This window comes from Frigoribacterium sp. CFBP 8759, from assembly GCF_014841655.1.
In the GTDB taxonomy this organism is placed as follows: domain Bacteria; phylum Actinomycetota; class Actinomycetes; order Actinomycetales; family Microbacteriaceae; genus Frigoribacterium.
Genome location: NZ_JACYUH010000004.1, coordinates 1 through 114196 on the forward strand (window position 1 = coordinate 1; position 114196 = coordinate 114196).

Here is a 114196-nt window from a genome sequence, read left to right on the forward strand (position 1 = left end):
CACTTGGTCCGAGGCTGTGAAGCAACTCGAGGACTTGGAAGTTGGTCCCACTTGAGGGCCGGGGAAGCTTCGCTCCGCCCGCACCTTTGGGGTGACAAGTGATTACTTTACGCAGCCCGAGACGGGTATGGCCAAACTTCGTGCATCCCGGGCGTGTCGCCCGCCACGTCCCCGCGGGGACGCCGCCGCTACCCGAGGGGCAGCACGAGCACGGCGCCCAGGGACACCGAGGCGATGACGATCCACGAGGCCAGGCCCACCAGGAAGGCGCGGCCACCGGTGCGGACGAGGCGCTCGAGGCGGATGCCCGACCCGAGGCCGACGAGTGCGAGCCCGAGCAGGACCGACTGGACCGTCCCCGCGATCGCGAGCAGCGCCTCCGGAACCGGGATCACCGTCCGGACGACGACCGCGACGGCGAAGCCGACGACGAACAACGGCACGATCGGCGGCCGGGCTCCGGCGTCGGCACCCCGTCGGCGAACCACGGTCGACGTGATCGCCACGATCGGCGCGAGCATCAGGACCCGCGTGAGCTTGACGATGACCGCGATCGCGAGAGCGGCCGCTCCGGCGGTCTGCGCCGTGGCGACGACCTGACCGACGTCGTGCACGCTCGCCCCCACCCAGGCACCGAACTCGAGGTCGGTCAGACCGACCCACCCTCCGATCAGGGGCAGGACGGCGATCGCGAGCGTGCCGAACAACGTGACCAGAGCGACGGGAGTCGCGGCGTCCTTGCCGCGATCGCGGGTCACGGCACTCATCGCGCCGATCGCCGACGCCCCGCAGATCGAGAAGCCGGCCGCGAGCAGGAGGGGTTGGTCACCGGGGAGCCGGGCCCATCGGCCGAGCAGGTAGGTGACCGCGAACGTGAGGCCGAGGATCGCGATCACGACGACCACCGTCGCCCACCCGAGCCCGGCGACGTCGACGAGGCTGAGCTGGAGCCCGAGCAAGACGACGCCGATGCGCAACAGTCGCTTCGAGGCGAAGGTCAGTCCGGGCTTGCCGCTGCCGTCGATGACCGGGCGGAGGGGCCGGACCTGGGCGGCCGCGATGCCGAGCAGGACGCACCAGGTCAGGACGGGGACCGCCGGCAACACGAGGTGCAGGCCCCACGCCACCCCGTAGGCGACCCCGGCCAGCAGGAGCCCCGGCACCGGATTCGCGCGCGGCGGCGCGTCGACGGCGGCGGGGCTCACCGGGCGGGCCTAGACCCGGTTCTTGGCGGGGTTGATCAACGAGCCGAGGCCCGAGATCGCGACCTCGACCGTCTGGCCCGACGTGAACGGACCGATGCCGGCGGGCGTGCCGGTCAGGATGACGTCCCCCGGCAGCAGGGTGAAGACGTCGGTGACGTACTCGATCAGCTCGGGGATCTTGTGGATCATCTGCATCGTCGACTCACGCTGCATGACCTCGCCGTCCACCCGGGTCTCGATGGTGGCGTCCGTCCAGTCGAATTCGTTCTCGATGTAGGGGCCGAGGGGCAGGAAGGTGTCGTAGCCCTTCGCGCGGGTCCACTGGCCGTCGGCGTTCTGCACGTCGCGGGCCGTGACGTCGTTGGCGACGGTGTAGCCGAACACCACGTCCTGGTAGTCCTCGGCCTTCACGCGCTTGGCGATCGACCCGATCACGATGGCGAGTTCACCTTCGAAGTCGACCCGGCCGACGTCGGGCGGGAGCTGGATCGAGTCGCCGAAACCGATGACCGTCGTGTTGGGTTTGAGGAACAGGATGGGCGCCTCGGGCGCGGACTGGCCGAGCTCGTCGGCGTGGTCCTGGTAGTTCAGGCCGACTCCGACGACCTTGGACCGCGGGATCACCGGCGCGAGCAGCTTGGCCTGACGCAGGGACACCCGCTCGCCCGTCGTCTCGTACCCGCTGTACATCGGATCACCGGCGAGGACGATGAGCTCGCGCTCGTCGACGATGCCGTAGCGGGGGTCTTCTCCGGGCGTGGCGAAACGGGCGATCTTCACGCGTCGAGCCTAGTCATCCAGCCGTGGACATCGGGACGACGGCCGTACTGGATGTCGGTCAGCTCTTCGCGCAGGGACATGGTCAGTTCTCCACCGGTCGCGGCGGGCGACCCGATGTGGATGCCCTCGCCCTTGAGTTCGGCGATCGGGACGACGACGGCGGCCGTGCCGCACGCGAAGACCTCGACGATGTCGCCGGACTCGACGCCGTCACGCCACTCGTCGATCGTCACGCGACGACGCTCGACGCGGTGGCCCCGGGCCTCGGCCAACTCGAGGATCGAGTCGCGGGTGATGCCCTCGAGGATCGAGTCGCTGTCGGGAGTGACGAGGGTGCCGTCCTTCTTGACGAGCACCACGTTCATCCCGCCGAGCTCTTCGATGTAGTTGCTCTCGGACGAGTCGAGGAACAGCACCTGCTGGCAGCCGTTCTCGTAGGCCTCCTGCTGCGGCAGCAGGGACGACGCGTAGTTGCCGCCGGTCTTGGCCGCACCCGTGCCGCCCTTGCCGGCTCGGGCGTAGTTCGTGGTCAGCCAGATCGAGACCGGAGAGACGCCGCCGCTGAAGTAGGCCCCGGCCGGACTCGCGATGACGTGGTACGACACCTCGTGGGCGGCCCGGACCCCCAGGAACGCCTCGGTGGCGATCATGAACGGGCGGAGGTACAGGCTCGTCTCGGGGGCCGACGGCACCCAGTCGAGATCGGCCCGCACGAGTTGGCGGACCGACTCGACGAAGTCGTCGGTGCTGAGCTCGGGCAGCGCGAGTCGGCGGGCCGAGCGCTGCAGGCGGCGACCGTTGGCGTCCGGCCGGAACGACCAGACCGAACCGTCGGCGTGCCGGTAGGCCTTCATGCCCTCGAAGATCTCTTGCGCGTAGTGCAGCACCGACGCCGAGGGGTCGAGCTGCAGGGGGCCGTACGGGTGGACGGACGCCGCGTGCCACCCGTCGGCGAGGGTCCACTCGATGGTCACCATGTGGTCGGTGAAGTGCTTGCCGAAGCCGGGGTCGCTGAGGATCGTCTCGCGTTCGGCGTCGTCGCGTGCCGTCTCGGACGGCGTCAGCTCGAACTGCAGCGGGAAGTCGGCCGAGTCGTCGGTCGGGGCGGAGACGTTGTCGGTGGTGGTCATGATGCCCTTCAGGCGGAGGCAGACGGGGACAGGGTGCGCACGCGGTCGGCGATCGCCGTGCCGATCTCGTCCGTGCGGCGGGCGGGGACGGACGCGTCACGCGAGGCGCGGTCGGCGATGTCGGCGTCGACGGCCCGGGTGACGCGGGCGGCCGCGTCGGGCAGGCCGAGGTGGTCGAGCAGGAGGGCGACGGAGAGGATCGCCGCCGTCGGGTCGGCCTTCTGCTGACCGGCGATGTCGGGGGCCGAGCCGTGCACGGGCTCGAACATGCTCGGGAAAGCGCCGTCGGGGTTGAGGTTGCCCGATGCCGCGAGCCCGATGCCGCCGCTGATGGCGCCGGCGAGGTCGGTGAGGATGTCGCCGAAGAGGTTGTCGGTGACGATGACGTCGAACCGGGAGGGGTCGACCACGAGGTGGATGGTGGCCGCGTCGACGTGCTGGTAGTCGACGGCGACGTCGGGGTACTCGGCGGCCACGGCGTCGACGGTGCGCTGCCAGAGGTTGCCCGAGAACACGAGCACGTTGGTCTTGTGCACGAGGGTCAGGTGCCCACGGCGACCGCGGGCCTTCTCGAAGGCGAAACGCACGACGCGCTCGACGCCGTGCGCCGTGTTGACGCTGACCTCGTTCGCGATCTCGTGCGGCGTGCCCTGCCGCAGCGCGCCTCCGTTGCCGACGTAGGGACCCTCGGTGCCCTCGCGGACGACGACGAAGTCGACCTCGCCGGGCGCCGAGAGCGGCGACGGGACGCCGGGATGGACCTTGGTGGGCCGCAGGTTGACGTAGTGGTCGAGGGCGAAGCGCAGCTTCAGCAACAGGCCACGCTCGATGATGCCGCCCGCCAGCCGCGGGTCGCGGGGGTCGCCGCCCACCGCTCCGAGCAGGATCGCGTCATGCGACGCGACGGCCGTCAGGTCGTCGTCGGTCAGGATGTCGCCCGTCTCGAGGTAGCGGGCCGCACCCAGCGAGAAGGTCGTGACCTCGAACGTCGCGTCGTCGCCGGCCGCGACCTCGAGCACCTTGAGGGCCTCCGCGACCACCTCGGGGCCGATGCCGTCTCCGGGGATGGCGGCGAGTCTGACGGTGCGGGGCATGGTTCTCCTGGCGTCTCGGGGGGCTCGCCACACTTTACCCGTGGGCAGGTGGGCCGCGCGGGCGCTGCGGCCGGCTCGGGCCACCCGTGCCGGGGTGGCCCGGACGGCCCGGGGCCTCAGTCGGCCGAGGAGGCGCGGCGGAGGGTCGTGAGGGCGACCACCACCGCGGCGACCATCACCAGTGCCCCGACCCCGGCCGTGGCGACGAGACCGTGGTCGAAGGCGTCGGTGGCGGCGCGCAGCAGGGGGCCCGCGAGCGACTCGGGCAGCTCGTCGGAGACCGCCACCGCGCCTCCCAGGGTCTCGCGGGCCGCCTCGCCCGCCTCGGTGGGCACGCCGGCGGGCACGACCAGGGCACCCCGGTAGATGGCGGTCAACATGCTGCCGAGCACGGCGGTTCCGAGGACGGCACCGACCTCGTAGGCGGTCTCGGACACCGCCGAGGCAGCCCCGGCCCGGTTCGCGGGCACGGCCGCGATGATCAGGTCGTTCGAGATCGTCTCGGCCGCGCCGACGCCCAGGCCGACGAAGGCGAAGGCCACGACGAACACGACCACGGGGGCCCCGGCGCCGGTGGCGAAGACCGCCGCGTAGGCGAGCGCGGCCGAGGCGAGGCCGATCGCGACGATGGTGCGCGGGCGGAGCCACCGGACGACCCGCACGACGCCGAGGCCCGCCAGGATCATCACCGCGAGACCGGGCACCAGCGTCAGCGCGGCCTGCAAGGGCCGCAGCCCCACGACGAGTTGCAGGTGCTGGGTCGTGAAGAACAGGAAGGCCACGAGCGCAACGACGGCGAGCAGGTTGACCAGGACCGATCCGGCGAACACCGGGTTCGTGAAGAGCCGCACGTCGAGCAGCGGACGCGGGCGGGCGAGCTGACGCCGGACGAACAGCCAGCCCGAGCCCACGCCGACCACCGCCAGGGCGGCGACGGGCCAGACGAAGCCGTCGGTCGCGAGCAGCTTGATCGCCGCGACGACCGGCGCCATGGCCGCGAGCGACAGCAGCACCGAGAACGGGTCGGCCGGCCCCGGCGCGGGATCGCGGCTCTCGGTGAGCAGCAGCGGGCCGGCGATCAGCAGGGGGACGAGCACGGGCACCGCGACGAGGAACACCGAGCCCCAGGCGAAGTGCTCGAGGAGCACGCCGCCGACGATGGGGCCCAGGGCCGATCCGGCGGCGAAGCCCGAGGCCCAGACGGCGATCGCGAGCCGGCGCTGCTCACGGTCGAGGAAGGTGCTGCGCAGCAGCGAGAGGGTCGCCGGCATGATCATCGCGCCGAAGAAGCCCAGCACGGCTCGTGCCGTGATGAGCTGCTCGGCGCTCGTGGAGAACGCGGCGAGCACCGAGACGACGGCGAATCCGCTCGCACCGGTGAGCAGCAGCTTGCGGCGGCCGAACCGGTCGCCCATCGACCCCATGGCCACGAGCAGGCCGGCGAGGACGAGCGAGTAGACGTCGACGATCCAGAGCTGGCCCGCGGCGCTCGGCTGCAGTGCGGTCGAGATCTCGGGCAGGGCGAAGCTCAGCACCGTGTTGTCGACCGAGACGAGCAGCACCGGCAGCATGAGCACGACCAACGCGGCCCACTGTCGTCGGCCGGCACGCGGCGGGACGCCGGTCGGGGTCGTGGCGGTGACGGTGGCGGGGCGGGTCATGGCGTTCTCTCGCGGTCGGTGGAGTGGTGGGTCGATCGACGGTGCGCGCACCGCCTGGCGGCGGCGGCCCGACGAGGGCAGGAGGCACGGTGCCGACCGTCCGGACGGTACAGTTACACCGTCCAGACGGTACAGTAACAGAATGAGCCCTCGACCGTCAGCCCGGGAATCGATGCTCGACACGTTCGAGACGCTCGTCGTCGACGACGGCGAACGCGCCGCGACCTTCGATGCCGTGGCCGCCGCGGCCGGGGTCTCGAAAGGCGGCCTGCTCTACCACTTCCCCACGCGCGAGGCGCTGGTCGACGCCCTCGTCGACCGCCTCACCGCGCTGCTCGACGACGACGTCGCGGCGATGACCAGCGCGCCGGAGGGCGTCGTGGACTACTTCGTCCGCACCTCGTCACCCGCGGCCATCCCGGCCGACGACCCGCTCGACCGCTGCATCACCGCCGTCTCGAACCTCGCGTCGAGCGGACGCCACCCCCGGGCACTCGAGGCCCTCACCGCCATGCAGTCCCGCTGGCACCAGGTCGTCCTCGACGCCGTCGGCGACCCCGCGGTCGCCCGGGTGGTGTCGCTCGTCTCCGACGGGCTCTACTTCACGCCGCGGCCCTTCTCACCGGTGGACTCGGGCGGTGACCCGCGCCACGACACGTCGATCGACGACGTCATCGCCGTGCTGCAACGTCTCGTGCCGCGACGCTGACCCGTGCCTCCTGCGGTCCGGTCAGACGGCGACGATGCAGGCGGGGCTGCCGAGGGTGAACAGGTCGACGGGGGCCCCGGGCAGACCGGTGGCCTCGTCGACGGGCAGCACCGAGACGGTGTCGGAACCCTGGTTGGCGCAGTAGAGCAGACCGTCGGCGATGGTGAAATGCCGCGGCCACTCGCCGCCGCACGGCACCTGACCGACCAGGCGGAGCCTCGAGGGCTCACCGCCGTCGGACCCGCCCTCGGCGTCGACCGAGGTCTCGAGCACGCTGATCGTGTCGCGGCCGCGCGTGGCGACGTAGACCCGCGAGCCGTGGACGGCCAGGTGCGACGGGAGGTCTCCCCGCTCGTCCCGCTCGCCCTCGACGACCGCCACCGAGTACGGGATGACGAGCTCGTCACCCTGCCTCCGGACGACGTACAGCCGGGCGTCGAGCTCGCCCACGACGAGCAGGTCGTCGCCGAGGAAGGCGAGGTGCCGCGGGCCCGAGCCCGCGGGCATCGGGTGCACGCCGACGATCGACGGTTCGAGCGTGACGACGTCGACGGCGACCTCGATCAGCCGGTCGGTGCCGAGGTCGCTGACCAGGTGGGTGCCCCACGGGGTCGCGACGATCTGGTGGGCGTGCGGCCCGCCCTGGCGGTCGGCGACCGGGCCGGAACCCGACGGGAGCGCGACGGTCGCCGTCACGCGTGCCGGGTCGGTGGCCTCGGAGCTGAGCACGCCGAAGGTGCCGCCGACGTAGTTCGCGACGAGCAGGGCGTTCGAGGCCGGGTCGTGGGCGATGTGACAGGGCGAGGCACCGCCGGACGCCGCGACGCCGGCCTCGACCAGGCGGCCCGCGGCGATCGTGTACGACAGCACGCGGCCCTCGTTCGTCTCGGCGACCGCGTGCAGGGCCCCCTCGGTGACGACGAGGAACGACGGGTCGTCGGCCTCGACGACCTGCCCGGCCTGCCAGCGACCGTCGGCCCTCGACCGCTCGAGGACGGTGATGCCGAGGCCGTGGCCACCGCTGACCGCGGTGTACGAACCGACGTAGAGACGCTGGGGGCCGGACGGGCCGAGGTCGCTCATGCGCGGCCGGCGGTGGGGTCGTCGCCGGCGGCGATGCGCTCGTGGTGGTGGATCACCTCGGCGACGATGAAGTTCAGGAAGGACTCGGCGAAGGCCGGGTCGAGCCGGGCCTCTTCGGCCAGGCGACGCAGGCGCTGGATCTGCACGCGCTCGCGTTCGGGATCGCTCGCCGGCATGCCCGCCGCCGCCTTGAGCAGGCCGACGGACTGCGTGTACTTGAACCGTTCGGCGAGCATGTGGACGAGGGCGGCGTCGATGTTGTCGATGCTCTGGCGGATGCCCGCGAGTTCGTCGATCGCGCCCTGGTCGGCCGAGCTGAGGGGGCTGTCCGCCCCGAGAGGACTGTCGAGTGCCATGCACCGACCCTATCGGCGCGCCCGACGACGGGGCCGCCGACGGACCGCCACGGACGAAGGAGGCGCGTCCCGCTCTCGCAGGACGCGCCTCCTTCGCGGCCGGGTCGGGCCGGCCGGGCCGGGCCGGGCCGGGCCGGGCCGGGCCGGGCCGGGCCGGGATCAGTCGACCAGCGTCAGCGTGACCTCGACGTTGCCACGCGTGGCGTTCGAGTACGGGCACACGTGGTGGGCCGCGTCGGCCAGCTCTTGACGACGCTCGGGCTCGACGTTCGGCGTGTAGATGTCGAGCTCGACCGCGAGGCCGAATCCGCCCTCGCCGTTGCCGCCGATGCCGACGCTCGCCGAGACCTCGGCGTCCTTCGTGTCGACGCCGAGCTTCTTGCCGGCGCCGTGCATGGCGCTGAGGAAGCAGGCGGCGAAGCCCGCCGCGAACAGCTGCTCGGGGTTGGTGCCCTCGCCGGAGCCACCGAGTTCTTTGGGGGGCCGCGTGTCGAAGTCGAGTCGGTCGTCTTCGCTGCGGACGTGGCCGTCACGACCCCCACCGGTGGCGTGGGCGATGGCGGTGTAGGCGATGTCGAGTGTCATGAGGAGAAGACCATACCTAGATTCTGGGAGTTGGCTCGGTGGCGGGTGAGTGTGGTAGCGCGGCTCAGCCGAGCAGGTCGTGCCGCTGCACGATGGCGTCACGGCCCGGGCCCACGCCGATCGCCGAGATGCGGGCGCCGCTCATCGCCTCGACGGCGAGCACGTAGTCCTGCGCGGCCTTCGGCAGGTCGTCGAAGTCGCGCGCCCCCGTGATGTCCTCGCTCCACCCCGGGAACTCTTCGTAGATCGGCGTCGCGTGGTGGAAGTCGCTCTGCGAGACGGGGACCTCGTCGTGCCGGACGCCGTCGACGTCGTAGGCCACGCAGACCGGGATCGTCTCGAGGCCGGTGAGCACGTCGAGCTTGGTCAGCACGAAGTCCGTCACGCCGTTGATCCGCGCCGTGTAGCGCGCGATCGGGGCGTCGTACCAGCCGCAGCGGCGAGGACGACCGGTGGTCGTGCCGAACTCGAAGCCGTTGGCCCGGAGGAACTCGCCCGAGGCGTCGAAGAGCTCGGTCGGGAACGGCCCGGCGCCGACGCGGGTCGTGTACGCCTTGACGATGCCGATGACGCGCTCGATGCGGCCCGGCCCGATGCCCGAGCCGGTCGAGGCGCCTCCTGCGGTGGCGGACGACGAGGTGACGAACGGGTAGGTGCCGTGGTCGACGTCGAGCATGGTCGCCTGGCCCGCCTCGAAGAGGACGGTCTTGTCGGCCTCGAGCGCCTGGTGGATCTCGAGCGCCGTGTCGGCGACCATCGGCTTGAGTCGCTCGGCGTACGACAGCAGCGACTCGACGACCTCGTCGACCTCGATCGCGCGACGGTTGTAGATCTTGACGAGCAGGTGGTTCTTCTGATCGAGGGCCGCCTCGACCTTCTGCCGCAGGATGCCCTCGTCGAAGATGTCCTGCACGCGGATGCCGACGCGGTTGATCTTGTCGGCGTAGGTCGGGCCGATGCCTCGACCGGTGGTGCCGATCTGGCGCTTGCCGAGGAAGCGCTCCGTCACCTTGTCGAGGGTGCGGTGGTAGTGCGTGATGACGTGCGCGTTGGCGCTGACCCGCAACCGGGAGACGTCGATGCCACGCGCGATCAGCGCGTCGAGCTCGTCGAAGAGCACCTCGATGTCGACGACGACGCCGTTGCCGATGACGGGCGTCACGCCGGGCGAGAGGATGCCCGAGGGCAGCAGGTGCAACGCGTACTTCTGGTCGCCGATCACCACGGTGTGGCCGGCGTTGTTGCCGCCGTTGAACTTGACGACGTAGTCGATGCGGCTCGACAACAGGTCGGTGGCCTTGCCCTTGCCCTCGTCGCCCCACTGGGCTCCGATGATCACCACTGCTGGCATGGGTTTCTCCTCACGTCGGGGGAACGCACCGGGTGAGGTGCACTTGAGTCTACCGACAGGCTCGTCCGGGCCGCCCGGACGGCCCGGGACCCGTCGAGGAGGCGCGGCGCGCGACCCGCGGAACACCGCCGGTGGCCATTTGTGGTCACGTACGACAAACTGTGCCCATGAGTCTCGTCGCCGGGGTCGACTCATCGACCCAGAGTTGCAAAGTCGTCGTCCGTGATCTCTCGACGGGCGAACTCGTCCGGCAGGGGTCGGCCGGGCATCCCCAGGGCACCGAGGTGCCCCCGGCGGCCTGGTGGGAGGCGCTGCTCGCGGCGATCGCGGACGCCGGCGGCCTCGACGACGTCGCCGCGCTCTCGGTCGCCGGTCAGCAGCACGGCCTCGTCGCCCTCGACGCCGAGGGACGCGTCGTCCGCGACGCCCTGCTCTGGAACGACACCCGCAGCGCCCCGGCCGCCCGCGACCTGATCGACGAGCTCGGGGCCGAGCAGTGGGCCCGACGCACGGGCTCCGTCCCCGTCGCGTCGTTCACCGCGACCAAGCTGCGCTGGCTGCGCGACGCCGAGCCCGAGAACGCCGCGCGGGTCGCCGCGGTGGCCCTGCCGCACGACTGGCTCACCTGGCGCCTCCTCGGTTTCGGTCCCGCCGACGAGAGCCCGCTCGGGCCGGACCTCGACGCCCTCGTCACCGACCGCTCGGACGCCAGCGGCACCTCGTACTGGAGCCCCACCGACGAGGCGTACGACCTCGAGCTCTTCGAGCACGCCTTCGGTCGCGGGGCACGCGAGGCCACCGGCTCCCCCGCGGACGACGCCGGGCGCGTCGTGCTGCCGCGGGTGCTGCAGGCCGACCAGGCGGCCGGGACGACGGTCGCGGACGGCCCGATCCCGGCCGGCATCGTGGTCGGCGCCGGCGCGGGCGACAACGCCGGGGCGGCCCTCGGCCTCGACGCCACGGTCGGCGACCTCGTCATCAGCATCGGCACGAGCGGGACGGCCTTCGCCGTCACCGACCGGCCCGTGACCGACCCCGGCGGCACGGTCGCCGGCTTCGCGGACGCCGCGGGTGGCTACCTCCCCCTGGTCGCCACGCTGAACGCGGCCCGGGTGCTGTCGTCGGTCGGCGGACTGCTCGGCGTCGACCACGACGAACTGGCCCGTCTGGCCCTCGCGGCCGAGCCCGGCGCCGGCGGGGTCACGCTCGTGCCCTACTTCGAGGGCGAACGCACCCCCGACCTGCCCGACGCCACGGCGACGCTCTCGGGCCTGACCCTGGCGAGCTCCACCCGCGAGAACCTGGCCCGCGCCGCCGTCGAGGGCATGCTGTCGGCACTGTCCGACGGTGCCGCCGCCGTCCGCCGACAGGGCGTCCAGGCCACCCGCGTCCTCCTCATCGGCGGGGCCGCGCTGAACCCGGCCGTCCAGGCCGTCGCCCGCCAGGTGTTCGACCTGCCCGTCGTCGTGCCCGAGCCGGGCGAGTACGTCGCCGACGGCGCGGCACGACAGGCGGGCTGGGCCCTCTCGGGGACGCGACCGACCTGGACCCCGGCGACCAGCGCCTCCTTCGAGGCCGACCTGCGACCCGCCGTCGGCGAGCGCTACCGGGCCGCGCAGGGGCTGGGGTCGTTGCCCCGCCCGTGACCCCGGTGCGCCGGGCGCGGACGACAGCAGGAGGCGCGGGTGGCGCCGCCTAGGATCGGACCATGCCCAGCGACCCGGCCAGCACGCGCACCACCATGGCCGAGGACTACCTCAAGGTCATCTGGAAGGCCGAGGAGTGGGCCGAGGCAGGAATCGGCGCCGGCATCTCGACCAACGAGATCGCCGCGACGCTCGGCGTGAGCGCGTCGACCGTCTCGGGCAACCTCCGCAAACTCGACCGCGACGGCTACCTCGACTACGAGCCCTACCGGCGCATCGCCCTGAGCGACGCGGGCCGTGCGATCGCCGTGTCGATGGTCCGGCGCCACCGGCTGATCGAGACGTACCTGGTCGAACGCCTGGGTTACGGCTGGGACGAGGTGCACGACGAGGCCGAGGTGCTCGAGCACGCCGTCAGCGATCGGCTGCTCGACCGGTTCGACGTCGAGCTCGGACACCCGACGGCCGACCCGCACGGCGACCCGATCCCCGCGGCCGACGGCACGGTCGTGCGGCCTGCCGCCCATCCGCTGGGCGATTTCGTCGAGGGCGAGTGCGGCTTCGTCGTGCGCGTCTCGGACGACGAACCCGAGCTGCTGCGCTACCTCAGCTCGCTCGACCTGCGGGTCGGCGCGCACGTGCGCGTCGGCGAGCGTCGCGACTACGCCGGCTCGCTGCAGGTCGTGCTGACCGACGCGCACGACCGGGCGGTCGGCAGCGTCGAACTGGCCGGCGTCGCCGCGGCGTCGGTGTGGGCGAACTCCGAGCCGCACACGCACGCCTGACGCGGGGGCGGGCAGCGCCGCGTGCCCGCCTGCCCGCCCGCTTGCCCGCTTGCCCGCCACGAGGTAAGCAACCCGCCACCCGATTGCGTGGCGGGTTGTTCACTTCGTGGCGGGTCGAACGCCACGAGGACGACGTCAGGAGGCGCGGGTCACGGACGCAGGGTCGGCCAAGACGGCGGCGAAGGCCAGTTCGGCCGCTCCGATCGTCAGCCGGTCCACGCCGAGCGCGGCTCGGGTGATCCGCACGTCGTCGCGGGCGCCGGGCAGGGACTGACCGCGGACCCGCTCGGCCAGGCGGCCGGGGTCGGCCGCGTGCAGCGATCCGAGGAAGCCGCCGAGCACGATCAGCTCGGGGTTGAACGAGTTCACGACGCCTCGCAGGGCCACGGCCAGGAAGTCGATCTGACGCCGCACCTCGACGGCCACGGGCGACCCGGGCTCGGCGCCGGCGAGCGCCGCGTCCAGCTGGTCGGCCTGACCACGGTCGAGTCCGGTGACGGTGAGCAACCGGGCCTGACCGACCTCGGTCTCGAGGCACCCCACGGCGCCGCAGTGGCAGAGCTCGCCGACGGAGTTGACGAGGGTGTGCCCGATCTCGCCGGCAAAACCCCCCACGCCGGTCACCGGACCGCCACCGATGAGGACTCCCCCGCCGACACCACTCGCACCGCCGTTCAGGAACACGAGGTCGTCGACGCCCCGCCCGGCCCCGAAGCGGCCCTCGGCGATCGCACCGAGCGACGCGTCGTTGGCCGCGCGGGTCGGCAGGCCGGTCGCGGACGCCACGACGGCCGCGAACGGCTCGTCGATCCACCCGAGGTGCGGGGCGAGCCGCACGACTCCCCCGTCGGACCCGACCAGCCCGGGGACCGCGAGACCCACCCCGAGCACCCGCACGTCGGGAGACAGCGCGCCGGAGCGCAGCCCGGCGATCACCTCAGCGGCGAGCGCCGCGGCCCGGGGCGCGCTGGGCACCCCGTCGGTCTCGCGACGGACTCGATGCTGCACGACGCCGTCGAGCCCGACCACGCCGACCGTGACGGCGTCGATCTCGGGGTTGACCGCGATCGCGACGACACGGGGGTCCGGCGCCACGACCGGGCTGGGCCGCCCGACCCGGTTGGTGCCGACCGGGTCGGTCTCGACGACGAGTCCCCGGTCGACGAGTTCACCCACGAGCGCCGCGATCGTCGACCGGTTGAGCCCGGTCGCCTGGGTGAGGGCCGACCGCGACGCGGCCCCGTCGGTGTGGACGATGCCGAGCACCGTCGCGAGGTTGTCCCGCCGGACCCGGTCGAACCGCGCACCGAGGTCGGGAGCCGCTGCGCCCTCACCGTCGCCCTGCTGAGTCGTCACGCCCGCGCCCCTTCGTCGGTCGAGGCTACCTCGACCTCGCCGGGCGGCGCGTCGAGGACGCCACGCCGCCCGGTGCCTGAGTCGCCCGCCGGCCCCGGCCCCGGCCCCGGCGTCAGACCTCGTCGACCCGCCAGCCGGTGGCGGCGGTGTCGACCGACACCGCGCCTCCTGACCGCGTGACGACGAAGTCGGCGGACTCGCCGGTGGGCGTGGTCACCGTGATCGAGCGGGCGCCGTCACCCCCGGGGAACACCTTCAACACGAGACCGTCGAGGTAGTCGTGGTCGGGCCGGTCGTCCCGCGCTCCGATCGGGATCACCGCCCCCTCGCGCACGTAGAGCGGCAGGCTCATGACGTCGTGTCGCTCGGTGCGCCACGTCCCGGACCCCGCGTCGACGACCTCGCCGGTGAACCAGTTCGTCCAGCGCCCCGCCGGCAGGTAGACCTCGACGGTGCCGTCGGCCGAGAAGACCGGTGCGACCAGCAGGTCGTCTCCGAGCAGGTACTGCGTGTCGACGTGGGCGGCGCCGCGGTCGCCGGGGAAGGCCAGGGCCATCGGACGCATGACCGGCAGTCCCGAGCGCGACGACGCGAGCCCGGCGGCGTAGAGGTAGGGCATGAGGGACAGCTTCAGCTTCGTGAAGCGGCGGGTGACCTCGACGGCCTCGTCGTCGAAGGCCCACGGCACCCGGTACGACGAGCTGCCGTGGAACCGGCTGTGGCTCGACAGCAGGCCGAAGACCGTCCACCGCTTGTAGACCTCGGCGTCGGGAGTCCCCTCGAAGCCGCCGATGTCGTGGCTCCAGAACGAGAAGCCGCTCATGGCCAGGGACAGTCCGCCGCGGAGGGTCTCGGCCATCGACTCGAAGGTGGACGTCGAGTCGCCACCCCAGTGCACGGGAAGCGCCTGACCGCCCGTCGTCGCCGAGCGGGCGAAGACGACGGCGTCGCCCTCGCCGCGCACCTCCTCGAGCACCTCGAAGACCGCCTGGTTGTAGAGCTGCGTGTACCAGTTGTGCATGCGCTCGGGGTCGGAGCCGTCGTGCCAGACGACGTCGGTGGGGATGCGCTCGCCGAAGTCGGTCTTGAACGCGTCGACCCCCTGGGCCTGCAGCCGACGCAGGTGCCCCTGGAACCAGGCCGTCGCCTCGGGGTTCGTGAAGTCGACCAGGCCCATGCCGGCCTGCCAGAGGTCCCACTGCCAGACGCTGCCGTCGGGGTTCCGCACGAGGTAACCGGCCTCGGCCGCCTCGCGGAACAGTGCCGAGCGCTGACCGATGTACGGGTTGATCCAGACGCAGACGCGCAGGTCGCGCTCGTGCAGCCGGGCGAGCATGCCCTCGGGGTCGGGGAACACGCGGGGGTCCCACTCGAAGTCGCACCACTGGAACTCGCGCATCCAGAAGCAGTCGAAGTGGAACACGCTGATCGGCATGTCGCGGCGGGCCATCTCGTCGACGAAGCCCGTGACCGTCGCCTCGTCGTAGTCGGTCGTGAACGACGTCGACAACCAGAGACCGTACGACCAGGCCGGCACGTGGGCCGGCCGACCGGTCAGGCGCGTGTACCGGTCGAGCACGTCGGCGGGCGTCGGGCCGGCGATCACCAGGTAGCGCAGGGTCTCGCCCGCCACCGAGAACTGCACCCGCTCGACCGACTCGGAGCCGATCTCGTACGAGACGTGACCCGGGTGGTCGACCAGGACGCCGTACCCGCGGTTCGTGACGTAGAACGGGACGTTCTTGTAGGCCTGCTCGCTCGACGTGCCCCCGTCGGCGTTCCACACGTCGACCGTCTGGCCGTTCTTGACCAGCGGGCCGAACCGCTCGCCGAGGCCGTAGACGAGCTCGCCGACGCCCAGCGAGAGTTGCTGCGAGACGTAGCTCGGCGCGAGGACGCGTCCGGTGCCGGCCCGGGCGTTGCCGAGCATCGCCCCGTCGACCTGGGCGTCCGCGGCGACCCGGTGGTAGCCGACCGACTTGTGGCCCGACCGGGTGAGCACGGTGTCGCCGTCGCGGAACGTCAGCTCGAACGGCGCTCCGCGACCGACCGTGGCCGTGAGGCTTCCCGAGGTCAGGGTCGCGCCTCCTTCGCTCGTCTCGACGACCCCGACCCCGGCGGGGCCGCCCTCGGAGCCCACCAGGTCGAACCCGATCTCGTCACGACCACCGGCGAAGTGCGTGACGTCGACGGCGATCACGCCCTCCATCGGCGAACTCAGCGCGATCGTCAGCGTCGGGCGGTTGAGGGTGTCGCCCCGCGAGCCGATCACCTTGGTGGGTGCGGTGACCTCGATCGAGCGTCCGTCCGCCCGGGGCTCGACGTCGTGGGCCTCCTGGGCGAAGAGGGACTCGACCCCCGGGCGGACCTGCCAGAAACCGTCGGTGAACTTCATGTGGAGCCTTTCGGGGTGGAACGCGTCACTTGACCGCGCCGGCCGTGATGCCGCGGGTCAGGGTGCGCTGGAAGATCAGGAAGAAGACGAGCGTGGGGATCAACCCGAGCAGGGCCGACGCGCTCGTCGTGGTGACGTCCATCAGCCGGTCGCCCTGCAGGGCGGTGATGGCGACGGGGACCGTCTGGTTGCCGTTGGACACCAGGAAGGTGAGCGGGATGAGGAACTCGTTCCACGTCCAGATGAAGAAGAAGATCGCGAGCACCGACAGGGTCGGCCGACTGATCGGCACGATGACCCGCCAGAGGATCTGCCACCGACTCGCCCCGTCGAGCGACGCCGCCTCGAGGACCTCTTTCGGGAACGTGCCGTACACGCTCGAGAGCAGGTAGGTGCCGAAGGCGCTCTGGATCACCGTGAAGATGATGATGACCGCCCAGATGTTGTCGTAGAGGCCCACCTGCTTGAACATGAAGTACAGCGGGTAGAGCAGGGCCTCCTGGGGCAGCATGTTCGCGAGCAGGAACAGCACGATGATCCAGGTGCGACCGCGCACCCGGCCGATGCCGAGCGCGTAGGCGTTGAACACCGAGATGACCACGGCGAACAGGGCCACCAACCCGGCGATCACGAAGCTGTTCCAGAGCTTCGCCGGGAACTCGACGCGGTTCCAGAAGTCGACGAGGCCGTCGAAGTACAGCGACGTCGGCAGGCTGAGCGGCCCTCCGGTCGTGTAGTCGGCGGGCGACTTGAACGAGTTGACCAGGATCAACAGGAAGGGCAGGGCGATCAGCACGCCGAAGGCGATCGCCGCGGCGAGGATCAGCCAGTCGGTGGCCGTCTTCTTGCGCCCCCGTTGCCTGGCCTTCGGGAGGCGCGGGCTGGGCACCGCGGGACGGATGCGGTCGTCTTTCACCGGCGGCACGACGGTCGTGGCCATCAGCGTTCCCTCTCTGCTCGTTCGACCCGGTTCTGTGCCCGGATGAAGAAGATGGTGATGACGACGATGACGAGCGTCAGCGCCGTCGCGATGGTCGCGCCGTAGCCGACCTGCTGGCTCTGGAAGAACTCGCTGTACGCGTAGTAGCTCGGCACGATCGTCGAGTCGCCGGGGCCGCCGCGGGTCAGGGCGTAGATCGGTCCGAACACCTTCAACGCGGCGATCGTGCAGGTCAGCACGACGACGAAGATCTCGGGGCGGATGATGCTCACCGTGATCGCCCGGAACCGCTGGAACCAGCCGGCGCCGTCGAGTTCGGCGGCCTCGTACAGCTCGGGGTCGACCCGTTGCAGTGCGGCCATGAAGATGACGACGGGATAGCCGAGCTGCACCCAGACCATCACCACCATGATGCTGAGCAGCGCGGTGTCGGGGCTGCCGAGCCAGTTGTGCTGCAGGGCGCCCAGCCCCACCGCGTCGAGGACGGTGTTGAGCGCACCGTTCTCGGGTCGGAGTATCCAACCGATGACGATCGCGGCGATCGCCACGGGCAGGATCTGCGGCAGGTAGTAGGTCGCCCGCAGGAACGACGCCAGACGGCCGCCGAACTTCCGGCCGATCAGGTCGAACAGCATCGCGGCGAGCAGGAGGCCCAGCACGGTGGGGACCACCACCATGGCGATGATGAGGAAGACGCTGTTGAGGAAGGACGTCCAGAAGCGGTCGTCGCTCATCAGCTCGCGCCAGTTGTCGAGCCCTGCCCAGGTCGGCGGGCGGATGCCCCGGTAGTCGGTGAAGCTGAGGTAGACGTTCCAGATCAGCGGGACCAGGATCACGACCGCGAACAGCACGAAGCCGGGGATCAGGTACAGCCAGAAGCCCGCACGGCGGGCTCCGGGCAGGAGGCTCTCCTCCGGCGGGAGGGCCGACGACGTGCGTCGGCCCTCGCGACGGGGGCGCGCCTCCCTGGCACCGGGGCGGGTGTCGAGGGAGGTCACGGCTACTTCCCGGTGATGTCGTCGACGCCGCTCTGGTACTGGTCGCCCAGGGTGGTGAGCATCTCGTCCGGCGTGGTGGTGCCGTTGACGAGCTCCTGGGTGCCGGCGACCAGCTGGTCGTAGAAGGTCGGCGTGGGCCAGTCCGGGTAGAACGCCAGGCCGTCGCGGTCGAGCAGGGTGTTGAAGTTCGCGATCAGCTCCTGGCTCTTCGGGTCGGTGATGTCGGCCGGGTCGGCCTTGACCGGTACGCCGCCGTTGTTGCCGATGAGGTTCTGGATCTCGGGGCGCATCGTGATGTCGATGAACTCGTACGCGAGGTCCTTGTTGGCCGCGTTCTCGGGGACGACCCAGAGGTTGCCGCCCGACCCGGGTGCCATGTCGCTTCCGGGGAACAGGAACGTGCCCCAGTCGAAGGTCGCCTCGTCGGCGACCCGCCCGGCCCACCAGCTGCCGGAGACCATGATCGGCGCCCCGCCGCTCATGAAGGTCGTGCCCATGTCCTCGGCCTTGATGCCGGTGACGTCCTTCGAGATCCAGCCGTTGTCGACGTACTCCTTCAGCTTGTCGGCGGCGTAGGTCAGCTCGGGGCCCTGCCAGTCGACGTCGCCCTCGTAGAGCTGGTAGTCGTCGACGAACGAACGGTCGGCCTTCGAGAGGGCCAGCTGGTAGAACAACTGCCCGAGCGGGTACTCGCCACCGGCCTCGGCGAGCGGCGTGATGCCGGCGTCGGCGAAGGTCTGCAGGGCCGCCTCGAACTCGTCGTACGTCGTGGGCACCGCGATGCCCTGCTCGGCGAAGGCGTCCTTGTTGTAGAACACCTCGACGTACTCGCCGTAGTTCGGGATGCCGTACCAGCTGCCCGAGCCCATGACGCCCTGCTCGTCGTACTTCGAGGTCGTCGCGATCGACGGGGCGAGGTCGTCGTCCCAGCCGTACTCGTCGACGGCGTCGTCGAGGTTCGCGAGCAGCCCCTGGCTCGCGAGCAGGCCCGCCGTGGCGTTGCCCTTGTTGTACTCGAGGATGTCGGGCGCCTCGTTCGAGTTGAGCACCTGGCTCGCGGTCGAGCGGATCTGCTCGAAGCTCTTCTCCTCGAACTCGACCTTCGCACCCGTCTCTTCCTCGAAGGTGGCGATCGCCTGGTCCCAGGCGATGCCCATGGCGCTGGTCTCGCTCTCGAAGTGCCAGAGCTTCAGCACGTCGGGGTCGGACGACCCCGAGCTGCCTGCCGAGCATCCGGTCAGCAGCGCCGCGGTGGCCGCGAGGGCCGTCCCGACGGCGACGATGCGTCGTTTCTTCATGTGTCTACCTCCTCGTAGAGGCCCCATGCCGATCGTCGAAGCGTTTCGACGATCAGCGTGGAGCGATGTGATCTGGCCGTCGGATGACGGTGGTGCGATGGTGCGGTGGTGCGGTCGGTGGGGGTTCAGGAGGCGCGGGCCGGCCCGGAGACCGAGCCCTTCGCCAGGTAGGTGGGCGCGATCAACTCGACGCCCGTGTCGAGACGACCGTCGATCCGCTCGAAGGCGGCCCCGACCGCCCGCGAGCACATCTCGTCGATCGGCAGCGGGATGGTGTCGAGGGCCGGCTCGAACTCGTCGGCGGGGTAGCTGGCACAGGCCGCCAGCACCGAGAGGTCGCGGGGGATCTCGAGCCCGAGGCGGCGGACGCGCTGGAGGACGGCCTCGGCGGTGGGCTCGCTGCAGTGCAGCACGAGCGCGGTCATGCCGGGCAGCCTCTCGCGGAGGTCGTCGAACGCCCTGACGGCCGACGCCCGCCCGAGGTCCGCCGCCACGGTCAGCGTCTCGACGCCGCGGCTGTCGGCCCGGCCCGCGAAGGCGTCGTCGAAACGTCGGATGAAGCCGGTGTCGCGCTCGCCGTACGAGGCCGGGTGACCGATGACGCCGATGGTCCGGTGCCCGGCGTCGGCCAGACGGTCGACGCTCTCGGCGGATGCGGCCGCGAAGTCGAGGTCGATGCAGGCGAGGTCGTCGACGCCCTGCGGGATGCCGATGAACCCGGCCGGCAGGTCGAGTTCGCGCACGAGGTCGACGCGCTCGTCGACGGTCGCGACGCCGATCGCGACGACGCCGTCGACGAGCGAGCTCGAGGCCACGCGCCGGATGCCGGACACCTCGTCGTCGGTGGCGAGGAGCAACACGTCGTAGTCCCGACGACGGGCCGCCTCGACGACGGCGGTGACGAACCGCATCTGGGTGGGCTGGTGGTTGTCGGGCCGGATCGGCGCGCTGAGCGCCAGGATGTTGGTCCGGGCACCGGCGAGCATGCGGGCTCCGGCATGCGGCCGGTAGCCGAGCCGCTCGACGGCGTCGGTGACCCGCTGCCGGGTCGACGCCGCGATCGACCGCTTGCCGGACAGGGCGTACGAGACCGTCGAGATCGACACACCGGCGGCCTGGGCCACGTCGTGGATCGTCGTCATGATGACCTCGCTGTCGGTTGCCGAACGGGTGCGGAAGCGCTTCGACTGCCGCGGGTCGAGACACTACGTCAGCCGCGACGGGGCGCGCAAGTCTTTTGTGGGAGCCCGCGACAAATGGCCCAGACCTCTTCCGAATCGACGAAGGACGGGATATGTTGAGGCTCACAACATTCGCGTCGGGGCGGGATCGCCCCACGCGACCGACCGCTCGACCCTGGAAGGGACACCGATGTCCACCACCCCCACCCGCGAAGACAAGTTCTCGTTCGGCCTCTGGACGATCGGCTACAACGGCTCGGACCCCTTCGGCGGCCCGACCCGCCCGCAGCTCGACGTCGTCGAGGCCGTCGAGAACCTCGACCGCCTCGGCGCGTACGGCCTGACCTTCCACGACGACGACCTGTTCGCCTTCGGCTCGACCGACGCCGAGCGCCAGAAGCAGATCGACCGCCTGAAGGGCGCCCTCGACGCGACCGGGATCGTCGTGCCGATGGTCACCACGAACCTCTTCAGCGCACCCGTCTTCAAGGACGGCGGCTTCACCTCGAACGACCGTGGCGTGCGACGCTTCGCCCTGCGCAAGGTGCTCCGCAACATCGACCTCGCCGCCGAGCTCGGCGCGAAGACCTTCGTCATGTGGGGTGGCCGCGAGGGCGCCGAGTACGACAGCGCGAAGGACGTGCAAGCCGCCCTCTCGCGCTACAAGGAGGGCGTCGACATGCTCTCGCAGTACGTGCTCGACAAGGGCTACGACCTGCGCTTCGCGATCGAGCCCAAGCCCAACGAGCCCCGCGGCGACATCCTGCTGCCGACCCTCGGTCACGCCATCGCGTTCATCGAGACGCTCGAGCACCCCGAGATGGCCGGCGTGAACCCCGAGGTCGGTCACGAGCAGATGGCCGGACTGAACTTCACGGCCGGCATCGCCCAGGCGCTCTACCAGGGCAAGCTCTTCCACATCGACCTCAACGGCCAGCGCGGCATCAAGTACGACCAGGACCTCGTGTTCGGCCACGGCGACCTCCAGAACGCCTTCTCGCTCGTCGACCTGCTCGAGCACGGCTCGCCCCAGGGCGGACCGACCTACGACGGCCCGCGTCACTTCGACTACAAGCCCTCGCGCACCGAGACGATCGACGGCGTGTGGGAGTCCGCGGCCGCCAACATGCGGATGTACCTGCTCCTCAAGGAGCGCGCGCAGGCCTTCCGCGCCGACCCCGAGGTGCAGGAGGCCCTGGCCGCCAGCCAGGTCGCCGAGCTCTCGGTGAACACCCTCGCCGACGGTGAAGGCTACGAGCAGTTGCTCGCCGACCGCGCCTCCTACGAGGACTTCGACGCCGACGCCCACTTCGGTGGACACGGGTACGGCTTCGTGCGGTTGCAGCAGCTCGCCCTCGAGCACCTGATGGGCGCTCGGGGCTAGAGCCCGGCGCGTCGGCGTTCGCATCGCGAGCACCGACGCGCCCCGTCCCGTCGGGCGGCCGACCCGGCGGCACCAGCAGAGGGCAGGAATCCGGTATATTACGAGCATTGCTCTGAAGACCGGCCGAACGGATCGACCTCGATGACTGCCCGCCCCTTGCGCCCCCGCCGCTCGGCGACCGATCGACCGTCGGTCGCCGTCATCGGCACCCGCGGCTACCCCAGCTACTACGGCGGGTTCGAGACCGCGGTGCGCCGGATCGCCCCCGCCCTGGTCGACGCCGGCTGGGACGTCACGGTCTACGGTCGCGACGGGTCGACCCGCGACGACGACCCCGCCCGCGACCGTCGGGTCACCTCCCGCCTGACGAAGGGCGTCGAGAGCAAATCGCTCAGCACCCTGAGCTACGGCCTCACCGCCGTGCTGGACGCCCTCGTGCGCCGGCCCGACGCGGCCCTCGTCATGAACGTGGCCAACGGCTTCTGGCTGCCCTTGCTCAGGCTGCGCGGCATCCCCGTCCTGGTCAACGTCGACGGCATCGAGTGGGAGCGTGCCAAGTGGGGACGCGCGGCCAAGACGGTGTTCCGTCTCGGAGCCAAGGCCAGCGCGCGCTTCGCGAACGGGCTGATCTGCGACGCCCGCGAGATCGTCCGGCGCTGGCAGGCCGACTTCGGCGTGGACGGCCTTTTCATCCCCTACGGCGGCGACCCGGTCCGCGACCTGCCGGTCGAGCCGGGCCAGCGACACCGCGGGTACGCCCTGGTCGTCGCGCGCTTCGTCCCCGAGAACACCGTCGTCGAGTTCGTCGAGGCGGCCCGCTCGATCGCCGAGCGGCACGACGTGGTCATCGTCGGCTCGACCGGCTACGGCGGCGAACTCGACGAGCTCGTGCGCGGACTGGCCGAGGCGAACGACCGCGTGACCTGGCTCGGCCACGTCAGCGACGACGATCGTCTGCACGCCCTCTGGCAGCACGCCGGGGCCTACTTCCACGGCCACAGCGTCGGCGGCACGAACCCGGCGCTGGTGCAGGCCATGTTCGCGGGGGCGCCCGTCGTCGCGCGCGACACCGTCTACAACCGCGAGGTGCTCGACGGAGCCGGCACCCTCGTGGCGCCCGAGCCCGCCGCCATCGCCGCCGCCGTCACCGCGCTGCTCGACGATCCGGCCGAGCAGGAAAGCCTCAGCGCGGCGGCCCTTTCTCGTGCCGCGGACGCCTACACCTGGCAGTCCGTCTGCGACGCCTACGAGGAGGCGCTGCGAGCGACCCTGCCCCGCTCGCGCTGACCGACGATCCCCCGGCAAATAACTTGCACAAAGGTGTGCAAGATCGTACGATCGGGTCATGCCTGCCGCCGATGACCCCGTCCGCGCCACCCGTGCGCCACGCCGCGACGCCACCGCGAACCGCGACGCACTGATCTCCGCCGCGGCACTGCTTCTCAACCGCGACCCGTCCGTGTCGCTCGAGGCCATCGCCGCCGAGGCTGGCCTGTCCCGACGCTCGGTCTACGGCCACTTCGCCACGCGGGACGACCTCGTGCGCGAGGTCAGCCTGCGCGGTGCCGCCCGCATCGGCGTCGCCGCGAGACCGGCACCGATCGCGGACCCGGTCGTGCAACTCGCCTCCCTGGCCGCCCGACTCTGGGCCGAGGTCGAGCACGTGCGCGTCATGGCGCAGTTGACCGTGCGCGGCCCGATGGCCCACGAGGTCGGCGAGGCGCTCGCCCCGTTGCGGAAGACCGTCCGCGACGTCGTCCGTCGTGGCGTGGAATCCGGACGCATGCGCGACGACATCGCTCCCCACACGCTGGCCCACCTGGTGGAAGGCGCCGCCCTGTCCGTGCTCGACGAGGCCACGACGCAGCGGCTCAGCCGCTCCGAGGGCCACCGGCTCGTCATGCTGGCGGTGCTCGGCGTCGTCGGCCTCGACTGGCGCACCGCCGGCGACCTCGTCGCGACCGCCCCCGAACTCGCGCTCCCTCCCGAACCGGCGACCGGCGCCTCCTCGATGCCCCCGACCGGAGAACTCGCATGAGACTCGAACTGCACGACGTCGCGATCGGCGACGGCCCCGGCGCGGCACTCCCCCGGCTCGGCGCGGTCGCCGACCGTTGGGTCCCGGGCTTCGTCGCGGTCGAGACCGAGAATGCGCCCACCCTGGCGTCACTCGTCGCGGGGGGCCGCATGCGCCCCGAGACCGGACGGGTGACGATCGACGGTCGGGCGGACGACGCGGCGATCCGCGCCTCCTTCGCCCTCGTCGACACACCCACCGTCGCCGAACCGTTCGCGGCCCTCACGGTCGTCCAGGTCGCTCGCGAAGAGCTCGCCCTCGCCGGGCTCCGCGCCGACAAGGCCGCGGCTCGTCTGCTGCTCGCGGAAATCGGGCTGGGCGAGCACGAGCGGACCCGCCTGAGCGCCCTGCCCACCGAGCTGCGCGTCCGTCTCCTCTGCGAGTTGGCGGTGCTGCGCCCCGAGGTGCGAGGACTGATCGTGACCACCCCCGAACGTCACGGGGGCGACGTCGCCGCCTGGCTCTCGGTCGTCCACGACCTCGTCGGCCGCGACTACACCGTGTTGACCATCACCGGGTTCGCGGCCCTCGCGACGATCGAGTCGCTGCCCACGCCCGAGTTCGCCGCGGCCGGGACCGACGCCGTACCCGAGACCGACACCGCCCCTCCTTCCTCCCCCGACGACACCGCGGTCGCCGCCACCCCCGACACCTCCGTCGAAAGCGACCAGCCGTGAAGATCTACGCCCTCGTCCGTTCCGAGCTGCAGCGCCTCACCGCCACCCCGCTCGCCCGCCTGGCACTCGTCGCGCTGATGACCGTGCCGCTGCTCTACGGCGGCCTGTACCTCTGGGCCAACCAGGACCCGTACGCCAAGCTCGACCAGGTCCCGGCCGCCCTCGTGAACACCGACGCGGGCACCACGGTCGACGGCGAGACGGTGAACTACGGCGACGAGGTCACCGACCAGATCACCGACGGCGGCGACTTCGACTGGCACGTCGTCTCGGCCGCCCAGGCCGCGGCGGGCCTGCGCGACCAGACCTACGACTTCACCTTCACGATCCCGAAGGGCTTCAGCGACGACCTCACCTCGGCGAGCGGCGACGACCCCAAGCGGGCCCAGATCACCCTCGCGACGAGCGACGTCAACAGCTACCTCTCGTCCACGATCGCCGAGCAGGCGGCGAAGACCATCCGGGCCTCGGTCACCGAGAAGGTCGGCAAGGAGGCGGCGGGCCGCCTGCTGGTCGGCCTGGCCGACGTGCGCACGAACCTGGGCAGCGCGGTCGACGGGGCCAACCAGCTCGTCGCCGGCACCGGTTCGGCCGTCGCCGGCGCGAACCAGCTGGCCGACGGTGCGGCCGACGCGGCGACCGGGGCCCACACCCTCGCCGACGGGACGAGCCAGCTCAGCTCGGGGGCGTCCGCGCTGGACACGGGACTGCAGACGCTGAAGACCCAGACGACGGACCTGCCCGCGCAGACCCAGACCCTGGCGGACGGTGCCGCCCAGGTGGCGGCCGGCAATGACGCCCTGGCCACCGGCGTGGCCGACGCGGCCACGACGAGCGCGACGGCCGCGGCCGGCCTGCCCGCCGCGCAGCAGCAGGCGCAGCAGCAGATCGCCGAAGCCCTGCGCCAGCAGGGCTACACCGACGAGCAGATCCAGCAGATCGCCGCGACCTTCGCCCCCGCGACCGAGTCGCTGACCACCGCCCTCCAGGACGCGAACACCCAGATCCAGGGGCTGAACACCCAGGTGGGGCAGCTCGCCACGGGTGCCGACCAGGTCTCGACCGGTGCCGCGACCCTGGCCGCCGCCACACCGGCCCTGACCCAGGGCATCTCGTCGGCCGCGACCGGCTCGTCGCAACTCGCCACGGGCGCGGCGAGCGCCGCCACGGGCGCCTCGACCCTCGCGACCGGTCTCGACACCCTGAGCAGCGGGTCCACCTCGCTGCGCGACGGCGTCGTCAGCCTCGACACCGGCACCACCCAGCTCCGCGACGGGCTGCAGAGCGGACTCGGTGAGATCCCCGCGAGCACCGACCGGACGCGCGACGACCAGGCGAGCGCCATCAGCGACCCGGTCGCGGTCAAGGACGCCGCCCTCACGAGTGCCGGCACCTACGGCGCGGGACTGGCACCGTTCTTCATCAGCCTCGCGGCCTGGATCGGCATGTACGCGCTGTTCCTGATCGTGAAGCCGATCTCGAAGCGGGCCATCACCGCCGTCAAGGCCCCCGTGCGCATCTCGCTGGCCGGCTGGCTGGCCCCGGTGGTGCTCGGCGTCGTGCAGATGGTCGCGCTCTACGTCATCGTCACGCAGGCGCTCGGCTTCGAGGTCGCCCACCCGCTCGGCATGATCGGGCTGATGGCCCTCGCCTCGGCGGCGTTCGCGGCGATCATCATGACGCTCAACGTCTGGCTCGGCAGCGTCGGGCAGTTCCTCGGCCTGGTGCTGATGGTCGTGCAGCTCGTCACGGCCGGCGGGACCTTCCCGTGGCAGACCCTGCCCGCCCCGCTCGCAGCCCTCCACTTCGTGCTGCCGATGAGCTACGCCACCGACGGCCTGCGCCAGGTGATGTACGGCGGCAGCTCGGCCGCGGCCTGGGGCGACGCCGGCGTGCTGGCGGCCTGGCTGCTCGGCGCGCTCGTGCTGACCTGGGTCGCGACCTCCCGCATGACGCGGGCGCGCACGATGCGCGACCTGCGGCCCTCGCTGATCGGCTGAGACCGCCGCTTCCGCCGAGGACGCAGGAGGCGCGGGTCGCGTGACCCGCGCCTCCTGCGTCCTCGCGCGGTCGCGCCGCTAGTCGATGCGGGTCTCGAGGGTGGGAAGCACGGCGGGGTCGGCGTCGTGCAGGAACGTCGTGAGGCGTTCGACCTCGTCGACCTCGCCGATGGCGGCCGCACCTCGCCGGAGGGCGAAGAGGGACCGCAGCACGCCCCGGTTGGGTTCGTGCGACCACGGCACGGGGCCCTGTCCGCGCCACCCCGCCTTGCGCAGCGCGTCGAGCCCGCGGTGGTAGCCGACGCGGGCATAGGCGTAGGCCTCGAGCTCGGCGCCGCGGGCGTCGGCCTCGTCGCTGAGCAGCGCCCAGGCGAGCGACGACGTGGGGTGGGCGACGACGACCTCGGCCGTCGTCAGCGTCTCGAGGTCGGCGACGACGTCGGGTTCGGCGGGCAGGCGGGTCTCGGGCACGCCGAGCAGGTTCGTTGCGGTCATCCCCCCATCATCCCCGACGTCCGTCCCGGGGACCGTCGCGACCCTGGTATAACTCGTTTCGTCGTGCAATACTGAGATATCACACACGGTCATCGGCCGTGTCGGGCGCCACGGTGCCCGCGAGCTCTCGACGAAAGACCACCGTGCCCACGACCCGACCGCGCCGCGCCGCCCTCGACTCCCCCGCCCTCCTGGCGTACCCGATGCACGGCCAGCGCAAGCTGCTCGACGAGGGCTACCGCACCCGGGACGGTCACCTGATCGAATGGCTCGGTCACGACCTCGCGGGCCGTGGCGGGGTCACCGTCGTCTCGAGGCCGGAGCCCCTCGTGACCTCGATCGCCCGCCGCCGCCCGATCGGGGCACCGGCCGTCGGCACCCGGTCGGTCGACCCGATCACGCTCCGGGCTCCCGACCCGCGCGACCGACGACGCTGGTGGGTCGCGTCCGCCCGCGCCTACCCCTCGTTGCCCCCGTCGGCGGCATCCGTGCCGGCCCTCGTCTGGAACCCCTTCGCCGCCGTCGCCCCGGTCGCGGCCAATCCCTTCGCCGGTCCCCGGCGGGTCGTCCTCGACCTGCTGGACGACTGGAGCCGGCACTACGCCTTCGAGAGCATCCGCGCCGAGGTCGACGAGGCCTACGCGGCCGCCTTCGCCCTCGCGGACGTCGTGACGGCCAACGGCGCGGGCACCGCCGACCTCGCCCGCCGACACGGACGCACCGACGTCGTCCTGCTGCCCAACGGCTGCGACCCCCACCGCTTCGACGGCACGAGCCGGGCGACCGGCCCGACCACCGTCGGGTACGTGGGCAAGATCGGGCGGAGGCTCGACCTCGCCGGCATCCTGGCGACCGTCGCCGCCCTGCCCCGCGCGTCGTTCGTGTTCGCCGGCCCGGTGCTGGACGCCGAGTACGGGGTGCTGGCCGACTCGCCCAACGTCACCCTGCTGGGCGACGTGCACTACGACCGCGTGCCGGCCCTGCTGCAGACCTTCGACGTCGGCTGGGTGCCCCACCACGTCGGCGAGCGCGAGGTCGGCGGCGACGTCATCAAGACCTACGAGTACCGCGCGGCGGGTCTGCCCGTCCTCAGCACGGCCGTCTGCGGCATCGAGGCGCGTGGCCTGGACGGCGTGACGGTCGCCGACACCGCCGCGCACGCCTCGGTGCTCGCCGCACTCGCCGCAGGCTCCGACGGGCGGGTGCCCCGGCTCCCGGGGGCCATCCCTCCCGACGCCACGTGGCGACAGAAAGCCGACGTCGTCCGCGACGCGCTCCGCCTGCCGGCCCGCCGACCGTCCTAGACCCGATCAGCCCCCGATCCGACACCACGCCGTTCAGCAGGGAAGAACTCCATGGAACTCAAGACCTTCATCACCGTCGTCCGGACGCGGTGGGTCCTCATCGTCGTCGTGACCCTGAGCGCCGTGCTGCTCGGGGCGACCGCGTCGCTCGCGACGGCGAAGTCGTACTCGTCGTCGACCCAGCTCTTCGTCTCGGTCTCGTCGATCGGCTCGTCGGACGCCGGCGACCTCGTCCAGGGCAGCAGCGCCGCGCAGGCCAAGGTGCGCTCGTACGTCTCCGTCGTCACGTCGGGTCGGGTGCTCGAACCCGTCATCGCCGATCTAGGGCTCGACACCACCCCCGCGGGGCTCGCCTCGAAGATCTCGGCCTCCAGCCCGGTGAACACGTCGTTGATCGACATCTCGGTCACCGACGGCGACCCCGCGCAGGCCGCACGACTCGCCGACGCCGTGGCCACGAGCTTCGAGAAGGTGGTCGAAGAGCAACTCGAACAACCCGTGGGCGGCGGCAGCGGGCTGGTCACCGTCGAGTCCATCGACGCTCCCGTCGTGCCGACGAGCCCGGCCAACCCCAAGCCCGTCCTCTGGATCAGCCTGGCCCTCGGCCTGGGCATCCTGTCGGGCACGGCCCTGGCCCTCCTCCGCAACACCCTCGACACGCGCATCCGCAGCAAGGCCGACGTCGAGGGGGTGACGAACGCGCCGCTGCTCGGTGGCATCGGCTTCCACACAGAAGCCTCCTCGGCCCCGCTGGTCGTCAACAACGATCCGCGCAGCCCACTCGCCGAGTCCTACCGCGCCCTCCGCACCAATCTCCAGTTCGTCTCGTTCGAGGGACGCAGCCGGACCTTCATCGTCACGTCGGCCATGCCCGGCGAGGGCAAGTCGACGACGGCGGCGAACCTGGCCGTCTGCCTGGCCGAGACCGGTGCCTCGGTGCTGCTCGTCGACGCCGACCTGCGCCGGCCCCGCGTCGCCGAGGTCATGGGCCTCGAGGGCGCCGTCGGACTGACCGACCTGCTCGTCGGGCGGGCAGAACTCGTCGACGTCGTGCAGCCGTGGGGACGCCTGGGCCTCCACGTGCTGCCCTCGGGCACCGTTCCCCCGAACCCGAGCGAACTGCTCGGCTCGCTCGCCATGGCGAGCCTCGTCTCGACGGTCGAGGTCGACTACGACTTCGTCATCATCGACACCCCGCCCCTGCTGCCGGTGACCGACGCCGCCGTCCTCAGCCGCTGCGTGAGCGGCGTGATCGTCGCGACCGCGGCCCAGCGATCGTCGCGCCACCAGCTGAAGCAGGCCCTCGCCGCCGTCTCCGAGATCGGCAGCCGCACCCTGGGGGTCGTCCTCACGATGGCCCCGACGAAGGGCCTCGGTGCCTACGGGTACGGCGCCTACGGGGGCTACTACGGTTCGGTGACCGAGAACTCGGTCCCTGCCTCGACGGCGGCGGCCCGATGACCATCCCGCCCCTCGTGATGGTGTGCACCGGGAACATCTGCCGCTCACCGTTGGCCGCCGCACTCGTGCGCAGTGCCACGTCCGCGGCCGTCGAGAGCTTCGGGACGTCGGCCCTGGTGGGTGAACCGCCGCCCCGCCCCACCCTGAAGGCCGCCGAGTCCCTCGGCCTCGACCTGTCGGCCCATCGTGCCCGTCAGCTGACGGCCGACGTGGTGGGTCGCGCTCCCCTCGTCCTGGCCCTCGCCCGGGAACACCGCCGGGCCGTCGTGTCGTTGGTGCCGAGGGCGAACCGCACGACCTTCACCCTGCGGGAGTTCGCACGCCTGAGCCGTCTCGTCGATCTCCACGAGACGGCACGCGCGATCGCATCGACCCCGGACCCCGCCGAGCGACTGGACCGGGTCGTCGCCCTCGCGGCGGCGCACCGCGGCTCCGGCGCCCTCGTCACGCCCGACGAGGACGACGTCGTCGACCCCTTCGGGCTCGGAGCCGACGTGTACGCGAAGTCGACCGCCCAGATCGTCGATGCGACGAACGACGTCCTCGCCTACCTCGGGCGAGCCCTGAGAGCCTGACCCCGCCCCGACCGCCTCCGACGGAGCGCCCCGAAGACCTGGTCGTCGGGGCGCTTCGTCGTCACCGGGGACGACCGTGCGGCGGGACGGTCCCGCAACGAGGACGGTCCCGCGACGGGGACGGTCCCGCGACGGGGACGGTCCCGCTCGCTCAGCGGGCTGCCGTGAGGGTGCCGCCGACGACGCCGGGCCGGTCCGACGCGTCGCCGAGGACGCGGTCGTCGCGACCCCGGTGCGACCCTGACGGGTGCGCCCCGGACGGGTCCAGCGCGGCTCGGTCGTCGCCGGGACGGTCCTGCAAGGCGCAGAAGGCCCACAAGATCGCGGACGTCGAGAACCAGACGAAGTAGTCGAACGAGAAGAGGGTGACGATCATGACGACGAGGACTGCCCGCCCCGTCCGGGAGGCGTGGACGAACCCGACGACGAGCGCCGCCACCAGCGAGACGATCCCGGCGATCCCGAACGTGGCGAGCGTGGTCACGAGCTGGTTGTCCACGACCGTGAACCCCTCTTGGGGCAGGAGGCCACGGGCGTACAGCTCGGCCTCGCTTCCGAAGCCGCTGCCGGCCAATGCCTCGAGCGCGGGCCGCGCGAGGAGTCCGGGGACCGATCGGACCGCCCCCATCCGGTTCTCGTACGAGCCGGATGCCACGAGCGTCCCGACCGCGTCGACGATCTCGGACGCCAGGGCGGCGGCACCCGCGACCGCCCCGAGCATCGTCAGCACGATCTTCGCGGCCCGGGACCGCGCCTCGGAGGTCATCAGGACGTAGGTCACGGCGAGGAGGACGGCGGCGACGACGCTTCGGCTTCCCGACAGCAGGATGCCCGCCGACAGCACGAGGACGGCGAACGGCGGGAACCAGACGGGGAAGGTCCGCCGCGCGACGAGGACGAGGACCAGGCAGACCGCGAGGAACACGGCGTACGGGATGGGGTGGCCGAGGGTGCCCTCGACCCGGACGAGACCACCGGGCAGGATCTTGTTGTCGCTGACGAACGAGCGGCCCGTCGCAAGGACCTTGTACCCGAAGGGGATCGGACGATGGGTGATCGTGAGCTCGACGACTCCGACCACGACCTGCGCGAGGCCGAGGACGACGAGACCGCGGACGAACACGAGGAGGTCGCGGGACGACGACGTCGACACGAGCCACGAGATCGCGACCCCGATCGCCGCGAGCTCGGCCATGAGGACGATCGTCGACGGGGCGAGCGCCAGCACGCAGACGATCGAGAAGGCGAAGAACGCGGTCGTCGCCAGTGTGGCCCGAGGGCGGCCGATCGACCACGACCGGGGCGAGACGAGTGCCGCCACCGAGACGCCGGCCACGGCGGCCACGGCGGCGTGGCGGACGATGTCGGGCGCGGAACCCGACGTCGTCGAGATCAGGACGGCGAAGGCGACGACGAGCGCCGCGCCTCGTCGCCGGTCGGCCGGCAGGAGCAACCCGCCGACGAATGCGACCAGGGCCGCCGCGACGGCACCGGCGAGGACGATGATCATCGGGACGCCTCCCCTCGAGCGTCCGGACTCGACGGACCGACCGGGGCGGGCTCGGCGGCGGGCTCGACGGCCGACACGGACAAGGCGCGGCCCGACCGCGCGAGGACGACGAGCTGGACGACGAGCCCCACGGCCTCGGCCGACACGAGTGCCGACACGGCACCCAGCGCGCCGTGGTGGGCCCCGAGCACGAGGACTCCCGGAACGCCGACGACCGCCGACGCGATCGACGCCGTCGTCGTCTGGGCGTGGCGCCCTGCACTGACCAGGGCGAGGCCGGCGCCACGAGACGTGCAGATGACGGCGATGAGCACGCCGCCCGCCAGGGCGAGGTCGGGCGACACCGGGACGGCGCCCGTGAAGAGGACGACGGCGACGGCCGGCATGGACAGCGCGAAACCGACGCCGACCACGAGACCGAGCCCGGCGTTGAGACCGAGGGAGACCAGGCTGCGACGGTGCGCGAGTTCGGCGGAGGGCACGCCCACCCACGTCTGCAGGCGGTCGGGAATCGCGGACACGACCTGCAGCCCCATGCGCAAGGGTCGGTCCACCGCGGCGAATCCGGCGACGGAACCGGGCGAGACGGCGCCCAGCAGGGCCACAGGCAGGGATTTGTAGGTCGTCGCCACGCCCCTCCCGAGCACGAGGACGAGTTGGGAGCGCACGACGGCCGGGACCGCGCGGAAGTCGTCCGCCCCGGGCAGACGGGCGCCCCCGAGACGAGGCGCGACGCCGAACGTGACGACGGCAGCGAGGACCATGCCGGCGCCGTAGACCTCGAGCGGCGCACCGGCGGCGATCGCGACGGCCGAGACCAGCGAGACCAGCACGCGCGGCGACGTCTCGGCGACGAGGACCAACAGCGGGCGCCCGAGGCCGATGAAGTACCAGGTCGGGCTGAGTGCGCCGAGCGCGACACCCACGGAGACGAGCGCGGCCGCCGGGCGGTGCTCGTCCACGACGGCGAGCGTCACGGCCGCCGCGACGGGCAGCAGGACGGCGGTGGCGACGAGCTTGCTGGCCGATGCGGTGGCGAAGAGGTCACCGGGTGGCCGGGTCGCCCGGGCGACGCGTTGCGGGCCCACGATGCTCCAGCCGAGCTCGGCGACGACCGCCGTGGCGATGCCGACGGACAGGCCGACGGCCACCGCCGCCCAGCCCGACGCCCCGTGGGTCGAGGTGATCGCGGGGATCACGGCCAGCGGGGCGGCCGCACCGAGGGCCGGCACGAGCAGGTGGAGGGCGAGACGGCCGACCTGCCGCCCGAATCCCCTCACGAGTGGACCCGCCGAGGGCCGAGGGCCGACAGGTGGTCCGTGAACCGGTCGTACGATCTCTGCACCACCGACTCGAGGCGCTCGGCGACGTCGCGCGGCGACTCCGCCTGGTGGGCGAGCGGGGCCCCCACCAACGCGTCGGCGATCGAGGAGGCGCTGGCCGGCTCGGTCTGGACGAGCAGGCCCCCTGCCGCGCACCGGACGTCGTCGAGGGCGCTCGATCGCTGGGTGACGACGGTCCGACCGCACGCCAGCCCCTGCCAGACCTTGTTCGCCACGACGCCGCGGGCCTTGGCCGAGGAGCCGAAGACCCCCAGGACGACGTCGGCCCGGGCGATGTGGGCGAGGAGTTCGCCCTCGGGCACCGCGTCGACGAAGGTGCACCGGTCGCCGAGGCCCGCTCGACGGACCCGGGCCTCGACGGCCCGGCGGGCGGGACCGTCGCCGACGAGGACGACCTCGACCCGGCGACGGGCCCCGATCAGTGTGAGGGCGTCGACGACGAGATCGACGCCGTGGAGGGGGATGTACCCCCCGTAGTACAAGACCCGGAGCGCGTCGTGAGGCGGAGCGGGCGGCTGCCGGGTGGCCCAGGTCGGGGCACCGACGGCGAGGGGGACGACCGTCGCCGAGGGGCCGTGGCGCCGGACGATCTCGGCGGCCCGTGGCTCGGTGTCGATCAGGTAGAGATCCGCGCACCTCACGGCCGCGGCGTCGAGCACACGGAACCGGAGGGCCGCGGGCGATGCCGGGGAGACCCGCCGCCAGTCGTCGACCGCGGTCTCGTGGAGACCGACGAACCCGTCGACGACGAGAGCGGCACCCTGCAGACGGGCGACGAGCCACGCGAGCGGCGCGTGGCTGAGCCGGAACTCGGAGAGCAGGACGACGTCGGCGCGCCGGGCGCCCCGGACGAGCGAGCGGACGTCCTCGATCGCACGACGCAGCCGACCCGCGGCACGCGACCGCGGCGCGACGACGACCGACGCGCCGAGCCGTCCTTCGAGATGGGCCCGCACGCGGACGTTGCGGGGGTAGCCCGTGTCGTGCACCCCGTACTGGAGGACCCGGAGCGGAGCGGTGCCGGGGCGAGGCGCTCGGGTCGGACGACCGGACGGGCCGCTCATCGGGCGGCCGCCGTGATGCCGAGCCGGGACAGCCGGTCGACCACGGCGTCGACCGACGCACCGACGGACAGGAGCGAGGCGTTCGCGGCGACGTGGTCCGAGACCGTCCGGCGCAGCGCGCGGTCGGCGGTCAGGTCGCGGACGGCGGACAGCCACCGGTCGGGTTCGCCCACGGGCAGGACGAGTCGTCGTCGCAGGTCGGGGTCGGTCACGAGGAGGGGTGCGGCACCGTAGCTGTCACCCAGCAGGACGGGCACGCCCGCGGCGGCGGCCTCGACGGCGCTGCGGCCGAAGGCCTCTCGTGAGGCCGTCCCGACGAAGAGTCCGGCGTCGTCCCACAGCCTCGCCGGGTCGACCCACCCGGGCATGGTCACGCCGTCGGGCAAGGAGGCGCGGAGCCGGTCCTCGAGCGGACCCTGCCCGTGCAGGCGGCCGGGGACGCCCGCCCGTGCCGCGAGGTCGACGAACGCCGCAGGCCGCTTGTCGACGTCGAACCGGGCCGCCCAGACGAGAGGCGTGGCCGCCTCGCCCCACGAGCTGCGGGCCGAGAGACGGATGCCGGCCGGGACGAGGTGGGGCCGGCGCGCCCGCGCCACCTCGTCGGCGAGGACCGGCGTCGTCGCCCAGACGTCGTCGGCCCCGCGGAGGGCGCGACCCTCGACGAGGCGGAGGGCGACCCGACGGAGGCGCGCCTGCTCACCGGGAGCGGGCCACGGCAGTCCGCGGACCCACGCCACCCAGGGCGTGGACCCGTGACGGCGCAGCCGGGCGAGGGCGACGTCGCTCTGCGTGACGAGCGTGACGACAACGTCCGCGGCATCGGCCTCGGGGGCGCTCGTCACGAGACCGGCGACCTCGTCGACGACCGCGCGACCGTGCGCATGGACCGTCACCTCGCGGACGCCGGGGGTGGTCGCGACCGTGCCGCCAGCCGTCGGGCGCAGTCCCACGACGGCTCGCCAGTCGAACCCCCGGCCCCGCGCTTCGGCGACCAGGTCGTGGGTCGAGCGGTAGACCCCGCTGCGGGCCATCAACGGCGCCGCGACGAGCAGGACCCGGGGCGCCGAGCGGGAGCCGTCGGCGGCGGGGGACGGGGCGGACGACGGCACGGAGCACTCTCGCTTCTGTTCGGGAGACAGGAAGTGATCGACCCTCAGACCGATCATCAAGAGTATAGGTGTGAAATATGAGTCAGGTCAACGGTCGACCGACACGAGGGGTCAGAAGCGGTGACGCACGACCCACGAGTGCATCACCACGGCGGCGGCCGCCGCGGCGTTGATGCTGCGCGTCGAGCCGAACTGCGAGATCTCGAGCACGGCCTCGGCCGCCGCGAGCGCCTCGGGCGACAGGCCCGGCCCCTCCTGCCCGAAGACGAGGACGCAGCGCTCGGGCAGGTCGAACGTCTCGATCGGCACCGACCCCTCGACGTTGTCGACGGCGAGGACGGGGAGGCGCTGCTCACGGGCCCACGCCAGGAACGTCTCGACGTCGGGGTGGTGCAGCACGTGCTGGTACCGGTCGGTGACCATCGCCCCCCGCTTGTTCCACCGGCGGCGACCGATGATGTGCACGGTGTCCGCGGCGAAGGCGTTGGCGCTGCGCACGATCGACCCGATGTTCATGTCGTGCTGCCAGTTCTCGACGGCGACGTGGAAGCCGTGCCGGTGCGCGTCGATGTCGGCCACGACGGCCTCCATCGTCCAGTACCGGTAGCGGTCGACCACGTTGCGTCGGTCACCCTCGCGCAGCAGCTCGGGGTCGAAGTGGTCCCCCTCGGGCCAGGCCTCCTCGCCGCCGGGCCAGGGGCCCACCCCGTGCGTGAGTTCGTCGCTCGGCGGGGTCGGGGACTCGTCCTGGGGCATCCGACCAGGGTAGGCGGTGGGCGGAGGCGACCCGCGCCTCCTCGTCGTCAGGGCACCTCGCTAAGGTGAGCGCCATGGGTGCACGCGAAGACGTCGAATGCTGGCTGACCGACATGGACGGCGTGCTCGTCCACGAGAACCACGCCCTGCCCGGCGCGGCCGACCTGATCCAGCAGTGGCAGGACGAGGGCACGCCCTACCTGGTGCTGACGAACAACTCGATCTTCACCCCGCGCGACCTGGCGGCCCGTCTGCGCGCCTCGGGGCTGCACGTGCCCGAGGAGCGCATCTGGACGAGCGCCCTCGCCACCGCCGACTTCTGCCGGTCACAGATGCCCGGCGGCTCGGCCTTCGTCATCGGCGAGGCCGGCATGACCACCGCCCTGCACGAGGCGGGGTTCATCATGACCGAGACCAACCCCGACTACGTCGTCGTGGGCGAGACGCGCAACTACTCGTTCGACTCGATCACCAAGGCCGTGCGGCTCATCCTGGGCGGTGCACGCTTCATCGTCACGAACCCCGACGCCACGGGCCCGAGCGCCGACGGCGTGCTGCCCGCGACGGGCGCGATCGCCGCGATGATCTCGAAGGCCACCAACAAGGAGCCCTACGTGGTCGGCAAGCCCAACCCGATGATGTTCCGTTCGGCGATGAACCGCATCGGCGCGCACAGCGAGAACACGGCGATGATCGGCGACCGGATGGACACCGACATCATGGCCGGCATCGAGGCCGGGCTGCACACCATCCTCGTGATGACGGGCATCAGCGACCAGGCCGAGATCGACCGCTACCCGTTCCGGCCGAACGAGATCCTGGCCGGGGTGCACGAACTGGTGCGCAGCGAGCCGATCGAGTCCGACGTGGTGCCGTCCGAGGCCTGAGGCCTCCGGAGGCGCGGGCAGCCTCGACGCGTCAGCCCGCGACGGCGACGAGGCTGGTCGTCAGGGGTTCGCCGCCGCTGCGGTTGACGAAGCACGAGTACGTGCGGTCGCCGGCGGCCCACGCGTCGGCGTCGGCCGGGAAGCTCGCGAGCAACTGCACGTCGGGGTAGGCCGCGGCGGCCTGCCGGTCGAGCGCGTCCGCGCCCGTGCAGAGCAGGTTCATCTGGCTCTGCAGCACGTCGGCACCCGGGTAGGCCGCGGCCGCGTCCCCGTCGAGGGTGCCCAGTCGGGTGAGCTGGGCGACGTGCGGCTGCGCACAGTCGGCGACCTCGTAGTCCTGCTGCCAGGCCGATTCGAACGCCGAGAAGCACTCGCCGCCCTGCAGGTCGGCGTACGAGTGCGTGCCTGCCGCGAGCGGCCCGGCCGGGGCGACCTCGGCGGCGGGCTCGACCGGCGCAGCCGTCACGGTCCGGGCCGCGGTCGGTGCCGCGGCGGCGGCCGACGCGTCGCTCGTCAGGTCGTCGGTGGAGGCGAAGAGCGATCGCGAGAGGAAGAAGAGCGCGACCAGCAGCAACAGGATCACGAGCCCGGCACCCACGGCGGCCAAGCCCTTGTGCGACCGGACCCACTCGGCCAGGCCTGCCGTGCGGGGTGTCGTGGCGGGCCTCTCGTCCACCGGACGGGTCTGCGGCACGAACACGCCGGCTCCGCCGACCTCACGGCGCGGCCGCTCACCCGTCAGGGCCGAGGTGGCGCTCATCGAGACGCCGGGCAGCACCTGCGTGGCATCGACCCCGGGGTCGTCGACGTCGGCGCGCTCGTCGAGGGCGGGACGAGGAGGCGCGAACAGCGCGGTCGCGGTCGTCACCTCGGCCCCGTCGTCCAGGCCCTCGTCGTCGGCGTCGGCGTCTGGGTCTCGGTCGGCGCGGGACGACTGCTCGACGTCGGGCACGGGCCCGACCTCGGACGGCGGAACGTCGCCGGAGCCGGACAGCGACCAGGCGCCGGGGGCGTCGTCCGCGTTCGTCGCGTGCTCGGGCTCGTGCTCGCTCTCGGGACGTGCGCCCCGCGGCTCGACGGCCGCGGTGCCGGCACCTGACGGGACGACGCCGAGGATCTCGGTGAAGGTGGGCTCGCGGTCCCCCCTCGAGCCGGAGTCGGCCCTGGGCTCCGGGACGGACGACGCCTGGGTCGTGGGGGACGGCGTCGGCGTCGGCGTCAGCGTCGGCGTCGAGGGGACCGCCGCGGCGCCGGGGACGCCGGGCTCGACCCCGCCACGGGAGGCCGCCGCGGCGGCAGCGGCCGCAGCAGCTGCGGCCGCCTCGGCCAGACGACGCTCACGCCGCGTCATCTCGTGGTGCTCTTCGACCCACCACGGCGCCTCGACACCGCCTTCGCGGGAATCGGCGGCCGGCTCGGGCTCGGGCTCGACATCGGACGCCGGCCCGGGCTGAGGCTCGGGCTCTGCTCGGAACTCCGGCTCGGACGCCGGCTCGTGCTCTGCTCGGAAAGCCGCCTCGGGCTCGGGCTCGGGCATCGGCTCTGGCTCGGGCTCTGCCTGGAACTCCGGCTCGGGCGTCGGCTCGTGCTCTGCTCGGAACTCCGGCTCCACTCGGCGCTCGGGCTCGGGCTCGGGCTCGGGCTCGGGCTCGGGCTCGGGCTCGGGCTCGGGCTCGGGCTCGGGCTCGGGCAGAGCATCCCAGTCGAAGGTCGCGGGTTCGGCAGATTCGGCCCGGGGTGCCGAGATCAAGGCGGTGAAGGGCCCTGGCTCGTCGCTCACACCAGTGCGCTCCTCGACGTCGGCGGAATCCGACGCCGTACCGGCATCATCGGCGTCCTCGGCGACCCCGAGGGCGGGTCGCGGCGACTCGGGTTGCGGCGACTCGGGCTGCGCGGGCACGTCGGGAACGGGCACGGACGACGGAGGCGGCGGCGGCACGGACCCCGTCAGCGCTCCGAGGTCGAGTGCCTGGGGGTGGCCGGAGGTCTTCGGCGGAGGCGTCCCGGCCGGGGACTCGGGCACGACGAACGGCAAGGGGGTCGGAGGCGACACCTCGGCCGAGCCCGTGGGCACGGACGCACCACCCGGGTCAGCCGGTCGCTCGGGGTCGTCGTCGTCGTGGGGGACGCCGACCGCGCGCGTGGCCGGCGGGAGGTCGAGCGCCTGCGTGGGGACGTCCTCGGGAAGACGACCCGCGCCTCCTGACGGGGTGTCGGTCGCGTCGTCGTCGTCGGCACCGTCGAACTGGGCGGCGAGCCAGTCGCTGGCGTCGTCGCGCCCGGCGTCGTCGCCGTCGTCGCCCCTGGGCCGGTCGTCGGTCACGGTGTCAACCCGAGGTCTTCCAGCCCGATCGCGGCGAAGTAGGGGTAGCCGGCCGCCTCGATCACCTCGCGGGCCCCGGTGCTGCGGTCGACGACGACGGCGACGGCGGCGATCTCGGCTCCGACGGCCTCGAGGGCCTTGGCGGCGGCGAGGGGCGAACCGCCGGTCGTCGAGGTGTCCTCGAGCACGATGACCCGCTTGCCCTCGAGGTCCGGGCCCTCGACCTGCTTGCCGCGGCCGTGGTCCTTGGGCTCCTTGCGGACGACGAAGGCGTCGTAGTCCTTGCCGAGCGCCACGCCCTGGTGCAGCACGGCGGCGGCGATCGGGTCGGCGCCCATCGTCAGGCCACCGACCGCGAACACGTCGGGCACCTCGTCGATCAGGTCGACCATGACCCGGCCGATCAGGGGCGCGACGCGGTGGTCGAGGCTGACCTTGCGGAGGTCGATGTAGTACGTCGCCTTCTTGCCGCTGGTCAGCGTGAAGTCGCCGTGGAAGACGGCCTCGGAGCCGATGTAGTCGATGAGCTGCGTGCGTGCGTCGGTCACGGTGACCCATGGTAGAGCAGGCGGGCTCCGAACGTCGGGGCGGGCGGCGACGGCTCGACGCCCCGTCGGGCGACGGCGGCCGCCTCGGACCCCGCCGGTGCCGGGCCGGTACCGTGGTCGGCATGCGCGTCGCGACCTACAACGTCAACTCCGTCCGGGCTCGAGTGGGCAGGGTCGTCGACTGGCTCGTCCGAGAGGACGTCGACGTCGCGGGCCTGCAAGAGATCAAGTGCAAGCCCGAGCAGTTCCCCTACGAGGCCTTCCGCGAGGCCGGCTACGAGGTCGAACTGCACGGGCTCAGCCAGTGGAACGGCGTCGCGTTCGTCAGCCGCCTTCCGATGGAGGACGTCGAGATCACCTTCCCGTCGCAGCCGGGCTTCGCCAAGGGCCAGGAAGGCCCCGACCAGCCCAAGGAGGCGCGGGCGATCGGCGTCACGGTCGAGGGCGTCCGCCTGTGGAGCCTCTACGTGCCCAACGGCCGCGAACTGGGCGACCCGCACTACGACTACAAGCTCGACTGGCTCTCGAAGCTCGCCGCCGAGACCGAGGCCTGGCTCGCCGCGCGCCCCGACCAGCCGTTGGCCCTGATGGGCGACTGGAACGTCGCACCGCTCGACACCGACGTGTGGGACATGTCGGTCTTCGAGGGCCACACCCACGTCAGCCAGCCCGAGCGCGACGCCTTCTTCCGCTTCGAGGAGGTCGGCCTGACCGACGTCGTCCGCTCGCGCCTGCCCGAGGGCTACACCTACTGGGACTACAAGCAGCTGCGCTTCCCCAAGAACGAGGGCATGCGCATCGACTTCATCCTGGGCTCGAAGGCCTTCGACGGCCTCGTGACGTCCGCGGCCATCCACCGCGACGAACGCAAGGGCGACGCCCCGAGCGACCACGTCCCCGTGGTCGTCGACCTCGACCTCGAGACCGAGCTCGACGACGACCGCCCGATGATCTTCTGACGCCTGCGCGGCCGCACGCGACCCCTCGACGCCAGGAGGCGCGGGTCAGGCGAGCAACGCCGCCACCAGCACCAGCACGGGAACCGAGAGGATGGTCGTCGCCAAGACCGTGTCGCGGGCGACGACGACCCCGGTCTGGTAGCGCTGGGCGTAGTTGAAGACGTTCTGGGCCGACGGCAGACCGGCCAGGACGACCGCCACGAAGAGTTCGTCGCGGTCGAAGTCGAAGACGAACGCCCCGAGCAGCCAGGCCGCGACCGGCATGACGACGAGCTTGAGGACGACGGCCACGACGATGTCGGCGCGCCCTTGCCCGGCCTGGAACGGCTTCGAGCCGTACAACGACATGCCGAACGACAGCAGGACGACCGGCACCGCGGCACCGCCCACCAACTCGAACGGCTCGCGGACGGCCTGGGGGATCTCGAGGCCGGTGACCGCCACGAGCACACCGAGGGCGGACCCGATCAGCAGGGGGTTCGTGAACGGTCGGGCGATGGTGCGCCCGAGGCTGCTGCCGCGGTTCGTCACGGTGTCCATGACGGCGAGCACGATCGGCGTGAGCACGAGCAGCTGGTAGAGCAGGACGGGAGCGACGAAGGTGGCGCTGCCCAGCACGTAGGTGGCCACGGGCAGGCCGATGTTGTTCGCGTTGACGTAGGCGCCACCCATCGTCCCGATGGCCGTCTGCGCGGCACTGCGTCGGAGGACGAACGTCAGGACGACGACCGAGAGGACTGTGGCCAGGAGCGAGGCGAGCGCCGAGACCACCAACAGCCGCGAGAACAGCACGTGGACGTCGGCCTGCGAGATGGTGGAGAACAGCAGGCAGGGCGTGAGGACGAAGAAGACGAGGCGCGAGAGCACCCGGTGGCCGGATTCTCCGAGCAGGTCGATGCGACCGACGACGTAGCCGGTCACGATGATCACGCCGATGATCGCGAACCCGATCAGCACTCCACCCATGGGTCCATCCTGTCGCACGCCCCGGGGGCCGACGGGACGTCCGGGTCAGGCCGCGGGCACGCCGTCCCCCACCGGGGCGCCGATGCGTTCGAGAAGATGCGCCGCCTCGTCCTCGGCCTGGGCGTCGACAGCCCAGGTGACGACACCCGCCTCGCACGCGGCGACGGCGAACGCCTCGCCGGTCGGGAGCCCGCTGGTGCGGGCGAGGTCGTCGGCGAAACGCCTCGCCGCTTGAGCGACCGGGCGATCCGACGCGACGACGACCAGGGCACCGCGACGCAGGCCGTCCGCGAGGCTGTCGACCGCACGGTCGAGCTGCACCGCGGTGGGGGTGGCGGCATCGACGGCCACCACGGCCCAGTCGAAGCCGACGACGTCGTCGATCGGGGTCGCCATCTCGCACGAGAGCACGACGACCTCGGCGTCGAGTGCCGCCGCCCGATCGGCGACGGGACGGATCACCGGGTACGGACCGGCCAGGACGAGCTTGGGGCATGGGCGAACAGCATGACGGGGCCTCTCGGGGCGGAAGGAGCACCCGGCGGGTTCGACCGGGCGGACATCGAGTCGACGATGCGTCACGTACAACTCTACGTGTGACATTTACATTGCACAAGGCGCCGCGGCCGTTGCCGTTCGGGACGGGCCTCCGACGCCCTCGCTCCCCCGCGCCTCCTGACGCCCCGGAGCCCGGCCGTCGGGCAGAATCGACGGGTGACGCGCCTCCACGATCCCTCGGTCCACACGTTCGCCAGCGACAACTACGCCGGAGCCCACCCCGAGGTGTTGCAGGCGATCGTCGACGCCGCCGGCGGCCACGTGGGCTCGTACGGTGCCGATCCGTACACGCAGCGGCTGGCCGAGGTCGTCGTCGAGACGTTCGGCGAGGGGGCGACCATCGACCCCGTGCTGACCGGCACCGGTGCGAACGTCGCGGCCCTGCAGGCCCTCACCCCGCGCTGGGCAGCCGTGATCTGTGCGACGACCGCGCACGTCTACACCGACGAGGGCGGTGCTCCCGAACGCCTGGGCGGCATCAAGCTGTTGACCGTGCCGACCCCCGACGGCAAGCTCACGCCCGAGCTGATCGACCGGCAGGCCTACGGCTGGGGCGACCAGCAGCGCCCGCAGCCCCTGGCGGTCACGATCACGCAGAGCACCGAGCTCGGCACGGTCTACACGCCCGACGAGATCCGGGCCGTGACCGACCACGCGCACACGCTCGGCATGCGGGTGCACCTCGACGGCGCACGCCTGGCGAACGCCGCCGCCTCCCTCGGCGTCCCGCTCCGCGCGATCACGCGCGACGCGGGCGTCGATTCGGTCTCGTTCGGCGGCACGAAGAACGGCCTGGTGCTGGGCGAGTCGGTCGTGACCTTCTCCGAGGAGGCGCGGGCCGGCCTGGTCTACCTGCGCAAGATGGACGCACAGTTGGCCTCGAAGATGCGCTTCGTCTCGGCACAGTTCCTGGCGATGCTCGACGGCGACCTCTGGCTGCGGTCAGCGACGAGGGCCAACGCGATGGCCGCGCGTCTCGCCGCCGGCTTGGCCACCCTGCCGGGCGTCACGGTCACCCAGGCGGTCGACGCCAACGCCGTCTTCGTCGTCCTGCCGCCCGAGGCCGTGGAACCCCTTCGCGCCGCGCACCACTTCTACGACTGGAACCGCGCCACGGGCGAGGTGCGACTCATGTGCTCCTTCGACACCACCGAGGCGCACGTCGACCGGTTCGTCGAGGACGCCCGCACGCTCGTCGGCTGAGGCCGGGTCCGCTCAGGCCAGGTCGGGTCAGGCCAGGTCGGGTCAGGCCAGGTCCGCTCCGGCCGGGTTCGCTCAGGCTCGGGCGGCCTCGACGAACGCACGGATCAGGTCGACGCTCTTCACGCCGCGCGACGACTCGACGCCCGAGCTGACGTCGACCCCGACGGCACCATGGGGTCGGAGTCCGGCCAGCAGCCCGGCGACGTTGTCCGAGGTGAGCCCGCCGGCCAGCAGCCACTCCCGGGCAGGCGGCGCCGACAGCAGCGGCCCGACGTCGAAGGTGGCGCCGGCACCGGGGTCGATCGCGTCGAGGAGCAGGGCGTCCTCTCGGAAGGCGACCCGCGCCTCCTCGGGTTCGGCCGCGTAGACGGCGGCGCTGACGGCACGGATCACCCGGAAGCCCGCCGCATGGGCGGCGGCAACGTCCGCCGGGGTCTCGTCGCCGTGCAGCTGGACGGTCGACACCGAGGAGGCGCGGGCCGACTCGAGCACCGTCTCGATGCCCTGCCCGCGGAACACGCCGACGGTCTCGACGCCCGCCGGCACGCGCGCCGCCAACGCGCGTGCACCCTCGGGATCGATCGTGCGCGGACTGCCGGCCGCGAAGACGAACCCCACGGCGTCGGCCCCGGCCTCGACGGCGGCGTCGACCGTCTCGGGCGTGGACAGGCCGCAGATCTTCACCCAGGTGCGCATGGTTCCAGTCTGCCGGGCTCAGGCGGGCAGGTCGTCCAGGTCGCCGGGCGTGGGCTCGCCGACGTCGTGCCGCACGACCGTCAGCCCCTCGCCCCCGTCGGCCACGTCGACCCGCACGGTGTCGCCGTCGGCGATCTCGCCCCCGAGCAGCGCCATCGCGAGCTTGTCGTCGATCTGACGCTGCATGAGGCGGCGCAACGGCCGGGCGCCGTAGATCGGGTCGTAGCCGCGGTCGGCGAGCCAGGCCCGCGCGTCGGGGGTGACGGCGAGCGCGAGGCGGCGATCGGTGAGCCGTCGTCCGAGGCGGTCGACGTAGAGCGACACGATCTGGCCGAGGTCGTCGGTGCTGAGGGTCGAGAACACGACGATGTCGTCGAGCCGGTTGACGAACTCGGGCTTGAACGCCTGGCGCACCAGGCCCTGCACCAGCTCTTCTTTCTCGGGGTCGCTGAGGCCGGGATCGGTGATGACCTGCGAGCCGAGGTTCGACGTCAGCACCAGGATCGTGTTGCGGAAGTCCACGGTTCGGCCCTGCCCGTCGGTCAGCCGGCCGTCGTCGAGCACCTGCAGCAGGACGTCGAAGACCTCGGGGTGGGCCTTCTCGACCTCGTCCATCAGCACGACGCTGTACGGGCGACGACGCACGGCCTCGGTCAGCTGACCACCGGCTTCGTAGCCCACGTACCCGGGAGGCGCGCCCACGAGGCGGGACACGCTGTGCTTCTCGCCGTACTCGCTCATGTCGATGCGGACGAGCGCCTTCTCGTCATCGAAGAGGAAGTCGGCGAGGGCCTTGGCGAGCTCGGTCTTGCCCACCCCGGTGGGGCCGAGGAAGAGGAACGAACCGGTCGGGCGGTCGGGGTCGCTGATGCCCGCGCGGGTGCGCCGCACCGCTTCGCTGACGGCCTGGACGGCGGCCTTCTGACCGATGAGGCGCCTCCCGAGTTCGCTCTCGAGGTGCAGCAGCTTCTCGGTCTCGCCGCTGAGCAGACGACCGACCGGGATGCCGGTCCAGGCGGCGACGACCTCGGCGATGTCGGCGTCGGTGACCGAGTCGCTGACCAGCCGGTCGCCCGACTTCTCGAACGACTCGGCGTCGGCGAGGCGCTTCTCGATGTCGGGGATGCGCTCGTAGCTGATGCGCGCCGCATCTTCGTAGCGCCCCTCACGCAGGGCGCGGTCGGCGTCGATGCGGGCCTCGTTGAGGTCGCTGCGTAGCGTGCCGACGCCCTGCAGGGCGGCCTTCTCGGCCTGCCAGCGGGCGTCGAGGTCGTCGTAGGCGGCCTGCTGCTGGGCGATGGTCTCGCGCAGGGTGGCGAGGCGGGCCTGCGAGGCGTCGTCCGTCTCCTTCTTGAGGGCCAGCTCTTCGATCTGGAGGCGCACCAGGCCCCGGTAGAGCTGGTCCAGCTCGACGGGCGACGAGTCGATCTCCATCTTGAGGCGGGAACCCGCCTCGTCGACGAGGTCGATCGCCTTGTCGGGCAGCTGACGGCTGGGGATGTAGCGGTTGGACAAGGAGGCGGCGGCCACCAGGGCGCCGTCGGTGATCGTGACCCCGTGGTGCGCCTCGTACCGCTCCTTGAGCCCGCGGAGGATCGCGACGGTGTCCTCGACGCTGGGCTCGCCGACGTAGACCTGCTGGAAGCGGCGCTCGAGGGCGGCGTCCTTCTCGATGTACTGGCGGTACTCGTCGAGGGTGGTGGCGCCGATGAGGCGCAGCTCGCCGCGGGCGAGCATCGGCTTGAGCATGTTCGAGGCGGCGACCGAGCCCTCGCCCCCGCCGGCACCCATCAGGGTGTGCAACTCGTCGATGAAGGTGATGACCTGGCCGTCGCTCTTCGTGATCTCTTTGAGCACGTCCTTCAGGCGCTCTTCGAACTCGCCGCGGTACTTGGCCCCGGCGACGAGGGCGGCGAGGTCGAGGCTGATCAGGCGTTTGTCTTTCAGGCTGTCGGCGACGTCCCCCTCGACGATGCGCTGGGCGAGGCCCTCGACGACGGCGGTCTTGCCGACGCCGGGCTCGCCGATCAGGACGGGGTTGTTCTTGGTGCGGCGGGTGAGCACCTGGCTGATGCGACGGATCTCGGCGTCGCGGCCGATGACGGGGTCGAGCTTGCCGCTGCGGGCGATGGCGGTGAGGTCGACGCCGTACTTCTCGAGCGCCGACTTCTGCTTCTCGTCGGAAGCCGGAGCGCCCTGCATGTTCGCCATGGATGTGCCTTTCTCGAAACTTGAGTGGAGCTGGCTCAAGTTTACGCCGACACGCCCGGATCGCAAGCCCTCGCACTTGTCATGTTGTGCATGCCTTGTTTTGTGTCTAACATTTCACTATCTGTTCGCCTGGCGGCGCATCGCGCTGCCCAGACATGAAAGAACACCTCTCACACATGAAGAAAACTCTCAAGCGCACCGGCGCGATCGGGCTCGCCGCAGCCACGATCGTCACCGGTCTCAGCTTCGGACCTGCGGCGGCAACGGCGACGAGCCCGGCGGATGCTTCCACCACGGCTCTGCCCGTGCCAGGGTCCTCCGCCAAGGTCGTCTCGCCAGTCGGCAACGGCAAGTACTACGGCGGCCTGCCCTCGTCGCCGACACACATCCAGCAGTACGACACGAAAGCCGCCGCTGACGCGGCCTCGGCCGGGCTCCGCATCGACTCCACGGGCGAGGGTTGGTTCCGCGCGGTCGTCAGGGACGGATCAGCCACGGGCGAGTGCCTCAGCATCTTCCCCATGACCGGGGGCGACACGCTGCACACCAAATCCTGCAGCGGCACGAACACGGAATGGAGTCTGGACGCGCAGGGCCGGATGGTGAACCGCCAGAGTGGCCAGTACGTCACGAACACCGTCCGCTACGTCGACGCGTACAAGCGTTCCTACTTCGCCATGGGTGGCAGTGGCCCCGCTGCGGAGTTCGAAGGCGTCGAAGCCGGTCTGTCCGCGAAGGTCGACTCGGTCGACATCCCGAACCGCACCGCCCGCATCTCGGGCTGGGCCGTGCCCGCCGCGTACGTCGTGATCAACGGTGAGGACCAGGTCCAGGCCGGTACCGACGGCACGTGGTCCTACGAACTCATCGACCTCAAGCTCGGGTCGAACCCGGTGACCCTCGAGCAGTACGAGGACACCGTCAAGACCGGCGAGACCACCCTCGACGCCGAGCTGAAGGTCGCCCCCGTGACCGGTGTGGGGTCGTTCCCGGCCGACCTCGGCCAGAACGCCGTGCTCTCCGGCACTGCGCAGCCCGGCGCGACGATCGTGATCCGTGACGTGAACGGCGACGAGATCACCCGCACCGAGGCCCGCCTGGGCTCGGGCACGTGGTCGACCCCGATCAGCGCCCCGAACGCCGGCGGCGACTACGACGTGCGCGTCCACCAAGAGATCGACGACGAGGCCACGGGCGAGATCATCGTCTCCGTCGCCTACGGCGCCGCGGTCCAGATCACCGCTCCCGTCGAGGGCATGGCCCACGACGGCGGCCCCGTCACCATCCGCGGCACCGGCGAGGTCGGCGCCCAGGTCGTCGTCCGCGAAGAGGGCCGCAGTACCGTCCTCGGCACCGCCCAGGTGCTCGCCAACGGCCAGTTCACCATCCGCACCACCAACGTCGACGACCGCAAGCACGTCCTCGAGGCCACCCAGTCCGGCAAGGGCAACAACACCACCCTCTCGACGGTGACCCTCAACCCCGAGAACGGCGAACAGCCCCCCGTAATCGTCGCCCCGACTGTCGAGACCCCTGAAGCAGGCTCCACGGTCACGACCAGCCGCCCGGTCTTCTCCGGTCACGGACAGGACGGCGCCACCGTCACCATCGGCTACGGGCCCAACAGCATCATCGGGACCGGCACCGTCGTCGACGGCGAGTGGACCATCACCCCGAACCGCGGGCTCAGCCTCGGCACGAGCAACCTCGTCGTCACCCAGACGGCAGGCGACGACGTGCAGCGCGTCACCCACACCATCAACCGCGTGGCCGCAGAACTGCCCCTGAGCGTCACGAGCCACGTGAACGACCAGTTCTACGAAGCAGGCGTGACCACCTTCCGCGGTACCGCACCGATCGGCTCGACCGTGACCGCGAAGAACCAGTGGGGCACCCCGATGGGCGCCGCCAACGCCGCCGACGGTACCTGGGCCTTCAACCGCAACCTCGGCCCCACCACCGCCGGCTATCTCATCACCTTCACCGCCACGCCCCAGGTGGGCACCCCCCAGGTCGTGACGCTGAAGCTGAACTACGAGAACGTCGTCGCGTTCCAGGTCACCAGCCCGACGAACAACAGCACCTACACCGAGGGCACCACCACGTTCCGCGGCACCGCAGCCCCCCAGGCCGCCATCACCGCCACGAACCAGTGGGGCACCGCCATGGGCAGCACGAGCGCGAACCTCGAGGGCGCCTGGAGCTTCAACCGCTACCTCGGGCCCACCTCGGCCGGCTACGACATCACCTTCGTCGCCACCAAGGGCGGCGACGTCCAGCGTCAGCTGATCCACCTCGACTACCGCGCGACGAACGTCCCCGTGGCCGTCACGAGCATCGCCGACGGTGACACCTACCGTCCCGGCATGAACGTCCTCGAGGGCACCGGCACCCCCGGCGCCACCGTCCGGGCCGTCAACGCCACGAACAACTGGAACGTGCCCATGGGCCAGGCCGAGGTCGACTCCGAAGGCAACTGGGCCCTGCCCGAGCGCAACTGGGGCCCGGCGAACGACTACGCCATCAAGGTCACCCAGACGAACCCCGACAAGTCGACCACCGAGACCACGGTCAATGTCAAGGCGCCCCGGTTCGCCCCCCTCGTCCTGACCAGCCCCGCGGTCGGCGACACCTACGAGAACGGGGTGGCCGCCACCTTCACCGGTACCGCCACGCCGTTCGCCACCGTCACCGTCAGCTCCGCCACGAGCTCCACGGTCTACCGCGAGGTCCAGGCCGACGCCCAGGGCAACTGGTCCTTCAGCCGTGCCTGGGGCCCCAGCCACAACTACACGCTGAACATCACCCAGAAGGCCCTCGACGGCCAGACGGGTGACCCGATCAGCGGCTTCGCCTGGCACCCCAGCGGCAACTAGCACCACACCGCGACACCCGCACCACAGCGACACCGCACCACCCCGCCGGGGAGGCACCGACACGGTGTCTCCCCGGCCCCCCCAAACCATCCGCCGGCCGCATCCCGAGCCGACGCCCCGCACCGTCCCCCCACCTCCCGAAGGGAACCACCATGCGCACCTCCACCCTGCGGACAGCCGCCCTCGGCGTCGTGCTCGTCGCCGCCCTCGCCGGCTGCACCTCGAACGCCACCAGCACCGAGGCGGAGGCCGAGACGACGCCCCTCGCCGAGGTCACCCCCGAACCCGCCGTCACCGAGACCTGCATCGACGGCAACGCCGTCGTCGTCCTCGACGAGGACACCCCCGAGGTCACCTTCACCGAGCCCTGCGACAGCGTCAACGTGGTGGGCAGCGACGGCACCGTCACCCTCGCCGACGTGAGCCACCTCGTGGTCGAGGGTCAGGGCGTCACCGTCACGGCCGGTGCCGTGGGCACGGTCGACTTCGCCGGCGACGGCAACGCCGTCAGCCACACCGGGGCCGCCCCGACCGTCAATGAGAACGGCACCTTCGACAACACCGTCACCGCCCGCTGATGGTCGCCCTCCTCCCCCGACGCGGACCGACCGCCGCCGCCCTGGTCGCGGCCACGATGATCCTCTCGTTCTCGGCGTGCTCGTCCGCCGAGAACGACGCGACACCGAGCCCGACCACGACCACGACCAGCACCGCAAGCTTGGAGGCCGCCCCCGTCGGCAGCTGTGACGACGGCTTCATGCTGGTCGACCTCGGCGCCATCGACGACGACGCGCCCTCGCTCGACACGAGCAGCTGCGACCTGGTCTCGATCGTCGGCTCGACCGGCACCGTCGTGCTCGACGAGGTCGGCACGCTCGTCGTCGAAGGCTCCGACGTGACCGTCTCGGTGCAGGACGTCGGCACCGTGCAGCTCGCCGGGGACCGCAACACGGTCCACCACGCCGGCGAGGCCCCGGCCGTCGACGACCTGGGCCACGACAACACCGTCACCGCCGCGGCCGAACCCGCCGCGGAGTGACCGGGAGGCAGGTCCAGCCTCTGGCTGGACCTGCCCTTTCATGCGCTGACGCCCCGAACCGCACCGCCCACCCTCCATCCCCACCCCGGAGCACCCCATGACGACGACCGCGACCCTGGTCAGCCTCGCGACGGCCATCGCCCTCGGCGCGGCCCTCGCCGGCTGCACGAGCGCCTCCTCGACGATCGACCCGGGCCCCTCCGCGACCACCACGTCGACCGCCACCGCACCGCCAGCGGGCGGCCCCTCCATCGCGGGCAGCGACTCGACGGCGACCGATCCCGCCGACGACACGTGCGTCGACGGCTTCGCCTGGATGCAGTTCGGCGACGGCGAACCCCGCACGAAGACCCTGCCCGACGGCTGCGACACCGTCATCGTCAACGGCAGCGACGCCGAGCTGACCCTCGGTCCGACCCGGGTCGTGGTCGTCATGGGCGACCGCAACACCGTCGACGTGCCCCGCGTCGACCAGGTCGACGCGATGGGTGACGACAACACCATCCGGCTCGACGACGACCTGCAACCCCTGCTCAACACCGACGGCACGGGCAACGTCGTCACCACTCGCTGACGCGGCGGACCGGACAGGCCCTCCGCCGCACGCGCGCATCCGAGCCCAAGCCCGAGTCCGAGTCGAGCCCGAGCCCGAGCCCGAGCCCGAGCAAACGGGCGCGGACCCGTGCGGGTCGGCACCCCGACGCTCCCTCCCACTTCGACGGTGCATCATGGGCCGATGCTCGACCACGCCCTCGCCCGCCGCCTGCGCGATGCCGGACTCCGCTGGCGGCCCCGCGCCGGAGACCGCTTCGTCATCGAGACCCCGGGATTCGACGGCGACGTCTTCACGCTCAGCGACATGACCATCGAGGTCCACGAGTACCCCACGGGCACGGAACTCGGCTTCAACGGCACCACCGAGTGGGCCCTGGACTCGGTGGCCGCGGACGACAGCCTGTGGCTGCCCCGCGAGGACCAGCTGCGCGAGCTCCTCGGCCCCGTGTTCCGCGGGCTGGCGCGACACGTCGACACCGGCTCCCGCCCCGGCAGCGACAGCGACAGCGACAGCGACATCACCACGAACCCAGGCGGCGACCCCGACATCAGCGGTGACCGAGACGGTGGCGGGACCGTCTACGAGGTGACCACCCGCCCGACGGGAGGCGACACGGACCTCCGGCACCGCGCCTCCGTCGCCGAGGACGCCTACGCGCACGCCCTGCTCGCCTACATCGACGCGTCGCTGCGCCTCGACGAGGTCGAGGTGGAGACCGAGGCCGAGGCCCGCTGACAGGACCCGACCCGGGCCCCGCCCCGGGTCAGCCCCGACGGACCGACCGCGTCACCGTGAACCGCCGGTCACGGGCCACCTGGGTGGTCGGTCCCACGACGCGCTCGAGGACCGGCCGGTGGCCGAGGGGCGAGTTCCACACGCACCAGAGCTCGCCGCCCGGGCGCAGCAGACGGGCGGCCGCCTCGAACAGCTTGTGGGCGATGGCCGTGTGCACCGTCGCCCCGACGTGGAACGGCGGGTTCAGCAGCACGACGTCGGCGGAGGCCTCGGGCAACGACGACCCGGCGTCGTCGCGCGACACGACGACCCGATCGGCCACGCCGGTCGCCGTCATGGTGGCCCGCGCCGACTCGACCGCCGCCCACGACTGGTCGGTGGCGACCACCCGGGCGTCCGGTCGGGCGAGGGCGAAGGAGGCGGCGAGCACTCCGGTGCCGCACCCCAGGTCGACGACGTCCCGGGCCTCGGGAGCCGCGCGGTCGAGGACGGCGAGCAGCGCTCGGGTGCCGACGTCGATCGAGGTGCCCGCGAACGCCGCACCGTGGGCGACGACGACCACGTCGCCGTGACGCGAGGTGCGCGGCCAGCCGAGCGCGCCTCCCGGGGTCGGGGTCGTCGCGGTCAGCACCCGGGACTTCTGGCGTGACAGGCCGGCGGTCACCTCGCCGAAGTGGCGCGCCAGGACGTCGTTCATCGCGAGGGTCATGTGCTTGACGCGTCCCCCGGCGAGGACGCGGACGTCGGGGTGCGCGTACCGGGCGATCGACCCCGCGATCTCGTCGAGCGCGTCGAGCCCTCGGGGCAGCTGCACCAGCACCGTCCGCGCGCCCTCGAGGAGGGCCTCGTCGAGACCGTGGTGCGTCCACGTCGCGGTGACACCGAGACGGCCGGCGTTGGCGTCGAGCGCGCGTTCGCCCGAGAGGGCGTCCTGGTGCACGCGGACGGGGGTGCCGGGCGACAGGGCCGCGACCCCGAGGGTCAGCGCGCCGTAGCGGTCGCCGATGACGGTCACGGCCTCGGGGTGGGCGGTGAGCGCCTCGTCGGCGGTGTCGAGCAGCAGCCGGTCGGTGGCGTCGTGCGCGACGAGTTCGGGGGCCTCGATGTCGGGCCACCGGCGCAGCTGCTCGAAGTCGATCACCCGCCAACGCTAGTCCGCGCGGCCGACCTGTCACGACCTGCCGCCCACCTCCCGGTGCGCACTGGAGGTCGCGACCTCTCGGGGCCGCGCGTCAGCGCAGCGGCCGCCACACGACCACCGAGGTCTGCCGCGACGGGCGGGTGCCGTGCCGCAGCGGCACGACCCCGCTCTCACCCGCGGCGAAGACACGGGCCCCGGGCCGGTTGACCATCTCGTCGGCCAGGGCCCGCTCGAGTTCGCGGACGCGCGATTGGAGCGCCGTCACCTGGTTCTCGAGCTCGAGGATGCGTTTGATCCCCTCGAGCGAGATGCCCTCGCCGCCGAGACGTGCGATCTCGCGGAGCTGCACGACGTCGCGCATCGAGTAACGGCGCGACTTGCCCGCCGTGCGCTGCGGGACGACGAGTCCGAGCCGGTCGTACTGACGGAGCGTCTGCGCGTGCAGGCCCGAGAGCTCAGCGGCCGTCGCGATGGCGAAGAGGGGCGAGTGCTCGTCCATCGGCCACTGGGTGGGGTCCGGTCGGTCCATCTCGTCTCCTGTCTCGTCGCTAGGGACCTGCCGCCGAGGAGGCGCGGGTCGGGTCGGTCTCGTCAGGCCCGTGCGCGGGCGATCAGGTCGTCGCGCGGGTTCTCGGCCGGCAGCGCGGCCGCCAGGGCCTCGACGGCCTCGCGTGCCCTGTCGTTGAGATGGGCGGGCACCGCGACCTGGACGGTGGCGAGCAGGTCGCCGACGCCGTCCTTCCCGTGCACGCCACGGCCCTTGACCCGCAGCACGCGACCCGACGGCGTGCCCGGCGCGACGCGCAGTCGCACGGGGTCGCCACCCAGGGTGGGCACCTCGATGGTCGCACCGAGGGTCGCCTCGGCGAACGTGACGGGCACGTCGAGCCGCAGGTTCTTGCCGTCGAGCTCGAACACGGGGTGCTTGCGGACGGCGACGGTCAGCACCATGTCGCCGGCCTCACCGCCGTCGGGGCTCTGTTCACCCCGGCCGCGCAGCTTGATCTTCTGCCCGTCGTGGACGCCGGCCGGGATGCGGACCTTCATCGGCTTGCCGTTCGACGCCTGCAGCGTGATGGTCTCGCCGACGATCGCGGTCTGGAAGTCGAGGGTCGTCGTGGCCGTCATGTCGCGGCCCTTCTGTGGTCCGCCGAAGCCGCGGTAGCCGCCGCTCGTCTGGCCGAAGCCGCCGCCGCCGAACATGCCGCCGAAGATGTCGTCGAAGCCACCGCCGCCGCCCTGACGGAACTGCGTGCGCTGCCCGCCCTGGTTGAACATGCCGCCGAAGACGTCCTCGAAGCCGCCACCCGCGCCTCCAGGGCCACCGCTGCCGGCCGCGAACCGGGCACCGCCGCCCATGGCCCGGACCTGGTCGTACTCGCGACGCTGCTCGGGGTCGGAGAGCACCGAGTGCGCCTCGCTGATCTCTTTGAACTTCGCCTCGCTGGCGGCGTCACCCGGGTTGGAGTCGGGGTGGTACTTGCGCGCGAGCTTGCGGTAGACCTTCTTGAGCTCGGCGGGCGTGACGTCTTTGGAGACACCGAGGACGGCGTAGAAGTCCTTGTCGAACCAGTCCTGACTCGCCATGCGGCACCTCCTTCCTTGACTGGAGGTCGCTGCCTGGCAGCGACCGGAAGAGAACGGGGGAGGCGGTGGGCACCTCGTCGAGGAGCCCACCGCCGATCGCGACTCGCGTCGCAGGGGGGTGGTGACGGGCAGCCCGGGGGCCGCCCGTCACCGGGGTGCTACTGGGGGGTGTGCACCGCGACCTTGGCGGCCCGGATGACCCGGTCGCCGATCGTGTAGCCCGGCTCGATCACGTCGGCCACGGTGTTGACCGTGACGTCGGCACTCGGCAGCTGGACGAGGGCGTCGTGCTTGCTGGGATCGAAGACGTCACCCTTCGCGCCGATCTGCGCCAGGCCGAACTTGTCGAGCCCCCCGCGGATCTTCTGCGCGATGACGGTCATCGGGCCCTCGGCCAGGTCGCCGTGCTGTTCGGCACGGGCCAGGTCGTCGAGCGCCGGCAGCAGCGAACGGACGACCTCGGCCACCACGGCCTCGCGGTTGGCCTCGCGGTCACGCTCGACGCGCCTCCGGAAGTTCACCAGCTCGGCCTGGGCCCGCAGCATGTCCTGTCGCATGTCGGCCACCAGGTCGGCACTGGCCGCGTCGAGGATCGCCTCGTCGTCGGCGCTCAGCGTCTCGGTGCCCTCGGGTGCCTCGGCCATCGACTCGGCGGCGGCCTTGGCCCCGGCCGGGGCCTCGGCGTCGGCCGGGGTCTCGACGTCGGGAGCCTCGGCGTCGACGAGCTCGTCGGGCTCGACCACGTCGGCCGTGCCGCCGTCTTCGGACGGGGTCGCGGGACGCGGCTCGTCGTCGGGCGTCTTGTTGTCGTCAGTCATGCCGACCGCCTCTACTTCTTGTCGTTGTCGTCGTCGTCCACGACCTCGGCGTCGACGATGTCCTCGTCGTCGCCCTGGGCCTGGCCGTCGGCGGGAGCACCCTCGGCACCGGCCGCACCGGCAGCGCCGGCCTGGTCGGCCTGGCTCTGCGAGTAGATCGCCTGGCCGAGCTTCTGCTGGCTCTCGTTGAGCTTGTCAAAGGCGGGCTTGATCGCGGACTCGTCGTCGCCGGCGAGGGCGGACTTGAGCGAGTCGACGTCGGCCTGGACCTCGGACTTGACGTCCGCGGGCAGCTTCTCGTCGTTCTCCTTGATCAGCTTCTCGATCGAGTAGACGAGCTGCTCGGCCGAGTTGCGGGTCTCGTTGGCCTCGCGACGCGCCTTGTCTTCGGCGGCGTTCTCCTCGGCCTCGCGCACCATGCGCTCGATGTCGTCCTTCGACAGCGACGAGCCGCCCGAGATGACCATCGACTGCTCCTTGCCGGTGCCCTTGTCCTTCGCGGACACGTGCACGATGCCGTTGGCGTCGATGTCGAAGGTGACCTCGATCTGCGGGACGCCGCGGGGGGCCGGGGCGATGCCGGTCAGCTCGAAGGTGCCGAGGTTCTTGTTGTCGCGGGTGAACTCGCGCTCGCCCTGGAAGACCTGGATCGCGACGGACGGCTGGTTGTCGTCGGCCGTGGTGAAGGTCTCGCTGCGCTTGGTCGGGATGGCCGTGTTGCGCTCGATGAGCTTGGTCATCGCGCCACCCTTGGTCTCGATGCCGAGGCTGAGCGGGGTGACGTCGATGAGCAGCACGTCCTTGCGCTCGCCCTTCAGCACGCCGGCCTGCAGGGCGGCGCCCACGGCGACGACCTCGTCGGGGTTGACGCCCTTGTTGGGCTCCTGACCACCGGTGAGCTGCTTGACGACCTCGGTCACGGCGGGCATGCGGGTCGAGCCACCGACGAGCACGACGTGGGCGATGTCGCCCACCTTCACGCCCGCCTCTTTGATGACGTCGTTGAACGGCTTCTTGGTGCGGTCGAGCAGGTCGCTCGTCCACTGCTCGAACTGCGAGCGCGAGATGGTCTCGTCGAGGTTGAGCGGGCCGTCGGCCGTCAGCGTGAGGTACGGCAGCTGGATGCTGGTCGAGGTGCTCGACGACAGCTCTTTCTTGGCCTGCTCGGCGGCCTCTTTGAGGCGCTGCTTGGCGATCTTGTCGGTCGAGAGGTCGACGCCGTGGGCGTCCTTGAACTTCTTGATGAGGTGCTCGACGATGCGGTTGTCCCAGTCGTCGCCACCGAGGCGGTTGTCACCCGAGGTGCTGCGCACCTGGATGGTCGAGAAGTCTTCGTCCTTGCCCACTTCGAGCAGCGAGACGTCGAACGTTCCGCCACCGAGGTCGAAGACCAGGATGAGCTCGTCTTCCTTGCCCTTGTCGAGGCCGTAGGCGAGGGCGGCCGCGGTCGGCTCGTTGATGATGCGCAGGACGTTCAGGCCCGCGATCTCGCCGGCCTCTTTCGTGGCCTGGCGCTCGGAGTCGTTGAAGTACGCCGGGACGGTGACGACCGCGTCGGTCACCTCTTCGCCCAGGTACTGCTCGGCGTCGCGCTTCAGCTTGCCGAGGATGCGAGCGCTGATCTCTTGCGGGGTGTACTTCTTGTCGTCGATCTCGACCTTCCAGTCGGTGCCGACGTGACGCTTGACCGACGCGATGGTGCGGTCGACGTTGGTGACGGCCTGGCGCTTGGCGGTCTCGCCGACCAGCACCTCGCCGTCCTTGGTGAAGGCGACGACCGAGGGGGTCGTGCGCAGACCCTCGGCGTTCGCGATGACGGTGGGCTCGCCACCCTCGAGGACGCTGACGACCGAGTTGGTGGTGCCGAGGTCGATTCCTACTGCACGTGCCATGTGCTTTTCTCCTTCGTGGTGCGGTGTGACGAAAGCCTTGGGGGCCGGCCTTGAGTCGGCCTGGCTCAACTTTACTCACGCTGCGGCCGACGTCAAGCTGCGAACCTGAAAGTTGAGCCAGAAAGACTCAAGTCTCGAACGGGGGTCGTCGCGACCGCCCCGGACGATGAGGCGCGGCCCCCGTCGGCCACGGACGCCCATTAGGTTGACCCCCATGACCGCAGCGCAGACGCTCGCCGACAGCACCCCGATCCCGCGCCGCCGCGTGATCTCGTGGGCCCTCTGGGACTGGGGCTCGGCCGCCTTCAACGCGGTGGTGACCTCGTTCGTCTTCAGCACCTACCTGGCGAGCGGCGCCTTCGTCGACCCGGCGATCGTCGCGGCAGCCGGAGACGACACCCGCAACCCGGCGCTGGTGCTGGCCAAGGCCGAGAACGCGACGGTCATCTCGACGGCCCTGACGATCGCCGGCGTGCTGATCGCCCTGCTGGCGCCCGTGCTCGGCCAGCGCAGCGACGGTTCGGGCCGCCGCAAGCTCTGGCTCGCGGTCAACACCGGCCTGGTCGTGCTCGCGATGGCCGCGATGGTCTTCGTCGCCCCCGTGCCCGACCTCCTCGTCTTCGGCGCCGCCCTGCTGGCCGTCGGCAACCTCTTCTTCGAGTTCGCGAGCGTCAACTACAACGCGATGCTCGTGCAGGTCTCGACGCCCAGGACGATCGGCAAGGTGTCGGGCTTCGGCTGGGGCCTCGGCTACGTCGGCGGCATCGTCCTCCTGCTCTTGCTGCTCGTCGCCTTCTTGCAGAGCTTCGGCGTCGAGGGACGCGGCGGCCTGTTCGGCGTCGCCACGGGAACGGAAGGAGGCGCGTGGGACGTCCGCCTGTCGATCGTCGTCGCCGCGGCGTGGTTCGCGGTCTTCGCGGTGCCGGTCCTGCTGTCGGTGCCCGAGCTGCCCGCCACCGCCGCACGGGCCCGGGTGGGCTTGTGGCGCTCGTACCGCCTCCTGGGGTCGACGATCGCCAAGCTGTGGCGCACCAACCGCCAGGTGCTGCTGTTCCTGCTGGCCAGCGCCGTCTTCCGGGACGGCCTCGCGGCCGTCTTCACCTTCGGCGCGATCATCGCCGCCCAGGTCTTCGGCTTCTCGCCGAGCATGGTGATCTACTTCGCCGTCGGGGCGAACCTCGTCGCCGGCATCGGCACGTTCGTCGGGGGTTGGCTCGACGACCGGCTCGGGGCCAAGGCGATCATCGTCGCGTCGTTGGTGGGGCTCGTGATCGCCGCCTTCGCGGTGCTCGCGATCGGGACCGCGACGAACCTCTTCTGGGTGTTCGGCCTCGCCCTGGCCCTCTTCGTCGGTCCGATCCAGTCGGCGAGCCGGTCGTTCCTCGCCCGGGTGACGCCGCCCGGCCGCGAGGGCGAGATCTTCGGGCTCTACGCGACGACCGGGCGAGCCGTGAGCTTCCTCGCCCCCGGGCTGTTCACCCTGTTCGTGAGCGCGACGGGCGACACTCGCTTCGGGATCGTCGGGATCGCGCTCGTCCTGCTCGCCGGGCTGGTGTTGATGCTGCCGGTGAAGGCGGTGCAGCGCTCGATCGACTGAGCCGTGCTCGGAGTCGCCTGACCCGGTCGTGGAATGTAAAGTATCTCCCGGCCGTCCCGATCGGTCTTCCCTTTCCCCCATCCGGAAGAAGACATGAGCACGATCAGATCAGGCCTCGCCGCCGTCGGCCTCGCGGCCCTCGCCGTGGGCACCCTCTCCCCCACGGCGGCCCTAGCGGCCCCCGCCGCCACCACCACCCCCGACGGGGCCTCGGCCGAGGCCTCACCCGCGGCGTCCACCACGACCCCGACCGCACCCCGCATCGCGTTCGTCGAACCGAGCGACGGCGACAAGCTGTCGGTCGCGGGCATGGCTCCGGGCGCCCGGCTCGTGGGCATCGAGATCGAGGGCGGAGGCAGCCACGGCGCCGCCGTCTGGAACGACCGCTTCGCCACGCTCGTCGACGTCGCCGACCGGGGCAAGAAGGCCACGCTGATCTCGTACACCCCGCAGGGTCGGGTCGAGGTCGACTTCGTCCTCGAGACCCAGTACGCCGAGGGCGAGGACGAGGCGCCCGGCACGCCCGTCATCCACGGGGTCAGCCAGTACGACGACGACCACCTCGTGATCGAGGGCACGGTGGCGCACCACCCCGATCTCTTCTCGAAGACCGAGGTGTGGGCCAACCGGTCGGGCATGTCGTGGGACTTCCCGTCCGAGAACGGGTCGTTCTCGCTCACCGTGCCCGCCTCGCGCGCCGGCGAGGTCATCGACGTGACGGCCTACTACCAGGGCCACGCCAGCGGGACGGCCCAGGTCGCGCTCGTCCCGACCGAACGCAACACCGCCTCGGACGTCCACCCGCTCGACGTCGGGTCGCCCACCGCGGGCGACGTGCTGGCGACCCCCGAAGCGACCTTCGCCGGAACCGGCATCCCGAACTCGCAGATCGTCGTGACACGCGACGAGAAGACGAACCGCGCCTCCTCCACGCTCTGCGAGACCCGCGTCTCGTCGCTGGGCGACTGGAGCTGCACGTCGCCGACGCTGCCCGCTGGCAGCTACGACACCGTCGTGACCGAGACGCCGGTCTGGGCCGCGGCACCGAAACAGACCACCGGGACGGCGTTCTCCGTCGCCGACACCATGCCCGACCCCGGGACTCCGGGTCGCCCCTCGACCCCCCTCCTGTCGTCGGTGACCGAGGGCCCCGACGGCCGCCTGACCGTCCGAACGATCATCCACGGGGCCGGCCAAGGCCGCATCGACGTCGGTGACCACAGCGAGACCCGCCTCCGCGGGCAGCACGGCCGGTTCTCGTTCCTGCTCGACGGGTCGCTGGCCGGGCAGACCGCGACCATCACGGGGCTCCCCCACGACGGCGACGGCGACGGCGACTCCCTCGAGATCGACCTGACGCCGCTCGAGGCCCCGGCCGGCTCGCCACTCTCGGCCCCGTTGACGCACGGCGTCGTCGACGAGCTGAACACGTTCTACGTGCAGGGCACCACCTCGTACTTCGCCGACGAGTACCTCGTGCCGACGGTGATCGCCCAGATCGACGGCGAGTTCGTCGCCGCGACCGAGGCCACCTGGCTCGGCGCGTACATCCTGCGCATCCCGACCTCGTTCGCCGGGCAGGACGTCGACCTGTACACCGTCCGGAACGGCGAGCTGTCCGAGGCCACCACGATCACGGTCGCAGCGACCGAGAAGAACTCGGCTCCCGAGACGTTCCCCCTCGAGGTGACCTCGATCGCCGAGGGTGAGACCATCTCGACCGACAGGACCTCGGTCACCGGCGAGGGCATCCCCGGGTCCCGCATCACGATCGCGACCGACCTGGCGCGCGCCGGCGAGGCCTGCGCCGCGGACGTCCAGAGCGACGGGACCTGGACCTGCGAGTTGGAGGCGCCCCTGACGACCGGCCCGCAGACCATGACGGTCACCGAGACGCCCTACTGGCGCACCCTCGCGCCGTTGACCTCGACGCGCTCCTTCACCGTGTCCGACGGCTCCGACGACTCCGACGACTCCGACGACGAAGACCTGACCGACCTCACCGTGACCAGCCACACCGACGGTGGCCGCTACACCACCGGCATCGCGACCTTCGCCGGCCGCGGCACGCCCGACGCCCGCGTGACCGCCGCCAACCAGTGGGGCACGCCCATGGGTTCGACCCGCGTGGACGAGGACGGCGACTGGAGCTTCAGCCGCAACCTCGGCCCGACCAGCGCCGGCTACGACATCACCTTCACGATGACGCCCACCACCGGTGCGCCCACCCTGGTGACCCTGCACCTCGACTACGAGGCTCCCTCGCGGCCGCTGACCGTCACCAGCCACGTGGACGGCGACTCCTACCGCGAGGGCATCGCCCGCTTCACCGGCACGGGCACCGTCGGCGCCCAGCTCGTCTCCACCAACCAGTGGGGCACCCAGATGGGCAAGGCGACCATCGGCAGCGACGGCACCTGGGCGTTCTCGCGCAACCTCGGACCGACGAACCCCGGCTACGTCCTGACCTTCGTCGCGACCCACGGAACGGACGAGCAACGGGCGACCCTGACGTTGACGCACCAGAAGGACGACCTCGTCGACGTGCAGATCTCGTCCCCGGTCATCCGTGACGGCGGCATCAGCGAGGCCCACCGGACCGTGACGTTCCGGGGCACCGCCACGCCCTTCGCCACGGTCGTCGGCAAGAACCAGTGGGGCACGCCGTTCGGCAGCACCACCGCCTCGTCCACCGGCGCGTTCGCGTTCGACCGCTACGTCGGGCCCGCCGGCACGACCTACCAGCTGACCTTCGAGCAGAAGGCCACCGACGGCACGACGAAGACCACCACAGGGATCGACTTCGTCACCGGACGCTGACACCACCACCAGTACCGACACCAGCACCAGCACCACCAGGGCCGGCTCCGCACCCGCGGGGCCGGCCCTCCCCCGTCCCCGACGCCGATGCGCCCGGCGGTCGCCGCTCCTCCTCGAGACCGACGACAACGTCGGCCGTCCTCCGTAGGCTGACCGGGTGAGCACCCTCGACGACGACTACGACCTCCGCACCTTCGCGGCCGCGCTCGACCCCGAGGCGAGTGACGACTCCCCGCGGGCCGACGTGGCGACCGCCGCCTGGGTCGACGCCGAGTCGATGGGCTTCCACGAACCGGCCGGCGACGACGACTCCCTCGGCCGTGCCGCGCGTCGCCTCGTCGCCGACGGGCGACGTCTCACGGGCGTCTACCGCCGCGAGGCCACCCCCGGCTCGCTCGACGCCGAGGGTCGCCCCGTCGCCACCTTCGCGTCGTTCGACAAGACCCTGCACGTCGGCGGCGGCCGTCTGATCGACGCCGACCTGGTCGCCGGCGTCACCGTGCAACCGACCCACCGCCGCAAGGGCATCCTGCGTCGGATGATGACCGACGACCTCGCCCGCGCCAAGGCGGCCGGCACCCCGGTCGCCGCACTCACGGCCAGCGAGGCGTCGATCTACCGGCGCTTCGGCTTCGGCGTGGGCGTCCGCGAGCGCACCATCGAGGTCGACGTCCGTCGCGCGGGCGGCCTGCTCAGCGAGCCCGAGGGCAGCACCGAGCTCGTCACCACGGCCTCGCTCGCCGAGGTCGCCCCCGACGTCTTCGCCCGCTTCCACGTCCGCAGTCCCGGTTCGATCGACCGGCACGAAGGCGCCTGGAACCACGCCCTCGGCCGCGAGCGCGCCGACGGCACGCCCGACCCCGCGGTCCGGGCCGCGGTGCACCGCGACGCGACCGGCACCGTCGACGGCTACGTCACGTACCGGGTCGAGTCGGCCGGGGGCGGCCCCGGTTCCACCGGCGTGCAGACCCTCGTCGTCGTCGACCTCGTGGCCGCGACCGACGACGCCTACCTCGGCCTGTGGCAGCTGCTGCTCGCGGTCGACCTGGTCCGGGTCGTCCGGTACTCGAACGCCCCGCAGCACGACCCCTTGGCGCACGCGATCGTCGACGGTCGCGCCCTGACCATCAGCCACGACGAGGACCACGTGTGGTTCCGCGTCCTCGACCCGGTCGCGGCCCTGCAGGCTCGCCCGTGGGCGGCCGACGGCGTCGTCACGATCGCCATCGGTGACGCGCTGGGCCACGCGGCCGGCACGTACCGGGTCACGAGCGAGGCAGGCGAGGCGACGGTGAAGAAGGCGGCCGTCCGCCGGGCCGACCTCGAACTCGACGTCGCGACGCTGGGTTCGCTCTGGCTCGGCGGCTCCGACCCGGTCACGCTGGCCGCGGCCGGCCTGGTCCGCGAGCGACGCAAGGGCGCCGTCCAGAAGTTCCGCGCGATGCTGCTGCCCGAGCGACCCCTGCACGGCATCACGTACTTCTAGGCACGGCATCGGCCCCGGGGCCGAGACGCAGGAGGTGCGGGTCGGGTGACCCGCGCCTCCTGCGTCCTCGTGCGCCCCGCGCCGTCCCGGTCCGGCAGGGCCGGAGGGCGCTACGCCCGCGCCAGCCCGTTCGCGCGCGCGACCTCGCCGTACCAGCGGGCGCTCGGCTTCGGCGTCCGCTCGAAGGTGTCGCGGTCCCAGCCGATCAGGCCGAAGGTCGGGCGGAACCCGCTGGCCCATTCGTAGTTGTCGAGGGCGCTCCAGTGCTGGTAGCCGAGCACCTCGATGCCCTCGTCGATGGTGTCGTGGACGTGCTCGAGCGCGCCCTGCGTGTAGGCGATGCGACGGGTGTCGTCGGCGGTCGCGATGCCGTTCTCGGTGACCATGACGGGCACGTGGCCGGACAGCTCCCACGCACTGCGGATGCCCTCGGCGGCGGCCGGCGGGTAGAACTCCCACCCGGTCAGCGTCGTCTCGAGCCCCTCGGCGACCGGCCGCGGCCCCTCGGGCCCGACGAAGGTCTGCGTGTAGGCCTGCACGCCGACGAAGTCGTCGCCCGCCGCCATCTCGCTGTACCAGTCGTCACGCACGTAGCCGTACTCGCGCGTCTTCTCGGCGGCACCCGGCTCGTCGACGGCCTTGAACGCCTGGGTGGCGACGGTCCAGCCCGACTTGATCCGAGGCAGCTGCGAGAGCACCTCGCGGCTGCGCTTGTGCGAGGCGAGCAGGGCGTCGGCGACCTCGAGGTCGGGGTTCGGCAGTCCGTACGCGACGAGGTTCGAGGCGTCCTCCCCGCCGGCGAGCATCGCGGCGATGTTCGGTTCGTTGATGGTGCAGACGTACTCGACGCCCTCGGCGACGACGGGCAGGGCGAGCTCGGTGTACCGGGCGAACAGGTCGGCGGCGTCGGGTGCGCGCCAGAAGCCGTCGCGCTCGAACCAGCGCGGCACGGTGAAGTGCATCAGCGTGACGATCGGCTCGATGCCGAACTCGTGGCAGGTCTCGACCATGCGGCGGTAGTGAGCGATCTGCGCCTTGCTGACGACGCCGCGCTCGGGCTCGATGCGGGCCCACTCGATGCTGAAGCGGTAGCTGTTGAGCCCCAGCTCGGCGAGCAGGCGGATGTCGTCGCGGAACCGGTTGTAGCTGTCGGCCGCGTCACCGCTCGGTTCGACGATGGTCGTGCCCGGCGCGTGCTCGTGCACCCACCAGTTGCTGTTCACGTTGTTGCCCTCGATCTGGTGCGCCGCGGTCGCGGCACCCCACAGGAAGCCGTCGGGGAAGGTGAGCACAGGGGTCCTTTCGGAGGAGGTCGAGGAGTTCAGGAGGCGCGGTGCGTGCGGCGCGGGTTCGGCACCGCGTCGAGCAGCTTCACCGTGTACGGGTCGGTCGGCCGTTGGAGCACCTCGGCCGTGTGCCCCCGCTCGACCACGGCGCCCTGGTTGAGCACCATGATGTCGTCGGTGATCAGCCGGGCACTGAGCAGGTCGTGGGTGATGTAGAGCATCGAGACGCCCCACTGCTCGCGGAGGTCCTCGAGCAGCGCGAGCACGCCGGCCCGCAGCGAGACGTCGAGCATCGAGACGGGCTCGTCGGCGATGATCACCTGCGGGTCGCTCGCGAGGGCCCGGGCGATCACGACGCGTTGCCGCTGGCCACCCGACAGCTGGTGCGGCAGCTTGGCCGCGAACTGCTCGACCGGCGTCAGACCGACCGTCTCGAGCAGCTCGAGCACCCGGCGCCGCGCCTCCTGACCGGTCAGGCCGGTGTAGTTCACGACGGGACGCGTGAGCGTGTACTCGACCGTGTGCAGCGGGTTCAGCGCCGCGTACGGGTCCTGGAAGACCATCTGCACGTCGCTGCGGAAGCTGCGCAGGGCGCGGCCGCGGAGCGCCGTGACGTCGGTGTCGCCGAACGTGACGCTGCCGCTCGTCGGCTTCTCGACGCCCGTGACGAGCTTGGCGATCGTGCTCTTGCCCGAGCCGCTCTGCCCGACGAGGGCGAGCGACTGGCCCGGTTCGAGCGTGAACGACACGTCGCGGACGGCCCGCACGGGGTCGTCGCCCCGACGGGGAGGCGCGTAGGTCTTGGTCACGCCGCTCACGGTGATCGCGTGCTGCGCCGTGCGCTGGCCGCGCGTGGCGACGGTCGGCACCGAGGTCGTCGTGTCGACGCGGCGGTCGCCCCGGGCCCGGCGGACCGAGCGGTCCTCGAACCCGGGCAGCGACACGACCTCGGCACGAGGGTCGGCGTAGTGCGACAGCAGCATCTTCGTGTAGTCGTCCTGCGGGTCGGCGAGCACGTCGGCCGAGCGACCGTCCTCGACGATGCGACCCTCGTGCATCACGAGCACGCGCTGGGCCGACTCGAGCACGATCCCGAGGTCGTGGCTGATCAGGACGGCGGTGAAGCCCTCGCTCTGCTGCAGCGAGATGATCGTGTCCATCACGGCGTGCTGCACGAGCACGTCGAGCGCCGTGGTCGGCTCGTCGAAGACCATCAGCTGCGGCTCGAGCGACAGGGCGAGGGCGATCGAGACGCGCTGGCGCATGCCGCCCGACAGCTCGCCGGGGAACCGGGCGAGCACGCCCGCGTCGAGCTCGACCTTCGCGACCAGCTCGGCGGCGCGGCTGTGCCACCGGTGGCGCGGCACGTGGCCGTGGGCCTTGAACACGTCGACGAAGTGGTTGCGGATCGTGCGCACCGGGTTCAACGCGTTCATGCCCGACTGCAGCACCATCGCGAAGCCGCCCTGACGCTGCTGACGCAGGGCCTCGGTGTCGAGGTCGCGGACGTCGGCACCGTCGAACCAGATGCTGCCGCCGTTGGTGCGCGCCGGCGGCTTCTGCAGCCGGGTCAGCGCGTAGCCGAGCGTCGACTTGCCCGAGCCGGACTCGCCGACCAGGCCGACGAACTCGCCCCGCCCCAGCCGGAACGACACGTGGTCGACGGCCTGCACGGGCTCGGCGCCGGCGCTCTCGTAGACGACGCTGAGGTCGCGGACGTCGAGCAGCACGTCGTCGGACGACGAGGAGGCGCGGTCGGCGGTGGTGAGGTCCGTGGCGGTCACTTGCGCGCCTCCTTCTTCTGCTTCGCGCCTTCGCGAAGTCGAGGGTTGCCGACGGCGTCGACGCCGAAGTTGATCAGGGTCAGGCTCATCGCCAGCAGGGCGATGCAGAGGCCGGGCGCGAAGAGCAGGATCCACTGGCCGGTGAGCAGGGCGTTCGAGTTCTGGGCCCAGTAGAGGATCGTGCCCCAGCTGACGATCGACGAGTCGCCGAGCCCCAGGAACTCGAGGCCGGCCTCGGCGAGGATCGCACTGGTCGCGGCGCCGAAGAAGGAGCCGGTGATCAGCGAGGTCATGTTGGGCAGGATCTCGCGGAACACGATGCGTCCCGCGCTCTCGCCCGAGAACCGTGCCGCCGTGACGAAGTCGCGCGAGCGCAGGGACTGCGTCTGGCTGCGCAGCACGCGGGCTCCCCACGCCCAGCCCGTGATGACGATCACCGCGAGGATCACGGTGATGCCGCCGTTCTGCAGGTAGGCCGCGATGACGATCATCAGGGGCAGACCGGGGATCACGAGGAACAGGTTCACGACGAAGCCGACGACGTCGCCGCCGAAGCCCTTCATGTAACCCCAGCTGAGCCCGATCGCCACGGCGACCAACGTCGACAGCACGCCCGCCACGACACCGACGAAGACGCTGATGCGGGCGCCGTAGATCAGCTGGCTGAGGACGTCCTCGCCGGCCGCCGTCGTGCCCATCCAGTGGGCCCAGCTGGCGTCGGCGTTGCGCTCGAAGCCGTTCTCGCTGGCGCCGTAGGGAGCGAGCAGCGGGGCGAAGATCGCGACGAGCACGAAGACGCCGAAGATGACGACGCCGATCTTCGCCTTGGGGTTCGACCAGATGGTCGCGGCCATGCGGCCGATGGTGAGCCAGCGACTGGGCGCCTTCTGCTCGGCGGGCCCGGTGGGGGGCGCGCCTTCGGGCAGGTGGACGGACACGGTGGAGGTCATCGGCGGGTCCTTGGGTCGAGCACGCCGTACAAGATGTCGACGAGGAAGTTGGCGACGAGCACGCTGACCGTGATCATCAGGAAGAGGGCCTGCATCAGCGGGTAGTCCTGGCCGATGACGGCGTTGAACAGCAGGTAGCCGATGCCGGGGTAGCCGAACACCTGCTCGACGAGGATCGAGCCGCCGACCACGCCGCCCAGGGCGAGGCCGAAGCCGGTCAGGTTGGGCAGGATCGCGTTGCGGGCGGCGTAGCGCACGGCGACCGTGCGGCCCTTGAGCCCGTTGGCCTCGGCGAAGGTGACGTAGTCGTCGCCCAGCGTCGAGATCATCGCGTTGCGCATGCCGAGTATCCAGCCGCCGAGGCTCGTCAGCAGGATCGTGATCGCCGGGAGCACGGCGTGCTGCAGGGCGTCGCCGACGAAGGCCGGCGTGAACCCGGGCGTCGTCGTCGCGCCGTAGGCCCCCGTGGTGGGGAACCAGTGCAGCACGTAGCCCAGGAAGAACAGCAGCAGCAGAGCGGTCCAGAAGTACGGGAACGTGCTCATGAAGCTGCCCGACAGGGTGGGCAGCGAGTCGAGCCAGGTGCCGCGCTTCCAGGCCGCGGCGACCCCGATCAGGGTGCCGAGCACGAAGGCGATGATCGTGCAGACCCCGACGAGGATCAGCGTGAACGGCAGGGCCTGGCCGACCAGGTGGCCGACCGTCTCGGGGAAGAACGTGTAGCTCGTGCCGAAGTCCAGGCGCACGACCTGACCGAGGTAGCTGACGTACTGCTGGAGCACGTTGCCGCTCGGCACGCCGAGCTGGGCCTCGATGGCGGCGCGCGTCGCCGCGCTGACCGGGCCGTTCTGCGACAGCTTGGCGATCGCGGCGTCGGTCGGGCTGCCGGGCATCAACCGCGGCAGGATGAAGTTCAGCGTGACCGCCGCCCACAGGGTGAGCACGAACAGGCCGAGTTTCTGGGCTGCGTACTTCACTGGTCGCCCTCTTCCTGGTCGACGCGCTTGAGCTTCGTGAAGATCAGCAGCGGTGCCTGGTCGTAGTTCTGCGGTGCCATGTACGGGTTCTCGGCGGTGGGCCAGCCGGTGAACTTCGAGTCGTTGAACAGACCCCAGAGCCCGCCGTAGTAGAGGCCGATCACGGGCAGCTGGTCGTAGACGACGTTCTGCAACCGGTAGGCGTACTGCTTCTGCTGCTCGGGGTCGGTCGTGGCCTTCCAGTCGTCGAGCAGCTGGTCGACCGCCGGGTCGCTGAACCGCTCGAAGTTGGCCGCCGTGGTCTCGCCGACCGGGGTGGCGAACTGGCTGTTGAGCAGGTTGTTGTAGGCCTGGTAGACGTTGCCGTTGCCCATGCCACCCATCGCCATGTCGAACTCGCCGTTCGCGATGGCCGACTGGTAGCCGGCCGGCTGGGGAGCCTGGATCTGCACGTCGATGCCGATCGCGCCCAACTGGCTCCGCACCTCCTGCACGGCCCGCAGCCAGTCGGTGTAGCCGTTGGCCGTCAGGATCGTGATCTCGAGCTGCTGGTCGTCGGGGCCGACCAGCTCGTCACCCTGCTGCGTGTAGCCGGACTGGGCGAACGCCGCGAGGGCGCCGTCGACGTCCTGCTCGAGGATGCCGGCGTTCGGGATCGACGGGTCGAGGTCGTCCTGCTGGTTGGGCAGGATGAGCCCGGTCTGACCGGCCGGCTCGAGGTAGCCCTCGGTGGCCGACTCGGCGATGGGGCCGCGGTCGAGCGCCAGCGCGATGCCACGACGCACGTTCACGTCGTCGAAGGGCGCCTTGGTGAGGTTCGGCACGAGCCCGATCACGCCGCCCGGCGGGAACCAGAACTGGTTGTCGGGGCTGGCGGCACCCCAGGTGCCCTCGACGTCGCTGATGAACGAGTACGACCAGTCGTAACCGCGCGTGACGGTGTCGAGCTGGTTGTTCGTCGCGGGCAGGATCAGGTGACCGATCTCGATCTTGTCCGCCTGCCAGTAGGTCTCGTTCTTGTCCATCGAGTACTGCTGCGGCGAGTAGTTGCCGAGCGTGAACGGTCCGGTGCCCACCGGGTCGGGGTTGCGGAAGGTCGTGGGGTCGTCGACGTCCTTCCACAGGTGCTCGGGGACGATCGTCGTCTGGCCGATGATCTCCATGGCCGGCACGTCGTCGGTCTGCAGGTGGAAGACCACGTGGTCGCCCTGCTGCTCGATCGTGTCGATGTGCTGCCACGCACCCTTGAGGTCGAGCGCGGGGTTCGCCTTGATGAGGTCGAACGTGTAGACCACGTCGGCCGGGGTCATGGGCGTGCCGTCGGACCACTCGACGCCGTCGCGGATCGTCATGTCGATCGTGCGCGCGTCGGGCAGGACGGTCTCGCTCGCGAGCCAGGGCGTGATCTCGCCGTCGAGCGGGTTGATCTCGAGCAGGGGCTCGTAGATCCAGGTCGAGGCCGTGCGCTTGTTCGTGAGGAACGGGTTGAAGTTGCGCTCGAACTGCGGGTTGCCCTTGTCGGCGTTGATCAGCATCGTGTCGGCCCCGATGCTGGGGTCGGGCTGGCTGCGGATCTGGATGCTGCAGCCGGTGGCCACGAGCACGGCGGCCGTGGCCGCTGCCAGGGCCGCGAGCGTGCGGAAGCGTCGGCGTGGGTGTCGCCGAGGGGGTGTCGCGTGCGTCATCGCCACGTTCTCTCATTCGTCGTCGAGGTGAGCTGGGCCCACTGTAAGCGCATACATCGCAGGGGCGCAAGTGGTCGGCCCCGTCGAGGGGCCCCGAGGAGGCGCGAGGTCGTTCGACGCCGAGCCAACCGTCAGGGGACGCCAGGGCCCGCACGCCAGAATCGGCGTCGGGTGCCGGTCACGGCACCCCGGCCGACCGGAGGGACCCGCATGGCCAGCACGACGCAGCTGCGAGCGCTCCGCGCCTCGCTGCCCGTGGTCGCCGAGCGGGCACACGACATCGCCGACGACTTCTACCGCCGCCTGTTCGCGACGCGATCCGATCTGCTGCGGGACCAGTTCAACCGGGGGGACCTCGCCCAGGGGCGGCAGCAGCGCGAGCTCGCCCGCACGATCGTGGCGCTCGCCCAGGCCGTCCTCGACGCGGCCCCGGGGTCGACGCGTGCCGCCGGTGGCGACCGGCACCGCGCCTCCTCGGGGGGTGGACCGTCCGGGGTCGACGGCGACTCCGACGCCGTCGGCCAGGCCGGGGCGCCGACCCTCGCACCGGCGACGCCCGGCGAGATCGTCTCGCGGTTGGCCCAGCGGCACGCGGCGCTCGGCATCACCCGCGACGAGTACGACCTGTTCGAGCGGCACCTCGGCGACGCGTTCGCGGCCGCCCTCGGCCCCCGGCTCACGGCCGAGGTCGCCGACGCGTGGTCGGCCGTCTACCGGCAGGCCCGCGACGAGATGGTGACGACGGTCGAGGCGATCTACCGACAGGCCGACCTCGAGCCGGGCGAGGAGTGGCGCGAGGCCCTCGTCACCGAACACCGCGTCGAGGCCGAGGACGTCGTCGCGCTCACCCTCGTCTCGGCCGACAGCGAGACGCTGCCGCGGTACCGTGCCGGCCAGTTCGCGTCGGTGCAGGTGCGGCTGCCCGACGGGGCCCGGCAGATCCGGCAGTACAGCCTGCGCGGCGGGCACGACGAGCAGTGGCGCATCAGCGCACGGCTGCTGGTCGGCGAACCGCCCGCCCCCGACGGCGAGGTCTCGTCGCACCTGATGCGCGAGCTGCGGGTGGGCGACGTGGTGAGCGTCTCGCCCCCGATCGGGTCGCTGACGATCGACGACCTCGACGACGCCCCGCTGCTGTTCGTCTCGGCGGGCATCGGCTGCACGCCCGTGCTCGGCATGCTCGACCACCTTGCCCGCACCGAGCCCGACCGCGTCGTGACGGTCCTGCACTTCGAGCGCACCCCCGAGCGGCACGCCCACCGCGTCGAGCTCGAGGCGCTGGTCGCGTCGATGCCGAACGCGACGCTGCGGGTCAGCTACACACAGGGGTCGCTGTCGGCGCTCAGCGCGCTGGCCGAGGCGTCCATCGACGGGCCGGGGGTCTACCTCGACCCGATCGACCTGGCCCGGGTCGACCTCACCGCGTCGCACCGGGTGTTCCTGTGCGGGCCGGTGCCGTTCATGGCGATCGCCCGGGCGGCACTGATCGGCCACGGCGTCGACGCCGACCGCGTGCACTACTTCGTCTTCGGGCCGGACGACGGCAGCGTCACGGGTGCCGACACCGGGCAGCGCGGGCTGGGGTAGGACCGGGCGGAGGCGCCGGCGGGTTCGCTGGCGGGGGCGCGGGCGGGCTCGCGGGCGGAGGCGCCGGCGGGCCACGCTCAGAGCGCGGGGCAGCTCTCGCGGAGCAGCACCTCGACCGGCAGGGTGACCCGCTGCGCCGGTGCTCCCGGGTCGGTCAGTCGCCGGACGACCGTGCGGACGGCGATGCGGCCGAGCTCGCCCATCGGCTGACGCACCGTGGTGAGCCGGGGCCGGGAGAACCGGCCGGCGTCGATGCCGTCGAACCCCGTCACGAGCACGCGACCGGGCACGTCGACGCCCTGCTCGCCGAAGACGTCGAGGACGCCGAGGGCCGACTGGTCGTTCGCGCAGAGGACGGCTCCGGGCAGGTCGCCGGCCTCGAGCAGGGCCGCCGCCGCGCGACGACCGCCGGCACGGGAGAACTCGCCCGGCTCGACCCGGACCGTGACGCGCGCGCCGGCCGCGCGGTGCGCCTTGAGGGCCCGGTCGAAACCGGCGTGACGGTCGAGCTCGTCGGGCGAGTCGGACGGTCCGGCGACGTAGGCGACGTCGCGCACCCCCCGCGACCCCAGCACGAAGTCGGTCAGGGCGTGCATGCCGGCGACGTTGTCGACGCCCACGTGGTCGAGGTCGTCGCCCGGGCGCGAGTCGGCCAGCACGACGACCGGGATGCGTCGCGACACGTGCGCCAGCAGATCGCCCGGCACCGTCTGGGCCAGCACCGCGAGCCCGTCGACCCGACCCGCGATGTCGTTGACCATCACCTCGCGGCTCGACCCCCGCCCGGCGGCGACCATGAGGGCGAAGCCCCGTCGCCAGGCCTCGACCTCGGCGCCGCGCAGCACCTCGTCGAAGTACAGGTTCGCCGGGTTCGACCCGGGGTCGACCTCGGGAGGCGCGGTGAGGGTCGTCGCACCGCGGCCCGGGTCGACGACGGTCGGCGGGTCCACCCGCTCACGGTCGTCGATCAGCGGGATGCGTGAGGCGTCCGACACCCGGGCCCAGTCGGGTTCGGGGCCGTCGATGCCGTCGTGGCCCGGCAGGAAGAGGCCGAGCACGCCCGTGCGTCGGCCGGCGAGGCCGCGGGCCGCGCCGCTCGGCACGTAGCCGAGGGCACGCACCGACTCGAGCACCCGGCTGCGGGTCTCGGGGCGCACGTCGTCGGGACGGCGCAGCACCCTCGACACCGTCGCGATCGACACGTCGGCGTGGGCGGCCACGTCGTAGACGGTCGGGGCCTTGGTCACGAGAGGTCCTCCAGGAGGGCGGCGGCGGGTCGCGGACCATCCTAGGTCGGTCGGTGCCCGGGGCCGACCCGCGCCTCCTGCCCCCGGCCGGTGCAGGACGGCCGTCGGGTGCCGCCGGCGCGGACGTCGACGCGGGCGCCGTCGAGGCGACGTCGACGGACGTCGCGGGTGCCGTTTGTCGGAGTCGACGATGCGGGGCATACTCGGTATGCACGGGGCGCCACGAGGCGACGCCGCGACTCGACCACAGGAGGCCACGTGACGGCACGACCGGACGGCGAGGCGGCCCCGTGACCGTGCGACTGGGCCTGCTGGCGATCCTCGACCAGGGCCCGGGGTACGGCTACCAGTTGCGCAGCGAGTTCGACCGACGCACCGGGTCCACCTGGCCGCTCAACGTCGGCCAGGTGTACTCCACCCTCGACCGGCTCGACCGCGACGGCCTCGTCGAGCGTGACGAGCCCTCGCCCCGCGACACGTCGCCCGAGGCCGACGGGTCGCCCGGGTCCGACGGGTCGCCCGCAGCCGAGGCCCCGGCGGCGGGCTCCGGGCAGGCCGCCGGAGAACACCAGCGACTCTGGCGCATCACGGCCGCCGGACGGGCCGAGGTCGCCCAGTGGCTCGGGACGGCCGTCGACACCCCCGACGCCACCCGGGACGAGCTGCCGCTCAAGTTCGCCCTCGCCGCGACCCTGCCGGGGGTGGACGTGGCGACGCTCGTGCAGACGCAGCGCCGCGCCTCCTTGGCGAAGCTGCAGCGACTCACCCGCACCAAGCACGCCGGGGGCGACCCGGAGGCGCCCGGCGAGTTCGCCTGGCGCCTCGTCGTCGACTCGATGATCTTCGCGGCCGAGGCCGAGGTGCGCTGGCTCGACCACGTCGAGTCGAGCCTGCGCCGGGCGTCGCTCGCCGAACGGCAGTGGGCGGTCGAGGCCGTGGCCGTGACGACGAGCGGGCCCGGGTCCCCTGCCCGGACGCCGGGGCCGGCGCGGGCCGCACGAGGTCGGTCGTGACCGAGCGCGCCGAGGTGCTGACCCTGCTCGCGGTGGGGCACGAACACGGAACCGGCGACCTCGCCCGCACCGCCCTCGACGGCGTGAGCCTGACCGTCCTCGAGGGCGAGCTGGTCGCCGTCATGGGCGCGTCCGGCTCGGGCAAGTCGACCCTGCTGGCGATCGCGGGCGGCCTGACGACGCCGACCGCCGGGCACGTGCAGGTCGACGGCACCTGGCTCGCCGACCTGAGCGCGGCCGAGGTCGCGCGGGTGCGACGACGGTCGGTCGGCTTCGTGTTCCAGCAGTTCAACCTCGTCTCGACGTTGACCGCGGCCGAGAACGTCGCCCTGCCGCTCGAACTCGACGGCATCGGCACCCGTGCCGCCCGGCGTGCCGCCGACGACGCACTGGCCACCCTGGGCCTGGCCGGTCGAGGACGGGCCTTCCCCGCCGAGCTCTCGGGTGGCGAACAACAGCGCGTCGCGATCGCCCGCGCCCTCGTCGGCAGCCGTCGCCTGGTGCTCGCCGACGAGCCGACCGGCGCGCTCGACAGCAGCACGAGCGACGAGGTCATGGGCCTGTTGCGCGAACGGGTCGACGCGGGTGCCGCGGGCCTGCTCGTCACGCACGACGCCCGTCACGCCGCCTGGGCCGACCGGATCGTGTTCCTCCGCGACGGGCGCCTCGTCGACGAGTCCGCGCCGCGGGGGCCCGAGTCGCTGCTGACCCCGGAGGCGCGGTGACGGCCGGCGGCCTCGTCGCGCGTCGACAGGTGCTCAGGCGCCTGCGCGAGTACGTGATGGTCGTGCTGCTGATCGCGCTGCCCGTGGCCGGCGCCTCGGGGGCGGCGGTGCTCGTCGCGAGCGCGATGCCCACGACCCGGCAGGAGATCACCTCGACGCTGGGCCAGACGGCCGCCCGGGTGCACTGGACCGGCTACGAGACACGGCAGTCCGTCCGGGGGCTGAACCAGTGGTCGGGCGACGAGGTGACCTACCGCGAGCCAGCCGACGTCGTGCCCGGGGTCGAGCGGACGCTCACCCTGCGCACCCTCTGGACCCGGGTCGGCACGTCCCCTGCCGGCGTCGTGATCGGACCGGTGACCGACCCGGCCTTCGAGGGCCGCTACGTGCTCGAGCAGGGGCGGGCCGCCGAGCGGGGCGACGAAGTGCTCGTCACGCCCGCCCTCGCCCGCGACGACGGGCTCGGGACCGGATCGACCATGACCCTGCACCGCGTCCCCGGCGCCGACGGCCCGCGCGACCTCGAGGTCACGGTCGTCGGCATCATGTCCGAGGTCGGCGGCGGCACGGACGACCGGCAGGTGTTCGCCCGCGACGACCTGGCGGCGGGCCTGCCCGATCCGTCGTCGACGGCCTCGGCGTCGTCGACGTCGTCCGAGCAGTACCTCGTGGGCGACGCCGTCGACTGGGACGAGGTGCGGGAGTTGGGACGCGCGGGATTCGTCGTCTGGTCGGGGGCGGTCGTCGCCGACCCTCCGCCCGAGGGCACCCCCGGCCTCGAGAGCGAGGCCGGTTACGGCAGCACGGGCACCTACGCCGCCCTCGGCGTGGTCTTCGCCGTGTTCGCCGGCGCCGAGGTCGCCCTGCTCGCGGGGGCGGCCTTCGGGGTCGGGGCCCGTCGGCAACGCCGCACGCTGGCCGTGCTCGCCGCGGTCGGGGCCGACCAGCGCACGCTGACCCGGATCGTGACGCGGCAGGGGGTGTGGGTCGGCGTCGTCGCCGCGGTCACCGGTCTCGCCGTGGGCGTCGACCTCGGCATCGGCGTCGTGGCCCTCGCCCGTCGAGCCGGCGTCGACGTGGGCCCGTTCGCCTTCTGGGGCGTCCACGTCCCCGGCGTCGTGGTCGCGGGCATCGGACTCTTCGCCGTCGCCGTGTCGTGGATCGCGGCCGTGGTGCCCGCGCGCCGTGCCGCCCGCGTCGACGTGATGGACTCGCTGCGCGGCGGGACGGCCTCCGGCTCGGTGGACGCCGGGTCGGACCGGGCCGGCGGCCGCGGCCGACGGTCCACCGTGCTCGCCCGCGTCCTCGTCGTCGGCGGCGTCCTCGCCTGCTTCGGGGCGGGATGGACCTCGTACGCCACCTCGGTCCCGGTCGGCTCACGCTGGTGGTGGGCGGCGTTCGTCGGCCTCGCGGTCTCCGCCGTGGCCGCCCTCGTCGGCGTCCTGCTGCTCGTGCCGCTGCTCGTCCGTCGGCTCGGGCGCGCGTCCACGCTCGCACCCGTGCCGTTGCGGCTCGCCCTGCGCGACGCCTCCCACGGGGTCGCCCGCACCGCTCCCGCCGTCGCGGCCGTCACCACGGCGGCGTTCGTCGCGGTGTTCGGCGTCTCGATGTCGACCGCGGCCGCACGACAGTCCGAGGACTCCTTCTACCGCCCCTACCCGGCGGGCACCGTGGCGATCTCGTACGACCAGGCGTCCGACCTCCGCGTGCCGGGCGGCTCCCCCGAGGCGGCCTCGCTCGACTCCGCGGCCGTCGCCGCCGTCGCGCGCGACCTCCCGGTGGGCGACCGTGCCGTGTGGCAGACCCCGGTCCCCAGCGGTTACGACTCGAACGGCGCCCCGGTCGCCGTCGACGCGGTCACGCCGTGGGCCGTGCTGACCGTCCCCGACCGTTGCGACTCGTCGACGGGGCGCCTCGAGGGCCTGTCGTCCCGTGAGGCGCAGCGGATCACCGATGCCGACCCTGCCTGCGACTACCCGCTCGGGTCGTTCACGTCACAGGACAACATCATCGTGACCGACGAGGACGGCCTCGGCGTGACCCTGGGGGCCGCTCCGTCCACGGCCGCCCGCGCCGCGTTCGAGTCGGGCGGCGTCATCGCCTTCGACCCGTCGCTCGTCGTCGACGGCGAGGCCACCATCGGTCTCGCCACCCCGGCCGAGGTCGCGGACGGCTTCGACGCCTCGGCCACCCCCTCGACGTCCGTGTCGCTCCCGGCCGTCGTCCAGCGTCCGACGACGCTCAGCACCGGGGCCGTCCTGATGAGCCCCGGCACCGCCGAGCGGCTGGGCTTCGAGCTGACCCAGCGTGCCGTCGTGATGGCCACCGACCGGCAACCGACCGAGGACGAGGCCGCCGGCCTCCGGGCCGCGGTCACGACCGCCACCGACGGCCGGGCGACGGTCGAGACGAGTCCCGTCGATCGGGGCCTCGACCTGGCCCTCGTCCTGGCACTCCTCGCCACGACCCTCGTCTGCGCCGCGGCGGCCGCGGTCGCCCTTGGGCTGGCCCGCGCCGAGGGGCTGAGCGACCAGGTGACCATGCAGGCCGTCGGAGGCACGGACGCTCAGCGACGCGCCATGTCGTTCTGGCAGGGCGTGGTGGTCGTGGGCACGGGTGCCGTGCTGGGCACGATCCTGGGGCTGGTGCCGACGGGGGCCATGGTCTGGGCCTCGGACCTGCCGTTCGCCCCACCGTGGTGGGTGCTCGCCGTCGTGGCCGTCGGGCTTCCCCTCGTCGTCGCCGCCGGCAGTGCCCTGACGAGCCGTCGACCGACCTCCCTCGTGCGACGACCCGTGCTGGACTGACGAGCGGGCGGGCGGCCCCTACCGGGGCTCGTCGCCGGGACGACGCCGCCCGACGCCGACGCCGACCACGCCGACCGCGACGATCAACAGGGCGGCGAGGGCCACGGGACCCGGCTCCGAACCGGTCCACGCGAGAGCGGCCGAGGAGGCGCGGGCCGGGTCGGCGGCGAGCGGGCGCCCCGGGGCACCGGTGGGGACGACGCCCTCGCCCGGCGAGGAGCCCGGCGTGGGCGACGCCGACCCCGGCCCCGGCCCCGGGTCAGCCGGTGCGGCCCCGGGCTCGGCCGGGACGCCGGCCTCGTCACCCGGCACGGGAGCCGGGACCGGGTCGACGGCGAAGAGGACGGCGGGACCGGTCGCCGAGACGACGTCGTCCACGGTCCAGGTGACGGCGGAGACCCGCCAGTCACCGGCGGAGAGACCGGCGAACGTCGCGCGGAACGTGCCGTCCTGCTCGGCACGGACCGTCGAGGACTCGGCAGCGGCGGGAGTCGCCGCGGAAGCCCGGGCCGCCGCGGGCAGGTCCCCGGTGAGCAGGTCTCCGGCGGGCGCATCCCCGGCGGGCAGGCTCCCGGCGGGCTCGACGGTGACGGTGACGCGGGCGGAGTCGATCGAGGTGCCCTCGACGACCACGGCCTGCCCCGAGGGCAGACGGTCGCCGTCGTCCGGTGAGGTGACGACCGGGCCGGCCAGCGCCTCCTGCACCTCGACGTCGACGACCGCGCTCGAGCCCGACGACCCGACCACGGAGAACGACAGGGGACCGGTCGGGGTGCCGGGCGAGAGCCGGACGGGCAGCTGGACCCGGCCGCGCTGATCGGCGACGGTCGACGTCGAGTCGTCGAACGCCTCACCCTCGGCCCGGACCGTCTCACCGGGCACGAAGCCGGCGCCCCGCAGGATGGCCGCAGCGCCCGCCTGCAGCACGCCGTCGGGGGCGACGGCGACCGCCCCGCGTCCCAGGTCTTCGGTCACGGCCGCGAAGGCGTCCACCATGCCGGCCCCGAAGTACTCGGAGGGGGTCTCGCCGCCGGCCTGCCGGGCGAGCAGGTCCCGCAGTTCGGCCGGGGTCGCGCCCGGGTGCACGCTCGCCAGCAGGGCCGCGACCCCGGCGACGTGCGGAGCCGCCATCGAGGTCCCGCTGAGGGCGGCGAACCCGCCACCGGGGACCGTGCTGAGCACGGCGGCCCCGGGGGCCGTCAGGTCCACGACGCCCGCACCGTAGTTCGAGAACCGGGACTTCTCGATCGAACCGCCTCCGCCCTGCTGGGCCGACGAGACGGTGACGACGCCGTCGACCTCGGCGGGAAGCTGCGAGCACCCCTGCGAGACGTCGCGCCCCGGCTGCGGGGTCGAGTCGTTCGGGCTGAGCGAGTCGGCGGTCTTGTGGGCGAGGTCGACGGCGACGGCACCGACCGTGGCGTTGCCGGCGGCCGCCACGTCGAGGACGCCCTCGTGCTGGGACCAGGCGACCGCCCGCGCGACCGCGTCGAGGGCCGGGGCCTGGTCGGGGTCGGCCGAGCACCAGGCGGCCCACGGGTCGACGAAGAAGCTCGCGTTCGTCACGTCCATCTGCTGCTGCGCCGCCCACATGTAGCCGCAGATCGCGTACTCGGGGTAGATGAAGCCGTCCGCGTCGACGACCTTCACGCTGGCCAGCCGCACGCCCGGGGCGACCCCGACGACACCCCGGCCGTCGTCGGCCGCGGCGATTATGCCCGCCACGTGCGTGCCGTGCTCGCGGGTGCTCGTCGCGGCGTCGGACGACGGCGCCCAGGCGGCGGGGTCGGGGTCGGCGACGCCGTCCACGCTGCAGCCCACGGAGGCGGCCGGGTCGACCTGCGAGACGAGGTCGGGGTGGGTGGCGTCGATGCCGCTGTCGAGCACGCCGACCAGCACGTCGGGGCTCCCGGGCTGCACCGCGCGCGCCTCGGCGGCGTGGACGGCCTTGTCGTTCCAGCGACGCTCCTCGCCGGGATCGGCGACGTCGGCGACCCGCTCGGCCAGACCGGTCGCCTGCACTCCCGTCGGCGGGACGGCAGCGGACTCGGCGTCGCCACCCGCGTCGGCGTCGGGGGTCGCACGGATGGCGGCCGTCCGGGTCGGACCGGCCGACTCGACGGACGAGGAGGCGCGGACCCGGTCGACGAAACCGGCGGCGGTCGACCGTGCGGTCACCACTCCGATCTCGTCCCACCGGGCGAGGACGGTGCCGCCCGCGGCGACCACCGCGGCCGAGGCCGCCTCGGTCGTGACGGCGCCCGGCACCGCGTTGACGACGTAGTTCATCGCATCGACGGGGGCTGCGGCAGGCATCGCGCTCGAGGCGGGCGCGGAGAGCTCGGGCACGTCGGCCGCGAGGGCCGGTGACGAAGAGACGGTCGGGGCCGGTGACGCGGAGGCGGTCGGGGCCGGTGACGCGGAGGCGGTCGGGGCCGGTGACGAGGCGGCGGTCGCCGGGGCGTCCGCGGCGACGGCCGTGACCGGTGCGAACACGAGGACCGCGGCGAGCGCTGCCCCACCCACGGCACGGGTCGATCGACGAGCGGGACGGCGTCGAGGGCTGTGGGTCACCTGGCAACGATAGGCGGCGACCGGTCACGACGGGGTCACGATCCCGCCTCCCGTTCGAGGGACTCGCCGACCCGGCCGCACGTCGACCCGGCGGCCCGTGCTCGTCCGAACGTCAGGCGGCCGGGTCGCCCTCGACCTCGGCCTCGGCCTCGAAGACGAGTTCGCGCAGCACGGGGGCGAGCTTGGCGTCGAACGCCCCCGTGTAGTGGGTGAAGTCCCGCTTGACGGGCACGTCGTCGACGAAGGCGGGGCAGAGCCCGTCGACGCAGAGGAACCGCGACGTGTCGACGAGGGAACCGCCCAGGGCGCTCATCGTCTTCTGCGTCTCGGCGAGGTTGGCGGCGTGATCCGCCGACACGGACGAGATGCAGTCGACGGGCGAACCGCCCGGGCGGTAGCAGTCGTCGAGCGACCGGTGTGCCGGCGGGGGCGTGACGAACACGGTGCGCGTCGCCGCGCCGCCCACCGACTCGAGCTGGCGCTGCAGTGCCTCGGCGTACTCGCGCGGCGTGACGGGTGCGCCGGTGGTGGCGTGCTCGAACGGGACGAAGGAGTTCGTGACGACGAGCAGGTCGGGTGCCGTCTCGACGATCGTCCGGACGGCGTCGGCCTGGTGGGTGGTGCAGCTCTCGGGGTCGGAATTCTGGGCGACCGCGAGATCGACGAACGGGCAACCGAACAGGGGAAGCGCGACCAGACGCCACCCGCTGTCGTCCGATTCGACGATCTCGACCACGGCGTCCAGCTCGGCGGCGGCCGTCGAGTCCCCCACGAGGACGACCGTCTTGTCGCCGGTGCCGAAGGTGCACTCGGCGCGCGGCAGGGGCAGATCGACGCGACCGCAGTCGTTGTTCGCCCCGAACGGCATGGTGTCGCCCGGGTCGGGGGTCAGCGTCGGCCACGAGGTCGCCGCCAGCGCGGCCCGGACCGACTCGGCCATCGCCCCCTCGGCCGGACCGACCGGACCGGAGCCGTCGACGCCGTCGCCGTCGGCACCGCCGTCGGACGCCCCGGCCTCGACGGAGGCCCCGAGGCCGGTGCCCCCTGCGACGGGCGGGAGCACGGGCGGCGCCGCCACGGGCCGGACCGAGACCACCGCGGCCACCACCATCACGACGGCCAGCATGCCGAGGCCCCCGAGGGCGGCCCGACCGGCGGACGGCGCCTGGTCGTCGGCCCAGCGACGCCACAGCCGACGACGGCCCTCGCCCCGTCGCGGGGCGAGCAGGGGCGACGAGATGAAGGGCTTCTCGACGAGGTGGTGACCCACCACGGCGAAGCCGAGCGACAGGGGGTAGGCCAGCAGCTCGCCCTCGGGCACGACCGCGCGGATCATGACGACGATCGGGAAGTGCCAGAGGTAGAGCGAGTAGCTGATCGCACCCAGGTAGTCGGTGACCCGGTTCGCCAGGGGCGCCGGTGCGACGGCCCCGGGCACGCCGCCGCCCACGACGACCGCCAGGGTCGCGACCACGGGAAGCGCTGCCCACGGGCCCGGGAACGCGGTCTGCCCGTCGACGACCACGACGCTCGCCAGGATGCCGACGAGACCGAGCCAGCCGAGCGTCGTGCCGATCGCCCGCGGCAACCGCCGGGTCAGCGGAACGGCCAGCGCCGCCAGGGCACCGAGCCCGAGTTCCCAGACCCGGGTCAGCGTCGAGAAGTAGGCGCCCGTCGGGTCGCCCGCCGTGTCGACCACGGCCCAGACGAACGACGCCGCGCAGAGGGCGGTGATCACGGCCGCGAGCACGAGCCGTCGGCCCGACCCCGACCCCGTGCCCGCCTCGCGGGAGACGGCCGCGGGGCGCCCCGGACGCCGCAGGCCGAAGCCGAGGACGACGATCACGAGGAGCGGCCAGAACGCGTAGAACTGCTCTTCGACCGAGAGCGACCAGAGGTGCTGGAAGGCCGAGACGGGTCCGTCGGCGGTGAAGTAGTCGGTGCCCACGGCGGCGAAGTGCCAGTTGGCCACGAAGGCGAGGGAGTAGAGGGCGTCGATCCCGAGCCCGACCACGCGGCGGTCGGGCAGGAGGACCGTCGCGGCGAGCAGGGTCGCGGCGACGACGACGAGCGCCGCCGGCAGGAGGCGTCGGACCCGGCGACGGTAGAAGTCGGCCAGCGAGATGCGGCCCGTCCGAGCGTGCTCACGGAGCAACAACCCGGTGATCAGGAAGCCCGAGATCACGAAGAAGACGTCGACGCCCACGAAGCCGCCGTGCGGCCAGCCCGAGACGTGCTCGAGCACGACCGCGACGACGGCGACGGCGCGCAACCCCTGGACGTCGCGACGGAAAGCTGCCGACCCGCCGCCCGTCGAGGAAGCACCACCCCGACGCGACGACGAGGGAGCGGACGGAGGACGGTGGGGGGTCGAGTCGGACATGCTTCTCTCTCGGGTCGGAATCACGTGACATACCAATATCTCACGTCGCATCCTGAACGACAAGAGCCGACGGTCTCGCCCGTCGCCGCCACGGTCCCCGCGCGTTACGCAGCGTTGCCCCGCGACGCCCGCCACCGGCGTGCCGCCCGTAGCGTGGGACGCATGGCCACCAGCGACACCATCTCGAACCTGCTCGACGAGCGACGGACCTTCGCCGCGCCTCCTGCGCTCGTCGAGGGGGCCAACGTCACCTCGGCCGAGCACGCCCGCGCGGCCGCCGACCCCGTCGCGTTCTGGGCCGAGGCGTCGCAGCGGCTCGACTGGCACACGCCGTGGACGGTCGCGCACACCTGGAAGCCCGTGACCGAGGGGCCGGACGGCACGCTCACCGTGCCCGAGGCGACCTGGTTCGCCGACGGAACGCTCAACGTCGCCGTCAACTGCGTCGACCGGCACGTCGACGCCGGCCTCGGCGACAAGGTCGCCCTGCACGTCGAGGGCGAGCCCGGCGACCGTCGTGACATCACCTACGCACAACTGCAGCGCGAGGTCGTGAAGGCCGCCAACGGCCTGCGATCGCTCGGCGTCGAGAAGGGCGACCGGGTGGTCGTCTACCTGCCGGTCATCGCCGAGACGATCGTCGTGACGCTCGCCATCGCCCGACTCGGCGCGATCCACTCGCTCGTCTTCGGCGGCTTCTCGGGCGAGGCGTTGAAGTTCCGCGTCGAGGACACCCGGGCCAAGCTGCTGGTCACGACCGACGGGCAGTTCCGACGAGGGTCCGCGGTGCCGGTCAAGGCGAACGCCGACCACGCCGTCAGCGGCGACAACGAGATCGAGCACGTCCTCGTCGTGCGGCGCACCGGCGAGCAGACGCCCGACGTGCCGTGGACGGACGGCCGCGACCTCTGGTGGCACGACGTCGTCGACGCGCAACCCGACACCGACGAACCCGAGTACTTCGGCGCCGAGACGCCGCTGTTCATCATGTACACGAGCGGCACCACCGGCAAGCCCAAGGGACTCGTGCACACGAGCGGCGGCTACCTGACGCAGGCGAACTGGACCCACTGGGCCGTCTTCGACGCGAAGCCCGACGACGTGCACTGGTGCACGGCCGACCTCGCCTGGGTGACGGCGCACACCTACGAGATCTACGGCCCGCTGTCGAACGGCCTGACGCAGGTGATCTACGAGGGCACGCCCGACACCCCGCACCCCGCCCGCCACCTCGAGATCATCGAGCGCTACGGCGTCACCACCTACTACACGGCGCCGACGCTGGTGCGGACCCTGTCGTCGTGGTTCCCCGAGGGACTGCCCGACACCTACGACTTGTCGTCGCTGCGCCTGCTCGGCACGGTCGGCGAGGCCATCAACCCCGAGGCGTGGGTCTGGTTCCACGAGCAGTTCGGCCGGGGCCGGTGCCCGATCGTCGACACGTGGTGGCAGTCCGAGACGGGGGCCGCCGTCATGGCCCCGCTGCCCGGTGCCGACACCCTCAAGCCCGGCTCGTCGCTGCGGGCGCTGCCCGGGCTCTCGACCGCCGTGGTCGACGACGCCGGCGAGCGCGTGCCGAACGGCAGCGGCGGCTACCTCGTCGTGCAGCAGACCGGACCGGCCCTCGCCCGCACGGTCTGGGGCGACCCCGAGCGGTACCGCGACAGCTACTGGGCGACCTACTGGCGGCAGGGCTGGTTCTTCTCGGGCGACGGCGCGAAGTACGACGCGGACGGCGACATCTGGGTGCTCGGCCGGGTCGACGACGTGATCAACGTGTCGGGGCACCGCCTGTCGACCATCGAGATCGAGTCGTCGCTCGTGTCGCACCCGGCCGTCGCCGAGGCCGCCGTCGTCGGCGTGGCCGACGAACGCACCGGCCAGGCGATCGCGGCGTTCGTGGTGCCGTCGACACGGCCGGAAGGAGGCGCAGTGCAGGACGCCGGCGACGTCGCCGAGCCGTCGGTGTGGGCTCCGCTCGCGGGGTCGCTGTCCCCCGTGCTGCGCGCCCACGTGGCCGACCAGATCGGGCCGATCGCCAAGCCCGCGACCGTGTTCGTCGTGCCGGACCTGCCCAAGACGCGCTCGGGCAAGATCATGCGGCGGCTGCTGGCCGACATCGTCGACGGCCGACCCCTGGGTGACACGACGAGCCTGCAGGACGAGACCGTGCCCGGCCGGGTGGCGGCGATCCTCGCGGAGGCGACCCGCGCCTCCTGAGGTCGGGAATCACCGACCCACACCGAGGGTTACCGTGGTCGGGGCCCGATGACGCGCCTCGCCTCCCCCGTCCCGTTCCGAGAAGAAAGCGTCGTCATGTCGATCTCCGAGACCACCGCCGCCCCGTCCACCCTCCGCACCGCCGAGACGAGCGTGCCGCTCGTGCCGCTGCTCGACGAGCGCTGGAGCCCCCGCTCGTTCGACCCGACCGCCGAGATCTCGGACCGTCAGCTGGACGCCCTGCTCGAGGCCGCCCGCTGGGCACCGTCGGCCGCGAACACGCAGCCGCGTCGCTTCGTCGTCGGCCGTCGCGGCACGGCCACGTTCGACACGATCGTGAAGGCGCTCATGGGCTTCAACGCCGCCTGGGCGGGCAACGCGTCCGCACTCGTCGTCGCCGTCGCCGAGACCTCGACCGTCGAGGGCGAGGTGCGCCAGTGGGCCGAGTACGACCTCGGCCAGGCCGTCGCCCACCTCACGGTGCAGGCACACGCCGAGGGCTTCCACACGCACCAGATGGCCGGCGTCGAGTGGGACGAGATCGTCGCCGCGTTCGGCCTGACCGACAACCTCAAGCCCGTCACGGTCACGGCCGTCGGCGTCGTCGACGAGGCCGACAAGCTGATCGAGGCCCTCGCCGAGCGCGAGACCGCCCCTCGCGAGCGCCTGCCGCTCAGCGAGCTCGTCCTGCGGCGCGACTAGCAGCTCGGCGAGGCGAGCCCGGGCTGGTGCCTGCCAGCCCGGGCTGGTTGGCTGGGCGCATGTCGATCTCCAGCACGGCCGAGAAGGCCGAACTCCTCCGCTCCCTCCACGTCCCCGGCGACCCGCTGATCGTGACGAACGTCTGGGACAGCATCACCGCGCGCATCGTCGCGGGCGCACCGGGCGTGAAGGCCCTGGCCACCGCCTCCCACTCGATCAGCGAGGCGCACGGCGTCGAGGACGGCGAGGGCCTCGACGTCGACGACATGCTGGCCGCCGCCCGCATCGTGATCCGCTCGGTCGACCTGCCCGTCTCCGTCGACTTCGAGAAGGCGTACGCGACCGACGCCGCCGGCACGCTCGACAACGTCTTCCGCCTGATCGAGGAGGGCGCCGCAGGCCTCAACATCGAGGACAGCATCGGCCAGGCCAAGGCGCCCCTCTACGACATCGACACCCAGGTCTCGAAGATCGCCGCCGCCCGCCGCGCCGGCGACCGCGCCGGGGTGCCCATCGTGATCAACGCCCGGGTCGACGCCCTGGCCGGCGACCCGGATTCGTTCGACGACGCCGTCACCCGCGCCAACGCCTACCTCGACGCCGGCGCCGACTGCGCCTTCGTCCTCGGCCTGGGCACCGAAGACCTCGTGAAGGCCGCCCTCGACCGGATCGACGGCAAGGTCAGCGTCATCTCGAACCCGTCGTCCGTGCCGCTCGCCCGCCTGGCCGAGCTCGGCGTCTCGCGCGTCAGCTTCGGGCCCACCACGATGGGCCTGACGCTCTCGCATCTGCGCGACGCCGCCACCACCCTCACCGCGCGGGGCGACTACCCCGCCGAGCTCGGCTTCTCGTTCTGACCGACGGCCGGTGCGGGCGGGGCTCGCCCACCGGCTGACGAACGACGCGACCCGCGCCTCCCGAGCTCGTGAGAGCCGAGGAGGCGCGGGTCGCGTCGTCAGGGGACGTCACCTAGTCGTCGCGGTCGCCTTTCGAACGGTCGCCCTTCGAGTGCCCGTCCCCGGCGCGCTCGTCCTTCTTCCGGTCGGACTCGGACGCCTCGGAGCCGCCCTCGCCGTCCGGCTCGGGCACCTCGTCGCCGTTCCGCTCGATGGTCGCGGCGGCGGCCTGACGCAGTCGCATGCCGGCGAGTTCGTCCTTGGCGAGGGCCGCGGCCTTCTTCTCGCTCTGGGCCGTGTCACGGGGTGGCAGCAGGATGTCGCGCTCGGCCCGGAGGCCGGCCTGCAACTCGCGACCACGTTCGAGCTCGGCGTCGAACTCGGCCCCGAAGAGCAGGGCGTTGTTCGTGATCCAGAGCCACAGCAGGAACACGATGACCGCACCGAGCGAGCCGTACGTCTTGTTGTAGTTCGAGAAGTTCGCGATGTAGAACGCGAACCCCACGGACGCGACCAACCAGATGACCAGGGCCACGAGCGACCCGAGGCTCATCCACTTGAACTTGGGCTGCTTGACGTTCGGGGCCCAGTAGTAGAGCACCGCCACGATCACGACGGCGATGATCGCGAGGATCGGCAGCTTCGCGATGTCCCAGACGAACACCGCGGTGCTGCCCAGTCCGACGAGGTCGCCGACCGTCTCGGCCACGGGACCGCTGATCACCAGGATGAGGGCGGCGACCACGATGAGCACCACCGTGAACGCCGTGACGCCGAGCATGGTCGGGCGGAGCTTCCAGATGGGACGCCCCTCGTCGATGCCGTAGACGCGGTTCATGGCCCGCCCGAAGGCGCCCACGTAGCCGGAGGCCGACCAGAGGGCACCGAGCACACCGACGATCAGGGCGACACCGGCGGCCGACGACTCGGTCAGCTGTTCGACGGGACCCCGCAGGAGAGCAGCGACGTCCTCCGACCCGAACTGTGAGACCAGGTCGAGCAGCGTCTTGGCCGTCGAGTCCGCCTGCCCAACGACGCCGAGCAGCGACACGATCGCCAGCAGCGCCGGGAAGATCGCCAGCACCGCGTAGTACGTGAGTGCGGCGGCGAGGTCGGTGCACTGGTCACGGGTGAACTCGCGCAGGGTCTTGCCCAGCACGTACCCCCACGAGGGCTTGGAGACGTCCGACAGGTCTTGCGGCTTGCGCGAGTCGTCCGCGTCGGGTGACTGCTGCTCGCGCTCGGTGCTCTTCTGCGCCATGGGTCAGCGCCTGATCGTCTTGACGATGCCGGCGACGAGCGCGACGACGCCGATGGTGCCGGCCGCCGCGGCCGCCACGACGGGCTTCGGGTCGCGGTCGAGGCGCCGTGAGACGCTCGCCTTCAGCCGACGGGCGTGGGCAGGGACGCTCAGCTTGTCCTCGATGGCGTCGAGCGTCGCCGCGAACTCTTCACGGGTACGGGCGAGGTCGAGCTCGATCTCGGGGATGCTCGCGCCGGGGCGTGGCCCGGCCGCGTTCTCGGCGTCCTTCTCGGGAGAGGTGCTGCCGTGGGCGTCGTCGCGCTCTTCGGCCGCACGCGCCTCGGCGAGCTCGGCACGGGGGTCGGGCTGGTCGCCCTTCCCGTGCTTCGACCCGCCGTGCTTCTCGTGGTCTCCTGCGTCAGTGCTTCTCGGAGTCATAGCTGCCCTGCCCCTTCAACGCGCTGACGTCGGCCTTCACGCTGGCGACGGCCTTCTCGGGGGTCGGCGGCACGCCCTTCTTGAGGGCCTTGATGCCGAGCAGGGCCAGGACGGCCGTGATCACGAGCAGGACGGCGGCGACGATGAGCGCCGCGAGCCAGGGGGCGACGACCGTCGCCAGCCCCAGGACGCCGGCCGTGATGAGCACGGCGAGCAGGAAGAAGCCGAACAGTGCGGCTCCGACCAACAAGCCGACACCCACCCCGGCCTCTTTGGCCTTCGTGGCGAGCTCGGTCTTGGCGAGCGCGATCTCGCCGCGGATGAGGCGCGAGATCAACTCGGGCAGGCTGCCGATCAACGAGCCGAGCGAACGTTTGGTGCTCTGTTCGGGTGCCTTCAGGTCACTCACCGACCGTCACCCCCGGCAGCTTGTCGTCGTCGGGGCTGGTGCCCGAGGTCTGCTTCTTGACGTCGTCGGCCTTCTCGTCCACCTTGTCGGCGGCCTTGTGGGCTGCCTCGGTGGCCTTGGCGGCGACCTTGTCGGTGGCGCCCGAGCCCTTGCCCGAGACGGACTTGGCCTTGGAGCCGACCGCGTGGGCGGCGTCGTTCGCGACGTCCTGCGCCTTCTTGGCGACGACCGGAGCGTTCTCCTTCACGAAGCCCTCGGCCTGCTGGACGCCCTTCTGGACGGTCGGGTTCTCCCACAGGCTCTCGGCCTGGTCCTTGATCTTGACGTACGCGCCGCGACCCGCGCGGGCTCCGAGGACGTATCCGACAGCCGCTCCTGCGACGAAGAGGATCTTGCCTTTCATGAGTGCTCCTTGGCTCGTGGTGGCAGGTAGGCCTTCCACGCTGGCACGACCCGGCGTGGACGGCTCAGATTGACCGGGCGACCGGGGACGACGCCGCCCGGCGCCGACCTGGGGACGAGCCGCCCCCGACACCACGTCAGGAGGCGCGGGCCGCCACGAGCGGGACGCCCACCTCGAGCCCGTCGCTGCGCACCGTGGCGACCGCCAGTCGCACGAGGCGCACCGCGCACCAGCAGAACAGCACCACGAGAATTCCGTTGCGGGCACCCAGGACGAGCACGGCGACCGGGTTGAGCTCGATCAGCGGCCGGTAGAGGATCGGGAACACGAGCGTCGTGAGCCCAGAGGCCCAGGCGGTCAACACGGCGGGCGTCCGGAACGCCTCGGGACGCGAGGCGTAGCCCACGGCCACGATCGGCACGATCCAGAGCAGGTACTGCGGCGACCCCACCTTGTTGAAGACCACGAACGCGAGCGTGAGGGTGAGGGCGCCGAGCAGCACCGTGCCGAACTCGTCGCCGCGATCGCGAGCCGGGACGACGGCCGCGGTGCGCCCGGAGCCCGCCGACCCGCGCCTCCCGGGCTCGGCCCACCGGGGCAGCCCGAAGGTCGCCACGGCCAGCACGCCGGCCAGCAGCACGAGGACGGCGAGCATGACCTGCGTGCTGTCGTTGATCATCCAGGTGTCGCCCGGGCCCATGACCTCGCGCGTGGCGAGGGCGACGTTCTGGTAGACCGAGGCGCCGGGGACGCGCAGCATGGCCATCCAGAGCCAGGGCGTCGAGAGGGTCGCCTCGAGCTGCATCGCCCGTCCCGACTGCATCGTCACGAAGCTCGTGATGTCGTCGGCCCCGCGGCCGAGCAACACGCACGACACGACGACCATGGTGACGAGCACGCCCCCGCGCAGCACGACCGCCCGGTGACGCGACCCGACGACGACCGCCGCGATGACGGCGGCGGGCCAGACCTTGATCCAGGTCGCCGCGGCGAGCAGCAGCCCGGCCACCCGCGGACGCGTGGACAGCAGCATGAGGGCGGCGACGACCAGCGGCGCGCTGAACCCCTCGAGCCGGAGGAAGGCCACGGGGCTGAGCACGAGCGTCACGAGCAGCCACCACCAGGCTGCCCGGTTGTCGACCGTACGACGACCGCGGTCGGTCAGCAGCCAGAGCGCGACGGCGTTGAGGGCGGTCAGCAGGGCCAGCCAGACGAACTGGTAGTGCTGTTCGCCGAAGACGTTCGGCAACACGATCGGGACGATCGCCCCGGCCGGGTAGACCCACGAGAAGTCGAGGACCGGCCAGACGCCCTCGCTCAGGGCCCCCGTCGCCCACAAGCGGTAGAGCGGCAGGTCGCCGCTCACCCCGCCGCCGATCATCAGCGGCGTGAGCGCCAGGAACACGGCGGCGTGCACGGCGACGAAGCCGTAGAGCAGCCCGCGCGGATGCGCCTGCACGCGCGACCAGGTCCGGCGGAGGCGCGTGGGGAGGGGCGCAGGCGCGACGGCGCTCGAGGTGGTCACGCCTCGAATGTACGGCCGCGTCCTTGCCGTTGTCTTTCCGGCAGGTGAATCCATCGGAAGATCACTCTCGAGACGGAGGTCCGACCGGTGTACGGTGCCGACCATGGACCGACGACGTTCCGCAGACGCAGGCGAGGTCACCCCGCCGACCGACGACACGCACGCACCCGACGAGCTCGGAAGCGTCGACGACGACCTGGCCGTCGACCGGGGGCGCCCGATCGGCTTCTGGTTGAGGCTCGTCGACGGGCTGATCGACCGGCGCTTCGAGGAGGTCCTCGACGAACACGGGGTCACCCGCCGGCAGTGGCAGCTGCTCAACCTGCTGGAGCGCGGCCCGGCGACCCGCGCAGCACTCGACGGAGCCGTCGCGCCCTTCCTCGATCCGGCCACGGGCGAGTCCAGCTCGGACCACCTCGCCGAGCTGGTCGAGAGCGGCTGGGTGAGCCTCGCGACCGACGGGGTCGGTGACGATCGCTACGCCCTGACCGAGCGCGGGAGCCTCGCGCACCGCAAGCTCGTCGACGTGGTCGAGGGCATCCGCGACGAGACGGTCCGGGGGGCCGAGCCGGGAGCCCACGCGACCACGGTGCGCTTCCTGCGCAGGGCTGCACTCAACCTCGGCTGGCGCCCCTGAGCGCCCGGCCTGCCCGCGGGCCGAGGGCCGAGGGCCGAGGGGCTAGGGGCTAGGGGCTAGGCTCTAGGGCCGACGACCGCAAGAGGCGCGGCGTCAGCCCCGCAGGAACACCCACCAGATCATGAGCATCGTCACGACGAACCCGCTGACGAAGTTGAGCGCCAGGAAGCGTCGCCACCCGCGGTTGACCTCTTCGGCCCGGTCGTCGGTCACGTTCCACCAGGGGGCGCAGCTGATCGCGTAGGGCAGGGTGAGCAGGGCCGCCAGCGGGCCGGGCCACTCGGTGAAGGTCAGCAGCACGCCGGCCAGCAGGTAGGCCACCACCGAGAGGCGGACGGTCGCCCGGGCGCCGATCTCGGTCGCGATCGACGAGATGCCGCCCTCGCGGTCGGCGAGAACGTCCTGCACGGCTCCGAACGCGTGGCTCGCGACGCCCCAGAGGAAGAACGCGCCGAGCAACGCCCACAGCTGGGGCGTGAACGTCGCCCCGGCCAGCACGAGACCGTAGACGGCGGGGCTGACGAAGTGCGTGCTCGAGGTGACCGAGTCGACGAAGGGGCGCTCCTTGAAGCGCAGGCCGGGAGCCGAGTAGGCGATCACGGCGAAGACGCTGACGGCGAGCACGAGCCAGCTGAGCGGGTCGCCGACCGCCACGAGGAACACCAGGAAGGGCACGTTCGTGATGACTGCGGCGCGCAACGTCGTGCGGTGCAGGCTGCGGTCGAGCAGTGCACCCTCGACGCCGCCCTTGCGCGGGTTGTGCAGGTCGCTCTCGTAGTCGAAGACGTCGTTGATGCCGTACATCGCGAGGTTGTAGGGGATCAGGAAGTACAGGGCGCCGACGATCAGCACGAGCCAGTTCACCGGGCCGAGGGCGTTCTCCGCCGCGAAGAAGAGGACGGCCTCCGTGCCGGTCGGCGTCACGTCGACCTGGGACAACGGCTGGTACGACCCCAGGTAGCCGGTCGTCACCGGTGCGAGCAACGAGGTCAGCACGTACGCCGCCGCGAACGGGAACGCCGTGTTGATCCAGCTCAGGGGCCGGGACGAGACGAACAGGGCCTTGATCGTGTTCACGAGCGCGCCTCCTCGACGGTCGTCGACCCGCCGGCCGCCGGCGCCGCGGGGGCGCGGGGCGTCTTCGGGCCGCCGAGCAGCACCCACACCGACGGCAGCAGGACGAGTGCCGCGACCGCGTAGGCGAAGTCCTCGAGCGGGGCGATGCCGACGAAGACCCCGCTGATCCGGGCGGCGTCGTAGCCGACCAGCCCGATCCCGATCATGACGTTGTCGAACACGGCGGTCATCACGAGCAGCACGCCGGTCGCCAGGCCCGCCCCCAGCAGTTGCTCGCGCCGCCGCCGCGACCTCTCGGCCGGGGACGAGGAGGCGCGCGCGGCTCGGCCACGCACGCCTGCGGTCACCAGCGCCAGCACCCCGAGCACCGCGACGATCGACAGGAACACCGCGTTGACGGCCCAGTAGGTCACGACGCCACGCCGTCCACCGGTCGACCGGACTGCGTGGAGCTCGCGCCACGCCGGTCGAGCACGACGGCCGCAGCCATCCGGGCCGCGGCCAGCAGGTTCATCGTCAGGTAGCAGAGCAGCGTCAGGAAGAAGACCTCTTCGAGCGGCAGCTCGGTCGCCACCAGCACGCCGGTCATGAACGAGGTCTCGCCGCGGAAGAAGATGCCCAGGTCGATGCCGACGACGTCCCAGACCAGGAAGAACACGACGCCGACCAGCAGCGTCACCGCCGCCCGGGGCACGTCGCGCCAGAAGAACAGGCGGAACCTGCGGTCGAGCATCACCATGCCGAACAACGAGACGAGCAACGCCGCGAGGTAGACGAACCCCATCAGCCGACGGCGGGCTCGGGGAGCGGCTCGGTGCTGGTGTCGCCGCGCAGGTTCTTGAGCAGCACCTCGGCGCTGATCAGGCACATCGGCAGGCCGATGCCCGGACGGACCGACCCGCCGGCGTAGAACAGCGAGTCGACGTGCGTCGAGACGTTGCCGGTGCGGAACAGGGCGCTCTGGGCGAGCGTGTGCGCGGGACCGAGCATGCTGCCGCTCCAGGCGTTGACGTCGTCGACGAAGTCGCGCGGACCACGGGTGCGCCGCACCACGATCCGCTCGGCGAGGTCGGGCACGTGCGCCCACTCGGCGATCTGCGCGATGACGCCGTCCGCCAGACGCTCGATCATCGGGTCGCCGTCACCGTCGACGTCGCCCGAACCGAGGGCCGGGTCGGCGGGCAGCGGCACCAGGACGAAGAGGTTCGTGTGCCCGGCGGGCGCGGTCGAGGGGTCGACGGTGCTCGGCTTGCAGACGTACAGCGACGGCGGGTCGGGGATGCGCTTGTCGGCGCCGAAGATGCGCTCGAAGTTCTCGTGCCAGTCGCGGGCGAAGAGCAGCGTGTGGTGCTCGAGCTCGGGGATCTCGCCCTCGACGCCCAGGTAGAGCAGCAGGGCGCTCGGCCCGGGGTTCTTCTTCGCCCAATACGACGAGTCGTAGGTGCGCAGCTCGTGGGGCAGGAGCTGCGTCTCGGTGTGGTGCAGGTCGGCCGCGCTCACGACGAGGTCGGCGTCGACGCGGTGCGTCGCTCCGTCGGCGTCGGTCCAGTCGACCCCGGTCGCCTCGGCGGTCGCCTTCGAACCGCGCGGCAGGGCTGCGCCCTCGACCCCGAGCGGCTGCGTCACGATCCGGGTCGCGGTCGCGCCGGTCACGACGGTCACCCCGGCCTCGACGGCCACGTCGCGGATGGCCTCGATCACCGAGATGAGGCCGCCCTGCGGGTACAGCACGCCGTCGTCGAGGTCGAGCGTGCTCATGAGGTGGTACATGCTCGGCGTGTCGAACGGCGACGAGCCGAGGAAGACCGCGGGGTACCCCAGGATCTGACGGAGGCGCGGGTCGGTCACCGTGCGGGACGCGTACGAGTCGAGGCTCGTCAGCAGCAGCCGGGCCAGCTTCGGCAGGCGGACCAGCACGTCTCCGCGCAGCAGGGGCGTGAGGCTGCCGAAGCTCGTGTAGAGGAACCGCCGTTTGGCGATCTCGTAGGTGTCGCGGGCGGACCGGAGGTACCGGCGCATGCGCTCACCGCTGCCGGGTTCGACGCGCTCGAACAGCTCGACGTTCTCTTCCAGGCCGCGCGGGACGTCGATCGGCGCACTCGCCGCGGGGGCGTCGGGCGTCGGCTCGAACAGCACGCGGTAGCCCGGGTCGAGTTCAACGAGGTCGAGGCGCTCGGCGGCCGACGTGCCCATCAGGCGGAAGAAGTGGTCGAAGACCTCGGGCATGAGGTACCAGCTCGGGCCGAGGTCGAAGCGGAAGCCCTCGTGGCTCCACGACCCGGCACGGCCACCGACCTCGTCGTTCTTCTCGAGCAGGGTGACCTCGTGGCCCTCGCGGGCGAGCAGCGCAGCCGAGGCCAGGCCGCTGATGCCGCCGCCGATCACGACGACGCGGCGGCCGTGGCGGGTGACGCTCAGGCCGTGCGACTCGTCGGACGCCCCGGTGCCGGCACCCGTCGCCCCTCGGTCGACCGTGTCGCAGCTCATGCGCGGGCCTCGGGCAGCCGGGTGACGCGACCGGCGGCGGCGCCCGCGGCGATGCGCACCTTCACCGGGTTCGGAACGCGCACGCGCGCCCGGACCAGCGAGGAGGCGGGGGTCGCCTCGAGACGCCGGTTCAGCTCGGCGAACAGGCCGTGGGCCAGTGCCACCGCCCGACGCGAGGACGTCGGCAGCACGGGGATGATCTCGCCGCTCACGCGGAGGTCGTCGTCGATGTCTCGCACCAGTCTCGTCTTGGTCTGCTCGTCGAACGTGGTCACGTCGACTCCGGGGAAGTAGCTGCGGCCGAGCTGCTCGAAGTCGGCCGCGAGGTCACGCAGGAAGTTGACCTTCTGGAAGGCCGCACCGAGGCGCCGGGCGCCCTCTTCGAGTTCGGCGACCGTGCTCGGGGGGAAGGGATGCCCGTGGAGGAACGCCTTGAGGCACATCAGGCCGACGACCTCGGCCGACCCGTACACGTAGGCGTCGAACGACGCCTGGTCGTGCTCGCGGGCACTGAGGTCGGCCCGCATCGACGCGAAGAACGGTGCGGTGAGCTCGGCACCGAACCCGGTGGCGCGGGCGGTGCGGGCGAAGGCGTGCACGACCAGGTTGGGGCTGAAGCCCTCGACCAGGGCCCGCTCGGTCTCGGCCTCGAAGCCGTCGAGCAACCGGCCCGCCGCGTCGGCGCCCAGACCGGCCTCGGTCGCGGGGCCGTCGACGATCTCGTCCGCGACACGCACGAGCGCGTACACGTTCTCGACGTGCTGCCGCACCTCGCCGCCCAGCAGGCGCGAGGCCAGTCCGAACGACGTCGAGTAGCGACGGATCACGCCTCCCGCGGTCGCGTCGGCCACGGAGTCGTACAACGACAAGCCCGTCATCGCACCCTCTCGAGGACGTCCTGGACGACCGGCGTCAATGCTTCGCGCAACGACTCGGGCACCTCGGCCCGGTCGAGCACGTCGAGCGCGCGGCGGGCGTGCTGCTCGACGAGTCCCTCGGCGAAGGAGCGGGCGCCGCAGACCTCGAGGCGACCACGGACGTGCTCGGCCTCGGCCTCGCTGAGGTCGGCCTTGCCGATGAACGGCTGGATCGTGAACCACTCGTCGGTGGTCGCGGCGTGGGCGACGAGCACCGTGCGCTTGCCCTCTCGGAGGTCGCCGCGGGTGGTCTTGCCGGTGGCCTCTTCGGTGCCGAAGACCCCGAGCAGATCGTCGACCACCTGATACGCGACCCCGACCTCGCGGCCGAAGTCGCCGACCGCCGTGACGACGGCCTCGCCCGCGCCCGCCAGGACGGCGCCCGCCTGCAGCGGTGCCTCGAACGAGTAGACGGCCGTCTTGGCGCGCTCCATGTCGAGGATCTCGTCGACGGTCGGCAGCTCGGCGGACAGGGAGAACTCGACGTCGACCATCTCTCCGCCCGCGCTGACGAAGATCGCCTCGTCGAGCAGGTCGAGCAAGCGCGTGCGGACGTGGTCCTGGCAGCCGATGCCGAGCAGCATGCGACTGGCCCCGGTCAGGGCGAGGTCGCCGGCGATGACGGCGGCCGACATGCCCCGGTGCTCGGCCGCGGGGGTCGGGATGCCCGCCGTCGTGGCGGTGTCGCGGTAGCTGCCCGAGACGTTGGGGATGCCGCGTCGCGAGAAGTCGCGGTCGATGACGTCGTCGTGGACGATCAGGGCCGTGTGCAGCAGCTCGAAGGCCGCGCCGACCCGGGCCACGGCCTCGTCGTCGGTGCCCCCGAGGGCGTCGTAGGCCGTGAAGACCATGCGGGGCCGGAAGCGCTTGCCCCCGGCGCTGTTGCGCTCGAGCACCGACCAGAGATCGACGTACCGCCAGCCCACGGACTCGGCGCGGCGCTTGGCCAACGCGAAGAAGTCGTCGAGGACGGCGTCGACACGATCGTGTCTCGCCCGCGTGCCTGCGTGCAGGTGATCACCGTCCACCAGGGCAGACTACCTCTCATGACCCGTGAGATCTCGACGCATCCCCAGCCGACGTCCGGTGACCGCCCGGGCGCGCACGACGAGCTCGTGGTGCTCCTCGACGACGAGGGCACGCCCATCGGCACGACCGCGAAGGCGACCGTGCACACCGCCACGACGCCGTTGCACCTGGCGTTCAGCTGTCACGTCACCGACGACCTCGGCCGCGTCCTGGTCACCCGACGAGCCCTGTCGAAGAAGACCTGGCCCGGCGTCTGGACCAACTCGTTCTGCGGCCACCCCGCCCCCGGCGAGACGCCGGCCGAGGCGTTGATGCGGCGCGCCCACCAAGAGCTCGGCATGGAGGTCCGCGACGTCGAGGTGATCCTGCCCGAGTTCCGGTACCTCGCCACGGACGCCTCGGGCGTGGTCGAGAACGAGATCTGCCCGGTCTTCACGGCCCGCGCCGTCGGCCTGCCCGACCCCTCGCCCGACGAGGTCGCCGAGTGGGCCTGGGTCGAGCCCGGAGAGCTGCGCGACGCGGTCGCGGCGGCACCCTTCGCCTTCTCGCCCTGGTTGGGCTGGCAGCTGGCCGCCTGGCCCACCTGAGCGGGGCGCAGGCCGAAGGCTCCTCCGGGGACGACGAAGGCGCGAGCCGGATCGCCTGACCCGGCCCGCGCCTCCTGCGGTCCTGTTGTTCGACGCCGCCTAGCGCGGACGCATCGCGTACGCCGCGGGGCAGTCGAACGGGTCGCGGGCCGAGAGGCCGACGCGGTTAAGGTACCGGATGACGATCGCGTACGACTTGCCGATCGTCGTCTCGGTGTAGGGGATGCCGTGCTCGGCGCAGTGCGCCTTCACCAGGGCGCTGGCCGCGCGCAGGTTCGGACGCGCCATGCTCGGGAACAGGTGGTGCTCGATCTGGTAGTTCAGCCCGCCCATGAAGGCCGTCGAGTGCCGACCCGTGATGTTGCGCGAGGTGAGCACCTGCTTGCTCAGGAAGTCGACCTTGGCACCCTCGGGGATGATCGGCATGCCCTTGTGGTTCGGGGCGAAGGACGACCCCATGTAGAGGCCGAAGACGGCCATCTGCACGCCGATGAAGGCGAAGGCCATGCCGAGCGGCAGGAACCAGAAGACGACGCCGAAGTAGGCGACGAGGCGCACGGCGATCAGCGTGATCTCGAGCGCGCGGCCCTCGACCTTGTCACGGCCGAGCAACGTGCGGAACGAGGTCACGTGCAGGTTGACGCCCTCGCCGAGCAGCAGGGGGAAGAAGAAGTAGCCCTGACGGCGGGTGATGAAGCCGAGCACGCCGCGCTGCTTCGCCGCGTCCTCTTCGAGGAACGAGATCGTGTCGAACGCGATGTCGGGGTCTTTGCCCTTGGTGTTCGGGTTGGCGTGGTGGCGGCTGTGCTTGGTCATCCACCACGCGTAGCTGATGCCCACGACGCCGGCCGCGAGGACGCGACCGACCTTGTCGTTGCGCGTGCCCGACTCGAACACCTGGCGGTGCGCGGCCTCGTGCGTGAGGAACGCGAACTGCGTGAGGATGACGCCGAGGGCCGCGGCGATCAACAGCTGGAACCAGCTCGAGCCCAACAGGACGAACCCGGTGGCCGCGCCGCCGAGGCACGCGACGAGGACGACGAAGACCGTCACGTAGAAGCCGGTGCGGCGTTGCAGCAGGCCCGCCTCGCGCACGGACTTGAGCAGGCTCGAGTACGTGCTGGTCGGCTTGCCGACCTGTCCGGCGACGGTGGGGCGGAACCCGGCGGGTGCCGCACCTGCCGGTGCGTGGACGATCCGCGGGTACGCGGTTCGGGGGGTCGTGGGGACGGTGGCGGTCATCGGGCTCCCGCGGCTGGTCGACTTCTCAGCCGGGTGGATGGGCCGGAGGCGGCCCGAAGATGGTGCGAACGTAACGGCGTGGGCTGGGAAGGTGTCGGGAGGTCGCCGGGCAGGAGGGTTGCAGCTTCCCGTATTTCACACGTAACCTATCTTCGATGACAGCGAGTTTCGTCGAGCGGCTCAGCGGGGTGGTGCACGACCTCGAGCAGGTGCCCTACAGGACGGGCGAACGCGACGCCCATCAGGGCCACGGCCTGCGGGACTCCGCCCTCGGGGCGGCGGCGTCGGACGCACCGGCCCACGAGATAGAGATCTCCGGGCTCGAGGTGCTCGTCGGGCTCTGGCCCGACGCGAAGGACGGCCACGGTTCATGGCTCGGGGGCGGCACCGTGGTCGGCATCGGGCCACGGCCCGCCACGGTCGTGGCGGGCTACGCCGACCTGCTCTTCGTGAGCACCGAGGGCGTCCGACGCACCTACTACCGACTGCTCACCGTCGACCATCCCGACCCCGACGTCGCGACGGTGCGCCTCCTCGAGTGCGTGAAGGAGGTCCGGCCCGGCTGGCGATCCACGTGGGCCGACACCACCACCGCCTACACCCGGGTCAGCCGGTTGCCGACCGGCGTGCGGATCGCGGTGGGGCTGGACACGGCCGAGGGGCTGGCCTCCACCCGACGTTCGCTGGACGGTGTGCTCGCGGGGTTGTCGCTCGAGGCCGAGGGGGTGCTGCGGGTGACGCCTGCCCACATGGCACGTCAGCTCGGGACGCTCAGGGGCCGCGGCTGGCCGTTGACGCTCGGCACCGTCCGCCGCCTGGCGTTCAGGAGCGCGCGGTAAACTCGGCGGGTCCCCCACCCGTGAAAGAGGTCTCGTGACGCCTGCGCACCACGACTCCGGCGCGACCGCCCCCGTGGCGTCGCCCGACCCCTCGGGCAGGGGCGTCGACCCGTCGCTCTCCGCGTACTGGCCCGTCCCCGTGCTGCGTGCCGTCCCGGCCCTCGCGGCCGCGGCGGCCATCACCTTCAACCCCGACCACTCGCCCCAGGTCGGCCTGCTGACCTTCGGGGCGGCGGCGGTCGCCGGCGGTGTCGTGCTCGCCGTCGGATCGGCCCTGCGCCTCCACGACCGCTCGAGCCGCACCATCGCCGTCCTGCAGGGCGTCGTCGGTGCCGTGATCGGCGCCCTCTGCCTCGTCTTCTCGCACGGTCAGCTGCCCGTGCTGGTCGCCTTCGTCACGGCCTGGGCCGTGCTGACCGGCGGCCTCGAACTGCTCACCGGCCTGCGACGTCGTCGTCGCTCGCCGCTCGCCCGTGACTGGACGACCGTCGGCGTGCTCACCCTGGTGCTGGCCCTGGTCTTCCTGGTCGTCCCGCCGGACTACAGCCAGCAGCTCGGCGGCATCGAGCAGATCGAGGGCGAACTGACCTCCTCGACCGTGCTCGTCGGCATCCTGGGCGCCTACGGCGCCCTGGTCGGCGTGTTCCTCGTGATCGCCGGCCTCTCGCTCAAATGGCAGACCGGGCACCCGGCCCCTGCCGACACCCCTGACGACAAGGGACGAACGTCATGACCCACCCCACCTGGCGCGACCGGTTCCGCCCCGCCGAGTTCCTCGGACTGTCGGGCGTCTTCGCCGCCTTCGTCGGCCTCGTCGTGCTCATGACGACGCGCGACCTCCAGCTGGCGCTGATCTTCCTCTGCATCGGCTTCATCGTCGCGCTCGTCACGATCGCCATGCTCGCGCTCGCGGCCAAGCCCAACGACGACGAGCGACACGAGATCGACGACGCCGACAAGCCGCGGGGCCACTGACGCGACGCGGATCCACTGCCGCTGCCTCTCGGCCGCTGCTTCGTCGCGGCCCGTCGGCCGCTGAGCCGTCGCGCGGCGCCCTCGGGTGCGCGGGCCGTCCGGACGGGCCGACCCGCGCCTCCCGGGGTCAGGCCAGGCGGTCGACGAGCTGCGCCGCGATGCCCGTGTAGGTCGCCGGGGTCAGGGCCACGAGGCGCTGCTTGGCCTCGTCGGACACGTCCAGGCCCTCGACGAACGCGACCAGTTCGGCCTGGCCGACGCGCTTGCCGCGGGTCAGCTCCTTGAGCATGGCGTAGGGGTCGTCGATCGAGGATCGTCCGGCGACGACCTCGGCACGGATGACCGTCTGGATGGCCTCGGCGAGGACCTCCCAGTTGGAGTCGAGGTCGGACTCGAGGGTCACGGTGCCGACGGCGATCTCGCCGAGGCCGCGACGCAGGTTGTCGAGCGCGAGCATCGAGTGGCCGAACGCGACACCGATGTTGCGCTGGGCCGACGAGTCGGTGAGGTCGCGCTGCTGGCGGCTGGTGACCAGGGTCGAGGCCAGCGAGTCGAAGAGCGCCGACGAGATCTCGAGGTTGGCCTCGGCGTTCTCGAAGCGGATCGGGTTGATCTTGTGGGGCATGGTCGACGAGCCGGTCGCCCCCGCCTGCGGGATCTGCGTGAAGTAGCCCATCGAGATGTACGACCACACGTCGGTGGCGAGGTTGTGCAGCACCCGGTTGGCGTGGGCGACGCGCGAGTAGAGCTCGGCCTGCCAGTCGTGCGACTCGATCTGCGTCGTCAGCGGGTTGAAGGTCAACCCCAGGGCGTCCTCGACGAAGGAGCGGGCCGTCTCGGGCCAGTCCAGCCCGGGGTCGGCGACGACGTGGGCCGAGAACGTGCCGGTCGCCCCGCTGAACTTGCCGAGGAACTCGGTGCCGACGATCTGCGAGCGCAGACGCTGCAGGCGGTGCGCGAACACGGCGAACTCCTTCCCGACCGTGGTCGGCGTCGCCGGCTGCCCGTGGGTGTGCGCGAGCATCGGCACGTCGCGGGCGTCGGTGGCCCAGGTGGTGAGGGCGGCGAGCACGGCGTCGAAGGCCGGGAGCCAGACGTCGAACAGGGCCGCCTTGACGGTGACCGCGTACGACAGGTTGTTGATGTCCTCGCTGGTGCAGGCGAAGTGGGTGAGTTCGGCGATCCCGTCCAGCCCGAGCTCGGCCAGCCGTGCCCGCACGAAGTACTCGACGGCCTTGACGTCGTGACGGGTCGTCGCCTCGAGGCCGGCGAGCTCGTCGATCGCCGCCTGGCCGAAGTCGGTGACGACGGCCCGCAGCGCCCGCTTCTGTTCGTCGTCGAGCGGCGTCGAGCCGAACGCACGGCGGTCGGTCTGGGCGATCAGCCATTCGACCTCGACGTGCACGCGGGCCCGGTTCAGCCCCGCCTCGCTGAGGTGGTCCCCCAACGTGCCGACCGACGAGCGGTAGCGGCCGTCGAGCGGGCTGAGGGGCTGAGGAGGCAACGTCATGACTGTCCCTTGCGGAGTGCGGGTTCGATCTGGCGGAAGAGGGCCGAGCAGGCGCGCTCGACCATGTCGAGCACCTCGTCGAAGAGTGCTGCGTCGGAGTAGTACGGGTCGGGGACGTCGAGACCGCCACCCGCCGGCGCCGCGTCGGGAGCGAAGGTGAGCAGCAGCTGCACCTTCGAGCGGTCGGCGTCGTCGCCTGCCCAGGCCCGGAGGATGCGTTCTTGGCCGCGATCGAACGCCACCACGAGGTCGTAGCGCGCGAAGTCGTCGGCCTCGAACTGCTTCGCCCGGTGCCGGGAACCATCGTAGCCGCGGCGCTCCAGGGCCTCGACGGTGCGGGGATCGGCCCCCTCGCCGACGTGCCAGTCGCCGGTGCCCGCGCTCGTGACCTCGATCCGGTCGCCGAGGCCCGCGTCGTCGGCGAGCGAGCGCAGCACGGTCTCGGCCATGGGCGAGCGACAGATGTTGCCCGTGCAGACGAAGCAGATGCGGAACCGGTTCACCGCCTCCGGTCACCCCGCCCGACCACGGGGCGGACGACGACGCCGATGGCCCAGGCGAAGACCGCGAGCACGACGGCACCGATCACGCCCCACCAGAAACCGTCGATCGTCAACCCGAAGCCGAAGAGATCCGAGATCCACGCCACGATCAGCAGCAGCAGCCCGTTCACGATCAACGCGATCAGGCCGAGCGTCAGGATGTAGAGGGGGAAGGCCATCACCCTGATCGCCGTGCCGACCACGCCGTTGACGATTCCGAAGACCAGGGCGAGCAGCAGGAAGGTCACGATCGTCTCGAGGGTGCCCCCTGCTCCGTAGGGCGTCACCGTCACCCCCGACACGAGCAGCGTGGTGAGCCACAGGGCCACCGCGTTGATGAGCAGCCTCACGACGAATCGGGTCATCCCCCCATCATGCCGACCTCTCCTCCACGGGCGGTAGTGCCCGACCGGATCCCCCGAGGAGGCGCGGTGCCCTGCCGCGACGCGGCCCCCGCCCCATAGGCTGGCCGCGTGATCACTCCCGTCCGACTCCGTCCCGAGATCGCCGCCCTCCCGCCCTACCGCCAGGGCAAGCAGGCGTCCCCCGACGCCTTCAAACTGTCGTCGAACGAGAACCCGTTCGAGCCCCTCCCCTCGGTCGTCGAGGCCGTCCGTGGCGCCGTCTCGCTCAACCGTTACCCCGACGCCTCGGCGACGGCCCTGCGGAGCGTCCTCGCCACCCGGTTCGGCGTCACCGTCGACGAGGTGCACGTCGGCGCGGGGTCGGTCTCGTTGCTGGCCCAGTTCGTGCTCGCCGCGGCCTCGGTCGGCGACGAGGTCGTCTACGCCTGGCGTTCGTTCGAGGCCTACCCGGGGCTCGTCACGGTGGCCGGTGCGACGAGCGTCCAGGTGCCGCTGCGGGCCGACGGGGGCCACGACCTCGAGGCCATGGCCGCGGCCGTCACCGACCGCACCCGCGTCGTCATCGTCTGCTCCCCCAACAACCCGACGGGCACCACGGTGTCGACGGGCGAGTTCGAGTCGTTCATGGCCGCGGTGCCCGACGACGTGCTCGTGCTGCTCGACGAGGCGTACGCCGAGTTCGTCACCGACAGCACGGCCGTCGACGGCGAGACGCTCACCGAGCTGCACCCGAACCTCGTCCTGCTGCGCACCTTCTCGAAGGCGTACGGGCTGGCCGCACTCCGCGTCGGGTACGCGATCGGCGCCTCCTACCTGCTCGACGCCGCGCGGGCCACGGCCATCCCCCTCGCCGTCACCGAGCAGGGCGCGGCCGCGGCCCTCGCCTCGCTCGACCACGCCGACGAGCTGCTCGGGCGGGTCGACCGCATCGTCCTGCTGCGCGACCAGGTGCGACGCGCCCTGATCGACCAGGGGTGGACGGTGCCCGAGGCGCAGGGCAACTTCGTCTGGCTCGCCACGGGCGAGCACACGGCGGCCGCGGCCCAGGTGTTCGCCGACCACGGGGTCGTCGTCCGGCCGTTCGCGGGCGAGGGCGTGCGCGTCACGATCGGCGAGCCGTCGTCGGTCGACAAGCTGCTGCACGCCGCCCAGCAGATCGTCGACCTCACATCCCGGTGACGGCATATGCCGCGGAATAGATTGGACGCCATGTCTTCCTCCGAAGCGACCGACGCGCCGCCGCCCGTCCAGCTCCTGTCGCCGTCGGGCGAGGTGGTCGAGTCGGCTGCGGCCGACGAGTTCCGCCCCTACGTCGACGCGCTCGGCGACGACGGACTCCGCGCCCTGCACCGCGACATGGTGCTGACGCGTCGATTCGACCGCGAGGCCGCGGCCCTGGCGCGCCAGGGGCAGCTCGCCCTCTGGGTGCCGAGCCACGGCCAAGAGGGGGCCCAGGTCGGCCTGGCCCACGCCACCCGCCCGCAGGACCACCTCTTCCCGTCCTACCGCGAGCACGCCGTCGCGCTGTCCCGCGGCATCGACCCGGTCGACATCCTGCGCCTGCTGCGCGGTCACACGCACGGCGGCTGGAACCCCGCCGAGCACCAGAACTTCCACGTCTACACGCTGGTGATCGGCTCGCAGACGCTGCACGCGACCGGCTTCGCCATGGGGCTCGGCCTCGACGGCAAGAGCGGCACGGGCGATCCCGAGGTCGACCAGGCCGTGGTCACGTTCTTCGGCGACGGGGCGACCAGCCAGGGCGACGTCAGCGAGGCCCTGGTCTTCGCCGCGAGCTTCCAGACCCCCGAGCTGTTCTTCCTCCAGAACAACCAGTGGGCGATCAGCGTGCCGGTCGCGCGTCAGTCGCGCACGCCCCTCGTCGCCCGGGCCGGCGGCTTCGGCATCCCCGGCACGCAGGTCGACGGCAACGACGTGCTCGCGAGCTACGCCGTCAGCCGCCGCGACCTCGAGGCCGCCCGCGGCGGTGGCGGGCCCCGCTTCATCGAGGCGCTCACCTACCGCGTCGGCGCGCACACCTCGTCCGACGACCCCACCAAGTACCGCACCGACGACGAGCTGCAGTCCTGGATCGCTCGCGACCCGATCACGCGCTTCGAGGCCTTCCTGCGGAACCGAGGCGAGGGGGACGCGTTCTTCGCCGACCTCGAGACCGAGGGCGACGACCTCGGAGCCGACGTCCGTCGGCGCACGGTCTCGCTGCCGAACCCCGACCGCGGCCTCATCTTCGACCACGTGTACTCCGAGCCGCACCCGCTCATGACCGAGCAGAAGCAGTGGCTGGCGACCTACGAGCAGAGCTTCGGCGGCGCGGGCGAGACCGCGACCACCGACGAGGGGGCAGCATGACCGACACCGTCGAGAACCCGACCGGCACGACCGAGTCGGCCCGCGCCTCCGTGCAGTCCATGCCGCTCGGCAAGGCGATCAACGCCGGCCTCCGCAAGGCCATGGCCGACGACCCCCGCGTCCTGCTGATGGGAGAAGACATCGGCACGCTCGGCGGCGTCTTCCGCGTGACCGAAGGGCTGCAGGCCGAGTTCGGCGACAAACGCGTCATCGACACCCCCCTCGCCGAGTCCGGCATCGTCGGCACCGCCATCGGACTCGCGATGGGCGGCTTCCGCCCGGTCTGCGAGATCCAGTTCGACGGCTTCATCTACCCCGGCTTCGACCAGATCACGTCGCAGCTGGCCAAGCTGACCAACCGGCACGAGGGCACCCTGACGATGCCCGTCGTGATCCGCGTGCCCTACGGCGGGCACATCGGCGCGGTCGAGCACCACCAGGAGAGCCCCGAGGCGTACTTCGCCCACACGGCGGGCCTGCGCGTCGTCAGCCCGAGCACGCCGCACGACGCCTACTGGATGATCCAGGAGGCGATCGCGTCGAACGACCCCGTCATGTTCTTCGAGCCCAAGAGCCGTTACTGGCCCAAGGGCGACGTCGACCTGAGCGACCCGCAGGCACCGCTGCACGCGAGCCGTGTCGTCCGGACGGGCACCGAGGTCACCCTGCTGGGGCACGGCGCGATGGTCAGCGTGCTGCTGCAGGCGGCCGAGATCGCGGCCGCCGAGGGCGTCTCGGCCGAGGTCGTCGACCTGCGGTCGCTCTCACCCGTCGACTACGGGCCCATCCTCGAGTCGGTCCGGAAGACCGGGCGCCTCGTCGTGGCGCAGGAGGCCCCCGGTTTCGTGTCGGTCGGCTCCGAGATCGCCGCCACCGTCGCCGAGAAGGCCTTCTACTCGCTCGAGGCACCCGTCCTGCGCGTCAGCGGCTTCGACACCCCCTTCCCTCCCGCCAAGCTCGAGACGCAGTACCTGCCCGACGCCGACCGCGTGCTCGAGGCGGTCGACCGGGCCCTGGCCTACTAGGAGTCACGACATGACCAGCGAATTCTCCCTGCCCGACGTCGGCGAGGGCCTGACCGAGGCCGAGATCGTCGAATGGAAGGTCGCCCCCGGCGACAGCGTCGAGATCAACCAGGTGCTCGTCGAGATCGAGACCGCGAAGTCGCTCGTCGAGCTCCCCTCGCCCTACGCCGGCGTGGTCGAGAGCATCCTCGTCGAACCGGGTACCACGGTCGACGTCGGCACCCCGATCATCCGGGTCGGCGACTCGACGGCACCCGCGACCCCGTCGGGTCGGGCCGCCGAGTCCGAGTCCCTCGAGTCGGGCGGACTCGCCCGCACGGCGCAGGTCGTGTCACAGAACGAACAAGCACTCTCCGCGCAGCGTGCCCGCCAGGCCGAGCCCGCGGCGTCCGCCACCCCGGTGCAGAGCTCCTCCCCCGCCGCTCCGGCCCGCTCGGCCGACGCGGTCAGCGCCGACGGCGACACCGGCTCGGTCGCGCACGCCCCCGAGGCCCCGGCCGACTCCGGTTCGGGTGCCGTGCTCGTGGGCTACGGCGCCGCGGGCGGTCACGGAGCGACCCGTCGCCGCCGACCGTCGCAGACCGAGGTCGACGCCCGGCAGCTGCGCGTCGCCGAGCAGGCCCGGCGGCGCCCCACCACGTCGGTGCCCGCCGCCCAGGCCCTGCCGATCATCGCGAAGCCGCCCATCCGCAAGCTCGCCAAAGACCTCGAGGTCGACCTCGCCGTCGTCCAGCCGACCGGCCTGGCCGGAGAGGTCACCCGCGACGACGTCATCCGTCACGCCCAGCAGGCCAGCGTGTTCCGCAACATCGAGACGCCCGAGTGGGGCGAGGAACGCGTCGAGCGCATCCCCGTCAAGGGCGTCCGCAAGGCCATCGCCGCGGCCATGACGTCGTCGGCGTTCACCGCCCCGCACGTCAGCCTGTTCGTCGACGTCGACGCCACCCGCACGATGGAGTTCGTCAAGCGGTTGAAGGCGTCGCCGCAGTTCGCCGGCGTCAAGGTCTCGCCGTTGCTGATCATGGCCAAGGCGATCATCTGGGCCGTGCGACGCAACCCGATGGTCAACTCGGCCTGGACCGACCGCGAGATCCTCGTCCGGCACTTCGTCAACCTCGGCATCGCCGCGGCCACCCCGCGGGGCCTCATCGTGCCGAACGTCAAGGAGGCCCAGTCGATGAGCCTGCTCGAGCTGGCCCAGGCCCTCGAACAGCTGACGCTGACCGCCCGAGACGGCAAGACGACGCCGGCCGACATGCGGGACGGCACGATCACGATCACGAACATCGGCGTCTTCGGCATGGACACCGGCACGCCGATCCTCAACCCGGGCGAGGTCGCGATCGTGGCCCTCGGCACGATCAAGCCCAAGGCCTGGGTGGTCGACGGCGAGGTCCGCTCGCGCATGGTGACGACGATCGGGGCGAGCTTCGACCACCGCGTGGTCGACGGCGACGTCGCCAGCCGGTTCGTGGCCGACGTGGCGAGCGTCCTCGAAGAGCCGGCGCTCCTGCTCGACTGAGCCCGCGCCTCCTCGTCCGTTCCTGGGAACCCCGCGGGCAGCCGGGCCCCGACCTGGCTGGCGACGGACGGCGTGCAGTAACGTCGAGGTCAGGACGACCGGTCATGACCAGATGGGACCACCCTCGGGCGCGACGGACGAGGGGGCCCATGACCGACCGCATCACCGACGGAGCCGTGCCGAAGCACGAGCAGTTGCGCTCCATCGTGCAGCGGCTCGCGGCCGGTCAGCAGCCCGGCTCGGCGATCGCCAGCGAGCGCCAGCTGATGCTCGAGTACGGCGTCAGCCGGATCACGGTCCGCGAGGCCGTGGGGCAGCTCGTGAACGAGGGATGGCTGACCCGCGTGCGAGGCAAGGGCACCTTCGTGGCCCACCGCGTGGTCCAGTCGACGCTGCACCTCGCCTCGTTCACCGACGAGATGACCAAGCTCGGCCACGTGCCGAGCACGGTGGTGCTGGTCAAGGCCGAGACGACTCCCCCGCCCGAGACGGCCGCGGCCCTCGGACTCGAGGACGGCGCCTCGGCGTTCCACGTCAAGCGCCTGCGCCTGGCCGACGGCGTGCCGGTCAGCATCGACGACGGCTGGTACCCCGCGGACCGACTGCCCGGGCTGCTCGACCACGACCTGAGCCGTTCGCTCTACCGGACCCTCGACGGCGACTACGCGACGCCGATCACCCGCGCGACCCAGACGGTCAGCGCCGAGGGGGCCGACGCCGACGTCGCCACGCTGCTCGGCACGAGCGAGGGCGCCCCGGTGATGTACTTCGACAGGATCTCGTTCGCCGGCGACGTCCCGCTCGAACACGCCAAGAGCTGGTACCGCTCCGACCGCTACCGCCTGCAGATGCAGGTCGAATCGGGCACGACGCCCGACTGACTCCTGGCCGCGCCGCGTCGGCCTCAGAGGTCGAAGAGGGGCTCCCCCGAGGCGACGGTCGTGCCGACGGCCTGCTGCGGGACGCTGTCCGGGGCGCTGTCGAGCACGACGACCGGGATGACGGCCGAGTAGCCCGCCTCGGCCACGACGGCCGGGTCGAAACGGACGACGAGGTCGCCCGCCGCGACGGTCGCCCCCTCGGCCACGACGAGCTCGAAGCCCTCGCCGCCGAGCTTGACCGTGTCGATGCCGACGTGCACGAGCAGGCCGGTGCCCCACTCGTCCACGACCACGAACGCGTGTGGGTGCAGCTTGACGATCTCGCCGGCGACCGGCGAGACGACGGAGACCACACCCCCTCCAGGAGGCGCGCTCGGCTCGACCGCGACGCCCGCGCCCACGAGCTGCCCGGCGAAGACGGCGTCGGGCACCTCGGCGAGCGCCGTCACCCGGCCGGCGACGGGCGAGAGGACCGTGGTCACGGCAGCAGGTCGTTGATGTCTTCGGCGAGCGAGTCGGCGATCGTGCCGACGATCACCTGGACGCTGCCCCCCGCGTGGACGACGGCGGTGGCTCCCGCGGCCTTGAGGGCGGCGTCGTCGACGAGCGAGACGTCCCGCACGTCGGTGCGGAGGCGCGTGATGCAGCCCTCGATCTCCTCGATGTTGTCGGCGCCGCCGAGTCCGTCGATCATGGCCTGTGCTTTCGACATGAGCTGTTCTCCTCCGTGGGTCGGTCGCTCGCGGCGACGAGGGTGTCGTCCTAGTTGACACCACCCGTCGGTCTGAGGAAACTACCACTCACTGGTCATGACCGGACAGGACCGGACAGGACCGGGGGCCCGCGCTCGTCGCGACCCGCGCCTCCGGAACCGCCCCACCCGCACGACACCCGACCCACCCCGCACCACGGCTGCTCACCGACGAGAGGACCACCTGATGACGACGACGACCGAGTCGGCCCCGACCAAGAAGAGGGGCTCGGCCGCGTTCGCGGTGCTGCAGCGTCTCGGCCGCAGCCTCATGCTGCCGATCGCGGTGCTGCCGGCGGCGGGCATCCTGCTGCGACTCGGGCAGGCCGACCTGCTCGGCGCGATCCCCGGGTTCGAGACGGGCGCCTCGGTGATCGGCGCCGCCGGGCAGGCGGTCTTCACCTGGCTGCCGCTGATCTTCGCGGTCGGCATCGCGATCGGCTGGGCGAAGAAGTCGGACGGTTCGACGGCCCTCGCCGCGGTCGTCGGCTACATGGTGATCGACGGCGTCTTCAAGGCCATGTCGCCGGTCGTGCTCGCGGGCCGCGAGACCCCGACGGGCGACCCCGAGGTCATCAACTACGGCGTGCTGGCCGGCATCGTGATGGGCATCCTCTCGGCGATGATCTGGCAGCGCTTCTACCGCACGAAGCTGCCCGACTTCCTCGGGTTCTTCTCGGGCCGTCGCATGGTGCCGATCCTCACCGCCGTCACGGGCCTGGTCGTCGGCGTCGTCATGTCGTTCATCTACCCCCTGTTCAACAACGCCCTCACCGGCATCGGCCAGGCGGTCGCGTCGAACGACGTGGTCGGCAGCGGCATCTACGGCGTCGCCAACCGCCTGCTGATCCCCACCGGCCTGCACCACATCCTCAACTCGGTCGTCTGGTTCCTGGTCGGCGACTACACCAACGCCAGCGGCGAGATCGTCCGGGGCGACCTGAACCGCTTCTTCGCCGGCGACCCGAGCGCCGGCGTGTTCATGACCGGGTTCTTCCCGATCTTCATGTTCGCCCTGCCCGCCGCGGCCCTGGCGATCTGGCGTCACGCCCGCCCCGAGAAGAAGAAGCTAATCGGCGGCATCATGCTGTCGACCGCGCTGACGGCGTTCATCACGGGCATCACCGAGCCGCTCGAGTTCTCGTTCATGTTCGTCGCCTGGCCGCTGTACGTGATCCACGCGGTGCTGACCGGCACGTCGATGATGCTGGTCAACGCACTCGACATCCACACCGGGTTCACCTTCTCGGCGGGGTTGATCGACTACGTGCTGAACTTCAACATCTCGCAGAACTCGATCTGGCTCATCCCGATCGGGCTCGGCTACGCGGTCGTCTACTACATCCTGTTCAGCTTCGTCATCAAGAAGTGGAACCTCAAGACGCCCGGCCGCGAGGACGACGACGCCGCCGGCGCCGAGTCCGTCGAGGCCGCCACGAAGGCCTAGGCGCGCTGCGACACCCCCTGTCCGGCATCACACCCTCGGAACAGGGGGTGTCGTGCCGAGCAGGGGGTGTCGCGCTGTCTCGGGACGCGGGAGGCGCGCTCGGCCGACCCGCGCCTCCTCGTTTTGACAATCATTATCAGTAGCAATAGCGTGACGACCATGAAGATGCGCTCGCTGCCGACCCTGCTCGTCCTGCCCGCCGCCGCGGTCCTCGTGCTGAGCGGTTGCGCCACGGGCGCCTCGGGCTCGACCGACTCCACCGACGGAGGCGCGATCTCGGTGGTCACGTCGACCAACGTCTACGGCGACATCGCCGAGACGGTCGGAGGCGACCTGGTCGACGTCACCAGCATCATCAGCGACCCCTCGCAGGACCCGCACTCGTACGAGGCCGACGCCCGCACGCAGCTGGCCGTCTCGAAGGCCGACGTGATCGTCGAGAACGGCGGCGGCTACGACTCGTTCGTCGACACGATGGTCGACGCGAGCGGAACCGACGCCACCGTGGTCAACGCCGTCGACGTCTCGGGGCTCGACCCCGAGGCCGGGCACGACGACCACGCCGACGAGGCCACCGACGCCGCGAGCGACGACGCCACCGCAGACGCCGACGCCGACGAGCACGACGACCACGACCACGCCGCGTTCAACGAGCACGTGTTCTACAGCCTGCCGAGCATGGCGAAGCTCGCCACGGCCCTGGCCGACGAGTTCGGCCGGGTCGACACGGCGAACGCCGACACCTTCACCGCGAACGCCGAGGCCTTCGGCACGAAGATCGCCGACCTGGAGGCGCAGGCCGCCTCGATCAAGACGGCCCACGACGGCGACCCGGTCGCCTACACCGAACCCGTGCCCGGCTACCTCTTCGACGCGATGGGCCTGGTCAACGTGACGCCCGAGCCCTTCTCCGAGGCGATCGAGGAGGGCGACGACGTGTCGCCCGCCGTGCTCAACGACACCCTGAAGCTCTTCACCGACGGGAAGGTCGACCTGCTCGCCTACAACGAGCAGACCTCGAGTCCCGAGACCGAGCAGGTCGAGAAGGCCGCGACCGACGCCGGCGTCGCCATCGTGCCGGTCACCGAGCTGCTGCCCGAGGGGGAAGACTACGTGGCATGGCAACAGAGCAACATCGACGCGATCTCGGCGGCCCTCGGCGAGTGACCGACCCGTCCGGCGCGACCTCCGTCGCCGCCGCCACCCGCGCCTCCTCGGCCGGTGGCGGCGGCGACGCCGTGCTGCGCCTCCGCGACGCCGGGGTCTCGTTCGGCGCCCGCACGCTCTGGTCGGGTCTCGACCTCGACGTGCGGCCGGGCGAGTTCATCGCGGTGCTCGGGCCGAACGGTGCGGGCAAGACGACGATGCTGCGCACGATCCTCGGGCAGCAGCACCTGACCGAGGGCAGCATCGAGTTCCTCGGCCGGCCGGTCGGGCGCGGCCACCGCCGCATCGGCTACGTGCCGCAGCAACGACTGATGGAGTCCGGCACCCCGCTGCGTGCCCGCGACATGATCGCGCTCGGCGTCACGGGCCACCGCTGGGGGCCGCGCCGCGAGACCCCCACCGAACGGGCCCGCATCGACGCCCTGGTCGACGAGGTCGGCGCCACCTCGTTCGCGACCTCTCCGGTCGCGAGCCTCAGCGGCGGCGAGCAGCAGCGCACCCGGGTCGGCCAGGCGCTGGCCGCCGAACCGGCCCTGCTGCTCTGCGACGAGCCCCTCATCTCGCTCGACCTGCGGCACCAGCGCGAGGTCACCCGCCTGATCGACGAGCAGCGGCGGGCCCGCAACGCCGCGGTCGTGTTCGTCACGCACGACGTCAACCCCATCCTCGACGTCGTCGACCGGGTGCTCTACCTGGCCGGAGGCCGGTTCCGCATCGGAACACCCGACGAGGTGCTGCGCGCCGACGTGCTGAGCGACCTCTACGGCACTCCGGTCGACGTGATCCGCACCATGGGGCGCATCGTGATCGTCGGCAGCCACGACGGGCACGACCACCACGTCGACGAACACCTCGACGACGAAGGACTCGTCCGATGACCGACCTGTGGTCGCAGCTGTTCAGCTTCCAGGACTTCGGCGAGCTGCTCGTGCTGGTGCGCAACAGCGTCGTCGCGGGCGCCGTGCTCGGCCTGGTGGGCGGCCTGATCGGGCCCTTCGTGATCACGCGCAACATGCCCTTTGCGGTGCACGGCATCAGTGAGCTCTCGTTCGCCGGTGCCGCCGCCGCCCTGCTGCTCGGCGTGAACGTCGTCAGCGGCTCGCTCGTCGGCAGCCTGATCGCCGCCCTGCTGATCGGGCTGCTGGGCACCCGGGCGCGGGAGCGCAACTCGATCATCGCGGTGCTCATGCCGTTCGGCCTGGGCCTCGGCATCCTCTTCCTGGCGCTCTACCGAGGGCGGTCGGCCAACAAGTTCGGGCTGCTGACCGGCCAGATCGTGTCGGTCGACAATCCGCAGCTGGGCTGGCTCGTCGCCATCTCGGCCGTGGTGATCGTCACGCTGATCGTCATCTGGCGTCCGCTGACCTTCGCCAGCGTCGACCCCGACGTCGCCGCGGCGGCCGGCGTCCCCGTGCGCACGCTCGGCATCGTCTTCATGCTCGTGCTGGGTCTGTCGGTCGCGGTGTCGGTCCAGATCATCGGGGCGCTGCTCGTCCTCTCGCTGCTCGTCACACCCGCCGCGGCCGCGCTGAGGCTGACCGTGAACCCGCGACTCGTGCCCGTGCTGAGCGTGACCTTCGCCGTCGTCTCGGTCGTCGGCGGCATCTTGCTCGCCCTGGGCGGGGGCCTGCCGATCAGCCCCTACGTCACCACGATCTCGTTCACGATCTGGCTCGTCTGCCGCCTGGTCGGCTGGCGTCGCACGGCCGCCGCCGTGAAGCCGCGCAGGGGCCCGCGGGTACCCTTGGCACCGACCGGCGTCTGAGGCAGACCGGGGTCCGACACACCTGGTCCCGGTGCACCGGGACCCGACGCACCGAGGTCCGACGCACAGAGGTCCGACACACAGAGAGGCAGGACGCCGTGGTGGTCCGACGCAACACGTGGCAGCGCGAGGCCGTGCGAGAAGCACTCGGCACGAGCGAGGGGTTCGTCAGCGCGCAGGCGCTGCACGCCCACCTGCGCGAGACCGGCATCGGCCTGGCCACGGTCTACCGGGCCCTCGCCGACCTCGCCGCCGACGGCTCGGCCGACTCGCTGCAGCAAGAAGGCGAGAGCCTCTACCGCGCCTGCACCCCGGGCACGCACCACCACCACCTGATCTGCCGCAACTGCGGCACCACCGTCGAGATCGAGGCCGACGAGGTCGAGACCTGGGCCCAGCACGTCGCCGCCACGCACGGGTTCACCGAGGCGCAGCACGTGGTCGACGTGTTCGGCCTCTGCCCCGCGTGCACGGCCGAGGCCCGCGCGGCCGCCGACGCCTCCGCGATCCGCTGAGCCGCGCCTCCTCGATCCGCTGAGCCGCGCCTCCTCGTCCCGTCGGCGCGCGCCGACGCGATCGCGTGGCCGCAGCCCCGGGTTCCGAGCGCCGAGCCCCGAGCCCCGACCCCCAGTCGGGGAGGCGCGGGTTGCGTGGGTCCGGGCGTGTCGCGTAAGCTCTCCCTTTGGTTGGGCGCTCTCTGCGCCCATGTGCACCGCCTCCCGGCTTCATCGCCCGATCCCTCGATCGGGCAGGGGGACCGGCGCGCCGACAAGTGACCTTGGGTGAGGGCTTCGGCCCTCACGGTATCTACGGAGGAAAACCATGGCAGCAACCTGCCAGGTGACCGGAGCCGTTCCCGGCTTCGGACACAACATCTCGCACTCGCACCGACGCACCAAGCGTCGTTTCGACCCGAACATCCAGAAGAAGACGTACTACGTGCCGTCGCTTCGTCGTAACGTGACCCTTCAGCTCAGCGCCAAGGGCATCAAGGTCATCGA

The 114196-nt window shown here is 71.9% G+C and carries 102 protein-coding genes (1 of these 102 cut by a window edge); 45 read left to right on the forward strand and 57 right to left on the reverse strand.

Annotated features, from left to right (window positions below):
• Positions 1–188 precede the first annotated feature (188 nt).
• The 5 genes from IFT79_RS13780 to IFT79_RS13800 form a co-directional block, all read right to left on the reverse strand.
• The gene (locus IFT79_RS13780; protein ID WP_192124843.1) at positions 189–1205 is read right to left on the reverse strand and encodes a putative sulfate exporter family transporter; all 1017 of its coding nucleotides are present in this window, start codon (positions 1203–1205) and stop codon (positions 189–191) included.
• A 9-nt stretch (positions 1206–1214) separates the two neighbouring features.
• Entirely contained in the window at positions 1215–1985 is a 771-nt protein-coding gene (locus IFT79_RS13785; RefSeq protein ID WP_123570867.1) for a fumarylacetoacetate hydrolase family protein, read from the reverse strand.
• Complete coding sequence (locus IFT79_RS13790) at positions 1982–3115, reverse strand: branched-chain amino acid aminotransferase (protein ID WP_055978278.1); 1134 nt, start codon at positions 3113–3115, stop codon at positions 1982–1984. The genes IFT79_RS13785 and IFT79_RS13790 overlap by 4 nt, the downstream gene beginning before the upstream one ends.
• Before the next feature lie 8 nt (positions 3116–3123).
• Positions 3124–4209, reverse strand: coding sequence for a 3-isopropylmalate dehydrogenase (locus IFT79_RS13795; RefSeq protein ID WP_192124845.1), 1086 nt, complete (start codon positions 4207–4209; stop codon positions 3124–3126).
• 116 nt (positions 4210–4325) lie between these two features.
• Positions 4326–5870: an MFS transporter gene (locus IFT79_RS13800; protein ID WP_192124847.1), complete on the reverse strand. Its 1545-nt coding sequence runs from the start codon at positions 5868–5870 to the stop codon at positions 4326–4328.
• 142 nt (positions 5871–6012) lie between these two features.
• Between IFT79_RS13800 and IFT79_RS13805 the strand changes: the two genes are divergently transcribed.
• Positions 6013–6579 carry a TetR/AcrR family transcriptional regulator gene (locus IFT79_RS13805; protein WP_043593162.1) on the forward strand — a complete coding sequence of 189 codons (567 nt, stop codon included), beginning with the start codon at positions 6013–6015 and terminating at the stop codon, positions 6577–6579.
• A 21-nt stretch (positions 6580–6600) separates the two neighbouring features.
• On the opposite strand, the gene IFT79_RS13810 is transcribed toward IFT79_RS13805, so the two are convergent.
• From IFT79_RS13810 to IFT79_RS13825, 4 genes are all read right to left on the reverse strand, one after another.
• Positions 6601–7662 carry a lactonase family protein gene (locus IFT79_RS13810; protein ID WP_159825778.1) on the reverse strand — a complete coding sequence of 354 codons (1062 nt, stop codon included), beginning with the start codon at positions 7660–7662 and terminating at the stop codon, positions 6601–6603.
• The gene (locus IFT79_RS13815) at positions 7659–8018 is read right to left on the reverse strand and encodes a chorismate mutase (RefSeq protein WP_082452693.1); all 360 of its coding nucleotides are present in this window, start codon (positions 8016–8018) and stop codon (positions 7659–7661) included. Before IFT79_RS13815 ends, IFT79_RS13810 begins: the two co-directional genes overlap by 4 nt.
• Before the next feature lie 159 nt (positions 8019–8177).
• Positions 8178–8603, reverse strand: coding sequence for an organic hydroperoxide resistance protein (locus IFT79_RS13820; RefSeq protein WP_055978271.1), 426 nt, complete (start codon positions 8601–8603; stop codon positions 8178–8180).
• 64 nt (positions 8604–8667) lie between these two features.
• The gene (locus tag IFT79_RS13825) at positions 8668–9954 is read right to left on the reverse strand and encodes an adenylosuccinate synthase (RefSeq protein ID WP_055978268.1); all 1287 of its coding nucleotides are present in this window, start codon (positions 9952–9954) and stop codon (positions 8668–8670) included.
• A 167-nt stretch (positions 9955–10121) separates the two neighbouring features.
• On the opposite strand from IFT79_RS13825, the gene IFT79_RS13830 reads away from it, so the two are divergent.
• Both IFT79_RS13830 and IFT79_RS13835 read left to right on the forward strand, forming a co-directional pair.
• Positions 10122–11600 carry a xylulokinase gene (locus IFT79_RS13830; RefSeq protein WP_056049590.1) on the forward strand — a complete coding sequence of 493 codons (1479 nt, stop codon included), beginning with the start codon at positions 10122–10124 and terminating at the stop codon, positions 11598–11600.
• A 62-nt stretch (positions 11601–11662) separates the two neighbouring features.
• Positions 11663–12385, forward strand: coding sequence for a metal-dependent transcriptional regulator (locus tag IFT79_RS13835; RefSeq protein WP_192124849.1), 723 nt, complete (start codon positions 11663–11665; stop codon positions 12383–12385).
• 135 nt (positions 12386–12520) lie between these two features.
• On the opposite strand, the gene IFT79_RS13840 is transcribed toward IFT79_RS13835, so the two are convergent.
• The 6 genes from IFT79_RS13840 to IFT79_RS13865 all read right to left on the reverse strand — a co-directional run bounded on the left by IFT79_RS13840 (position 12521) and on the right by IFT79_RS13865 (position 20514).
• Positions 12521–13741, reverse strand: coding sequence for an ROK family transcriptional regulator (locus IFT79_RS13840; RefSeq protein ID WP_056049594.1), 1221 nt, complete (start codon positions 13739–13741; stop codon positions 12521–12523).
• A 112-nt stretch (positions 13742–13853) separates the two neighbouring features.
• On the reverse strand, positions 13854–16136 hold the full coding sequence (gene yicI / locus IFT79_RS13845; protein ID WP_192124851.1) for an alpha-xylosidase: 2283 nt from the start codon (positions 16134–16136) through the stop codon (positions 13854–13856).
• Between the two features lie 25 nt (positions 16137–16161).
• The gene (locus IFT79_RS13850; RefSeq protein ID WP_056049601.1) at positions 16162–17076 is read right to left on the reverse strand and encodes a carbohydrate ABC transporter permease; all 915 of its coding nucleotides are present in this window, start codon (positions 17074–17076) and stop codon (positions 16162–16164) included.
• Positions 17076–18074 carry a carbohydrate ABC transporter permease gene (locus IFT79_RS13855; protein WP_082454854.1) on the reverse strand — a complete coding sequence of 333 codons (999 nt, stop codon included), beginning with the start codon at positions 18072–18074 and terminating at the stop codon, positions 17076–17078. The genes IFT79_RS13850 and IFT79_RS13855 overlap by 1 nt, the downstream gene beginning before the upstream one ends.
• A gap of 2 nt (positions 18075–18076) precedes the next feature.
• Positions 18077–19372 carry an ABC transporter substrate-binding protein gene (locus IFT79_RS13860; protein ID WP_192124853.1) on the reverse strand — a complete coding sequence of 432 codons (1296 nt, stop codon included), beginning with the start codon at positions 19370–19372 and terminating at the stop codon, positions 18077–18079.
• A 125-nt stretch (positions 19373–19497) separates the two neighbouring features.
• Positions 19498–20514, reverse strand: coding sequence for a LacI family DNA-binding transcriptional regulator (locus IFT79_RS13865; protein WP_192124855.1), 1017 nt, complete (start codon positions 20512–20514; stop codon positions 19498–19500).
• A gap of 229 nt (positions 20515–20743) precedes the next feature.
• On the opposite strand from IFT79_RS13865, the gene xylA reads away from it, so the two are divergent.
• From xylA to IFT79_RS13890, 5 genes are all read left to right on the forward strand, one after another.
• The gene (gene xylA / locus IFT79_RS13870; protein WP_055978258.1) at positions 20744–21937 is read left to right on the forward strand and encodes a xylose isomerase; all 1194 of its coding nucleotides are present in this window, start codon (positions 20744–20746) and stop codon (positions 21935–21937) included.
• A gap of 141 nt (positions 21938–22078) precedes the next feature.
• Complete coding sequence (locus IFT79_RS13875; RefSeq protein ID WP_055978255.1) at positions 22079–23224, forward strand: glycosyltransferase; 1146 nt, start codon at positions 22079–22081, stop codon at positions 23222–23224.
• 58 nt (positions 23225–23282) lie between these two features.
• Positions 23283–23975, forward strand: coding sequence for a TetR/AcrR family transcriptional regulator (locus IFT79_RS13880; protein WP_192124858.1), 693 nt, complete (start codon positions 23283–23285; stop codon positions 23973–23975).
• Positions 23972–24691 carry a hypothetical protein gene (locus tag IFT79_RS13885; RefSeq protein ID WP_192124860.1) on the forward strand — a complete coding sequence of 240 codons (720 nt, stop codon included), beginning with the start codon at positions 23972–23974 and terminating at the stop codon, positions 24689–24691. The genes IFT79_RS13880 and IFT79_RS13885 overlap by 4 nt, the downstream gene beginning before the upstream one ends.
• Entirely contained in the window at positions 24688–26691 is a 2004-nt protein-coding gene (locus tag IFT79_RS13890; protein WP_192124862.1) for a YhgE/Pip family protein, read from the forward strand. Before IFT79_RS13885 ends, IFT79_RS13890 begins: the two co-directional genes overlap by 4 nt.
• A gap of 78 nt (positions 26692–26769) precedes the next feature.
• Here IFT79_RS13890 and IFT79_RS13895 read toward each other — a convergent pair whose 3' ends face one another.
• Entirely contained in the window at positions 26770–27186 is a 417-nt protein-coding gene (locus IFT79_RS13895; protein ID WP_192124864.1) for a DUF3151 domain-containing protein, read from the reverse strand.
• A gap of 143 nt (positions 27187–27329) precedes the next feature.
• Here IFT79_RS13895 and IFT79_RS13900 point away from each other — a divergent pair, with 143 nt between their 5' ends.
• Genes IFT79_RS13900 through IFT79_RS13910 form a run of 3 tightly spaced genes read left to right on the forward strand, consistent with a single transcriptional unit; the run spans position 27330 to position 30526 of the window.
• Positions 27330–28490, forward strand: coding sequence for a glycosyltransferase (locus IFT79_RS13900; RefSeq protein WP_192124866.1), 1161 nt, complete (start codon positions 27330–27332; stop codon positions 28488–28490).
• A gap of 51 nt (positions 28491–28541) precedes the next feature.
• The gene (locus tag IFT79_RS13905) at positions 28542–29951 is read left to right on the forward strand and encodes a polysaccharide biosynthesis tyrosine autokinase (protein WP_173154658.1); all 1410 of its coding nucleotides are present in this window, start codon (positions 28542–28544) and stop codon (positions 29949–29951) included.
• On the forward strand, positions 29948–30526 hold the full coding sequence (locus IFT79_RS13910) for an arsenate reductase/protein-tyrosine-phosphatase family protein (protein ID WP_192124868.1): 579 nt from the start codon (positions 29948–29950) through the stop codon (positions 30524–30526). The genes IFT79_RS13905 and IFT79_RS13910 overlap by 4 nt, the downstream gene beginning before the upstream one ends.
• A 151-nt stretch (positions 30527–30677) precedes the next feature.
• Here IFT79_RS13910 and IFT79_RS13915 read toward each other — a convergent pair whose 3' ends face one another.
• The 5 genes from IFT79_RS13915 to IFT79_RS13935 all read right to left on the reverse strand — a co-directional run bounded on the left by IFT79_RS13915 (position 30678) and on the right by IFT79_RS13935 (position 36308).
• Positions 30678–32036 carry an O-antigen ligase family protein gene (locus tag IFT79_RS13915; RefSeq protein ID WP_192124870.1) on the reverse strand — a complete coding sequence of 453 codons (1359 nt, stop codon included), beginning with the start codon at positions 32034–32036 and terminating at the stop codon, positions 30678–30680.
• Complete coding sequence (locus tag IFT79_RS13920) at positions 32033–33316, reverse strand: hypothetical protein (protein ID WP_192124872.1); 1284 nt, start codon at positions 33314–33316, stop codon at positions 32033–32035. The genes IFT79_RS13915 and IFT79_RS13920 overlap by 4 nt, the downstream gene beginning before the upstream one ends.
• Positions 33313–34443: a glycosyltransferase gene (locus tag IFT79_RS13925; protein WP_123570884.1), complete on the reverse strand. Its 1131-nt coding sequence runs from the start codon at positions 34441–34443 to the stop codon at positions 33313–33315. The genes IFT79_RS13920 and IFT79_RS13925 overlap by 4 nt, the downstream gene beginning before the upstream one ends.
• Entirely contained in the window at positions 34440–35552 is a 1113-nt protein-coding gene (locus tag IFT79_RS16745) for a glycosyltransferase (RefSeq protein WP_207116412.1), read from the reverse strand. Before IFT79_RS16745 ends, IFT79_RS13925 begins: the two co-directional genes overlap by 4 nt.
• Before the next feature lie 111 nt (positions 35553–35663).
• Positions 35664–36308, reverse strand: coding sequence for a TrmH family RNA methyltransferase (locus tag IFT79_RS13935; RefSeq protein WP_056049637.1), 645 nt, complete (start codon positions 36306–36308; stop codon positions 35664–35666).
• Between the two features lie 74 nt (positions 36309–36382).
• Here IFT79_RS13935 and IFT79_RS13940 point away from each other — a divergent pair, with 74 nt between their 5' ends.
• Complete coding sequence (locus IFT79_RS13940; protein WP_056049640.1) at positions 36383–37195, forward strand: HAD-IIA family hydrolase; 813 nt, start codon at positions 36383–36385, stop codon at positions 37193–37195.
• A gap of 31 nt (positions 37196–37226) precedes the next feature.
• On the opposite strand, the gene IFT79_RS16985 is transcribed toward IFT79_RS13940, so the two are convergent.
• Together IFT79_RS16985 and pyrE are read right to left on the reverse strand one after the other, a co-directional pair.
• Positions 37227–39518, reverse strand: coding sequence for a septum formation family protein (locus IFT79_RS16985; protein WP_192124874.1), 2292 nt, complete (start codon positions 39516–39518; stop codon positions 37227–37229).
• On the reverse strand, positions 39515–40066 hold the full coding sequence (gene pyrE / locus IFT79_RS13950) for an orotate phosphoribosyltransferase (RefSeq protein ID WP_055978230.1): 552 nt from the start codon (positions 40064–40066) through the stop codon (positions 39515–39517). Before pyrE ends, IFT79_RS16985 begins: the two co-directional genes overlap by 4 nt.
• A 122-nt stretch (positions 40067–40188) precedes the next feature.
• On the opposite strand from pyrE, the gene IFT79_RS13955 reads away from it, so the two are divergent.
• Positions 40189–41025: an exodeoxyribonuclease III gene (locus IFT79_RS13955; RefSeq protein WP_192124876.1), complete on the forward strand. Its 837-nt coding sequence runs from the start codon at positions 40189–40191 to the stop codon at positions 41023–41025.
• Positions 41026–41070: 45 nt separating this feature from the next.
• Here the strand turns inward: IFT79_RS13955 and IFT79_RS13960 are convergent, their stop codons facing one another.
• Both IFT79_RS13960 and IFT79_RS13965 read right to left on the reverse strand, forming a co-directional pair.
• The gene (locus IFT79_RS13960) at positions 41071–41991 is read right to left on the reverse strand and encodes an AEC family transporter (protein WP_192124878.1); all 921 of its coding nucleotides are present in this window, start codon (positions 41989–41991) and stop codon (positions 41071–41073) included.
• A gap of 45 nt (positions 41992–42036) precedes the next feature.
• Positions 42037–42453: a hypothetical protein gene (locus IFT79_RS13965; RefSeq protein ID WP_192124880.1), complete on the reverse strand. Its 417-nt coding sequence runs from the start codon at positions 42451–42453 to the stop codon at positions 42037–42039.
• A 252-nt stretch (positions 42454–42705) separates the two neighbouring features.
• Between IFT79_RS13965 and IFT79_RS13970 the strand changes: the two genes are divergently transcribed.
• Complete coding sequence (locus IFT79_RS13970; RefSeq protein WP_307785014.1) at positions 42706–43752, forward strand: threonine aldolase family protein; 1047 nt, start codon at positions 42706–42708, stop codon at positions 43750–43752.
• A 72-nt stretch (positions 43753–43824) separates the two neighbouring features.
• Here the strand turns inward: IFT79_RS13970 and IFT79_RS13975 are convergent, their stop codons facing one another.
• The gene (locus IFT79_RS13975; RefSeq protein ID WP_056049650.1) at positions 43825–44448 is read right to left on the reverse strand and encodes a phosphoribosylanthranilate isomerase; all 624 of its coding nucleotides are present in this window, start codon (positions 44446–44448) and stop codon (positions 43825–43827) included.
• Between the two features lie 18 nt (positions 44449–44466).
• Positions 44467–46659: an ATP-dependent Clp protease ATP-binding subunit gene (locus IFT79_RS13980; RefSeq protein WP_082454831.1), complete on the reverse strand. Its 2193-nt coding sequence runs from the start codon at positions 46657–46659 to the stop codon at positions 44467–44469.
• A 176-nt stretch (positions 46660–46835) separates the two neighbouring features.
• On the opposite strand from IFT79_RS13980, the gene IFT79_RS13985 reads away from it, so the two are divergent.
• From IFT79_RS13985 to IFT79_RS17085, 5 genes are all read left to right on the forward strand, one after another.
• On the forward strand, positions 46836–49535 hold the full coding sequence (locus IFT79_RS13985) for an Ig-like domain-containing protein (RefSeq protein ID WP_192124882.1): 2700 nt from the start codon (positions 46836–46838) through the stop codon (positions 49533–49535).
• 152 nt (positions 49536–49687) lie between these two features.
• On the forward strand, positions 49688–50113 hold the full coding sequence (locus tag IFT79_RS13990; RefSeq protein ID WP_192124884.1) for a hypothetical protein: 426 nt from the start codon (positions 49688–49690) through the stop codon (positions 50111–50113).
• Positions 50113–50574 carry a DUF3060 domain-containing protein gene (locus tag IFT79_RS13995; RefSeq protein ID WP_192124886.1) on the forward strand — a complete coding sequence of 154 codons (462 nt, stop codon included), beginning with the start codon at positions 50113–50115 and terminating at the stop codon, positions 50572–50574. The genes IFT79_RS13990 and IFT79_RS13995 overlap by 1 nt, the downstream gene beginning before the upstream one ends.
• Positions 50575–50671: 97 nt before the next feature.
• Positions 50672–51148 carry a DUF3060 domain-containing protein gene (locus IFT79_RS14000; RefSeq protein ID WP_192124888.1) on the forward strand — a complete coding sequence of 159 codons (477 nt, stop codon included), beginning with the start codon at positions 50672–50674 and terminating at the stop codon, positions 51146–51148.
• 162 nt (positions 51149–51310) lie between these two features.
• The gene (locus IFT79_RS17085; protein WP_192124889.1) at positions 51311–51865 is read left to right on the forward strand and encodes a pilus assembly protein CpaE; all 555 of its coding nucleotides are present in this window, start codon (positions 51311–51313) and stop codon (positions 51863–51865) included.
• A 28-nt stretch (positions 51866–51893) separates the two neighbouring features.
• Here IFT79_RS17085 and IFT79_RS14010 read toward each other — a convergent pair whose 3' ends face one another.
• The 5 genes from IFT79_RS14010 to dnaK all read right to left on the reverse strand — a co-directional run bounded on the left by IFT79_RS14010 (position 51894) and on the right by dnaK (position 57303).
• Positions 51894–53006 carry a methyltransferase gene (locus IFT79_RS14010; RefSeq protein WP_192124891.1) on the reverse strand — a complete coding sequence of 371 codons (1113 nt, stop codon included), beginning with the start codon at positions 53004–53006 and terminating at the stop codon, positions 51894–51896.
• A gap of 91 nt (positions 53007–53097) precedes the next feature.
• Positions 53098–53505 (reverse strand): heat shock protein transcriptional repressor HspR, encoded by a 408-nt coding sequence (locus IFT79_RS14015; RefSeq protein ID WP_043597756.1) that lies wholly within the window; start codon positions 53503–53505, stop codon positions 53098–53100.
• A gap of 92 nt (positions 53506–53597) precedes the next feature.
• Positions 53598–54593 carry a DnaJ C-terminal domain-containing protein gene (locus IFT79_RS14020; protein ID WP_043597754.1) on the reverse strand — a complete coding sequence of 332 codons (996 nt, stop codon included), beginning with the start codon at positions 54591–54593 and terminating at the stop codon, positions 53598–53600.
• A 158-nt stretch (positions 54594–54751) separates the two neighbouring features.
• On the reverse strand, positions 54752–55411 hold the full coding sequence (locus IFT79_RS14025; RefSeq protein WP_233568413.1) for a nucleotide exchange factor GrpE: 660 nt from the start codon (positions 55409–55411) through the stop codon (positions 54752–54754).
• 11 nt (positions 55412–55422) lie between these two features.
• A complete protein-coding gene (dnaK, locus tag IFT79_RS14030) occupies positions 55423–57303 on the reverse strand; it encodes a molecular chaperone DnaK (RefSeq protein WP_056049689.1) in 1881 nt (626 codons plus the stop codon).
• 214 nt (positions 57304–57517) lie between these two features.
• On the opposite strand from dnaK, the gene IFT79_RS14035 reads away from it, so the two are divergent.
• The 3 genes from IFT79_RS14035 (at position 57518) to IFT79_RS14045 (ending at position 63206) form a co-directional block, all read left to right on the forward strand.
• Positions 57518–58900: an MFS transporter gene (locus IFT79_RS14035; protein WP_192124893.1), complete on the forward strand. Its 1383-nt coding sequence runs from the start codon at positions 57518–57520 to the stop codon at positions 58898–58900.
• Between the two features lie 93 nt (positions 58901–58993).
• Positions 58994–61720, forward strand: a complete 2727-nt coding sequence (locus IFT79_RS14040) for a hypothetical protein (protein ID WP_192124895.1) — start codon at positions 58994–58996, stop codon at positions 61718–61720.
• A 157-nt stretch (positions 61721–61877) separates the two neighbouring features.
• A complete protein-coding gene (locus tag IFT79_RS14045; protein WP_192124897.1) occupies positions 61878–63206 on the forward strand; it encodes a GNAT family N-acetyltransferase in 1329 nt (442 codons plus the stop codon).
• Between the two features lie 110 nt (positions 63207–63316).
• Here IFT79_RS14045 and IFT79_RS14050 read toward each other — a convergent pair whose 3' ends face one another.
• The 5 genes from IFT79_RS14050 to IFT79_RS14070 are packed head-to-tail and all read right to left on the reverse strand — an operon-like array spanning position 63317 to position 69888.
• A complete protein-coding gene (locus tag IFT79_RS14050) occupies positions 63317–64498 on the reverse strand; it encodes a family 1 glycosylhydrolase (RefSeq protein WP_192124899.1) in 1182 nt (393 codons plus the stop codon).
• 29 nt (positions 64499–64527) lie between these two features.
• Positions 64528–66276 (reverse strand): dipeptide ABC transporter ATP-binding protein, encoded by a 1749-nt coding sequence (locus tag IFT79_RS14055; protein ID WP_192124901.1) that lies wholly within the window; start codon positions 66274–66276, stop codon positions 64528–64530.
• On the reverse strand, positions 66273–67226 hold the full coding sequence (locus IFT79_RS14060; RefSeq protein WP_123570899.1) for an ABC transporter permease: 954 nt from the start codon (positions 67224–67226) through the stop codon (positions 66273–66275). Before IFT79_RS14060 ends, IFT79_RS14055 begins: the two co-directional genes overlap by 4 nt.
• Positions 67223–68203 carry an ABC transporter permease gene (locus IFT79_RS14065; protein ID WP_056049705.1) on the reverse strand — a complete coding sequence of 327 codons (981 nt, stop codon included), beginning with the start codon at positions 68201–68203 and terminating at the stop codon, positions 67223–67225. Before IFT79_RS14065 ends, IFT79_RS14060 begins: the two co-directional genes overlap by 4 nt.
• Complete coding sequence (locus tag IFT79_RS14070) at positions 68200–69888, reverse strand: ABC transporter substrate-binding protein (protein ID WP_192124903.1); 1689 nt, start codon at positions 69886–69888, stop codon at positions 68200–68202. Before IFT79_RS14070 ends, IFT79_RS14065 begins: the two co-directional genes overlap by 4 nt.
• 210 nt (positions 69889–70098) lie before the next feature.
• On the opposite strand from IFT79_RS14070, the gene IFT79_RS14075 reads away from it, so the two are divergent.
• Positions 70099–71475, forward strand: coding sequence for a globin domain-containing protein (locus tag IFT79_RS14075; protein WP_192124905.1), 1377 nt, complete (start codon positions 70099–70101; stop codon positions 71473–71475).
• A 77-nt stretch (positions 71476–71552) separates the two neighbouring features.
• Here the strand turns inward: IFT79_RS14075 and IFT79_RS14080 are convergent, their stop codons facing one another.
• Entirely contained in the window at positions 71553–72722 is a 1170-nt protein-coding gene (locus IFT79_RS14080) for a LacI family DNA-binding transcriptional regulator (protein WP_342211853.1), read from the reverse strand.
• Between the two features lie 290 nt (positions 72723–73012).
• Here IFT79_RS14080 and IFT79_RS14085 point away from each other — a divergent pair, with 290 nt between their 5' ends.
• Genes IFT79_RS14085 through IFT79_RS14095 form a run of 3 tightly spaced genes read left to right on the forward strand, consistent with a single transcriptional unit; the run spans position 73013 to position 77267 of the window.
• Entirely contained in the window at positions 73013–73735 is a 723-nt protein-coding gene (locus IFT79_RS14085; protein WP_192124909.1) for a helix-turn-helix transcriptional regulator, read from the forward strand.
• The gene (locus IFT79_RS14090; RefSeq protein WP_192124911.1) at positions 73732–74460 is read left to right on the forward strand and encodes an ATP-binding cassette domain-containing protein; all 729 of its coding nucleotides are present in this window, start codon (positions 73732–73734) and stop codon (positions 74458–74460) included. The genes IFT79_RS14085 and IFT79_RS14090 overlap by 4 nt, the downstream gene beginning before the upstream one ends.
• Positions 74457–77267, forward strand: coding sequence for an FtsX-like permease family protein (locus tag IFT79_RS14095; protein ID WP_192124913.1), 2811 nt, complete (start codon positions 74457–74459; stop codon positions 77265–77267). Before IFT79_RS14090 ends, IFT79_RS14095 begins: the two co-directional genes overlap by 4 nt.
• Before the next feature lie 18 nt (positions 77268–77285).
• Here IFT79_RS14095 and IFT79_RS14100 read toward each other — a convergent pair whose 3' ends face one another.
• Positions 77286–79841, reverse strand: a complete 2556-nt coding sequence (locus tag IFT79_RS14100; protein ID WP_192124915.1) for a S8 family serine peptidase — start codon at positions 79839–79841, stop codon at positions 77286–77288.
• 112 nt (positions 79842–79953) lie between these two features.
• A complete protein-coding gene (locus IFT79_RS14105) occupies positions 79954–82224 on the reverse strand; it encodes an acyltransferase family protein (RefSeq protein ID WP_192124917.1) in 2271 nt (756 codons plus the stop codon).
• Positions 82225–82386: 162 nt separating this feature from the next.
• Here IFT79_RS14105 and acs point away from each other — a divergent pair, with 162 nt between their 5' ends.
• The 3 genes from acs (at position 82387) to IFT79_RS14120 (ending at position 86003) form a co-directional block, all read left to right on the forward strand.
• Positions 82387–84444: an acetate--CoA ligase gene (gene acs / locus IFT79_RS14110; RefSeq protein WP_192124919.1), complete on the forward strand. Its 2058-nt coding sequence runs from the start codon at positions 82387–82389 to the stop codon at positions 84442–84444.
• Positions 84445–84540: 96 nt separating this feature from the next.
• Entirely contained in the window at positions 84541–85146 is a 606-nt protein-coding gene (locus IFT79_RS14115) for a nitroreductase family protein (protein ID WP_123571164.1), read from the forward strand.
• 59 nt (positions 85147–85205) lie between these two features.
• On the forward strand, positions 85206–86003 hold the full coding sequence (locus tag IFT79_RS14120; RefSeq protein WP_056049731.1) for an isocitrate lyase/PEP mutase family protein: 798 nt from the start codon (positions 85206–85208) through the stop codon (positions 86001–86003).
• A 112-nt stretch (positions 86004–86115) separates the two neighbouring features.
• Here the strand turns inward: IFT79_RS14120 and IFT79_RS14125 are convergent, their stop codons facing one another.
• From IFT79_RS14125 to IFT79_RS14145, 5 genes are all read right to left on the reverse strand, one after another.
• Positions 86116–87303, reverse strand: coding sequence for a YihY/virulence factor BrkB family protein (locus IFT79_RS14125; RefSeq protein ID WP_199859768.1), 1188 nt, complete (start codon positions 87301–87303; stop codon positions 86116–86118).
• 3 nt (positions 87304–87306) lie between these two features.
• Positions 87307–87723 carry a DUF3618 domain-containing protein gene (locus IFT79_RS14130; RefSeq protein WP_192124921.1) on the reverse strand — a complete coding sequence of 139 codons (417 nt, stop codon included), beginning with the start codon at positions 87721–87723 and terminating at the stop codon, positions 87307–87309.
• The gene (locus tag IFT79_RS14135) at positions 87704–88132 is read right to left on the reverse strand and encodes a phage holin family protein (RefSeq protein ID WP_056049738.1); all 429 of its coding nucleotides are present in this window, start codon (positions 88130–88132) and stop codon (positions 87704–87706) included. The genes IFT79_RS14130 and IFT79_RS14135 overlap by 20 nt, the downstream gene beginning before the upstream one ends.
• Positions 88125–88535 carry a YtxH domain-containing protein gene (locus IFT79_RS14140; protein ID WP_123570908.1) on the reverse strand — a complete coding sequence of 137 codons (411 nt, stop codon included), beginning with the start codon at positions 88533–88535 and terminating at the stop codon, positions 88125–88127. The genes IFT79_RS14135 and IFT79_RS14140 overlap by 8 nt, the downstream gene beginning before the upstream one ends.
• 136 nt (positions 88536–88671) lie before the next feature.
• Entirely contained in the window at positions 88672–90060 is a 1389-nt protein-coding gene (locus IFT79_RS14145) for a glycosyltransferase 87 family protein (protein WP_192124923.1), read from the reverse strand.
• Between the two features lie 103 nt (positions 90061–90163).
• Here IFT79_RS14145 and IFT79_RS14150 point away from each other — a divergent pair, with 103 nt between their 5' ends.
• On the forward strand, positions 90164–90697 hold the full coding sequence (locus tag IFT79_RS14150; protein ID WP_236556889.1) for a MarR family winged helix-turn-helix transcriptional regulator: 534 nt from the start codon (positions 90164–90166) through the stop codon (positions 90695–90697).
• A 93-nt stretch (positions 90698–90790) separates the two neighbouring features.
• Here the strand turns inward: IFT79_RS14150 and IFT79_RS14155 are convergent, their stop codons facing one another.
• Genes IFT79_RS14155 through IFT79_RS14180 form a run of 6 tightly spaced genes read right to left on the reverse strand, consistent with a single transcriptional unit; the run spans position 90791 to position 96206 of the window.
• Positions 90791–91774 carry a prenyltransferase gene (locus tag IFT79_RS14155; RefSeq protein ID WP_056049744.1) on the reverse strand — a complete coding sequence of 328 codons (984 nt, stop codon included), beginning with the start codon at positions 91772–91774 and terminating at the stop codon, positions 90791–90793.
• Positions 91771–92187 (reverse strand): lycopene cyclase domain-containing protein, encoded by a 417-nt coding sequence (locus tag IFT79_RS14160; RefSeq protein ID WP_082460645.1) that lies wholly within the window; start codon positions 92185–92187, stop codon positions 91771–91773. Before IFT79_RS14160 ends, IFT79_RS14155 begins: the two co-directional genes overlap by 4 nt.
• On the reverse strand, positions 92184–92558 hold the full coding sequence (locus IFT79_RS14165) for a lycopene cyclase domain-containing protein (RefSeq protein ID WP_056049747.1): 375 nt from the start codon (positions 92556–92558) through the stop codon (positions 92184–92186). Before IFT79_RS14165 ends, IFT79_RS14160 begins: the two co-directional genes overlap by 4 nt.
• Positions 92558–94261 (reverse strand): phytoene desaturase family protein, encoded by a 1704-nt coding sequence (crtI, locus tag IFT79_RS14170; protein ID WP_192124925.1) that lies wholly within the window; start codon positions 94259–94261, stop codon positions 92558–92560. Before crtI ends, IFT79_RS14165 begins: the two co-directional genes overlap by 1 nt.
• Positions 94258–95139, reverse strand: coding sequence for a phytoene/squalene synthase family protein (locus IFT79_RS14175; protein ID WP_056049749.1), 882 nt, complete (start codon positions 95137–95139; stop codon positions 94258–94260). The genes crtI and IFT79_RS14175 overlap by 4 nt, the downstream gene beginning before the upstream one ends.
• Positions 95136–96206: a polyprenyl synthetase family protein gene (locus tag IFT79_RS14180; RefSeq protein ID WP_082460646.1), complete on the reverse strand. Its 1071-nt coding sequence runs from the start codon at positions 96204–96206 to the stop codon at positions 95136–95138. Before IFT79_RS14180 ends, IFT79_RS14175 begins: the two co-directional genes overlap by 4 nt.
• Before the next feature lie 18 nt (positions 96207–96224).
• On the opposite strand from IFT79_RS14180, the gene idi reads away from it, so the two are divergent.
• The gene (idi, locus tag IFT79_RS14185; protein WP_123570911.1) at positions 96225–96794 is read left to right on the forward strand and encodes an isopentenyl-diphosphate Delta-isomerase; all 570 of its coding nucleotides are present in this window, start codon (positions 96225–96227) and stop codon (positions 96792–96794) included.
• Between the two features lie 99 nt (positions 96795–96893).
• Here idi and IFT79_RS14190 read toward each other — a convergent pair whose 3' ends face one another.
• Positions 96894–98036 (reverse strand): fatty acid desaturase family protein, encoded by a 1143-nt coding sequence (locus IFT79_RS14190; RefSeq protein WP_159825601.1) that lies wholly within the window; start codon positions 98034–98036, stop codon positions 96894–96896.
• 155 nt (positions 98037–98191) lie between these two features.
• Between IFT79_RS14190 and IFT79_RS14195 the strand changes: the two genes are divergently transcribed.
• Genes IFT79_RS14195 through IFT79_RS14205 form a run of 3 tightly spaced genes read left to right on the forward strand, consistent with a single transcriptional unit; the run spans position 98192 to position 99850 of the window.
• Positions 98192–98875: a hypothetical protein gene (locus IFT79_RS14195; protein WP_192124927.1), complete on the forward strand. Its 684-nt coding sequence runs from the start codon at positions 98192–98194 to the stop codon at positions 98873–98875.
• 34 nt (positions 98876–98909) lie between these two features.
• Positions 98910–99608 (forward strand): DUF308 domain-containing protein, encoded by a 699-nt coding sequence (locus IFT79_RS14200; protein ID WP_236556892.1) that lies wholly within the window; start codon positions 98910–98912, stop codon positions 99606–99608.
• A complete protein-coding gene (locus tag IFT79_RS14205) occupies positions 99605–99850 on the forward strand; it encodes a hypothetical protein (protein WP_043594098.1) in 246 nt (81 codons plus the stop codon). The genes IFT79_RS14200 and IFT79_RS14205 overlap by 4 nt, the downstream gene beginning before the upstream one ends.
• Before the next feature lie 127 nt (positions 99851–99977).
• On the opposite strand, the gene purB is transcribed toward IFT79_RS14205, so the two are convergent.
• Genes purB through IFT79_RS14220 form a run of 3 tightly spaced genes read right to left on the reverse strand, consistent with a single transcriptional unit; the run spans position 99978 to position 102267 of the window.
• Entirely contained in the window at positions 99978–101360 is a 1383-nt protein-coding gene (purB, locus tag IFT79_RS14210; protein ID WP_123570915.1) for an adenylosuccinate lyase, read from the reverse strand.
• Complete coding sequence (locus tag IFT79_RS14215) at positions 101357–101809, reverse strand: low molecular weight protein-tyrosine-phosphatase (RefSeq protein ID WP_173155020.1); 453 nt, start codon at positions 101807–101809, stop codon at positions 101357–101359. Before IFT79_RS14215 ends, purB begins: the two co-directional genes overlap by 4 nt.
• 50 nt (positions 101810–101859) lie before the next feature.
• Positions 101860–102267 (reverse strand): phage holin family protein, encoded by a 408-nt coding sequence (locus IFT79_RS14220; RefSeq protein WP_192124929.1) that lies wholly within the window; start codon positions 102265–102267, stop codon positions 101860–101862.
• A gap of 108 nt (positions 102268–102375) precedes the next feature.
• Here IFT79_RS14220 and IFT79_RS14225 point away from each other — a divergent pair, with 108 nt between their 5' ends.
• From IFT79_RS14225 to IFT79_RS14245, 5 genes are all read left to right on the forward strand, one after another.
• Positions 102376–103446, forward strand: coding sequence for a histidinol-phosphate transaminase (locus IFT79_RS14225; protein ID WP_192124930.1), 1071 nt, complete (start codon positions 102376–102378; stop codon positions 103444–103446).
• 30 nt (positions 103447–103476) lie between these two features.
• Positions 103477–104637, forward strand: a complete 1161-nt coding sequence (locus tag IFT79_RS14230; protein ID WP_056049763.1) for a thiamine pyrophosphate-dependent dehydrogenase E1 component subunit alpha — start codon at positions 103477–103479, stop codon at positions 104635–104637.
• Between the two features lie 59 nt (positions 104638–104696).
• The gene (locus tag IFT79_RS14235; RefSeq protein WP_370274458.1) at positions 104697–105662 is read left to right on the forward strand and encodes an alpha-ketoacid dehydrogenase subunit beta; all 966 of its coding nucleotides are present in this window, start codon (positions 104697–104699) and stop codon (positions 105660–105662) included.
• Positions 105663–105672: 10 nt separating this feature from the next.
• Positions 105673–107184 carry a dihydrolipoamide acetyltransferase family protein gene (locus IFT79_RS14240; protein ID WP_192124934.1) on the forward strand — a complete coding sequence of 504 codons (1512 nt, stop codon included), beginning with the start codon at positions 105673–105675 and terminating at the stop codon, positions 107182–107184.
• Between the two features lie 149 nt (positions 107185–107333).
• Complete coding sequence (locus IFT79_RS14245) at positions 107334–108065, forward strand: GntR family transcriptional regulator (RefSeq protein ID WP_123570919.1); 732 nt, start codon at positions 107334–107336, stop codon at positions 108063–108065.
• A gap of 23 nt (positions 108066–108088) precedes the next feature.
• Here the strand turns inward: IFT79_RS14245 and IFT79_RS14250 are convergent, their stop codons facing one another.
• Positions 108089–108547 (reverse strand): glucose PTS transporter subunit IIA, encoded by a 459-nt coding sequence (locus tag IFT79_RS14250; RefSeq protein ID WP_192124936.1) that lies wholly within the window; start codon positions 108545–108547, stop codon positions 108089–108091.
• Positions 108544–108777: a glucose PTS transporter subunit EIIB gene (locus IFT79_RS14255; RefSeq protein WP_043594109.1), complete on the reverse strand. Its 234-nt coding sequence runs from the start codon at positions 108775–108777 to the stop codon at positions 108544–108546. The genes IFT79_RS14250 and IFT79_RS14255 overlap by 4 nt, the downstream gene beginning before the upstream one ends.
• Positions 108778–109003: 226 nt before the next feature.
• Here IFT79_RS14255 and IFT79_RS14260 point away from each other — a divergent pair, with 226 nt between their 5' ends.
• The 6 genes from IFT79_RS14260 to rpmB all read left to right on the forward strand — a co-directional run.
• Positions 109004–110263: a PTS transporter subunit EIIC gene (locus IFT79_RS14260; protein WP_192124938.1), complete on the forward strand. Its 1260-nt coding sequence runs from the start codon at positions 109004–109006 to the stop codon at positions 110261–110263.
• A 159-nt stretch (positions 110264–110422) separates the two neighbouring features.
• Entirely contained in the window at positions 110423–111430 is a 1008-nt protein-coding gene (locus IFT79_RS14265; RefSeq protein ID WP_199859769.1) for a metal ABC transporter solute-binding protein, Zn/Mn family, read from the forward strand.
• The gene (locus tag IFT79_RS14270; protein WP_369794407.1) at positions 111427–112308 is read left to right on the forward strand and encodes a metal ABC transporter ATP-binding protein; all 882 of its coding nucleotides are present in this window, start codon (positions 111427–111429) and stop codon (positions 112306–112308) included. The genes IFT79_RS14265 and IFT79_RS14270 overlap by 4 nt, the downstream gene beginning before the upstream one ends.
• Positions 112305–113195 carry a metal ABC transporter permease gene (locus tag IFT79_RS14275; RefSeq protein WP_056049779.1) on the forward strand — a complete coding sequence of 297 codons (891 nt, stop codon included), beginning with the start codon at positions 112305–112307 and terminating at the stop codon, positions 113193–113195. Before IFT79_RS14270 ends, IFT79_RS14275 begins: the two co-directional genes overlap by 4 nt.
• 101 nt (positions 113196–113296) lie before the next feature.
• The gene (locus tag IFT79_RS14280) at positions 113297–113710 is read left to right on the forward strand and encodes a Fur family transcriptional regulator (RefSeq protein WP_054145907.1); all 414 of its coding nucleotides are present in this window, start codon (positions 113297–113299) and stop codon (positions 113708–113710) included.
• A 307-nt stretch (positions 113711–114017) separates the two neighbouring features.
• A protein-coding gene (rpmB, locus tag IFT79_RS14285) for a 50S ribosomal protein L28 (RefSeq protein WP_043595945.1) crosses the window boundary here: on the forward strand, positions 114018–114196 show its 5' portion. Its footprint extends 58 nt past the window's final position; 179 of the gene's 237 nt are visible here — the first part of the coding sequence; the start codon lies at positions 114018–114020; its stop codon lies beyond the right edge, outside the window.

Bases quoted from the DNA above. Each gene is read 5' to 3' on its own strand.
- IFT79_RS13790 (WP_055978278.1), bottom strand. From the start codon at position 3,115: ATGACCACCACCGACAACGTCTCCGCCCCGACCGACGACTCGGCCGAC.
- IFT79_RS13795 (WP_192124845.1), bottom strand. From the start codon at position 4,209: ATGCCCCGCACCGTCAGACTCGCCGCCATCCCCGGAGACGGCATCGGC.
- IFT79_RS13800 (WP_192124847.1), bottom strand. From the start codon at position 5,870: ATGACCCGCCCCGCCACCGTCACCGCCACGACCCCGACCGGCGTCCCG.
- IFT79_RS13805 (WP_043593162.1), top strand. From the start codon at position 6,013: ATGAGCCCTCGACCGTCAGCCCGGGAATCGATGCTCGACACGTTCGAG.
- IFT79_RS13810 (WP_159825778.1), bottom strand. From the start codon at position 7,662: ATGAGCGACCTCGGCCCGTCCGGCCCCCAGCGTCTCTACGTCGGTTCG.
- IFT79_RS13815 (WP_082452693.1), bottom strand. From the start codon at position 8,018: ATGGCACTCGACAGTCCTCTCGGGGCGGACAGCCCCCTCAGCTCGGCC.
- IFT79_RS13820 (WP_055978271.1), bottom strand. From the start codon at position 8,603: ATGACACTCGACATCGCCTACACCGCCATCGCCCACGCCACCGGTGGG.
- IFT79_RS13825 (WP_055978268.1), bottom strand. From the start codon at position 9,954: ATGCCAGCAGTGGTGATCATCGGAGCCCAGTGGGGCGACGAGGGCAAG.
- IFT79_RS13830 (WP_056049590.1), top strand. From the start codon at position 10,122: ATGAGTCTCGTCGCCGGGGTCGACTCATCGACCCAGAGTTGCAAAGTC.
- IFT79_RS13835 (WP_192124849.1), top strand. From the start codon at position 11,663: ATGCCCAGCGACCCGGCCAGCACGCGCACCACCATGGCCGAGGACTAC.
- yicI (WP_192124851.1), bottom strand. From the start codon at position 16,136: ATGAAGTTCACCGACGGTTTCTGGCAGGTCCGCCCGGGGGTCGAGTCC.
- IFT79_RS13850 (WP_056049601.1), bottom strand. From the start codon at position 17,076: ATGGCCACGACCGTCGTGCCGCCGGTGAAAGACGACCGCATCCGTCCC.
- IFT79_RS13860 (WP_192124853.1), bottom strand. From the start codon at position 19,372: ATGAAGAAACGACGCATCGTCGCCGTCGGGACGGCCCTCGCGGCCACC.
- IFT79_RS13865 (WP_192124855.1), bottom strand. From the start codon at position 20,514: ATGACGACGATCCACGACGTGGCCCAGGCCGCCGGTGTGTCGATCTCG.
- xylA (WP_055978258.1), top strand. From the start codon at position 20,744: ATGTCCACCACCCCCACCCGCGAAGACAAGTTCTCGTTCGGCCTCTGG.
- IFT79_RS13875 (WP_055978255.1), top strand. From the start codon at position 22,079: ATGACTGCCCGCCCCTTGCGCCCCCGCCGCTCGGCGACCGATCGACCG.
- IFT79_RS13880 (WP_192124858.1), top strand. From the start codon at position 23,283: ATGCCTGCCGCCGATGACCCCGTCCGCGCCACCCGTGCGCCACGCCGC.
- IFT79_RS13885 (WP_192124860.1), top strand. From the start codon at position 23,972: ATGAGACTCGAACTGCACGACGTCGCGATCGGCGACGGCCCCGGCGCG.
- IFT79_RS13895 (WP_192124864.1), bottom strand. From the start codon at position 27,186: ATGACCGCAACGAACCTGCTCGGCGTGCCCGAGACCCGCCTGCCCGCC.
- IFT79_RS13905 (WP_173154658.1), top strand. From the start codon at position 28,542: ATGGAACTCAAGACCTTCATCACCGTCGTCCGGACGCGGTGGGTCCTC.
- IFT79_RS13910 (WP_192124868.1), top strand. From the start codon at position 29,948: ATGACCATCCCGCCCCTCGTGATGGTGTGCACCGGGAACATCTGCCGC.
- IFT79_RS13915 (WP_192124870.1), bottom strand. From the start codon at position 32,036: ATGATCATCGTCCTCGCCGGTGCCGTCGCGGCGGCCCTGGTCGCATTC.
- IFT79_RS13925 (WP_123570884.1), bottom strand. From the start codon at position 34,443: ATGAGCGGCCCGTCCGGTCGTCCGACCCGAGCGCCTCGCCCCGGCACC.
- IFT79_RS13935 (WP_056049637.1), bottom strand. From the start codon at position 36,308: ATGCCCCAGGACGAGTCCCCGACCCCGCCGAGCGACGAACTCACGCAC.
- IFT79_RS13940 (WP_056049640.1), top strand. From the start codon at position 36,383: ATGGGTGCACGCGAAGACGTCGAATGCTGGCTGACCGACATGGACGGC.
- IFT79_RS13955 (WP_192124876.1), top strand. From the start codon at position 40,189: ATGCGCGTCGCGACCTACAACGTCAACTCCGTCCGGGCTCGAGTGGGC.
- IFT79_RS13960 (WP_192124878.1), bottom strand. From the start codon at position 41,991: ATGGGTGGAGTGCTGATCGGGTTCGCGATCATCGGCGTGATCATCGTG.
- IFT79_RS13975 (WP_056049650.1), bottom strand. From the start codon at position 44,448: ATGCGCACCTGGGTGAAGATCTGCGGCCTGTCCACGCCCGAGACGGTC.
- IFT79_RS13980 (WP_082454831.1), bottom strand. From the start codon at position 46,659: ATGGCGAACATGCAGGGCGCTCCGGCTTCCGACGAGAAGCAGAAGTCG.
- IFT79_RS13985 (WP_192124882.1), top strand. From the start codon at position 46,836: ATGAAGAAAACTCTCAAGCGCACCGGCGCGATCGGGCTCGCCGCAGCC.
- IFT79_RS13990 (WP_192124884.1), top strand. From the start codon at position 49,688: ATGCGCACCTCCACCCTGCGGACAGCCGCCCTCGGCGTCGTGCTCGTC.
- IFT79_RS13995 (WP_192124886.1), top strand. From the start codon at position 50,113: ATGGTCGCCCTCCTCCCCCGACGCGGACCGACCGCCGCCGCCCTGGTC.
- IFT79_RS14000 (WP_192124888.1), top strand. From the start codon at position 50,672: ATGACGACGACCGCGACCCTGGTCAGCCTCGCGACGGCCATCGCCCTC.
- IFT79_RS17085 (WP_192124889.1), top strand. From the start codon at position 51,311: ATGCTCGACCACGCCCTCGCCCGCCGCCTGCGCGATGCCGGACTCCGC.
- IFT79_RS14015 (WP_043597756.1), bottom strand. From the start codon at position 53,505: ATGGACGAGCACTCGCCCCTCTTCGCCATCGCGACGGCCGCTGAGCTC.
- IFT79_RS14020 (WP_043597754.1), bottom strand. From the start codon at position 54,593: ATGGCGAGTCAGGACTGGTTCGACAAGGACTTCTACGCCGTCCTCGGT.
- IFT79_RS14025 (WP_233568413.1), bottom strand. From the start codon at position 55,411: ATGACTGACGACAACAAGACGCCCGACGACGAGCCGCGTCCCGCGACC.
- dnaK (WP_056049689.1), bottom strand. From the start codon at position 57,303: ATGGCACGTGCAGTAGGAATCGACCTCGGCACCACCAACTCGGTCGTC.
- IFT79_RS14035 (WP_192124893.1), top strand. From the start codon at position 57,518: ATGACCGCAGCGCAGACGCTCGCCGACAGCACCCCGATCCCGCGCCGC.
- IFT79_RS14040 (WP_192124895.1), top strand. From the start codon at position 58,994: ATGAGCACGATCAGATCAGGCCTCGCCGCCGTCGGCCTCGCGGCCCTC.
- IFT79_RS14060 (WP_123570899.1), bottom strand. From the start codon at position 67,226: ATGACCTCCACCGTGTCCGTCCACCTGCCCGAAGGCGCGCCCCCCACC.
- IFT79_RS14070 (WP_192124903.1), bottom strand. From the start codon at position 69,888: ATGACGCACGCGACACCCCCTCGGCGACACCCACGCCGACGCTTCCGC.
- IFT79_RS14075 (WP_192124905.1), top strand. From the start codon at position 70,099: ATGGCCAGCACGACGCAGCTGCGAGCGCTCCGCGCCTCGCTGCCCGTG.
- IFT79_RS14105 (WP_192124917.1), bottom strand. From the start codon at position 82,224: ATGTCCGACTCGACCCCCCACCGTCCTCCGTCCGCTCCCTCGTCGTCG.
- acs (WP_192124919.1), top strand. From the start codon at position 82,387: ATGGCCACCAGCGACACCATCTCGAACCTGCTCGACGAGCGACGGACC.
- IFT79_RS14115 (WP_123571164.1), top strand. From the start codon at position 84,541: ATGTCGATCTCCGAGACCACCGCCGCCCCGTCCACCCTCCGCACCGCC.
- IFT79_RS14120 (WP_056049731.1), top strand. From the start codon at position 85,206: ATGTCGATCTCCAGCACGGCCGAGAAGGCCGAACTCCTCCGCTCCCTC.
- IFT79_RS14125 (WP_199859768.1), bottom strand. From the start codon at position 87,303: ATGGCGCAGAAGAGCACCGAGCGCGAGCAGCAGTCACCCGACGCGGAC.
- IFT79_RS14130 (WP_192124921.1), bottom strand. From the start codon at position 87,723: ATGACTCCGAGAAGCACTGACGCAGGAGACCACGAGAAGCACGGCGGG.
- IFT79_RS14140 (WP_123570908.1), bottom strand. From the start codon at position 88,535: ATGAAAGGCAAGATCCTCTTCGTCGCAGGAGCGGCTGTCGGATACGTC.
- IFT79_RS14150 (WP_236556889.1), top strand. From the start codon at position 90,164: ATGGACCGACGACGTTCCGCAGACGCAGGCGAGGTCACCCCGCCGACC.
- IFT79_RS14165 (WP_056049747.1), bottom strand. From the start codon at position 92,558: ATGGGGTTCGTCTACCTCGCGGCGTTGCTCGTCTCGTTGTTCGGCATG.
- crtI (WP_192124925.1), bottom strand. From the start codon at position 94,261: ATGAGCTGCGACACGGTCGACCGAGGGGCGACGGGTGCCGGCACCGGG.
- IFT79_RS14175 (WP_056049749.1), bottom strand. From the start codon at position 95,139: ATGACGGGCTTGTCGTTGTACGACTCCGTGGCCGACGCGACCGCGGGA.
- idi (WP_123570911.1), top strand. From the start codon at position 96,225: ATGACCCGTGAGATCTCGACGCATCCCCAGCCGACGTCCGGTGACCGC.
- IFT79_RS14190 (WP_159825601.1), bottom strand. From the start codon at position 98,036: ATGACCGCCACCGTCCCCACGACCCCCCGAACCGCGTACCCGCGGATC.
- IFT79_RS14195 (WP_192124927.1), top strand. From the start codon at position 98,192: ATGACAGCGAGTTTCGTCGAGCGGCTCAGCGGGGTGGTGCACGACCTC.
- IFT79_RS14205 (WP_043594098.1), top strand. From the start codon at position 99,605: ATGACCCACCCCACCTGGCGCGACCGGTTCCGCCCCGCCGAGTTCCTC.
- purB (WP_123570915.1), bottom strand. From the start codon at position 101,360: ATGACGTTGCCTCCTCAGCCCCTCAGCCCGCTCGACGGCCGCTACCGC.
- IFT79_RS14215 (WP_173155020.1), bottom strand. From the start codon at position 101,809: ATGGCCGAGACCGTGCTGCGCTCGCTCGCCGACGACGCGGGCCTCGGC.
- IFT79_RS14220 (WP_192124929.1), bottom strand. From the start codon at position 102,267: ATGACCCGATTCGTCGTGAGGCTGCTCATCAACGCGGTGGCCCTGTGG.
- IFT79_RS14230 (WP_056049763.1), top strand. From the start codon at position 103,477: ATGTCTTCCTCCGAAGCGACCGACGCGCCGCCGCCCGTCCAGCTCCTG.
- IFT79_RS14235 (WP_370274458.1), top strand. From the start codon at position 104,697: ATGCCGCTCGGCAAGGCGATCAACGCCGGCCTCCGCAAGGCCATGGCC.
- IFT79_RS14240 (WP_192124934.1), top strand. From the start codon at position 105,673: ATGACCAGCGAATTCTCCCTGCCCGACGTCGGCGAGGGCCTGACCGAG.
- IFT79_RS14245 (WP_123570919.1), top strand. From the start codon at position 107,334: ATGACCGACCGCATCACCGACGGAGCCGTGCCGAAGCACGAGCAGTTG.
- IFT79_RS14255 (WP_043594109.1), bottom strand. From the start codon at position 108,777: ATGTCGAAAGCACAGGCCATGATCGACGGACTCGGCGGCGCCGACAAC.
- IFT79_RS14260 (WP_192124938.1), top strand. From the start codon at position 109,004: ATGACGACGACGACCGAGTCGGCCCCGACCAAGAAGAGGGGCTCGGCC.
- IFT79_RS14265 (WP_199859769.1), top strand. From the start codon at position 110,423: ATGAAGATGCGCTCGCTGCCGACCCTGCTCGTCCTGCCCGCCGCCGCG.
- IFT79_RS14275 (WP_056049779.1), top strand. From the start codon at position 112,305: ATGACCGACCTGTGGTCGCAGCTGTTCAGCTTCCAGGACTTCGGCGAG.